We start from the raw sequence: 115,343 nt of genomic DNA on the forward strand, positions 1-115,343 counted from the left end.
AGCTAATATTGCCTTAGGAAAACTAGACGCTACAGACGAAGAAATAATAGAAGCGCTCAAAATTGCTAATGCTTACGAATTTGTAAAAGAATTGCCTTTAGGAATCAATACTAACATAGGAGATAGCGGAAACAAACTTTCTGGTGGACAAAAACAACGTTTATCGATTGCTCGAGCTGTACTAAAAAACCCTCCTATTATGATATTAGACGAAGCCACGTCAGCATTAGATACAGAAAGCGAAAAATTTGTTCAGGTTGCCTTAGAAAACATGATGCAAAACAGAACTTCAATTGTAATTGCGCATCGTTTATCGACTATTCAAAAAGCAGATATTATTGTTGTTATGCAAAAAGGAAAAATTGTAGAACAAGGATCACATGAAGAATTAATAACCCTTAACGGAACCTATAATAAACTGGTTACAATGCAGTCGTTTGAATCTTAATTTTAGTAATTTTACATTCTCAAATTAAGAACTATGTACCTCAGTAATCCGGATATAAAGTTACCTGAAGATCCAGACACCATTGTTTGGAAATACTTGGATTTATCTAAATTTCTAGACCTTTTAATGTCTAAAAAATTATTTATGTCTCGATCAGATAAATTCGAAGATCAGTACGAAGGTACCTTTAGCGAACCTACTTTTGAGGAGATAAAAAAACTATCTATAGACAATCCAGATTTTTTAAAATATTACAAGACACATCGTGAAAAAGTAGCTATTAGCAGTTGGCATATCAACGAATACGAATCATTTGCGATGTGGCAAATATTTACACAAAACAGTGAGGGACTGGCCATCCAATCGACCATAGGTAGATTACAAAAAGCTTTGAATCCAGAAAACAACTACACTCAATATATTGGAGAAGTAAACTATATTGATTACAAAAAAGAATACATTCCGTTTGACGATATGTTTTTTCCTTTTTTGTTTAAACGGAAAAGTTTTCAGTACGAGAGAGAAGTCCGCATCATATCTGACGTAAAAGAAAATAAGATTACATTAAATGATGGGCTAAAAATTAATGTTGATATTGATCAATTAATTGAAAAAATCTACATTCATCCCAAATCAGAGAATTGGTATAAAAACCTAGTCATTCAATTAGTAGCGCAACTAGGATTTGATTTTAAAATCGAAAAGTCTGATTTAGAAAGTGATATCTTGATTTAAAAAATGATTAAATAGGCATGTAAGAAGCTACTTTCCATTCTGAATTAGATAAGTCGATATAGTTATAATGTAGCACATCGTTTTTATCAAATTGTCCGTTTTTATTGGTGTCTTCTACAGTTCTAAAATACAATCTATTTGTAGATTCAATTAAACTCCAGTCAATTAATTCTTGAAGATCAGCCGATACTTTTGTAAAACGATCACCGCTAATATCACTTAAATACAGAGCTTTAATATCACTAGAATCTAACTTACCATCTCTATTTGTATCTACATCATACATCGTATAAACCATAACTTGCTTACCAGCTCGATCAGAAACTGATTTTAAATAAGTCGCCGTTTGTATCAAAGCAGGTTTATCAGTTAATGGTCTAATAGAATCAGAACCTATTTTTTGAAACTTTATATTTTGCAAATAACCTGTAATTTCATTTTCTCCATAGTTAGAGATTGTAAAACTTAAGTCAATTACACTAGACGAACCATACCTTGATTTCGTTCCTCTTTCATAAACTCTAAGATCAGCAATAGGATGTATTAAATAATTTGTGCCTTCCATTTGTATTGGCAAATCTGCTATCGAAACTTGTGCAGAATCTACCTTTGTAACTCCTTTAGCTTTATTGGTAGCATCATAAATCACTTTAGGCTTTTCTACTTCTTTCTTGCAGCTTGCTAAAAATAAAATAGAAATACTAAACAATACTATATGTAATCTTTTCATAAGGATGTAATATTAAAATAAATTCAAATGTAATCAATTTTAAAAACGGATTCATCATTTAACAGCAATTTATGTACTTAAAACACCCATAAAACACTACAGACAATTCCAAAACTGCTATAATTTAGCGCTCAACTTGATATTAAAAACTCTAGTAGTCATGTAATTGGGTATTGCGTATTCGTTTTTAGAATATACATCCCTTACAAACGTATTCGTAATTGCATTTTGATTATTAAAAAGATTAAAAATTTCGAATCCTAAGGCCAACTCTTTAAAATTTTTAAAAAGAGTACTATTTGGTTTCAAATTAGCACCATCAATAAATACTTTAGAGAAACCAACATCCACTCTACGATAATCATTTAGTCGGTTTTGATACAAATAAGGATCAGCATAAGCAGGTGAACCGCCAGGCAAACCAGTATTATAAACCATATTTAAATATAACTTAACACTAGGAATATTAGGCATATAATCTTGAAATAAAGCACCAAATTTCAATCTTTGATCTGTAGGGCGTGCGATAAAACCACGATCAGCACTATTTTCTTCTGTTTTTAAATAACCAAAACTAAACCAAGATTCAGTACCTGGCACAAATTCACCGTTCAACCTAACATCTATACCTTGTGCGTATGCTTTTGCATTGTTAGATGCTGCATATCGTATTCTAACATTATCAATGGTATAAGTATTTACATCTGTCAAGGTTTTATAATACACCTCAGATATTAATTTAAAAGGGCGTGACCACATTTTAAAACTGTAGTCATTACTTAAAACAATATGAATGGATTGCTGTGCTTTTACATTTGGCTGTACTACCCCATCTGCAGCACGTAACTCTCTATAAAATGGCGGCTGATGGTACACACCTCCCGAAATTTTAAATACCATGTCCTTTTCCCAATCTGGTTTTATGGCAAACTGTGCTCTGGGACTAAATACAAACTGATTATCACCATTGATAGCATTACCTGAAACTTGCCAATTATGAAAACGCATTCCAGCATTATACCATATTTCACTATTACCTATACTGCTTTTTTTACTCCATTGTATATATCCAGAAAAACGGTTTATATTATTAAAGTTTTTAGCACGAATGTTTTGATATGGCGCAAGTGGTCCTGAGTAAATCGTGTAAGGTTCGTCTTTTTTTAAAAAATCTAAATTAGGGGCACTAACCGAGAAACCAGCCGAATCAATTACCTCCCATTCAATTATGCGATCTCTAATTGACTCCCTAGTATATTTTACTCCCCACTCAAGCACATTATCATTCCAATCATGAATTCCTTTCAATTCAATATTCGCAATAAAAGCATCCAGATCATTGCGTGCATGACTATATTGTGAACCAATTCCTGCCGTATAATTTACATCACCATACGTATCCGAACCAATATTAGCATCTACATTACCCAAACGGTACTGCGCTAAAATATCAAAATGCTCTTGCTCTTGCGTATGAAATAAGGATGTAATTAGTTTTAAAGTAAAATTTTCGGTTGGTTTGTAAGTAGTTTTCAAAGCACCAAAATACGTATCATATTTGTCTTTTTCCTGCCCTTCATAAAAAACCGAAAGTGTGATAGGATTATCGATTGTACCAAATTTTGTTTGCTTTGTTAACGGACTATAATCGTACTTATTTTGAGAAATATTTCCTAAAAAACTCCACTGCCATTTGGCGGAAGCCTTATAATTTATATTTGTTTGAATATCTACAAATGAGGGCGTGTAATTCGTTTCGGTATCTTGACTATTTACTAATAAACTATTATTTCTATAACGGACACCTGTAATTGCAGACCATTTTTTATTTTTAGAAACAGCATCAATCGCTAGGCTTCCGCCAAGAAAACTCGCCTCCATTGTTGCCGCAAAATTCGTAGGTACTCTATAAGTAATATCTAAAACCGAAGATAGCTTATCGCCAAATTTAGCTTGGAAACCACCCGCAGAAAAATCAACATTTTTCACTAAATCGGTATTAGTAAAACTCAGTCCCTCTTGCTGACCAGACCGAATTAAAAAAGGACGAAACACTTCAATTTCGTTAACATAAACTAGATTTTCATCATAATTCCCACCACGAACAGCATATTGAGTACTTAATTCATTATTAGAGTTTACTCCCGCTAATGTTTTTAAAATATTTTCGATTCCAGCATTAGCACCAGGAATTTTCCGAATCATTTCAGGAGAAATAATTGTTACCCCTGTCGTATTTTTCTTTTCGTTAGTGGTCACAATCACTTCGCCCATTTGCTCCTGTTGATCACTCATTAATAAATTAAACTCATACTGTTCATTTGTCTTTAAACTCAAAGAAACAGTTATTTTCTTTAAAGAGATATGAGTAAAAACTAAAGTAATTTTTTTATTTGCAGGAACAAACAAAGTATAATATCCGTTCTCATTTGTTTGCGTAACCAAGTCTGATGCCGTAACATTCACGTCACTAACAGCAAGGTTATTTTTATCTAAAACAATCCCTTTTACCCTAGCAGTTTGGGCAAAAACAGGCATCATTGCCCAAAATAAAATTAAAACAAAAAAAAGTTTATTGGTATTCAAGTTTTTCTATTATTATTGTTGACTTCTAAAAAAATGTGTCTCAAAGGTACTTGAATTCCCTACATTATCAATTACAATCACTTTTAAATCATTTGCTCCTTCAGCAACTATTCCGTCACTAAAATCATGGGTGATTTTTCGGGTTTTATAATCATATTCAAATAAAATCCAATTTCCATTTAAATAACCGTTGTACGATTTTAAACCGGATCCGCTATCACTTATACTAAGTTGGATTGTTTTTTGTTTGCTAATCCACTTCCCTTCTACACTACTCGTAATTGCAATTGAAGGCGGTGTAGTATCAGTAGCTAATTTAAACTTACCTAAAGTCCTTACTTTTGCCGAAAAAACATTGCCTTTAACCCAAGTATAATTGTAACCAACTCTGCCTCTACTGTCTATATCAGCAATAAATACTTTTTCTTTTTGCTCGTCAGTATAGGAATCATCAGTAATAGAAATCGTAAAATTAGATTGCACTGGAATGGCATCATCACCCATATACAAGGTATTTCCTTTTACATTAAAATTCATATCAAAATCATCGTAAAAAGTTCCTGCAGGTAAAAACACACTCATATTGTCTTTTGTAAAAATATTATCCTTCGCTACTTTTACAAAATAATCTGAATACACAACTTCTTTCTCGACGATAGGATTTGTTAAATCATAAGTTATAGGAACCGTAATTACATTTAAGTTTCCAAAAAAATCAGAAACTTCAATACGATACACCGAAGCTAAATTAGGTTTAACATCAATAACTCCGTTAGTCGCATCTGTTTTAATAATACTTAAAGGATACGGCGTTTTCATAAATAATTTTTGAACGCGTTGGTAGGTTTGCTTGTATTTTGGATAATCAATCAATGCATTAATATAACGCATTTCATCAAAAGAGTAAGTATCTAATTGATATCCAAAACTTTCTTTACCATTTAAATAAGTCTGTACTTTATAAACCCCATTTTTATTATAGGAAACATTATCATAATCTTCAGCTGTAATTCCGAAACCAATTTTTCCATTTGCCTTCACGCTAGTTGCTAAATAAGTACCATCTTTTTGCAAAGAAAGACTCAACAATAATGGTCTTTTAGATTGATTAACTACGGCTTGATCTTCAACAGGATAAACATACAATGCAGAAATTACAGGCTTTTTAGTATCCCTAATTTCTTTATCAAAACCAAACAACAAAGGATTAATAATTTTTTCTGTTTGACTGTCTCTAAACTCAAAATGAAGGTGCGGACCTTGAGAAGAACCTGTATTTCCTGAAAAAGCAATTACCTGACCTTTACGAACTGGCAACTCATGAGGTTTTAAAAATAACTCAATTTCAAAAGCCTTCTCCTTATAATAAGCTTTGTGAATATAATCTAAAATTTCAGCGTCAGCATTTTGCAAATGACAATATACTGATGTGTATCCATTAGGGTGTGTTATGTAAATTGCTTTACCGTTTCCGTAAGGGGACATCTTAATCCTAGACACATAACCATCTGCGACAGCATGAACCTCTAGTCCTTCACGTTGTAAAGTTTTAAAATCAAAACCAGTATGAAAATGATTGGGACGTAGCTCCCCAAAATTACCCGATAACTGAACAGGAACATCTAGAGGCAGTCTAAAATAATCCTTAGGATAGTTATTTTGTGCGAAAATACTAGTGGAAAGCACTAAAAAAAAAGTCAAAAATCTCATCATATACATTTTTGCTAAGGTAAAAAAAGTAATTCGTTTAACTTTATAAAAAAACACTTTTCGTAATCAATTACTAGACAATAGTTTGACTATTTTAGAATAAAAAAACGAATAAAATATTGTAATAATAAAAACTAATACTAAATTTGTAATATTAAGTAATGAAAAGGAAATATAATGAGTGTAATTGTAGAAATAATTGATACTCTTGAAAATAAAATTGAAAAACTCATATTAAAAATAAAAAGTTTAGATAAAAGCAATCAAGAAATAAAGGTCGAATTAACAAAATCTGCAGCTATCATACAATCTCAATCAAATGAAATTGAAGCACTTAAAGCGCAATATGAAACACTAAAAATTGCCAACTCATTACTAGGCAGTGACGATAATAAAAGAGATACAAAGCTTAAAATAAATTCATTAATTCGTGAAATTGATTATTGTATAGCACAACTTTCAGATTAACAAAATATGGACGAAAAGCTTAAAATTAAAATATCAATCGCAGACAGAGTATACCCATTAACAGTGGATTTTGCTCAAGAAGAAGGACTCAGGAGTGCTTCTAAAAAGATTGATGTGATGATGAAACAATTTGAAGAAAATTACGCTGTTCGTGACAAGCAAGATGTTTTAGCCATGTGTGCGCTACAATTTGCTTCTCAAGTAGAACAAAAACAAATAGATAATGCAATCAATGGAGATGAGACTATTGAAAGAATTAAAAAATTGAATGCGCTTTTAGATCAATATCTCGACAATTAAACGTTCTTTACAGAAACTAAGATACTGCCTACATTAGTTCATATTTGGTAAACTCAACACTAACATTTTAGAATGGGCGAATCATCACTACTAAAGCATGCCACGCTCCGGCGAGGAAACTTGAACAGTGAGTTAGCTCAAAACTTGTCTTTTCGAGTTTATACAATAAGACTAATGTAGGCTTTTTTTATATATAAATTTTAAACAAACCATGGACATATTAACGATCATTTCAGGAATTATAGGTATTATTGTCGGTTTTGGTATAGCCAAAATCATTGAAAAAAGCAACATCTCTAATTTAATTAAGAACGCAAAAAAAGAAGCTTCCTCTATCTTAAAAGATGCTAAAGTTGAAGCCGAAAACATAAAAAAGGATAAAATCCTTCAAGCGAAAGAAAAATTTATTGAACTTAAATCGGAACACGAACAAGTAATTCTTTCTAGAGATAAGAAAGTTGCTGAAGTAGAAAAAAGAATTAGAGACAAAGAATCCCAAATTTCTAACGAATTATCGAAAACTAAAAAAGTTAACGATGATTTTATTAACAAGACTAACGATTTTAACGCTAAAATTGACGTTTTAGATAAAAGACAAATTGAAGTAGACAAATTACATCAAAGTCAATTACAGCAATTAGAAGTAATTTCAGGACTATCTGCTGAAGAAGCTAAAAATCAATTAGTAGAGGGACTAAAATCCGAAGCTAAATCTAAAGCAATGTCTCATATTCAAGATACTATTGAAGAGGCTAAGCTTACTGCGCAACAAGAAGCCAAAAAAATCATCATTAACACGATCCAGAGAGTTGGAACAGAAGAAGCAGTGGAAAATTGCGTATCTGTATTTAATATAGAATCTGATGATGTTAAAGGTAGAATTATTGGTCGTGAAGGTAGAAACATTCGCGCATTAGAAGCTGCAACTGGAGTTGAAATCATTGTTGATGATACACCTGAGGCAATTATTCTTTCTTGTTTTGACCCAGTACGTAGAGAAATAGCACGTTTAGCTTTACACAAATTAGTAACTGATGGACGTATTCATCCTGCACGTATTGAAGAAGTAGTTGCTAAGACTACAAAACAAATTGACGATGAAATTATTGAAGTAGGAAAGCGTACGGTTATTGACTTAGGAATTCACGGTTTGCACCCAGAATTAATTAAAGTTGTAGGACGTATGAAATACCGTTCTTCTTACGGACAAAACTTATTGCAACACTCGCGCGAAGTATCTAAACTTTGTGGAATCATGGCAGCTGAACTTGGATTGAACGTAAAATTAGCTAAGAGAGCTGGATTATTACACGATATAGGAAAAGTTCCAGATGCAGAAAGTGATTTACCTCACGCATTATTAGGAATGCAATGGGCTGAGAAATATGGTGAAAAAGAAGAAGTTTGCAACGCTATTGGAGCGCATCATGATGAGATAGAAATGAAATCATTATTATCTCCTATTGTTCAAGTTTGTGATGCAATTTCAGGAGCTAGACCAGGCGCAAGACGTCAGGTATTAGACTCTTACATACAACGTTTAAAAGATCTTGAAGAAGTAGCTTACGGATTCACAGGAGTAAAAAATGCCTATGCTATTCAAGCAGGTAGAGAGCTACGTGTAATCGTTGAAAGCGAAAAAGTATCTGATGATAATGCCGCAAATCTGTCTTTTGAAATTTCACAAAAAATTCAAACAGAGATGACGTATCCAGGTCAAGTTAAAGTAACTGTAATTAGAGAAACTAGAGCGGTGAATATCGCTAAATAAAAGTTTATTCAAATAGAGATTAAAATACAAAAGCACTTCAGTTTAACTGAGGTGCTTTTTTTTGTGAATAGCACAATTTAGCACCTCTTCAGTATACTACATGTTATTTATAAAAAAGAACATTTTAAGATACAGAACGGAATCAGGAATCAGTATTACATCTCAATTAAGCTAGATGTTACAACAACTAAGCCGAACTATATTATACTGATTTTTAGTAAAAAAAACGAACTGAACACTATTTTCTGGGATGAAACTCATTAACTACTTTAGCCAAAAATTTTCGATCTAAGTGTACATAGATTTCTGTTGTTGTTATAGACTCATGCCCTAACATTAATTGAATGGAACGTAAATCAGCACCGTTCTCTAACAAATGAGTAGCAAAAGAATGACGAAAAGTATGTGGGCTAATTTTTTTTCTTAATTCAACTTTTACAGCTAGATTTTTTATTATAGTAAAAATCATTGCTCTTGTTAACTGTCCCCCTCTTCTATTTAAAAACAAGGTATCCTCAAAACCTTTCTTTATGTTGACATGTAATCTAATTCCGTTCTTATAGAATCCGATATATTTTTGAGCCAAATCACCTATGGGAACAAAACGTTGTTTATTTCCTTTGCCAGTGACTTTTAAAAACCCCTCTTCAAAGTACAAATCAGATATCTTTAACTCCACCAATTCTGACACGCGTAATCCACAACCATACAAAGTTTCTAACATAGCACGATTCCGTTCGCCCTCATTTGTAGCTAAATCTATCGCACTAATAAGCGAATTAATTTCAATGACAGATAATGTATCTGGTAATTTTCTAGCCGTACGCGGAGTTTCAATAAGTTCAAGCGGATTATCTTCTCGAAAATCTTCAAAAATAAGATAGCTAAAAAAGCTTTTTAACCCCGAAATAATCCGGGCTTGGGATCGTGCATTCACCTGACTAGAGACTGCATAAATAAATTGCTGTATCGTTTCCTCTTCAATTTTTATTGGTGAAACTTCAATATTATTTTGATCTAAAAACAAACGCAAACGTTCTATATCAAAAGAATAGTTTTCAATAGTATTCTTTGACAGGCCTCGTTCTATTTTTAAATAGGATTGAAAATTTTTAATATAAGTACTCCAATTCATAGTACAAATTAACGCATTTTAAACGCATAAAAAAACCTCCCAGTTGGGAGGTTTTAAATATTAAATAATATAAGTATTAGAAAATATATCCAACACCAAAGCTTCCTGTAGCGAATGGATTAGCTACATTTCCATTTAAATCAAAACCGAATTGTGAAGTACTTTTAGCACCAGCTACATCTGGTTTTGAAGAGCTGTAACTTAAAATATTTCTTAAAGAAAAATTCAATACTACACACTTAGTAACAAAATAATTGATTCCAAGACCCGCTCCTGCTGAAACACCATTACTTTTATTCTCAATAGGTCCTAGTTCGTACTTAGAATTCGCAAAGTTAACTTCTGCATCAGCATACGTTTTAAATCTCTTACCTAATTCTAAGAAATAATAACGACCAAAAACACCCGCATTAAAATTTGAATTTTTACCAGCATCAGTTCCACTAACTTTAGTTTTATCGCTACCAAGACCTAACTGAACACCTAGTACAAAATTATCTGCTAAAAAGTATCCCACTTTAGGAGTAAATGAGAAATTATTGACTTTAGTTTCCGTATTTTTATCATTAGAAGAACTAAAACCTAAGTTACCTTCTACAAAAATATCTTCCTTTGAAAATCCAAAGTTTTCACCTGATTGATCTCCACTTTGCGCATTTGCAAACCCAAAAGCAAAAACCGCAGCAACTGTTAAAATAATTTTTTTCATTTGATTTTTTATTTAATTTTTTGAGAAGCAAATATATAATTATTCTTATAAATTAAACTATGAAAAAAATTAAATAAATATAAGAAATTAACTATAATAAAGTAAAATATAATGTAAGTAATTATTCAACAAACACTTAAGGACTTTAATTATCACTAAATTTAGTGACTTCTTAAAATAATAATTTATGAACAAATTAACAAGTATTTACTTATAAATACAAAAAATTACCATTAAAATCTTAAAACAATAAAAAATAATTTCACAACATTGCACACACTAAAGAGTTCTATATTGCATCGACAAACAAATAACATTTAATATTATGAAAAAAACATTTATAATTGCAGGAACCCTTTTAGCTATGTCATTTAGCGCACAAGCACAGTTGGTTAAAATTGGTATTAAAGGTGGATTAAATTACGCCAATATAAACGGTCCTGAAATTCAAACAGATGCAATAACAAGTTTTCATGCAGGTTTAGTTACAGAAATCAAAGTTACAGATAGATTTGCTGTACAGCCAGAATTATTATACTCTACACAAGGGGCTACATACAAAAATGCGTTAACTGAATTTAAAAATGAGTTAGGGTATTTAGCCATTCCAGTTTTAGCTAAAGTTTACTTAAATAAAACTATAAGTTTAGAAGTAGGACCTCAAGCCTCCTTTTTATTAAGTGAGAAAAATAATGTTGATATTAAGGACTCTAATACATTTGATTTTTCTGTAAATGCAGGATTAGGTGTGAAAATTACAGAGAACTTCTTCCTTCAAGGTCGTTATAATTTAGGTCTTACTGATGTATCAAAAGATGCTGAAACTAAGAACTCTGTTGTACAAGTTTCTGCTGGTTTCTTTTTCTAAAATAATAAAAAACATTTTATAAAAACCGTTCTATTATTAGAACGGTTTTTTTATTTTTACAAAAACAGAATTATGAAAATTTGCATCATTAATGGCCCAAATCTAAACTTATTAGGAAAAAGAGAACCTGAAGTTTATGGTAGTCTGACTTTTGAGGAATACTTCACTTCATTACAAATAAAATTTCCTGCAATTGATTTTGTTTATTTTCAAAGTAACATTGAAGGAGAACTAATTGATAAAATTCAAGAATATGGTTTCACTTATGATGGAATCATCTTGAACGCGGGAGCGTATACGCATACCTCTATAGGAATAGGTGACGCAATTAAAGCGATCACAACAGCCGTTATTGAAGTACATATATCCAATACTTTTTCAAGAGAAAGCTTTAGACATCAATCCTATATTTCTGGTAACGCAAAAGGAGTTATATTAGGCTTTGGTCTAAAGAGTTACGAATTAGCAGTACACTCCTTTGTGCTTTAATTTCTAAACCTAAATTATATTTATTCATAAAAATCTGGCTCTACATGAATCAAAACATTTCCCAATTGAGGTATTTGATCTTGCAATGTGTCTTTTAGATTATGAGCTAGATCGTGCCCCTCTTTTACAGATATAGTACCATCTACAACAGCATGAAGATCAACATGAAATTTCATTCCTACTTTTCGAATATAACATTTCTCGGTATCTATGATTCCTATAACTGTTCCAGAAACTTTTCTAATTTCAGCAATGAGATCATCATATAAGTGCTCATCCATAATTTCGCCTAGAGCGGGTCTAAAAATAAGATAGCTATTATAAAGTATAAAAAAAGAAGCAAATAGTGCAGCCCAATCATCAGCAGACTCATAACCTTTACCCATACAAAGTGCGATTGTGATTCCGATAAAAGCCGCTACAGAAGTAATTGCGTCACTTCTATGGTGCCAGGCATCTGCTTTAAGCGATGAACTATTTGTCTCAATACTTTTTTTCATTACTAGTCGAAAAGAATATTCTTTCCAAATAATAATTACCCCCAAGACAATCAACGTCCAAGGTTTAGGCAAACCATGCGGTTTCTGGATATTTACAATACTTTCATAAGCAATAATTGTAGCCGAAGTAATTAGAAAACCAACCACCAAAAAAGTAATTAAAGGCTCTGCTCTACCATGACCATAAGGATGATTCCTATCAGCAGGTCTGTTTGAATATTTGATGCCAAATAAAACTAAGAAGGAAGCAAAAATATCTGTAGTCGATTCAATTGCATCTGCGATTAAAGCGTAGGAGTTTCCAAAAAAACCAGCAAACCCTTTTATAATAGCTAAACAAGTGTTTCCTAAAATACTAAAATAGGTTGCTTTTATTGCTGTTTTTTCTGAGGACATAAGAATAGGAAATTAAAAATCGTTTAAATAAAACTTTTAGCGTGAACAAAAGAATTATTTAAACGATTAAAAAAAAATGATTTTTATATTATGCTCGAACAATGTTTGCTCCAATAGCTCTTAATCTTTCGTCAATTCTTTCATATCCACGATCAATTTGTTCAATATTTTGAATTGTACTTGTTCCTTTTGCTGAAAGCGCCGCAATCAACAAGGAAATTCCAGCACGAATATCTGGAGATGACATGGTTGTTGCTTTTAATTGAGACTGAAAATCATGCCCCATAACTACCGCTCTATGCGGATCACACAACATAATTTTTGCACCCATATCGATTAATTTATCGACGAAGAACAAACGGCTTTCAAACATTTTTTGGTGTATCAGCACATCTCCTTGCGCTTGAGTTGCCACAACCAAAACAATACTTAGTAAATCAGGCGTAAATCCAGGCCAAGGTGCATCAGCAATAGTTAGGATTGAACCGTCAATATCCGTTTTAATTTTATAACCATTTTCATGAGAAGGAATATATATATCATCTCCTCTTCTTTCTAATGTTATTCCAAGTTTTCTAAACACACTAGGAATCACTCCTAGATTATCCCAACTTACATCTTTAATCGTAATTTCACTTCTAGTCATAGCAGCAAGACCTATCCAACTCCCTATTTCGATCATGTCAGGAAGAATCCTATGCTCGCAACCGCCTAAACTGGTAACTCCTTCAATAGTCAATAAATTTGATCCTACACCAGTGATATTAGCACCCATAGAATTCAACATTTTACAAAGCTGTTGTAAGTACGGCTCACATGCTGCGTTATAAACTGTAGTCTTTCCTTTAGCAAGAACTGCAGCCATAACAATATTTGCCGTTCCTGTAACAGATGCTTCATCAAGCAACATAGCCGCTCCTTGTAAACCATCTGGAGCTTCTACTCCGTAAAAGTGATCTTCTCTATTGTATCTAAATTTAGCACCAAGATTTATAAAACCTTCAAAATGGGTATCTAAACGTCTTCTTCCTATTTTATCTCCTCCTGGTTTTGGAATATATCCTTTTCCATAACGAGCTAATAATGGCCCAACAATCATAATGGATCCACGTAGTGAACCACCTTCTTTTTTGAAAGCTTCTGTTTCTAAATAATCAATATTGATATCATCAGCTTGAAAAGTATATGATCCTGGTCCGTTTTTTTGAATTTTAACTCCCAAGTTTTCTAATAAAACAATCAGTTTATTAATATCAATAATATCTGGAATATTATTAATCACCACTTTTTCCGAAGTTAAAAGAACAGCACACAATATTTGTAATGCTTCATTTTTTGCTCCTTGAGGAGTAATTTCTCCTTTTAATCGAATGCCTCCTTCTATTTTGAAAATTCCCATATATTACTTTAGAGTTATAAATTATTTAGTTATCATAATTACAAAAAAACATTTAAAAAATCATGTAGCCTTTATAATAATGACGATTAAATCAATAGTATTATTGTTTTTTATATTTTGGTTTACCCACTTTTGCATTCTTATTGCTTTGAATTTTTGGTTGTCCAGCGGGAGAAATTTTATTCGAAATTCTCTTATTAGTACGCAATAAATCAGTGGTATTTAAAAGCTCTTCCGAACTTTGTAACAAATTTAGCTTTCCATCAGACAGTTCGTAAAGATGTTCAAAAATAACATCATCTTTAACAGTGTCTTTGTTCCAACTTAAATAAGACTTCTTCATATGGTTTGCAATCACTTTGACTAATGCATTTTTCATATCTCCATCATCCCATTTATTTGCAACATCAATCATGTACTTGATGTTATTTCCATAATACCTGTATTTTGGAAAATTTTGAGGATATTTTAATACATCAGGCTTTAATTGCAATACTTCGCGTGAAGGAATAGGATATGGAGACTCCACATCTAATCTAAAATCAGACATAATAAACAGTTGGTCCCAAAGTTTATGTTGAAAATCCAATACATCTCTTAAATGTGGATTTAAACTCCCCATCACCTGAATAATATATTTGGCTGCCTTGTTACGCTCTTCACTATCTTCAATAGCTGTAGCTTGATCAATCAGTTTTTGCAAATGGCGTCCATATTCCGGAATAATTAAATGTGATCTCTCCGCATTATATTCCAGATGATGAACAACATCATTTGCATTTTCTTTAGTATATTTTGAATTCATATTTGAATTTTATTTTGAAGCAATACAATATATTAATAATTTTTAAAATAGCAAATAAATGCTTGTTTACCAAATCATCATATTATTCTCTATAACGATACAATACCTTCTATTGTAGAAACTTCTTGGTATTTCTCAATTATTTCTTGTGCGCTTTTCATAGTCACATCTACAGAAATACTTGTAAACTTACCTGTTTTTGATTTTGTAGTTTTAATCACTGCTCCCATACAATCAAATGCAAGGCCAACGCGCTCTACATTATCTGCTACTGATGGAACAATAAATTTAAATAAATACAAAGCTGGCCAATCATTACTTCTGTCCAACTCTGCTTCTAACCTGTCGTAGAATTCTTCGGTTTTCTTATCCATTTTTTGTAAAAAATTAAAGCAAAGATACGTTTTCAAACGCAAAATATGAATTCTGAAATATGAATTTTTATATAAACTGACATTTTATAGCCTCATCTTTTCAATTTCCAATAAGTTTAAGTAAGTTTGCTCCTTATTTCCAAAAAGTGCATAAAGAAATCATCATAATTATCGGCGGTCCTGGAACAGGAAAAAGTACTCTTATTGACGGATTAATAACGAAAGGTTATTGTTGCTATCCCGAAATTTCAAGAGAAGTTACTCTAGAGGCAAAAAAACAAGGAATCGAACAATTGTTCCTTGAAAAACCTTTATTGTTTAGCGAACTTTTACTTGAAGGCAGAAAAAAACAATTTATTAGCGCTCAAAATGAGCCGCACGAAGTTGTTTTTATCGATCGCGGAATCCCAGACGTACTTGCTTACATGCACTACATTGGCGACAGCTACCCAGCCTCTTTTGACGCCATTTGTAGAGAATACACCTATTCTAAAATATTTATCTTACCTCCATGGGAAGAAATTTATGTTAGTGATGACGCACGTTATGAAAATTACGAGCAGGCAAAACTAATTCAAAATCACCTTATAGAAACTTACAATGGTTACGGTTACAACCTTATTGAAGTACCAAAAGATACTGTAGATAACAGAATTCTTTTTATATTAGACAAAATTTCGGGTTAATTGTATTTTCCTTTTTATCGAAAACATCATTTTTACCCATCCGAATTTATAATTCAAAATTAAAAATGAATGTCTGAAGCACTAAAAATTCTTCAAAAATACTGGAAACACGACTCTTTTAGAGCACTACAAAGTGAAATAATTGATTCCGTTTTAAGCGGTCAAGATACTTTTGCTTTATTACCTACTGGTGGAGGAAAATCAGTTTGTTTTCAAGTACCCGCCTTAATGCAAGACGGAATTTGCCTTGTGATATCACCACTTGTTGCGCTAATGAAAGACCAAGTGGCAAACTTAAACAAACTCAACATTAAAGCCATTGCCTTAACCGGCGGAATAAAATCAGATGAGATGATTGATCTTTTAGACAATTGTCAATTTGGGAATTATAAATTTTTATATTTATCTCCTGAGAGATTGCAGTCTGACTGGATTTTAGAACGAATTAAAGCACTTCCTATAAATTTAATTACCATTGATGAAGCACATTGCGTTTCACAATGGGGTCATGATTTTAGACCGGCATATTTAAAAATTGCGAATCTAAAAACACATTTTCCTAATACAGCTTTTTTAGCGCTGACTGCCACTGCAACTCCAAAAGCTAAAAACGATATTATAAATGAACTAGGATTAGAAAATCCACAAATTTTTCAAAAATCTTTTGCTCGAAAAAACATTGCCTACATGGTATTTGAAACCGAAGATAAACTCTTTAGAATTGAACAAATATTAAAGAAAAATCCAGAGTCGTCTATTATATATGTACGAAACAGAAAATCGTGTACCACAATTGCCACACAATTAAATGCTTTAGGATTCAAAGCTACTTATTATCACGGTGGTCTTAGTTCAAAAGAAAAAGATAAAAACATGAAGTTGTGGATTCAAGATGAAGCGCAAGTTATTGTTGCCACTAATGCTTTTGGGATGGGAATTGACAAGGCAAATGTAAAAACAGTAATTCACATTCAACTCCCTGAGAATCTAGAAAACTATTACCAAGAAGCAGGTCGCGCAGGTCGAAACGAACAAAAGGCATTTGCCGTTTTACTAACGAACCCATCTGACATCATACAAGCCGAAAATCAATTTCTAAGCATCCTTGCAGATAAAAGTTTCCTTAATAGTATTTACAAAAAACTGTGTAATTATTTCCAAATTGCCTATGGAGAAGGAATTAACGAACAATTTCCTTTTAATCTTAATCATTTTTGTACAAAATATAATTTTCCCGTATTAAAAACCTACAATGCTTTTCAGTTTCTAGACCGACAAGGTATTATAACTTTATCGCAAGAATTCTCAGAGAAAATTAGCCTCCAATTTATCATTTCTTCAAAAGAAGTGATTCGGTATACCAGTTTAAATACTAATGATGAAGAAATCATCCTTACTATATTAAGGACTTATCCTGGAATTTATGAAATACAAACTGCTTTTAACCTCACCTTGATAGCTAAAAAATCGCATCATTCAGAAAGCGAAATTTTGGCTCTTTTGCATAAGCTAAAAGAAAAAGAAATTATTGCATACAATTCTAAAAATAACGATGCGCTACTTACTTTTAACGAAATTAGAGAAGATGAGCGAACCATTAGTAAGGTTGCGAAATATCTAGAAAATCAAAATCAATTAAAAAAAGAGCAATTCAGTTCTGTTTTAAAATATATTAATGACTGTACTAGCTGCAAAAGCAAGTTAATCTTAAGTTATTTTGGAGAAGAAACGGATGAAGACTGTGGAATTTGCTCGTATTGCATTACTAAAAAGAATAAAAAAACAGATGTCAATTCTCTCACCAAAGAAATAATTGCACTATTAAAAACAGCCGATTTAAATTCGAGAGAACTTCAAATTAAAACTAATAATAACAGTAACGATGTTATCTTTGTGATTCAAGATCTTTTAGAAAACGAAAAGATTACAATCCAAGCTAACAATAAATACACCTTAAAAATATAATGGAAAAATTACGAATTGTATTTATGGGAACCCCTGAATTTGCAGTGGGAATCCTTGACAGTATTTTAAAAAAAGAATATAATGTAGTAGGCGTAATCACCGCTGCAGATAAACCAGCAGGACGCGGACAAAAAATAAAATATTCAGCAGTTAAAGAATACGCTGTAGCAAATGATTTAAAATTACTACAACCTACAAACTTAAAAGACGAGTCATTTTTAGAGGAATTGAAAGCTTTGAATGCTAATTTACAAATTGTTGTCGCTTTTAGAATGCTCCCTAAAGTAGTTTGGACAATGCCTACCCTAGGTACATTCAATTTACACGCATCATTATTACCCAACTATCGTGGAGCCGCTCCTATTAACTGGGCAATTATAAATGGAGAAACAAAAACAGGTGTTACTACATTTTTTATTGATGATAAAATTGATACTGGCGCAATTATACTAAGTGATGAAACAGCTATAGATCCAAATGAAAGCGCAGGACAACTACATGATCGCTTAATGTTATTAGGCTGTGAAACAGTCAATAAAACTTTAGCATTAATTGAAAAAAAAGAAGCTAAAGCCCTTGTACAACAAGAAACTGCAGAAACCAAAACCGCTTACAAGTTAAACAAAGAAAACTGCAAGATTGACTGGACAAAACCAGCTGTAGAAATCAATAATTTAATAAGAGGCTTGAGCCCTTACCCTGCTTCGTGGTGTTATTTTTTAGATAAAAATGAAGAACTGAGTGTCAAAATTTACGAATCAAATGTTGTAGAAGAGGCACACACGCTTGCTTTTGGAAGTATTGTATGTACCAAAAAAGAAATGAAAATTGCTGCAGACGGTGGATTCATCCAAATAACAAGCTTACAGCTTCCTGGTAAAAAGAGAATGAAAGTATCCGAATTGTTAAATGGAGTCTCATTTACAGAGGAAGCAAAAGCGCAGTAACGTCAATAAAACAAGGGTATTGTGCAAAAACAAAAAAATATCGCAATGATTTATGAACAAAAAAACTAAGTTATTAACAAAATGCACTATAATCTGCGGAAACGCTTGTGTAGTAAGGATTTCCTGCTAAATTTGCTATCGACAATTTTTTTAACCAACAATTAATAACTATTGGAGAATTCAAGAACCTAACGCAACAAATGATAAATTTTATCTTTGTTGAATTATGGAAAAAAAGTACAAAAGATTATCCTTCGAAGAACGTATTATAATTGAGACTTTACTCAAGGAAAATAAGTCCAAAAGCTACATTGCAAAACAAGTAAACCGAAATAGATCCACCATTACCAAAGAAGTGAAACTTTGGATATTAAAGCCAACCGACATCTACAAGGCTGATTTAGCACATTGGTATGCTTTAGAAAACAATAAAATCAAAAGAACTCAAGATAAAATAAACTCACATCCCAGACTTAAAATGTTCATTTATAGAAGTTTATTAAAGGGGACGAGCCCTGAATTAATGGCTGGACAAATCAAGGTATTATACCCAAATGACCCTATTATGTCCATTTCTTACGAATCTATTTATAAGCATATTTATAGATTTAGACAATCTACGTTGGGTAAAAAACTAATCAAACTTCTACCCTATCATCATCACAAAAGACGGGACAAAAGGAAATATGGTATAAAAAAAACTCGAATCAAAGACCAAGTCAGTATTGATGATAGACCTAAATATATCGAGGAACGCCTTGAAGCTGGACATTTAGAAGGAGATTTAATGATTGGTGTAGCACACAAAAGTGCTATTGGAACCATTGTAGATAGAAAAACTAGATTTTTAATTATTGTAAAAATCAACAACAGAAAATCCAAAACAGTAACTCACGAATTTGCAAAGCTCTTAAATAAACAACCTCAATACCTCAGAAAAACAATGACTTACGATAACGGAATAGAAATGGCTAATCATAAATGGCTCTCAGAAAAAACTGGAATGGATATTTATTTTGCACATCCATACTCCTCATGGGAAAGAGGAACAAATGAAAATACTAATGGACTAATTAGAAGGTTTTTACCCAAAGGAACCGACTTTAACACAATAACTATTGAAGAACTAAAACGAATAGAAAACAACCTAAATAACAGACCTAGAAAGGTTTTAGGTTTCAAGACACCTAATGAAATGAGAAGCGAGGAAATCAACAAAATGAATCAAGCAACGGCTTAAGTTTGGAAATAACTTTTGGCTCCTTAAAAAGCCAAAAAAGTTATTCTAAAATTAAGCACATTATCTAAGAAAAATACTAAATTTGATTAATTAAAAAAAACTAACACTGTTGCGCTAGACCCTTGAATCCGCCATTATTATGAACAAATCAGAATTAATCGATGCTATCGCTGCTGACGCAGGAATAACAAAAGCTGCTGCAAAATTAGCTTTAGAATCTTTTTTAGGAAACGTAGGTGACACTTTGAAAAAAGGCGGAAGAGTATCTTTAGTAGGTTTCGGATCTTGGTCTGTTTCTGCTAGAGCTGCAAGAGATGGTAGAAACCCTCAAACAGGAAAAACAATCCAGATTGCTGCTAAAAATGTAGTAAAATTCAAAGCTGGAGCAGAATTAGAAGGAGCAGTAAACTAATTAAGTTTACAACCTTGTAATATAGTAAAACCCTCCTCATCGAGGGTTTTTTTATGCAATTAAACGAGTAAAGTTGGTTTTTTTTAAAAATTTTTCTTAATTTTAATAAAAAAATTGCAGAAAATATGATTTCAGAAACACTAATAAAAGGACAACTGCTTATTTCTGAGCCTTCTATAATTGGAGATTTATCATTTAATAGATCTGTGATTTTGTTGGCTGACCATAATAAGGAAGGCTCAGTAGGATTTATTATCAATAAACCTTTGAAGTACACCATAAATGACCTTATACCCGAAATAACCTCTAAATTTAAAATCTACAATGGCGGTCCTGTAGAGCAAGATAACCTTTATTTTATTCACAATGTTCCAGATTTGATTCCGAATAGTATCGAAATATCAAACGGAATATATTGGGGAGGAGACTTTGAGTCTACAAAAGAGCTTTTAAACACAGGTCAAATCAATAAAGACAATATTAGATTCTTTCTTGGTTACACAGGTTGGGATGAGAATCAACTAGAAACAGAAATGAATGCAAATTCATGGATTATCACTCCTAATAATTACAAAAATAAAATTATAGGGAAGTCAGCTACCCATTTCTGGAAAGAACAAATTATCGAACTTGGTGGGGATTATTTAATCTGGTCAAATGCACCCGAAAACCCCTATTTAAACTAAGTTTACTTGAATACTTTTATTTAATAATTCTAATAATTGCTGAGCAACAGTAGTTATAAATTCCTTTTTTCTATATTTAGTTATCGGTTGCACACCTTTTATTACATTGGTGATGAATAATTCATTGGCTTTTTGTAAGTCAAAAGGCGAAATAATTTCTTCTACAACCTCTAGTCCTTCTATTTTTTTGGCTAAAGCCAAAATTTGCTTTCTCATAACACCGTTTAAACAGCCTTCAGAAACAGGAGGAGTAATCAATTTATTCCCTAAAACCATAAAAATATTGCCTTGAATTGCTTCTACAACGTTCTTGGCATCATTTAACAATAAGCAGTTGTCTAACCCATTTTCATGGGCATAAATACTTGCTGTAGTATTTAGTAACCTATTAGTTGTTTTTATAGAAGATAATAACTGTTTGGTAATATAAAAATCTTTGAACAAATCAACTTCATAAACTTGTTTTTCGACACTATAAGAAACCTCATCAATCACCGAAGCGTGTATTAAATAAGAAACTTCATTAGTTAACGGCAGGTAGTAACCTCCATCATTTCTATAAACAGTAATTCTAGCTCTAGAAGAATTTGCTATATTATTTCTAGTAACTAAGGAAATAATTTGCTCTTCAAAATATTCCATGGTGAAATTCATAGGAATTTCCATTCTCACAACACGCATAGAAGCCATTAATCTAAAATAATGATCCTCTAAAAAAAGGACTTTAGAATTGACTATTTTAACCGTTTCAAAAACGGCGTCTCCGTATAAAAAAGCACGATTTTGTGTTAATATATTACTGTCTTGAAGTGCGATATTCCCATTAAAATTAATCATAAAAAAACCCTGAATTTTGTTCAGGGCAAATATAAGTTTTAAAATACAATTTTACTATACAGATCCAATTAGATGTTTCAAATCAGAAATTTGATTTTCCCATAATAATTTAGCTTCGTCAATTTCATCTTCTTCAGCAAAATCAACCACCATTATAGAAACATCTTTAGTAAGCTCATCTACAAGAATATGCATTTCAAAATAATACTCTGTATCTTTATTACTATCATCTACCCATTTAAACTTCACTTTCTCTCCAGATTTCTTAGAAGCCAAGCGCGCTTTTTCTTCAGATCCGTCCCAAATAAAAGTAAAAAACTCACCACGTGAATTTACATTATCAGCAAACCATTCTGACAAACCAGAAGGAGTTGAAATATATTGATACAATAACTGCGGAGATGAATTTATAGGAAACTCTATTTCGTAACGTTTTTTCTGATCCATGAGCTCATTTAATTTTTTTCGAATATATAGAATATAAAGTCTAAAAAAAAATCTTTTTAAATTTATTTTTTTTATTTCAAAAAAGCTTGCGAAGTTTAATATTATTTATATCTTTGCACCCGCAATCAGGGATGGTTGTTCAATAGCCTTTTGGCGAGGTAGCTCAGTCGGTTAGAGCGCAGGATTCATAACCCTGAGGTCACGAGTTCAAATCTCGTTCTCGCTACATAATTCAAACCCTTAAACAACAATTGTTTAAGGGTTTTTTATTGCATAAAAGTTTCTTAAAAACTTAGACTCTTACCTAAATTTTCTCAGTAAGCTAATGTCATTGTAAACATGAGAAGAGGCGTTAAAATACAAAAGAAATACAAAATCACCTTTCAGATAAATAACACATTATTAACGCAGGAAATGATGGTGCTGCTTTTGGAACACTTACTTTTATAGGTGATGCTTCCAGATTTCATGGAGTGTATCTTAAAGCCGATTTTTAAACAATAATAAATCACAGTAAAACTATATTATCTTGATTAACGTAGTTTTTAATTTATACCATTATGATAAAAAAACATTTATTAACAGTACTTTTAGCATTATCTATTAGCCTTTCTAATGCACAAATAGTAACTAAAGAAAGTACAATTAATACGCTTGAAACTGCCATTAATGCAGCCGAACAAAAACTCGAAAATTTGAAACCCGATAACGAAGCTAGAATAATCTGGGCAAAGGATTTTAAGGAAAAACAATCTCCTATTGCATTTGTGTATCTTCATGGTTTTGGCGCCAGCAATAGAGAAGGCCAACCCATCATGTCGATGTTATCTAAAACATATAATGCTAACGTTTACTTGTCTCGATTAAAAGAACATGGATTGAATAGAGAGGATAACTTTAAGAATCTTACTCCTGAAAATTATATCGCTTCCGCAAAAGAGGCTCTGGAAATAGGGAAAATAATAGGAAAACAAGTGATTTTAGTAAGTACTTCTACAGGTGGAACCCTGAGTTTAAAATTAGCTTCAGAAGATCCATCTATTGCTGGTTTAATTATGTACTCGCCTTTTATCGATTTAAAAAATCCTGCCTTTGCTTCTATTCTTACTCCTGAAGGTAAAGCAGGCTTTATAAAAATGAATGGTGGCGAAATCATGAAACAAAGCAGACCCGAAAAGGAACAAAAATACTGGTCTACCTCTTACCACATTGATGGGTACGAAGCATTAATAAAAATGCTAAAAAGTACCATGACTGCACAAAATTTTGAAAAAGTCACAGTTCCTGTATTTGTTGGTTACTACTATAAAAGCGAAAAAGAGCAAGACGAAGTTGTCTCTGTTCCTGCAATTTTAAAAATGTACGAAAGCCTAGGAACAGCTCCTGATAAAAAGATTAAAGTAGCTTTTCCAGAAGCAGGAAATCACGTTATTGCTTGTGATCTGAGATCTAATGACTGGAAAAATGTTTTCGATAAAACCACATCGTTCATAGATGCTGTCATTCTAAAAAAAGAACGAAAATTTGGTTTTGAACTTCAAGGCCATCGCGGAGCAAGAGGACTAGCGCCCGAAAATACACTTCCTGCATTTAAAAAAGCGTTAGATTTAGGTGTAAACACTTTAGAATTAGATGTTGTAATTAGTGAAGACAATCAAGTCGTAGTCTCTCATGAACCGTGGTTGAATTACGAAATTACATTAGATGCTAAAGGAAAAAACATAACTAAAGAAGATGCGCTAGCTTTTAATATCTACAAGAACAAATATAAAACCATAAAAAAATACGATGTAGGCGCTATTGGAAATCCTAAGTTTCCAGAACAAGAAAAGTTAAAAACATACAAACCTTTACTAGCTGAAGTCATAAAATATGCAGAGACTAGAAATCCAGCTATTTTTTATAATATTGAAATTAAAAGCACACCTGAAGAAGAAGCTAATGGATTTCAACCAAGCGTAAAGGATTTTTCGGATCTTTTAATTTCACAATTAAAAAAAAGCAACTTACTCCTAAACCGAATTACGATTCAAAGCTTTGATCCCAGAGTATTAGAATACCTTCATAAAACGTATCCTGATTACCAACTTTCCTTTTTAACTTTCGAAAATGATTTTGAAACGAATATGAAAGCGCTAACTTTTATACCCGAAATTTACAGTCCCTACTATGTGCTTCTAAATGACATTGAGGTAGAAAATATTCATCAAAAAAACATGAAAGTGATTCCGTGGACTGTTAATAATAAAGAAGATATGGTTCGTTTACTAACAATGAATGTAGACGGCATTATCACTGATTATCCTAATATCGGTATTCCATTAAGGAAATAATTTCATATTAATACCTAACTGTATTTTATCCTGAAAAAGCAGTTATATTTTAATTGTAGAATAAATAGAACCTTACACCCCTTTGCATATTATATTCGAAAACTAATTGATAACGGTGTTTAAAAAAATTAAAAACTGCATTAATAACACAACTATAGCTAGTTGAAAGTTTATATTTTAAAATTAGTACAGATTAAAACATTTTTCACTAATTTTGCTGTTATAAATTATAACAAATTAGTTATGTCCCTATTTTCAGATAATATTAGAGCGTTACGTATTAATCATAAAATCTCGCAAGAGAAAGTTGCTCAAAGCTTTATGATTACTCGCGGACGTTATGTAAAATATGAAGATGGAACTTCGGAGCCACCTTATAACATCTTAAAAAAGATAGCTCAGTTTTACCAAATTACTATTGACTTATTATTATCAATAGACATTCGAGAAATTGACGTCAATGACTTATTAAAACTTGGGAATAATCGTTTGGTTCTACCTATTCAAGTTGATGAGATGGGTGAAAACCGAATTGAAATTGTTACTCAAACAGTAAAAGCGGGGTATTTAAGCGGCTATGCTGACCCGGAATACATTGAACAATTACAGCAAATTTCGTTACCCTTTTTAGGTGTTGGAAAATACCGTGGCTTTCCTGTTGAGGGAGATTCAATGCCACCGCATCAAGATGGTGACATAATTGTAGGCAGGTATGTAGAGCATTTAGGCGAAGTTTTAGATGGTAAAACGTATATTCTAATCACTCGAAATGAAGGTATGGTATACAAACGTCTTAATAAAAATAAAAAAAATGCTCTGGTGGTTGCATCCGATAATTATTTCTATCCTGCATATGAAGTAAAAGCTTCAGATATTCTCGAAATTTGGGAATACCAGTGCAGCATTGCTAAAAGTGACAAAAAAACTGAAGCTCTAGAGAATGATGCAATAAAAAACATGTTTGTAGAATTAAAAAGAGACATTAAAGAAGTAAAAAACAGTATTGGTTTAACCAATTAAATTACTTTTTAATTTCACACTCACTTTACATCAAAACACCCCAATTAACACACTGAATTTTTACCCTATTACACCATTAATGAAAAAGCAAGAATACGCTATCGTTGATATTGAAACCACTGGAGGCAATGCTAGTCATAGCCGAATTACTGAAATTGCAATAGTCATTCACGATGGTGAAAAAGTAATTGATCGCTGGGAAACATTAATAAACCCTGAAAAAGACATACCGCCAGCTATTTTTGCCTTAACCGGAATCACTAATGAAATGGTTAGCGATGCTCCAGTATTTGAGATGGTATCAGACAAAGTTTTTGAACTGCTATCTGATCGTGTCTTTGTTGCACACAACGTTAATTTTGATTACTCTTTTGTACGCCATGAACTAGAAAGAGCAGGACTTAAATGGACAGCAAAAAAATTATGCACTGTAAGAGCGTCTAGAAAAATTAGACCCGGAATACCTTCCTATAGCTTAGGAAGACTTTGTAAATCTCTAGATATTGATTTAGAAAACCGCCACAGAGCAGGTGGTGATGCCGATGCAACTGCCATTCTTTTTTCTCGATTATTAGAATGGGATACTGACAAGGAGATGGACAAAATGATTAAGAAGACTTCACAAGAGCAACGCTTACCTCCTAACCTACCAAGAGAAGATTTTGATCAATTACCTGAAAAACCTGGTGTCTATTATTTTTATGATGAACATAATAAAGTAATTTATGTAGGGAAAGCGATTAATTTAAAGAAAAGAGTAGCATCCCATTTTAGCGGACATAAAATTACTCCGCAAAGACAAAATTTTCTAAAGGATATATGCGCCATTACTTTTGAAATTTGTGGAACCGAAATGATGGCGTTACTATTGGAATGTATCGAAATAAAAAAACTGTGGCCAATTTACAATAAAGCGTTAAAACGCTTTGAGCCAAAATATGGCTTATTTGAATATGAGGCAAGAAATGGATACAGGTATTTAGCCATTGGTAAAATAGCCAAAAACCAGAGCTGCATAGAGACATTTGACACGATATACAACGGAATAAATTTACTTAGAGAATTAGCACAGCAGTTTAAAATTGATCATCGTTTTTGTAAATATGGAAGCATGCCTGATGGGGTTCTCCCTTTGCAAAGTGATCAAGAAGAACTCCCTAATATTGAGGAACACAACGACCAAGTACAGGCAGCAATAGCTTTCTATTTAGAAAAAAGACCTACTTTTGCTATCGTAGATAAAGGAAGAACTAATGAAGAACACAGTTATATTTGGGTTGAAAAAGGGCATTTTTACGGTATGGGATATATAGAGAATGACATTGCTATTAATGATTTATCTCAAATTAAAGATCACATGACTCCTTATCCTACAAATCAGTACATTATGCAATTGATTTTTTCTTTCATTCAAAAACACCCTCAGAAGGTTCGTTTTGAAAAACAAGAAGAGCACGAATTTTAATTTTAAAATACTACATCTGTGAAGATATTGGCATCAAATCGTTTCGCTTTTTTTTATATATTTGGACGTTAATACAAATTAAAAAACTATGAAAAAAATAACTATCCTAGCTGCCTTTGTTTTATTTGCTATTAGTACAAATGCTCAAGAAAAAAAGACTGCTGCTAAAAAAGAAGTAACTAAAGAAAAGACATGTTGTACGAAAACTGCTGACGCAAAAACAATGACTGCTGCTGAAGTTGCTAAATGCAAGGAAAAATGCAAAGCTGAAGGTAAAAAATGTGTGGCTACAACAGCCACCAAAGAAGATAAGAAATGCTGTATGAAGAAAGCATCATAAATAAGAAAGCCTCCCTAGGGAGGCTTTCTTATTTATATAATAAATTCAGATATCTAGTTATTTAAGACGCACACTCCACTCAAAATCCATTTCTGATACTTGAATTCCGTCCTCATTTATTCCTATAGATTTCATCCAGAAAGTTTGGCCTTCGCCAGTAGCGATAGTTGCATTGATCGCATTTTCTATAATAAGACCGTCTTTGCAAATAAAATTGATACGTCCGGTTGCTTTTTTTGTAAAGTTCCCTTTGTTATTAGCAACTAACATTGATATTTTTCTGCCGCTTTTATGTATTTGATACATTACTAAGGCACCTGTTGTTAACTCGGCTGCCATTGCTTGAACCGCAAAATACATTGATTTAAATGGATTTTGATTGATCCAACGGTGTTTAACTGATACAACGCATTTTTTTTCGTCGATATCTTTTACTCTTACTCCTGCAATATAAGCAGAGGGTAACTTAAAGAGTAAGAATTTATTAAGTTTTGAAGCTGTAAGATTCATTATGACTGGTTTTTTTGCTAATCTACAAAAAAATACTATGCACACATAATATTTTTTTATGTTAAAAAAATGTTAACATATGGTACTATGCGATACAAGATACTAGTTTTTAACCATATATTTGCATAAGAAATTACTAGGTAACCGAAAAGGCAGTAAGAAACTGGAGTTTCAATCATCAATCAAAAAAAATAATTAGCACTCAAAATCACATTAAAATGAAAACAGTAACCGAAAAAAACACAGCAACATTTATTCACTTGAGCATGTTAACGCAATATTTTATTCCGTTTGGGAATTATATCTTTCCCATTTTAATATGGTCTACAAAAAAAGACTCTTCGGAGTTTGTAGATTACAACGGGAAGCAAGCTTTAAATTTTCAACTGAGTTTATTAATGTATTGTTTAATTTTAATATCAATTGCGGTTCCTTGTTTTTTATTTACAATTTTTAATAATATTCCGTTTGAAACTATAATTACCCAAGACCATTTCTCTAGTAATCATTTTGATTTTGGCAGTAACATCGGGTTAATCACCGCTGGATTTATAGCACTGTTCTTAGCAGCAACCATAAAAGTAGCAGAGTTCTTTTTAATTGTTTATGCAGCTATCAAAACATCAAATGGAGAATTATTTAAATACCCTGCAACAATCAACTTTATAAAATAGTCGCTTAGCCCTGATAGAAGCGGCATCCTTTTATATCTTGAACTAGTTTCAAGTCTTTGAAAACTAGTTCAAGATATAAAAGATATAGCGGATAGCAGGATTAGCTTCTAAAAAATTCATTACAATCATCAAAAATCAATCAAAGAATGAACAGTTTAATCCACAAACAAAAATGAAATTATGAACATTGAAAACACAAAAGCCCAGATGCGCAAAGGTGTTCTTGAGTTTTGCATCTTATCTGTATTGAAAGAAAAAGACGCATACACATCAGAAATATTAGACACTTTAAAAAACGCAAAATTACTAGTTGTTGAGGGAACTATTTACCCTTTACTAACGAGATTAAAAAACGACGGTTTACTCAGTTATCGCTGGGAAGAATCAACATCAGGACCACCAAGAAAATACTATGGTTTGACTGAAATAGGACAAACTTTTTTAAACGAATTAAATGGTACTTGGACAGAACTGTCTGATGCTGTAAACCTAATAACCAACCAAAAATAATAGCCATGAACAAAACAGTAAATATAAATTTAGGAGGAATGTTTTTTCATATTGATGAAGATGCATACCAAAAACTAACCCGTTATTTTGACGCTATAAAGCGTTCTTTATCCAACTCATCAGGACATGAAGAGATTATCAAAGATATTGAAATGCGCGTATCCGAATTATTGACTGAAAAACAACGCAGTGAAAAACATGTTGTAGGCTTGAAAGATGTAGATGAAGTGATTGCCGTAATGGGACAACCTGAAGATTACATTATTGAAGATGATAATGCTACACAGCAAAATTTTAATCAAAACAATTACAACACTACCGGAAAATCAAGAAAATTATACCGCGATAAAGACAAAGGAATGATAGGTGGTGTTGCTGCTGGTCTTGGACATTATTTTGGGATTGAAGCCGTATGGATTAGAGTCCTTCTGATATTATTAGTTTGGGGTGCTGGAACTGGAGTTTTGGCTTACATTATTCTTTGGGTAGTGATGCCTGAAGCGGTAACTACATCAGAAAAGCTTGAAATGACTGGAGAACCAGTAAATATTTCGAATATTGAAAAAAAAGTTCGAGAGGAATTTGAAAATGTTTCAGATAAAATAAAAAATGCTGATTACGATAAATATGGTAACCAAATTAAAAGTGGCGCTACAAGATTAGGAAGTACATTTGGTGACTTTATCATGAATGTTTTTAAAGTTTTTGCTAAGTTTCTTGGAATTATTTTAATTCTTTCTGGCCTATCTTTAATTATTACTTTTTTAGTTGGCGCATTAACATTAGGTTCAGTTCATTTTAACAACTTTCCTTTTCATCAATTCATTGAGTCTGGAAACTTTACTGATTATCCTATTTGGGTTTTTGGATTATTAGTTTTCATTGCTGTTGCTATTCCGAGTTTTTTCTTGACGCTTTTAGGATTCAAATTAGTATCTCCAAGTTTAAAATCTATAGGGAATATCGCTAAATCTACATTACTAGCGCTTTGGATTATTGCAATTGCAATTTTGATTTCAATAGGAGTTAAACAAGCATCAGCTTTTTCAAATGATGGTAGAATTGTAAAAAAACAAAATATTGCATTACAAGCCACAGATACTTTACAAATTAAATTTGTGCACAATGATTATTTTGCCAAAAATGTAAATGATAGCAATGACTTTAAAATTACTCAAGACTCACTTAACAACGACATAATTTACTCCAACCAAGTACGTTTTAGAATTGAAAGCACTGATGATAAAACAGCATACATTCAAATTGAAAAAGAAGCTAAAGGATCCTCGTTATCAGAAGCTAAAAGAAGAGCAGAGCAAATTAAATACCATTATAAAATAGTAAACAATCAATTAATTTTAGATAATTATTTAATTACAGATATCAAAAACAAATATAGAGATCAAGAAGTTGAAATCACGTTATTCCTACCACAAGGAACATTATTTCAAGTAGACTCAAGCGTTCGAAACTACGATAGATCTAATGACGAATTCTTTAACTTACACCACAGTTCAGACAAGTACTTGTACAAAGTATTTGAATCTAAAGTAAAATGTCTAGATTGTCCTGCAGATGAAGAGGATGATTATGATACAGATGATAATTACGATAACGAAAATATAAACATACATATAGAGGACAAAGAAAATAACTCGATTACTATCAATAAAGATGGTTTATCTATTACTAATGACAGTATTAAAGGTTCAAGTAAAGACATACATGAGTTAAGAATAAACAAAGATGGAATCATAATCAAAACAAAATAATCATGCTAAAAATTATCACAATCATCACAAAATTTATCTTAGTTACCCTAACCGCACTACTTTTTACCTCATGTAATTATTCGACTAATTTAAAATCAATCACAGGAAGCGGAAACGTAACCACAGAAAGAAGAACAATTGATCAAGACTTTACTAATGTTGATGTTAGCAATGCCATTGATGTTGTTATTGAACAGTCAGACAAAATTGAAGTTACTGTTGAGGCAGATGATAATTTACAAAAAAACATTATTACAAAAGTTGAAAACGGGGTTTTAATTATTAGCAGTGATTACAATTCTTTTATTGATGTTGACTCTAAAAAAGTAATTGTAAAAATGCCTATCATTGACGAAATTCAAGCCTCAAGCTCCTCTACCGTTAGTAGCGTTAATATTCTAAAAAGCAATGCTATTGACATCACTAGTTCAAGTGCTGCAGATATTAACTTAAAAGTTGAAGCTGATAAAATCAAGTGCAAAACCTCAAGCGGAAGTAGTATTTACCTAAACGGTTTGGCTTTATTTCTTGAAACAACATCTTCTAGCGGTGGGTCTATTGAAACTAAAGATTTACATGCAAATGAAGTTACCGCAAAAGCATCCAGTGGTGGATCTATAGAAGTAAATCCTATTGTAAGCTTAAAAGCAAAAGCATCAAGTGGTGGATCAATCACCTATGTTAAGACTCCAAAATCTATAGAGAGAAAAACTAGTTCTGGCGGTAGCATTGACATCGACTAAAATAAATGACTATATTAATGAAGAAATCATCCATCATTCGTGGATGATTTTTTTTATATTTGTCAAAATCATAATTTAAAATGAAAATGAAAAAATTAACTACGATACTATTACTAACTTTATTTACTACGGTGGCTTTAGCACAAAAAAAAGAAAAAATAAAGGGGTCCAGAAAAGTAACTACTGAGTTAAAAGATATTTCAAGCTTTAGCGCTTTATTAGTAGAAGACAATATTGAAGTACATCTTGAAAAAGGAGAAATAGCAGGCATTAAAATTGAAGCCGATGATAACTTGCATGATATTATTGTTATTGATGCTAATCCAAAAGGACTTCATGTTTATACAAACAAAGAAGCAAGTAGGTATCGAAAATTAATGGTAAAAATCACTTACACAAATGAACTTAAATCAATTATTTCTAAAAATGAAGTAGAAATAAATGCCATTCAAGAAATCATGGTTGATACGTTAGAAGTGCAGTCTTATGACAATTCAAAAATATTCATGAATGCTAACGTAAAACACTTTACGCTAGAAGCAGATGATAAATCAAAAATTGAGTTGAATTTAAAAGCGATGAAAACAAAAATCGTTCTTAGTAAAGACAGCTCATTAAAATCTTTACTATCATCAACTGATTTAACTTGTGATTTATATCAAAAATCAGACGCTAAAATTGAAGGAGATGCAGCAAGTGCAACATTACGATTAGACCACAATGCAAAATTAGTTGCAAATAAGTTAGCGGTAAAAAATATGGTTATAAAAACCGAAAGTTATTCTGAAGCATCAGTAAGTGCAGATACATCAGTTATAATTGAAGCATCTAACAAGTCAGAAATTGATCTTTACGGAAATGGAAAAATTGATCTTAGGAAATTTACGGATGAAGCTAAATTATTGAAGAAAATAAAATAAACATTGTACTTAAATATAAACAGCCCCATTTATCAGTTGATAAATGGGGCTGTTTTATTAATATACTTATTGATTACTCTTTTGAAGCTAAATATCTTTCTGCATCTAGTGCAGCCATACAACCTGTACCCGCAGCAGTAATTGCTTGACGGTATACGTGATCAGCAGCATCACCTGCTACAAAAACACCTTCAACATTAGTTTTTGAAGTTCCAGGTACACTAACAATATAACCTGTTTCATCAAGTGTAATGTAGTCCTTGAAAATATCTGTGTTTGGTTTATGCCCGATCGCTACAAAGAAACCAGTTACTGGAATCTCATAGGTCTCCTCGGTAGTTTTATTTAAAACTTCAACTCCTGTTACCACTTGTTCATCTCCTAAAACCTTAAGGGTATCGTGGTTTAATAAAATTGTAATGTTTTCAGTTTTACGAACGCGTTCTTCCATGATTTTAGAAGCTCTAAATTTTTCGCTACGCACTAACATGGTTACTTTTTTACAAAGTTTAGATAAATAGTGTGCTTCTTCACAAGCAGAATCTCCTGCACCTACAATAACTACTTCTTGATTTCTATAAAAGAATCCGTCGCAAACAGCACAAGCAGAAACTCCACCACCCATTTGCAAGTAGTGTTGCTCAGATGCCAATCCTAAATATTTAGCTGAAGCTCCAGTAGAGATAATTACCGTTTCGCAATGCAATTCGATAGTATCATTAATCCATACTTTGTGAATATCACCACTAAAATCTACTTTAGTAGCCCATCCGTCACGTACGTCAGTACCAAAACGTTGTGCTTGCTCTTGCAACTGCACCATCATTTCTGGTCCTGTAATTCCAATTGGGTTTCCAGGCCAGTTTTCAACTTCGTTTGTAGTTGTTAATTGCCCACCTGGTTGCATTCCTTGATATAAAACTGGGTTCATGTTTGCTCTAGCAGCATAAATAGCGGCAGTATATCCTGCAGGACCTGAACCTATGATAAGGCATTTTATTTTTTCGATAGTATGTGACATAATCTTATTTTTAATTTTATTGCAGCACAAAAGTAAGTTTTTAAAATTAAAAATAAGAGCTACCCCAATCAGTTTTTATTATGTCACTATAGAGGTGAAAAAAGTTTTACTTGAGTTCTAAAAGACTTCTTGCTACAAAAATAATTTACAAACAATACAATATTTAAAAATAAACCTCAAGAATTCTAGCTTCATTAGCTCTTAGAACGACCTCAGTACTGTTAGCTGGAAGAAAAACCGTTTCTCCTTTATTTACAAGAACCCTTTTTCCGTCCATTTCAATTTCATAACTTCCAGCTACGCAAACATAGATTACAAATGAATCCAAATCAGAATAATTTTGATAAACTGCTCCTTTAACCTCAATGACATCTGTTTTAAAATAGGGAGAATGAACTAATGTTACCGATTTATTTTCTTGTATTTCGTATGCTGTTTTATAATTGCCATACAGTTTATAATCAATGGCATCTAAAGATAAATCGGTATGCAATTCACGTTGTTGACCTGTTGAGGCGTCTATTCGTTCATAATCATAAATTCTATAAGTCACATCAGATGTTTGTTGGATTTCAGCAATTACAGTTCCAGAACCAATTGCATGAACTCTCCCTGTTGGAATATAAAATGTATCACCAGCTTTAATTTTTTCTGAATTTAGAATGTTTAAAACTTTACCTTCTTCCAATACGTTTAAATATTCCTCTTTAGATACTTCCTTATTAAAACCTACGATAATAGCTGCATCTTTGTCACAATCCATAATGTACCACATTTCATTTTTCCCAAAAGAATTGTGACGTTCTTTTGCCAATTCGTTATTTGGATGCACTTGAATAGAAAGTGGTGTTTTAGCATCAATAAACTTAATTAAAACAGGAAAATCATCTCCAAATTGCTCGTATACTTTATGACCTACAAACTCTCCTTTGAATTTTTTAAGTAGATCTCGTAAGGACTGTCCTTTTAGCTCTCCGTTTTCAACTATAGAGACAGCACCTTCTACATCTGAAATTTCCCAACTCTCACCAATATTATTTTTATCAGATTTCTTTTTAAATATCTGAATTAGTTTTTCACCTCCCCAGATTCTTTCTTTCAAAATTGGTTCAAATTTTATAGGATATGCTTTCATTTTATTATTTTTTATATGAATTATAAAGAGATAGGGTCCCTAACGTTTTTTTAAATTTTTCGAGCTCAATTTTTTCTTTAGAATCAAAATAAATCTCATATTTTTTATTAGGAACCATATCAAAATAATTATTTGAAAATCGTCCGGCAACAGTCGTATTTACACGCACATCTTTGGCTAAAACATCAGAAATAATTTCTACTACCAATCCTTCATTTTCTTTCTTCCTAACTGTAAGATTAAAAGTTGGCTTTGTTAATGCTAATGTTTTTGGATTTTCAAAAAAGAATAAACTTTCATCAAAAACATCCTTATTTTCATTAATTAGTTCTGCTACAATGAACATATTTGCTCTTTTGTTTTCTTTTAGCAACTTATATAACTCCGACTTAAAATAAATGTTACTCGAATTGGACTTTATATTAATAGGTATTTCAAAATTATCCAAGACATCCCCTTGAAAATTCATTAGCGCAACTTTCAGATTTGCTGTTTTATTTTTCAAGTCATCCGAAACGATATGGATTTCGAGTTGATTGTCTTTTTCAAAAAACATTGTCTTCACAGACTTATACAAATCTTTAACTTTAAAATGAGATGCTTTCCAGTTGCCATAATAATCAATACTTGACCACGAAGCCACTGGCCAACAATCGTTTATTTGCCAATACAAAGATCCCATACAATAGGGCATATTTCTTCGGTGGGCTTCAATAGCTATTTTCATTGCTTTTGCTTGCAACAACTGGCTCACATATAAAAACGATTGAAAATCTTTCGGCTTTTTATACATTGGATCCATATAAAATTCAATATTTTTATTACCAATGTTTGAACGTTGATGCGATTCCATCACTTCCGAATAAATGTCCCAATCTTGTTTTTCCGTATATTTTTTCACTGAAGAAAATTCAGGAAACGATTGAAATCCGTATTCCGACATAAAACGTGGGATGGCTTCATTGTAGGTTGAAATTGGTGCTTGATTACCCCAAACTTTCCAATAATGATAATCTCCAGAAGTATATGTAGCATCTACACCTCTTGCTGAAGTTGGCGATGAAGCCCAATAAAAAGTATCATTATCTAATTCTTCAACAACCTGTGGCAAAATTTCATGAAAAACATCTGTATAACCTTTCCACACTTTATCTACTACTTCCTGACCTTGAGTATTTACTATTTCATTTATCCACCCCCAGTTTTTCCAAGCCGTCAAGTTTTCATTATTACCACACCACAAAGCTATACTTGTATGATTTCTTAATCTTTTAACGGTGTAAATAGCTTCCTTCTTTACGTTTTGTAGAAAAGCTACATCACCAGGGTACATGGCGCAAGCGAACATAAAGTCTTGCCAAACCAAAATTCCTTTTTGATCACATAAGTCGTAAAAAATCTCTTTTTCATAAATACCACCACCCCAAATACGAATCATATTATAATTGGCTTCCACCATATTATTTACTACCTCTTCATAGTCTTCTACTGAAATTCGATTTAAAAAAACGTCTTGAGGAATGTAATTGGCACCTTTCATAAAAACAGGATGCCCATTTAATTCAAAATAAAAACTCTCTCCAACGCTATCTTTTTGTTGAATTACTTTCAACGTTTTTATTCCTATGTTTTTTGAATTAGAAGCGACTAATTCTTTATCTTTTTTTAATTCAACTTCTATTTTATATAACTTTTGAGTTCCTAATCCATTTGTCCACCACAACGATGGGTTTTTAATCTCTAACGGAATTTTAAATTTATTAATTCCTTTTTTAAGTTGAATTATTTTTTGAATTGCTAAAACACTGTCAACTTTAATAATTACTTCACTATTAAAATTATGAGTGGCATTAATTTCAATTTCAGCACTTAAAACTGCTAATTCAGTTGAAATTTCTTTTTGTTTAATATAAACATCTTCAATAGTAGCGTTATCCCAAGCATTTAGCTCAATGTCTTGCCAAATACCGCTTGTTACTAACCTTGGTCCCCAATCCCAACCAAAATGATAGCCTGGTTTTCTGCTAAAAACTGCCACTTGTTTTTTTCCTAAACCACCATTTTCCGACTGGTCATTTACTGCATTCGGCAATTGATAACCCAAATCTTCACGCATTTTTAAACCAACATTTACGGGAGAATCAAATACGATTTTAAGTTGATTTTTACCTGATTTTAAAAATTGCTTACAATCCACTTGCCAATCAACAAACATATTATCGGTTTTTAAAAGTAGAGAATCGTTTAAATAAACAGTTGCATAAGTATCTAAACCTTTAAAATTTAGCTCGATTTTTTCTTTCTCAAAAATAGAATTATCAACTTTAAAAGAAGATTCATATTCCCAATCCTTTTTGTCTATCCATTGAATATCTTTCTCATTTAACCTGTCAAAAGGATCTTCAATAATTCCATTTGAAATTAAATCTGTATGTACAGACCCTGGAACCGTTGCTGGCATCCACAGTGAATCTTGCACGCTTTTGAAACTCCAATTGGTATCTAAATTTTGATTTATAGTATTAGGTATTTTATGGCAAGACACAACACACAATAACACTAATAAAACTATTACAAAATTGAACCGTTCGCTTTTCACATTTCTATTTTTCATAAAGATAAAATACTGTTATCGTTTAAATAATAATGGAGCCAAATCCCATAAATTTTTACGCCAAACCATCCAAGTATGGCCTCCAGGAGACTCACTATATTTATAATTGATTCCTGCAGCATCAAAGAGCTTTTGAGTTTCCATTCCGTTTTCATACGCAATACCTTCTTTTCCTCCTTGAGTGAAGTATAACAGTTTTACTGATTTATTAAAATCGTTTGCTATTTGCTTTAAATGTGCCGCTCTTTTTTCTTTATCATCTATAGTTCCCCTTTTCTCTTTCCATGAATTACTTATCCACCATCCAGAGCTTAAAACACCTATATAGTCAAAATCTTTGTAATGATAAGCTGCCGCTTCTAAAGTTTCCAACCCTCCCATTGATAAACCCATAATAGCTCTATGTTTTGAATCTTTAAGCACCCTATAATTTGATTCAATAAAAGGTATAATATTGGTCATTAAATCTTCTTTAAAAAGCGGAACTTTACCTAAACCATTTTCAGTTTCTATAGATCCATTGGGCATTACCACAATCATGGGATCTATCTTTCCTTCAGCTAATAGATTATCTAATATATCATTTGCACAACCAATATTTGACCAGGAAGTATCAGAACCTCCACCGCCATGAATTAAATACAATACTGGTAATTTTTTATTAGACTTTTCAAAACCAGCTGGTGTCCATACTTGTAACCTACGTGTTTTTTTAAGTACTTTAGAGTAGTAATAACGTTTTGTAAGCCCCCCGTGAGGGACGTCATCCTTCATTGAAAAAAAGTTATTTCCATTGGTTACTTTAATAATTGGCACGTTATCTTGTATAGATATAGCTTTTGAATCTTGCACTTCAACCCCATCGACAATAAACTTATAACTATAGACACCTGGCATTACATTATCCCAAATCCCCTCCCATATGCCTTCTTCGTTTTTTGTGAAATTTACTTTATCCCATTTGTCATCAGAATGAAGATTTACAGTTTTAGCATTTGGAGCATAAATTCTAAATGCTACATTATTATTAGGAAGTATTTCTGTTGAAATAAGTGATTTATTAGGATTTGTTTTCTCTCCAATTTTAGGCTCCAAACCTTTTAAAGAAAGCATTTTTAAAGCATATCTTTTTCCTAATTCTCTTACACCTTTTGAATCGAAATGCACATTGTCTGTTCTAACACTGCAGCCTTTTGAAGAAATCACATGAGCAGTTGGAACAGTTTCGGGTAACTTATCAATTATTGCATTCATACTTGCACATTTTCCACCTTGTTCTTCGTGCACAACTTCACCTGCTAATAAAGGAACTTCATTAGCATTTAAAGATAAATCGCTTAATATATTGTTATAAACAGTGCTAACATAGGAAGGCCAATTTTGATCATCCTGATTTGTTTCTCCTTGATGTAATAGAATCCCTTTAATTACGCCATCTTTCTGAGCTTCTTTTGCTAGAGCAATTAATCGTTCATATGGATTTCCTCCATATGATTTAATTTTATCTAGAAACCATTGTTCTGGATACGTTGAAGTGTAATTTTGCCATTGATTTTTATCGAATAACCTAATATCACATCCTCCGATAGCAATGTTAATAACACCAACGGTGATACTATCTGGAAGTTTTTCAACCATAGTTCTACCAAAATAGTCAGCAGGTGAAAGACCAGCCCAACATTGACTTAAAGGTGGAATGGCTATAGTCCATTCTCCCTTTTTTCTACCAAAATCTGAGCAATCCATAGCTGCCAAAACCTTGAAGCGATCGTTACCTACTTTATCTTGATCTTCTATTGTTGCAGAACCTTCCATATTTGATTGCCCAAGACACAAATAAATATGTAAATTGGGATTTTGTGAAAACATATTAAAAGTTAATAAAAGTGACCCTAGTAAAACTAAATTTTTCGTTCTCATTTTTAATATTTTAATGTTGTTAGTAGTATAAAACTATTTGCAGGGACTTTTAATTCACTCAATTTCCCAACTTCAATATTTTTATCTAATGGAATAGGAAAATCATTTTCATCAACTTGACAATTACCTTCTTTATAAATATACTTTTGCAGTGATTTTTTTGTAGGTACTGATAGTGAAATAATAGTATTAACCTCAGAATTATTTACTATTGCTATCGTAAAATCGTCTTTATAAACAGCAGCAGTTAAACGCACACCTTCAATATCCGAAACATCCGTTTTTACAATAGTACTTCCTGCTGGAAAATAACGACACATTAACGACCATGTATAAAACCAAGGCCTCATTTTTTCATCATCAGGATTGTTGCAAATTTCAGTACCTAAACTATTCCACATTCCCCAACGTTTCAACTCATTTTTATTTCCGATATCATCCAAGGTATGCATGGCATCATCTAGTGCCCAAGCTGCGGTACCAGAATATCCAGCATTCATAGTTTGAATAACAGCATCTGCCATACCAATTCCGTAGCTATAATCGTAGACTTCCATTTGACTATCCTTACTTGTAAAAGGATCCTGTTTTATTCGATCTTGGTTCTCTTTTCCACCTTTACTAAAACCAAGTTCCCCAAAAATAATTTGTTTATTTACTTGCTTAGCAAATTGAGCCACACTTTCATGAAACTCTTGAAACTTTCCGTTTTTTACCCAATCGTGTCTTGTATAATCATGTACTTCATAAATACCAATACAATTATCTAATTGTTTTACAGATTCTTCAACCCAACCAGCTCCGCCATATGTAGATTGTGGATTGTCATATCGAGTTACAGCATCTGGACCGGCAACCGTAATATAATTATCTAGACCTTTCTTTTTTAATGCTTGACTCAATAATTTCACCCCATCTCTCCACTCGTTAAAATCTCCTTTAGTACTTGCCCAATCTCCATTTGGCTCATTAATTAAATTGTAATATTTTAAACAAGTGTAACCTTTTGTAATTATTAAATAATCGAGATATTCAACTATGCAATGTATCCATTTTGGATCACTAGCTCCTGAAAATTTATTCTCTAAACCATGGTTTATATCATGCACTTTATAAGGTGTGCCCCATTCACCAAAAAGAACCGATATGTTATTTTTTTGAGCATACTCCATTATTTTCTCAACAGCTTTAACTTCTGGAGTATTAAAATTTAAGATCGGATTATCGTTAGCATCAAAACCAACTAAATATCTCCAATTTGCTTGATCCATAACACGGAATAGTTTAGGTTGCATAAAATCCAACCTTTTAAAATTCATCTGCCATTTTTCGTCAGTCATTAATTTCCCCCATTCAGCGTTTTCAGTATCTGCATGTGGATAAGCTGACCATTGCACTCCATTTCCAATAAAATTGTTTGAAACTACTTGTTCTGGATAGATTCGAATTGTACTCTGCTTTATTGAATTGCAACTCACTAATACTATTAAAATTAGCAATATTATAAAGAGGTGATTTTTCATTTTATCGCTGTATTATTTTCTGGAATAAGTAATTTTAAGTTCAAAATTATCGGTTGAAAAGCCGTCAAACTGATGAGAAGTTATTAATGATACATATACAATACTAAAAAGCAGAATCCGATTAGTACTAATGACCAAACTCTAAAGTTTTTGTAAAAAGGAACACCAATAAGTTCTTGTGTTTCTTCATGATAAATCTTTTTGGTCCAAATCAAATCTTTGATCTTTTCTTCATCATCTGGCTCAGAAAGCAAACTCACTATAATTATAATAACAGCACTGAATAAGAAGTAGAACGGCACTTTAAGTAAAAAATGAATATCTCCAAAAAGTTCGTGATCAAAGCCTACTTTGGCTACGATTGTAACTATAGCAGCAAACGCTCCTCCCATTAAACCCCAAAAGGCTCCATGTCTATTAATGCGTTTCCAGAAAACACCCAAGAAGAATACGGCCACTACAGGGGGAGCAATATAGGTTAGCATTTCTTGATAATATTTCAATAAAGAATCAAATTTAGACACAAAAGGAACCCATGCAACAGCCAAAATCAATACTATTATGGATACAATTTTACCAACATACACTTGTTCTTTTTGTGTAGAATCTTTTTTGAATTTTGTATAAAAATCCATTGTGAATAAAGTAGCTACAGAGTTAAGCAAAGCACTTAAAGTAGAGGTCAAAGCCGCAACCATTGCCGCTAACATTAGCCCCAATAACCCCGTAGGCATAAGTTCTATCACCAGCTTAGGATATACCATATCATTTTTAGGCAAGTTTGGAAAAAGGTGTTTCCCTATAACTGCTGGAAAAATAATAATGAAGATTAATAATACCGTTAAAAATCCAACTAGAAGTATCCCTTTTCGACCATGATCAATAGATTTTGCCGTAAGAACACGCTGCACTAAAACCTGATTGTTTCCCCAAAAATAAAATCCAAGAATAGGGATTCCGACGATCATTCCTAACCATGGCACTGATGGATCATCCATAGGTCGAATTAATTTCATCATGTAATCTCCTTCTAAAAGCAAGTTCTTCAAATAATCTAATCCACCATTTTGCATGGCCAAAAAGGTTAAAATAAAAGTACCTACAAGTAATAATATTCCTTGAATTAAGTCGACTTTAATTGCTGCCGATAACCCTCCTGGAATGGTATATGCAGCTACAACTACTGCAAATATGACAGACAACTCCATGATTGACAACATTGGAAAAACCAATTTCATTAATAATGAGGCAGCGTATAAAGCACCTGCAGCATCCAAAAATGTAGATCCCAATAATGTGATGAAAGAGAAGTAATACCTTGACCTTTTGTCAAATCGTTTTTCTAGAAATTCGGGAATAGTGAAAATTCCAGATTTTATATAAAAAGGCAAAAAGAACATAGCAAAAAAGACCATGACTAGTACCGAAATTAAATCATAATTAAAAACAGCTATCCCAGTTGAATAGGCATCTCCACTTTTACCGATTAAAGTCGTACTCGAGATACTTGCTGCAAATAATGAAAAACCAATGATTGGCCAAGTCATATTTCGTCCTGCAAGAAAGTAATCACTAGTAGATTCACTTCCTTTTTTGGATGATTTTATACCAAACCAAACAATAAAAACAAAATACAGTACTAAAACTGATATATCTATAATGTCTAAATTATACCCCATCTTATTTTGATACCCTAAAAGGGATTTTTATTTAATTAAAATTGTACTTAGAAAAACAATACTATTTTCTTTAACGGCAACTACAATTTTTTCTTTTGAATTTGTTTTCAACGTTCTTGAAACCACAGGAAAGCCTTCTTTATTTACTGGTCGATGTCCTTCTGAATATTCATAGACATACAATTTTTTTACTTTTGAAAGTAATTCTGTTTTCAAACGAACTGTTTTTGACAGCTTAGATCGATTTACAACAGCCGCAGAGAAGCTATCCTTATCAACCGAAATTACTGAACGAATTTGTTTATCTACAGCGGAATATTCTGGTTGGTAAATAGTTGCTTTTGGTGGAAACAAATTACAAAGTAATGTCCAAGAATACGACCACGGTCTAGGAGTTTTGTCAATTGCTAAATCGCCAAACTCTTCGGATAAAATGTTCCACATTCCCCATTTTTTCAATTGATTTTTCTCACCCAAATCACCCACGGTATGCATTGCATCATCTAAATCCCAAGCAACAGCGCCACCTACGCCCGCAAGCATACTTTGAATCGCAGCATCGGCCATGTCAACACCATAGAAATAATCATAAACAAACATTGAAGAATCATCTGCTCCTGCAAAAGGATCATTCTCCCCTTTTTTGAAATTCTCCTCTTTTAAATCTCCACTATATTTCATTCCCAATTCTCCCAAAACCAACGGCTTCTTGGTTTTTTCAATTTCCGTAGTAAAGAGTTTTAGATAAGAAATAAAATTTCCTGTTCGAATGAGATCCTGATCGGCATAAATATGAAAATCGTAAAGACCTGTACTAGCATCTAATTCATTAATTGTTGAAAACACCCAATCATTTGCTTTTTTAGGATGTTTAGGATGATCCCATTGTGTTACTGCATCTGGACCTGATAATTGAACGTATTTATCCAATCCCTTTTTAATTAATGCTTGATGAAGTTTTTTATATCCTGCTTTCCATTCGTCCCAATTACCATCTGTCGATGCCCAATAACCATTAGGCTCATTTACCAAATTATAATATTGAATACAAGTATATCCTTTTTCAATAATTAGATGGTTTAAATATTTAGTTATCATTTCGATCCATCTTTCATCATCAGCACGCTCAATCTCAGGAATACTTTTATCTAAATTCCACAATCCTGGCGCACCCCATTCTCCAAAAAGGACGGTGATATTTCTTTTTTGACAATAGTCTAACAACTTGTAGAGACTTTTCATCTCCTGATTATTGAAGTCTAAGATGGGTTGGTTATTTGCATCCAAGCCTTTGTAATATCTCCAAGTGGCAACATCCATCACCCGAATGATATGTGGGTTTACAAAGTCTAATCGCTTGTAAAGTTCCTGCCATTTTTTCTCTGTCATTAAAAACCCCCACTCTGCATTTTCTGAATCTGCATGCGGATACGCTGACCATTGTACGCCATGCCCAATAAATGGAGCATTGACAGCATTTGAGGTTTTGAAAGCTATGTCAATGTCAGCTTTCTTTTGTTTGCTAACACTAACACAGCTACTTAACAAAACAAGAAAGCTTATAAAAAAGACTAATCTGAAATGTTTTTTCATTTTATTTTTTTAGTTCTTCTAATAAATCATTGATATTACAAGTTGCTAGACCAATGTATTTGTCTGCTGCACCATAGTAAACATATAAAGTATCCTCAATAATTACATTTCCTGTTGGAAAAACGCAACCTTTATAGTATCCTTCTATTTCATAATCGTGCTCTGGTTCCATGATCCAATTTTCCAATCGACCAATCACTTTTGTTGGGTCGTTTAGATCTAATAATGCTGCACCGGCACGGTAGTATCCTAAACCACCATTTTCTACACCATGATAGATAATTAACCAACCGTCTTTAGTTTTCAAAGGTGGCGTACTCCCTCCTACTTTCTCTTCCCAAGTTCCATTTATACCTGAAATCAAAAGGGTGCTTTTATCTTCCCAAACCATTAAATCATCAGCAAAACGAATCCATATTGCTGGTTTTTCTGTTCCGTAAGCAGCACCAATCCATTCTTTTGGTCTGTGAAGCATGGCATACTTGCCATTAATTTTTTCTGGAAAAAGGATAACATCTCTATCATCAAGATTGGATGTAGTGATGCGACCTAATCTTTTAAACGTTTTCAAATCTTTCGAAATAGCAAGACCCGAGTTCGCAATATTATTTTTGTAAACCAATGGCGTATCTTCTCCTGATTCTGGCAACAAAATTACATCATGCGCAAATTTCCAATATTGACCTGGAGGAAATGGCCTGTAAGCATAAGTGATATAAAACTCATCACCAAATTTTGCAATTCTAGGATCTTCAACCCCACCCATGTCTGGACCGTCAACACTTGGCGAAAAAACAGGTTCATCAGAAACTCTATTAAAATTCACTCCGTCTTCACTTTCTGCTAATCCAAATCTAATAAAATGCTCTGTATCATCACCCGCAGCTCTATACAGCATTGAAAATTTTCCATTTTCATACCATACACCAGGATTACATACTACGATATTTTCCCAATAATTATTTGGGTTTGGACTAAAGATAGGATTGTTTTCGTGTTTTTTTAGGCGTACTACTTTTACGCTTTTTTGTTGAGTATCGTTCATTGCTTATTATTTATTATTTATGCTATATGCTTTAGATATATATCAAAATATTGCTGGGTTTTAATAATCAAAATTTGTAAAAACAGTAACCGATTCTTTAGGAATACTCACTGTTTCTCCTGATTTAAGCACCATGTTTTCTATTTCTGGAAGAGGGAAACCATTAGCATCTACTTTTCTACCATCTTCTTTGTAAACAAATTTTTTGACACCAGTTAATTGTGAAATACCGTCAATTGAGAGTGGCATTGTGTACTCTTTGCTATGCATGTTACTGATGGCGATCATGTATTTCCCTCCATTTTCAATTGCTATAATATCTAGTCCAACAACTGAAGGCAATTCAACTTTAAAAACCTTGCTGCCTTTTTGCATGTATCTTGCTAGTAAAGAATAAGAATAAAAATGAGGTCGTAGTTCTTCTTTGGAAGCATCACCTAATAATTCTTCACCAAGAATGTTCCAAAATCCCCATACTTTCAGATCTGTAACAGATGATGAGTTACTATGCATTGCATCATCTAGTCCCCAATTGATCGCTCCAGAGTAACCAGCATTTATAATCTTCATTGTTAAGGCACAAATGTCTACACCATAAAAATATTGACTGACCATTGTATTTGAATCTTGTCCTATAAATGGATCTGCATTAATGTTGCTAATATTTTGCGCGCTAAGTGCTTTATCCATATTAGAATTTCCAACTTCATATTTAAAACCAAACTCACCTACAACAATTTCAGCTCCTGCTGGTATGTTTTTTTTGATTTTGGCTAATGTGTTTTCAAACTCATTATTAAACATAGAACCTTTAGATGGATATAAATGCACATCATAAATTCCGATTTTCGATCCAAAATCTTGAGCCGACTTTGAAAACCATTCTAAGTCGCTTTCTCCAAAATAAGAAATATCTGGTCCAGCTAATTTCACTTTAGAATCAATACCTAATACTACCATTTCATCATAAAAAGCCAAAGAAGCTTTTTTCCACAAGTTGTAGTTTCCGCCATTTGCAGAAGCACTATAATTAGGTTCATTAACAGTATTGTAATATTTGATACAAGTAAACCCTTTTGTATTTACTAGATAAGCCAAATATTTAGCAGCATTTTCCACCCTGCTTTGAATAACAGTATTGGCATTAATGTCATAAGGTCCAAAACCCCAATCACCAAACATAACGGTGATATTGTTATCTTGACAATGCTGTAAAACTTTCTCCAAACCTTCAATGTAAAGTTCAGGATCATAACCATCTGCGTTACCTGATGCGTATTTATCATAAGCACCAATTACTACTCTAACAAAACTAGGTTTCATAAACTGTAAACGCTTATACATTTTGTCCCAATCGGTAGCACTAATTGGCTTATTCCAATATTTATACGCTTGCGGATAAGGATCCCATTGCACACCGTTACCAATATAGCTACTGTTAATCACTTCAGACGTTTTAACAACTATTCCATTGTTTGCAGAATCATTTTTAGTTTTATCATCATCATTTGAGCAACTCATTAGAGCTGTAAACAATAATGTAATACTCATCATGCCTTTAATTACATTCACATTAATGAATCGTTTTTTTATTTTTTTCATCGTTTTATATAATTATAATGATACAAAGTTGTAATAGATTGTGTAAGAATTTTGAATTTGAGATTCGGCTCCCCAATGATCCCATGTAAATTCATTAACCCAATTGTCAAATGCAATAGATATTGTTCCAGTGTCACTTTTAGTCACTTTTCCTTCAATACTTATTCCGCTTTTATTCCCTCTCCAAAGTGTCAAAACTTTGCCAGCTACATTATACTCAAAAACTCCTTTACCAATAGGCATTTTTCTAAATCTCGATGAATAGTCCTTTACTTGGCCTGCATGATCAGGATTTACAATGAATCTAGCAAATTCCATATCTGCTCCAGATCCAAAATCAAAAGTCCCTTCTGGATTTCCTGATTCATTTACTAGTGTCGTTACCAATTCCAATGTGTTGTCTTTTTCAAGACCTGCATCTGACAATGCAGCGGTTAAATCGGCATTATTCTCGCCCCATCCCCATGATTCTCCTTTACCAATAAACCAATCAAATTTGAAAGATGTTACTCCCCAATCACCGTCTATCTCAGATACAAATGGTTTTAGGTTCACCTTCCATTTTCTCGTTTTTCCCGATTCAGAAGTGATTGTGTATACAAAAGATCCGCCATTGGTATTAAAATTGGCACTCTCATTAGGGTTTGGGCTTATTGTCGCTTTTTCGGATATTTCAACTAACGGAAGTACAGCATTCAAATCAATTCCTGCCATTACTGCAAAAATATCAACAACACCTTCATCATCTCCAATAGGAGTTATAATAGCTGGACCAACTTGCCCATTTAATTTAAAAGATACTATTTGTCGATCTTCCCTTACTAGACCATCCATCGCATCATTTTCACATGAAAAAGCAAATAGAATCATGGTCAGAACTACTACTGATTTAAAAATTTTAGTTTTCATATTATTTAATTTTTAATTCGTTTTATTTTTATTTATTCAATTCTCCTTCAATCGCAGGGATTGGATAAAAGTATAATCCACTTCCAAGTGATTTGCCATAAATACCATTTAGAACAGACTCCACTTTATTAGTTCTTCTTAAATCATACAGCCTATTAGCCTCAAAAGCCAATTCAAATGATCTTTCTTTTATTACTCTTTCTCTAAATTCAGGCATTGATAATCCCGGAGTTAAGTCTAATAATCCTGCACGTTGGCGAATTTTATTAATTGCGTTATAACCCGCAGCAGTAGGTCCTTGTGCTTCGGCATAAACTAATAGAATATCTGAGAATCTTAATAAATAAGGATGTGTGCTTGTATTATCACCTATAAATAGCGGGTCAATATATTTTCTTGTAAAAGGTTGGGACTGTCCGCCAGCTGGTGTCCAGACACTTGCTCCACTTTCATCAAAAAGTTCATCAATTACTAAATCGTTTCGTCTCTTATCTTTGATATCAAATGAGTTCAAAAAAGGTATTTCGGCCACATGAACATTATAACCTATATGTAATTTGGTTCCATCCGCAGTAAAAGAGGTTGCAGGCGTATCAGCTGGAATGAAATATTTAGATAATTTAGAATACTCCCCTTCTTGCAAACCATTTCTATCTTGAGCGATGAAAAATATGTGCTCTGGACCATTATAAGTATCTGGAGTATCAACTCTATAGATATTCAATAAATTAGTATCAAAAGTATAAACCGATTGATTATTCACTACTTCTGAAGCCAATTGAGAAGCTAAGGTGTAATATGTATTTGCATCTGAAACCCAATTGAATCCTGGACTAGAATAATTTTTGGCAGAAGCCATCGTTAAATAAACTTTTGAAAGTAATGCTTGTGCTGCTACTTTATCTGCTCTACCACCATCTCTTTTTACTGACAACAGAGAAATCGCTTCATTTAGATCCTTGATCAGCAAAGCATAGACATCTTCCAATGGTGCATTTTTAGCTCCAAATACTTCAGATATTTCGTCAACTGCACTCACTTTTAATGGTATTTCTCCAAATAATTTAGTAAGCATAAAATGATGCCATGCTCTTAAAAACAGAGCTTCACCTAAATATCTATTCTTAAGCTCCTCATTAAATGTTGCCACGCGAGATTTTTCGATTACTGTATTGGCTCTATTCAAACCAATATAACTTAGTCTAAAAAAGAACTCTAAATTCTGATTTCTATTATCAACTTGAAAACGATCAAACTGATCAATATTTAAACCCTCTCCTTCTTTTGGAATTGTTTCTTCAGCTGCCGTAGTAGCAATATTCATATACGTTGTTGTATAATCCAGATACGTCATTACTTCATAAGCATGCAAAACTGCCGATTCCATTTCTGCTGGTGTATTATAAAAGTTATTATCAGATAAAAACGTTGTTGGTTCCTGTTCTAAGGAGCAAGAAACACTAATTGTTAGTGCAAAAACTATTAATAATTTATATATATATTTCATACTATTTTGATTTAAAATGATAACTGTATTCCTAATGAATACCTGCGTAATCTAGGAACGCTATTTTCATCTATTCCTTCAATATTAACTTCAGGAGCTACTCCTTTGTAGTTTGTGAAACTGTAAAGATTATCACCACTGAAATAAATTTTAGCTTTTGTAAAAAACTTGATCTGATCCGTTGGTAAATTATACCCTATTCTTAAGTTTTGTATTCTCACAAAAGAAGCATCTTGAATCCACCAATCAGAAAAAGCAACACTACGATTTTGTCTTAAAGAAGGAAAATCATTAGATCTATTATCTGGAGTCCATCTACTTAATAAATTATTAGCCTGACCACCACCTGCTCCTGTGCTGAATTGATTTATATTAACCACTTCACCTCCAAAGGATCCATTGAATAAAACAGCTAAGTCCCATTTTTTATAAGTCGCATCTAATGTGAAACTTGCTGAGAAATCTGGATTTGGATCTCCAATGATAGTTCTGTCTTTTCCAAAAGGATCAATCACACCATCGCCATTAAGATCTTCATATAAAAATTCGCCTGGCTGGGCAGCTGCACCTGTAAGACCATAAGTCAAACCTTCCGCCTCTGATTGAATGATTCCGCGAACTTTAGCACCGTAAAAAACATTTATTGGCTGGTCAATTGCAAAAACATTTACTCTAGAACGGTACTGATCTCTATAATTAGTCCCTGTAAACCTAAATTGATTCCCAAACTCATCTGATAGAACTGATGTTTTAGAAGGAGGCCCCAAACTTATAACTTTGTTTGCATTTTTGTTGAAAATTATTCCCGCAGACAAATTGAAATCTGCCTTTTTAATTAGCTTGTAGTTAACTGCAATTTCGATTCCTTTATTCTCTATTTCTCCAGCATTAATCCTTACAAAATCAAATCCAGAAGTAGGAGGCAATGAACTATCTACTAATAAATCTTTGGTTGTTTTATTATATAAATCAATAATAACATCCAATCGGCGGTTAAAGCCCGAAAAGTCTAAACCAAAATTCAATATTTTTGTAGTTTCCCATTTCAAGTCTGGATTTCCTAACCCACGAGATTCAATAAAATTTCCGTTTCGAGAAATTATAGCAGGCCCAATAGTTGTAGCAAAACTGCCATTAGTAAAAAAGCGACCTTGACCCAACCTGTTTAAAGTTTCAAAATTCCCAATGGCTTGATTACCAACAATACCATAACTTAACCTAGGTTTTAGCTCATTTACAAAAGGCAAACCTTCTTTAATAAACTTTTCGTTTTGCATTTTCCAACTGATTGCTCCCGACGGAAAAAATGCATATTGGTTATTCACTCCAAATTTTGAAGAACCATCTACCCTCCCTGTGAAAGTAAAGAGCAATTTATCTTTGAAACCATAGTTAAACCTACTTATTGCAGACTGCAAAGTATTCGAAGCAAGATCATTAGAAACTCGCTGTTCTTTTCCTAAACTTAAATTCCCTGCGCCAAGAACATCATTAACAAAATCTTGTCCTCTTAATTGGGAAGTACGTTGTTCAAAATACTCACTTGAATAGCCGGCTAATAAAGTAAAATCATGAATTTCTTTAAAATTTTTATGATATGTAAAATAAGCATCCACAACCACCCTTTGAGATTGAAAATTATCGATAAAACCTACCCCATTACCTTCAAAACCTAACTGTGTATAGGTGTTAGGAAAATACCTATCTTGAATTGACGAACCTAAACTGTAGTTAAATTGAGATTTGAATTTAAGTCCATCTGTAATTTGCCAAAGCAAAATAGAAGAAGAAATAAGGTCTAAAGTTTTCGCTTCATTTTTTCTTAATGCCGTTAAAGCAGCAGGATTATCAAAATCATTTTGTGCAAATTTGTAATAACTACCATCCTTATTATACAGTGGAAATAGCATATTTCTATTAAAAGATAAACCTCCATTATCATTTCTATCCCCTCTAGAAAAGTTTAAATTTGTCGAAAGAGAAACCTTTTCACTTAGTTTTTGATCGATACCAAAACTCACTGTTACTTTTGAAAGCTCATTTGCTCTAACAATACCATCTTGAGTATTAAAGTTCAGTCCAAAATTATATTTTGTCTTTTCAGATCCCCCATAAGCACTAAAATTGTAATTATGATTAACCGGATTTCTGTAAACATAATTTACATAATCCGTTGTTGGGTATCCTTTTCTAATTTCACCAACTGAAGGATAATAGGTTCCATTCACATCAGGACCACCTATATATATAGGTAATAAACCACCATTTACTCTAGCCTCGTCTGTAGTGATGGCTAAATCAACAGGATTAGAAAAAATATTAAACTTAGATGCGAAAGAACTTAGACTAGTTATTGCCGTAAAGTTAAACTCAGATTTACCTTCTTTACCTCTTCTTGTAGTCACTAAGATTACACCATTTGCCCCTCTTGAACCATATATAGAAGCTGCTGAAGCATCTTTAAGCACCTCCACAGAAACAATATCTGCTGGATTTATTTGTTTTAAGTTACCTGCATCTCCTAACGGAAAGCCATCAACTACTATTAAAGGAGTGGTCGCTGTAAAAGAACTAGCCCCTCTAATCCTTACATTTAAAGCTGCTCCTGGATCATCAGACGAATTACTGATAACTAATCCAGAAACTCTACCCTGCAAAAGTCCTTCAATAGAGTTCGACGGAATCTCTGATAACTTTTCTGTATTGATTTTACTAACAGAGCCCGTAACGTCACTTTTCTTAACCGTTTGATAACCTATAACAACCACTTCATTCAAGGTTGAAATATCTTCATTTAAAGTAAAATTAATCTCATTCTTAGTTCCGACTTTAAAAACCGATTTAACAAAACCAATATAAGAAGCTTCTAAAACTGAACTTTGCGCACTTACTTTAATTTGAAATTTTCCATCCAAATCAGTCGCAGTCGCATTTTTTGTACCTTTCTCTATAATAGTTGCACCAGGTAAGGGCATACCTAGCTTGTCGGTTACGATTCCTCCAATGTTTATTTGCCCACTCATGCTGGTTAAGCACACTATGGTCAAAATGACAGAGAACAGCCATGTCTTAGTTAGTTTATTCATCTTGGTTAGTTTTTAAAAGATTAGAATGTCAAAATTATATTAAATCTTAACTTTATAATAACGTGATAATGCTGATTACTATGCACTTTTTGAATTATACAATAAAATATAACCGATTAAATTATCATTTTAATAAATAATCATCAAATTAATTTTAAATTATTAAATTTGAATATCTTTCAAAAGCAAATTACGTCATACCATTATATTTCATGAAATCAATCAAAGAAGTTACCCCAATTAAATCAGATGATCCATTTGTGATTCTAAAACATGAAAATGCTTTATTTGATTATCCTTTACATTTTCATAACGAATATGAATTAAATTTAATTTCAAATTTTAAAGGTTCTAGAACAGTAGGAGATTCTTTTGAAAAATGCGAGGAGACAGATTTAACACTTTTAGGACCTGAATTAAAACATATTTGGAAATCAGAAAGTATAATAAGCAATGCACAAGTAGTAACTATACAATTTCAAGAACATTTTTTACATTCAAAAATAATGAGTTACGCAGTATCAAAAGATATAAAAAAACTGTTAGAACTTTCAAAGTGCGGTATTTCATTTCTAAATCCGACTAAAGATTTAATTACTGAGAAGATTGCAACAATTAAAGGAAACACCGATTTTAAATCTTTTCTGACTTTTCTTGAAATACTGCATATTTTATCAACCTCCAAAGACATTAAAGTTTTAAGCAGTCCGCCAAGTGCTAATTATAATCAAAATAGAGAGAGTAGACGAATTTCACTCATTACCAATTACATTAAAAACAATTATAACAGTGAAATCAAACTCTCAAAAATAGCTGAAATGGTAAATATGTCTGAATCCGCATTTAGTCATTATTTTAAAAAAAGAACAAACCATAGTTTCACAAGTTATCTACAAGATTATAGACTGGGAGTCGTAACCAAATTATTAACTGAAACAGATATGTCTATAAATGAAATATCGTATAAAGCCGGCTTTAACTCACTTTCGAACTTCAACAGAGCTTTCAAGAAGAAACACAATATTTCACCAAAAGAGTTCAAATTAAATTATGATCAAGAAGTTTCAAAATAAAAACATACTATTATTAAGTATTGGAGAGAAATGAAATTCTTAAAATTAACTTACATGAAATCGAAAACAAAAGTTCATTTTTAAGCATAAAAAAAACCTTCTTGTAGAACAAGAAGGTTTTAGTCGGGGTGGCAGGATTCGAACCTGCGGCCTCCTGCTCCCAAAGCAGGCGCGATAACCGAGCTACGCTACACCCCGTAACGCGGGTGCAAAGATACAACTCTTTTTTACTTTTGCAAACTATTTTAAAAAAAATAAAAACCTAAATAAAAATAATAGATAGAGCATACACTTTTATGTTATCAAAGCCCAACAAATCAATGTTTAACAAATGTTAACAAAATAGATTTTTAGAAACCATAATAAATTGTATTTTTACGGTTCAAAATATACAAAATCACATGGGCAAAATCATTGCGATTGCTAATCAAAAAGGAGGAGTTGGAAAGACTACAACATCAGTAAATCTTGCTGCTTCTCTAGGAGTTTTAGAAAAAAAAGTATTAATTATCGATGCTGATCCACAAGCTAATGCTAGTTCAGGATTAGGAATTGATGTAGAGAGTGTAGAGATAGGAACTTATCAAATCTTAGAACACAGCAACACTCCAAAAGAAGCTACCATTAAATGCTCAGCACCTAATGTAGATGTTATTCCTGCACATATTGACCTTGTTGCGATCGAAATTGAATTAGTAGACAAAGAAAATAGAGAGTACATGCTTAAAAAAGCATTAGAAAGTGTTAAAGATGAATATGATTTTATCCTTATAGACTGTGCTCCTTCTTTAGGCTTACTTACTCTAAATGCATTAACAGCAGCCGATTCAGTTATCATCCCTATTCAATGCGAATATTTTGCACTTGAGGGATTGGGTAAATTATTGAATACCATTAAAAGTATCCAAAAAATCCATAATCCTGACCTTGATATTGAAGGATTGTTATTGACTATGTATGATTCAAGACTACGTTTGTCAAATCAAGTAGTTGAAGAAGTTCAAAAACATTTTAATGATATGGTTTTTGAAACTATTATTCAAAGAAATGTAAAACTTAGTGAAGCACCAAGTTTTGGAGAAAGCATCATCAATTATGACGCAACAAGCAAAGGAGCAATCAACTATTTGCACTTAGCGCAAGAAATTATAAAGAAAAACAGTAAATAGTTTTATGGCAAAAGCAATTAAAAAACAAGCCTTAGGAAGAGGATTATCAGCATTATTAAAAGATCCTGAAAATGATATTCAATCAGTAAATGATAAAAACGCTGACAAAGTTGTAGGGAATATAATTGAGCTTGAAATTAGTGCTATTGAAATAAATCCGTTTCAACCTCGTAGCAATTTTAACGAAGATTCATTAAGAGAATTAGCCATATCTATCAAGGAACTTGGAGTAATTCAGCCTATAACAGTTCGTAAATTAGATTATAATAAATTTCAATTAATCTCTGGAGAACGTCGTTTACGTGCCTCAACCCTCATAGGATTAACCACCGTTCCTGCTTACATTCGTATCGCTAATGATAATGAATCATTAGTTATGGCATTGGTTGAAAACATTCAACGTCATGACTTAGACCCAATTGAAATTGCTCTTTCATACCAACGATTAATGGATGAAATTCAATTAACTCAAGAGCAAGTAAGTGATCGCGTAGGAAAAAAACGCTCTACAATTGCTAATTACTTACGTTTATTAAAACTGGACCCAATTATCCAAACCGGAATTCGTGATGGCTTTATTAGTATGGGACATGGTCGCGCTATAATCAATATTGAAGATTTAGACGTTCAGACAGATATTTATCATAAAATTGTAAGCCAAAATCTTTCTGTACGTGATACCGAAGCGTTGGTAAAAAAACATCATGAAGGTTTAAGGCCACAAACCACTACAAAACCCGCGACAGCTTCATTCGAAATTGACCCATCTGAAAAGAAGGTTTTCAATGACTACTTTGGAAATCTTGTTGATGTAAAAGTTGCTGGTAACGGAAAAGGAAAAATCACAATTCCGTTTCAATCAGAAGAAGATTTTAATAGAATACTTGAATTAATTAAAAAATAGGTGAACAAGTTAACGCACATAGGATTATTATTTTTTATTCTAAGTAGCTTTTCTGCTTTAGCGCAGGTAAAAACAGTTTTACCTGTAACAGTAAAAGACACCTTAAAATCAACTAGTAACAATATTGATCCACTTACACCAGCAAAAGCAGCGTTTTATTCTGCCATACTTCCAGGTCTAGGGCAAGCTTATAATAAAAAATATTGGAAAATTCCTTTAGTATATGGTGCTATAGGAACGAGCCTTTATTTCTATTTAGATAGCAATAAAAAATACCATTTATTTAGAGATGCTTATAAACGTAGACTAGAAGGGTATACTGATGATAGTTTATCTAATTTAGATGACAGCCGTTTAATTGCTGCTCAAAAAGTGTATCAACGCAATAGAGATTTATCTGCATTATTTATTGCAGCATTTTACGCTTTAAATATTATAGACGCTAATGTTGATGCTGCCTTACTGCAGTTTAATGTTGACGGAAATTTATCTCTTAAACCTGTTCTTTACCCAAATGATGTAACATATAGAACAAACGTAGGACTAACACTTAACTATAGTTTTTAGAATCGAAAAAGAAACCTTCTTTTTGGCCTTTCTTATAAATTATCAAAAATATATCAAATGAAAATTGCACTTTTAGGATATGGCAAAATGGGCCAAGTAATCGAAAGAATTGCTCTTGAAAGAGGACATGAGATTGTCCTAAAAAAAGACCAAAACAATAGTTACGACGGACTTGAAAATGCGGATGTAGCTATAGACTTTAGTGTTCCTTTGGCTGCTGTTAGTAATATTTCAAATTGTTTCAATGCAAATGTACCTGTAATTTCAGGAACTACAGGATGGTTAGACCATTATGATGCGATGGTACAGTTATGCCAAGAAAAAAAAGGTGCTTTTATCTCCAGTTCTAACTTTAGCCTTGGTGTAAACATCTTTTTTGAACTTAATGAATATCTAGCTAAAATGATGGCTAAACTAAATAGCTATAATGTGACAATGGAAGAAATTCATCACACACAAAAACTAGATGCACCAAGCGGAACGGCTATTTCTTTAGCTAAAGGAATTATAGAAAATAGTACTTATACAGCGTGGACTTTACAAAATCCTGAAGCCAACCAAATTCATATTGAAGCAAAAAGAATCGGTAGTGTTCCTGGAACACATACCGTAAACTATAATTCTGAAGTGGATAGTATTGAAATAAAACATACTGCTCACAACCGTGAGGGATTTGCACTAGGAGCTGTAATAGCTGCTGAATGGATCATTGGAAAGGAAGGAATATTCTCCATGAAAGACGTACTGGATCTAAAATAATTTTGCCTATAAAGGCGTGACTGCCTCAACTTTAAATATATAATTATGACACTATATCAATGGTTTGTGTTTTTTTTACTGATTCAAATTGTTCACTTTTTAGGAACATGGAAATTATATGAAGCCGCAGGAAGAAAGCGTTGGGAAGCAGCAATTCCTGTTTACAATGCAATTGTATTAATGAAAATCATAGGAAGACCAACTTGGTGGACCTTATTACTTTTCATCCCAATTATTAACTTAATTATGTTTCCAGTAATCTGGATTGAAACATTAAGAAGTTTTGGAAAAAGAACTAGCTTAGACACTTTTTTAGGAATAATTACTTGTGGTTTATACATCTACTATGTTAATTACACACAAGACTTAAACTATACCGCTGACAGAACTTTAAGTCCACAAAATAAAGCCGCAGATACAGTAAGTTCTCTATTATTTGCCGTAATTGTAGCTACATTTGTACATACTTATTTTGTACAACCCTTTACAATTCCTTCTTCTTCTCTTGAAAAATCATTGCTTATTGGTGATTTCTTATTTGTGAGTAAAGTAAATTATGGCGCTAGAGTACCTATGACCACTGTAGCATTACCTATGGTTCATGATTCTATACCGCTTACAAAAAGCAAATCATATTTAAAATGGCCTGAATTACCTTATTTTAGATTGCCTGGAGTTGAAGATATTAAACGTACAGATATTGTTGTATTTAACTGGCCTGTTGATACTGTTCATTACTTTTTTGAACCTAAAGGAAGACCTGGAGTTATCAAACCTGTAGATAAAAAATCAAACTACGTTAAGAGATGCGTAGGTATTCCTGGAGACAGACTTTCTGTAAAAGACGGAATTGTTTACATAGACGGCAAAGTGCTGCAGTTACCTGAAAGAGCTAAACCTCAGTTTTCTTATGAAGTTGCTTTAGACGGTAAAACAAACATAGACTTTGAGTACTTATTAAAAAAATTAGACATTACAGATCCTGCTTATTTCAAGAATCCCGAAAAAAGAGATACACTAATGTTTAGTGCTCTTACCGCAGCTAGTGCTGAATATTTAAAAAGTATTCCTGGAATAACTGCAGTTACAAGACGTATCGCTAAGACTCCTGAAAGTGGAATTTTCCCTCACAACACTAATTGGAATCAAGATAACCTGGGACCAATATACATTCCGCAAAAAGGAAAAACTGTAGCACTTAATAGTGAAACACTTCCTTTTTATGAAAGAATAATTAGCACATACGAGTTAAATGATAATGGTGAAAAGAACGATTTAAAGGTAACTGGCAATGAAATCAGATTAAATGGGGTAGTCATTAAAGACTATACTTTTAAACAAAATTATTACTGGATGATGGGAGACAACCGCCACAACTCCGAAGACAGTCGTTACTGGGGCTTTGTTCCTGAAAACCATATTGTAGGTAAACCTGTTTTTATCTGGATGAGCTGGGATACAAACGGAAAAGGATTCAATAAAGTGCGCTGGGACAGAGTTTTCACCACAGTAAGTGGAGAAGGACAACCACAGTCCTACTTTAAGTTTTTCTTAATTGCATTGGCAGCATTTTTTGTTGGTGAATACTTTTGGAAAAAAAGAAAAGAGAATAAAGCATAATCAAAAGTTTAATTATCGAAAGTCATAAAGTTATTCCTAAAAGAGTACTTTATGACTTTCTATTTTAGTAATACTTTTAATTTACATAAAAATGAATACGTTATTACATCCTACCTACTTCCCTTCAATAAGTCATTTTGTTGCTATAGCACAAGCTGATAAAGTGATTTATGAAATAGAAGATAATTTTCAAAAGCAAACAAATCGTAACCGAACTTATATTTATAGTCCAAACGGAATACAATTATTAAACATTCCAGTTAGACATGCTAAATTAGGGCACCAAAAAACGAAAGACATTCAAATTGATTCCGACTTTGACTGGCAAAAACAGCACTACAAATCACTAGAAACAGCGTATAAAAACTCCCCGTTCTTTGAGTTTTTTGAAGACGACTTGCGTTTAATTTTCGAAAAAAAACACAATTTTTTATTGGATTTAAATTATGAAACTCTAGATTTTGTATCTAAAAGTTTGCGTAAAAAATTTGATTTTGATACCACTACAGTATACCATCATGAAGTAAATCTAAATCTCTTCTTGGATCATCGCAATCTAGTAAATGGAAAGAAAGATACTTCTTCATTTGCTGCCTATACACAAGTTTTTGATGACAAACATGGCTTTATAAACAACTTAAGCATACTAGACTTATTATTTAACGAAGGGAAGTTTACTGTAGATTACTTAAAAGAACAAACGCTTTAAGAATAGAATATAGTCTAAAAATTTTAATCCATAGAAAGCTCGGCCATTATAGGGTAATGATCTGAATTTTCAAAATCAGAGAAGGTCTCAAACTTTTTGACTTTCATTTTTGCATCAGCAAATATATAGTCAATTCTTGCTGGGTAATATCTAAATTTATATGTTTTTCCAAAGCCAACACCGGCTTCTTCAAAAGCGTCCTTTAACCCCCCTTTTATTCCGCGATACACATAAGAATATGCACTATTGTTCATATCTCCACATATAATAATAGGATAATTACAATCTTTTTTATGCTCTTTAAAAATCTCTGCTTGCTGTTGCTGCTGCTTAAAAGCTTTACTGATTCTAGAAAGCATCATTTGTGATTTCTCTTGATTGATGACATCAATGTTTTCGGAAATCTCATTTACATCTGGAGATATTTTTATAGACTGTAAATGCATATTATACACTCTAATGATGTCTTTCCCTTTTTTTATATCAGCGTAGATTACATTATTATTCGAGTTAGGAAACGCAATATTTCCTTCTTTAATAATTGGAAATTTCGAAAAAATAGCTTGCGCTGTTTTAATCTTATTCCCCTGCATTAAAATAAACTTATGACGGTATACTTTCAAATCAATATTAGCTGAATTAGAGTACTCTTGAATACATAAAATATCCGGATTCTTATCATTAATAAAAGACAGTATGTTTCCAGGAACATCTTCTTTATCCAACCATTTAAAAAGATTAAATAAACGAACATTATAACTCATTACAACAAAAGCCTTATCATCATCAGGAAGTTCTTTTGCTGAAAACTTATAAAATTTATTTATAAAAGTGATCCCCATTAATAGTACCAAACCTGACAACACCATCGTCTTTTTAAACTGGATACCCCAATATATAAAAAACAAGCCGTTAAGTATAAAAAATAGCGGCATGATCAACGTTAACACTGAAAGAATAGGAAACATTTTTGGTGCCAGAAAAGGAAGCACATACGCAATAAATGTTACCAATATTAACAACATATTTAATAAATACATGCCTTTATTGAACCAAGAAAGGTTTTTCATATTTTTGATTGTTCAGTGATTATTGTGCTACAGTTACAACGTTTAAATACAATTATTATTTACCTGTTTTAAACAAAAATTCTTTCTCTTCTTTAGACAAACTATCATAACCTGATTGGCTAATTTTATCTAATATCTCGTCAATTTGTTGTTGTGCTTTATCCTTAGTAATTATTTTTAACGTAGCCCTCTCCTTAACAGGAGGTTGATAATTTTTATGTACTTTCTTGAAAGGTGTCTTATTTGATTTTTTAAATAAATTAGTGAAAAAATCGACCACAGCGGTAACCATCTTACTTAAATCAGTTCCGTTTTTTAATAATTGAATAAACACAAATCCAAAAAAAGCACCCGCTAAATGCGAAATATGACCTCCCGTATTGCCCAAACGAAACTGCATAAGATCTAAAATTAAAATCACCGCAGTAACATGCCATAATTTCACATTACCAATAAACATTAATCGCAAATTCATTAATGGTTGGTAGGTAGTTGCCGCCACTAAGATTGCCATAATTGCTGCCGAAGCGCCTACAATACCTGAACTTATATTTAAAAAGTAATAACTTGTTATAAAAACAATTCCTGCAAAAACAGCACTCAAAAAATACAATCCCAGAAATTGCTTTTGAGTAAAAAAAGTTAAAAACAACCTGCTTGAAAAATTCAATATAATCATATTGAAAAACAAGTGCAGCAAACCATCATGAAAAAAAGCATAAGTTAAAAGCGTCCAAGGAGAATAGATAAAAGGATTAGGATCTGTTTTTAGTGCAAGCCAAGACGGAAAATTAAAACTACCTCCTTGAAAGTTGTAGAAAAAAACCAATGAAATCAGAAAAAAACCAACATTCCAGTAAATCAACCGATGTGCTATTCCTCCAAGCTTGTATTGTAATTTTAAATCTTCTAAAATATTCATCCTTTTAGTTTAGCGTTTATACTCCATTCTTCACGCAAGCATTATTTAGTTCCAACGTTTATTATTAAACTGGTTTTTTTTCCAAATCCACACCATAATCAAACCTGTAATTGCACCACCTATATGAGCATAATGCGCAACACCTTGACCAATCCCCATGAAAGAATTACCTAAGATACCAAAAAAACCATCATATAAAAGCATCCATATTGGCACGAAGTATTTTGCTTTAATAGGCACAGGGATAAACATAAGTGCTAACTCAGCATTAGGAAACATAAACGCAAAAGCCACTAGTAAACCGTAAATAGCACCAGATGCTCCTACAACCGTACCCATATAAGCACCAGTGAAGTTTTGAAATTCAGAAACTGTTAATAATTCTTGCCATTGTGTATTAATTTTACCTTCATTTAATAGTTGTAAAACTTCTGTTTTAGAAAAACCATTTGCAATAAGCGTATTCAAACTTTCGTTAAAAAAGTAATAATTAACTCCTGTATGCAATAAAGCAGCACCTAAACCACAAGAAATATAAAAGAAAACAAACTTTTTAGTTCCCCAAATATTCTCAAGAACAGAGCCAAAAGAATACAAGGCAAACATATTAAAGAAGATATGCATGAACCCGCCATGCATAAACATGTGGGTAATAATTTGCCAAAAATGAAAATTTTCATTTTCAGGAAAATACATGGCTAGAAATTTATAAGCACCATCTCCTACGATTTGTGTGCCAATAAAAAACAGCACATTAATTATCAATAATTGCTTTACTGCTTCGGTTAAATTTTTCATAATGCAAATTTTTTATCTATATCTTCCACACGCATGGTGATGAAAGTGGGTTTTTGAAATGGGGAAACATTTGGGTCTTTACAAGCAAAAAGTCCATTGACTAAATTCTCTTGCTCTTTAACCGTTAATGAAGTCCCTGTTTTTACAGCTAAACTCTTGGCCATTGATTTAGCTATTGTATCATTTTGACTAAAACTACTCTCTGGTATTCCATCATGCAAATCACTTAATAATTGCTCCAGCACTAATGAAACTTCACTTTCTGTAACATTTACCGGTGTCCCTGAAATCATAATATGATCCGCCTTAGTTTCTTCAAAAACAAAACCAGTATTTATCAAAGACAGCTTCAATTCCTCAATAAGTTCCATCTCTACAGATGAAAAATACAAATCCAAAGGAAATAACAATTGCTGACTTGACGCTTGTTGCACTGTCATATTAGTCAAAAATTGCTCGTACAAAACACGTTGATGTGCACGCTGTTGATCCACAATAACCATTCCTGATTTTATAGGAGATACAATATATTTTTTATGAATTTGGTACGCATTATTAACTGTTTGCTCTACATCTTCATCATTAAATAAAGACCCTGTAACCGCTTCGCTTTCAAACGAAATCTCGTCACTATTATTCCCTGAATCATTATCTAAACCTACATACAAACTTTCCCAACTAGGCCCTTGCTCTGACTTTTTAGGGTAAGAAGACGGAAACGATGCCGAGGAAGCTGAGGAATAATGTTTGTTTATTTTATCATCAGAGAACGGATTAAAACTCCTATCCACCTGTATCGTAGGCGTTTCCCCTTGTAAATCCTTATAACTATAAGGTGTATCTAAATTAGAATCTCTATCAAAATCTAAAACTGGAGCTACATTAAACTGTCCTAAACTGTGTTTTATAGATGCTCTTAAAATGGCATATAAAGCATGTTCATCATCAAATTTAATTTCTGTTTTGGTAGGATGAATATTGATGTCAATTGTATTTGGCGGTACTGTTAAATACAAAAAGTAACTAGGTTGTGCACCATCTTTTAAAACACCATCATAAGCAGCCATAACCGCATGGTGCAAATAACCACTTTTTATGAAACGATCATTTACAAAAAAGAACTGCTCTCCCCTACTTTTCTTAGCAAATTCAGGTTTACCTACAAATCCTTGAATAATAATAATATCTGTTTCTTCTTGAACTGGAACTAATTTTTCATTTGTTTTACCTGAAAAAATATTTACAATTCGCTGTCTCATTGTTGAAACTGGCAAATTAAACATCTCACTTCCGTTATGGTAAAAGGTAAAAGATATTTTTGGGTGTGCCAATGCGACACGTTGAAACTCATCAACAACATGACGATATTCTACCGTATCCGACTTTAAAAAATTGCGTCGTGCAGGAATATTGAAGAACAAATTTTTAACTGCAAATGAAGTCCCTCTTGGCAAAACAGCCACTTCTTGAGAGACAAATTTACTCCCTTCAATAACAATTTGTGTCCCTAGTTCTTCTTGATCTTGTTTGGTTTTCATTTCAACATGAGCAATTGCTGCAATAGAAGCCAAAGCTTCACCACGAAATCCTTTAGTACTCAATGAAAATAAATCTTCGGCTAATCTAATTTTTGAAGTAGCATGACGTTCAAAGCACAAACGAGCATCAGTAACACTCATTCCTTTTCCGTTATCGATCACTTGTACTAATGCTTTTCCAGCATCTTTTATAATCAATTTAATATCCGTTGCATTAGCATCAACAGCATTTTCAAGTAGCTCTTTAACAACTGACGCTGGTCTTTGAACTACTTCTCCAGCAGCAATTTGGTTCGCAACATGATCAGGAAGTAATTGAATTATACTCGACATTAAAAATTTTATTTTGAAGTTTTAAAAAATTAAGCTAGTAAGCTTATAAAGTATACAAATTTAACAAATTTCCATTGGCTTTAAGCCTTTAGACCGTCATAAATAAAACAAAAAAAACCTATACCATTTTTAGAACAGTATAGGTTTCATAATGAAATATTTACTTCTTTATTCTTCTATTTTCAAAGGCAAATCTTCAATTTGCAATTGTCCAGAAGCTAGTAAAGCTTGTTTTTTATATTCGTGAGTTAAAGAGGCTTGTTGACGAATAAAAGCCATTTTGATTGCAGCAATAGCAGCCTCAGTACCTTTATTTCCGTGAATACCACCGCTTCTATCTAAAGATTGTTGCATTGTATTATCAGTAAGCACACAAAAAATAACTGGAATATCCGTTTGAACATTCAGGTCTTTAATTCCTTGAGTAACACCTTCACATACAAAATCAAAATGTTTTGTTTGCCCTTGAATAACACAACCTATAGCAATTACTGCATCAACATTTTGAGTTTGCAACATTTTTTTACAACCATAAATAAGCTCAAAACTCCCAGGAACATTCCAACGGATGATATTAGAATCAACCACTTCATTGTCTAAAAAAGCATCGTAAGCTCCTTTATAAAGTCCTTCAGTAATGGTATCATTCCACTCAGAAACTACTATCCCAAAACGAAAATCTTTCGCCTTAGGAAGTGTGCTTTTATCATAAACAGATAAATTTTTATTTACGGTAGCCATTGTATTATTTTTTAAATTTAGATTTTAAATCTGAATTTTGATTATTGTGCCATTCCAATTAAAGCATCAACTTGTGCTGCTTCTGGAGCGGTATCAAAATTATCTTTAATATCAGTAAAGTATTTTAAAGCATCTTCTTTTTTACCTAAAGCTAAAGCTGTTTTTCCAGCTTTCAACAAGAAACGTGGTGTAGTAAAATCATTTTTATTAGCAGCAACTGCTTTTAAATAATTATCTAAAGCCTCTTGTTGTTCATTCTTTTGAGAATATGCATCTCCAATTGCTCCTTTTGCTAAAGCACTCAAAACAATATCTTCTGATTTGAATTTACCCAAGTAATCAATTGCCTCAGCATATTTACCTGTGTTCAAGTAAGCAATACCAGCATAGTAATTAGCTAAGTTTCCTGCATCAGTACCTGAGTACTCATCTGCGATTTTTATGAATCCAAATTTCCCTTCTGATCCGTTTAATGCTAATTTATAAAGTGAATCACTAGCAACTCCTTCAGTAGCTAATTGAAAATTATGTTGTGAAACAAACATTTCATCTGCCGCCTCAAGTTGTTTTGGCTCTGCAATAAACTTTTGATACGCTAAATACCCTACAGTAAGTAAAGCAACAGCACCTACAAAACCAATAATTACTTTTTGATTCTTAGCTACCCAGTCTTCCGTTTTAGAAGCAGTTTCGTCTAATTTCGAAAAAACTTCTTCAGTAGTACTGTCTGTTCCGTCAATATTAACATCTTCAACTGTATCTTTTACTTCCTTTTCTTTTGGAGCCTTATATCCTCTTTTACTGTAAGTAGCCATTTAAATTTATATTTAGTGAACCGCAAAAATAAAATTTTTATTCAAACCCACGCAAAAAAACAAGATTTTTATATTTAAATATAAAAAAACTATTTATTTAGCGCATCATCTTATCATTACAAAGATAAAACTTTAACAACAGAAAAACGTTAAAAGAGTATTATATCGATATTTTTCAATAATTTTACCCACTCAATAAATACCACTCAAAAACAATAAAATCTTCAATACCAGCAAGCCTTAAATGTATTTAAAAAAAATCTCCTTATTCAATTATAAAAATTTTGCAGAAGCTACTTTTGAGTTTGAAGGTAAGATCAATTGCTTTGTAGGTAAAAACGGAATTGGTAAGACGAATGTGCTTGACGCTATCTATCATTTAGCTTACGGAAAGAGTTATTTTAACCCTTTGGCCGTACAAAATATCAAACACGGAGAAGATTTTTTTGTAATTGATGCTGAATTCGTCAAAAACGAACGCACAGAGCAAATTGTTTGCAGTTTAAAAAAAGGGCAGAAAAAAATATTAAAACGCAACGGCAAAGCCTACGATAAATTCTCGGATCATATAGGATTTATTCCTTTAGTGATTATCTCCCCTGCAGATCGCGACTTAATTGTAGAAGGAAGCGAAACGCGTAGAAAATTTATGGACAGCGTTATCTCTCAATCAAATCCTGAATATCTACAAAAATTAATTCAGTATCAAAAAGTGATGAGCCAGCGCAATGCACTATTAAAATATTTTGCCTTAAATCATGTTTTCGAAAAAGACACCTTAGCGATATATAATGAACAATTAGACGCTTTTGGGAGTTATATTTTCGAAAAAAGAAAAGAGTTTATAGCAGAGTTTATTCCTATTTTTAATAAACATCATTATGCCATTGCTGGAAATGAAGAAGCCGTGCAAATTGTCTACGAAAGTCATTTGTTTCAAAAAGATTTACTGAGTCTTTTTCATGAAAATATAAATAAAGATAGGGCGTTGCAATATACAAGCGTAGGCACGCACAAAGACGACTTAGCCTTTGAAATTGACGGACATTTGATTAAGAAGTTTGGCTCACAAGGCCAACAAAAATCATTTCTAATTGCTTTAAAATTAGCACAATTTGAATTTCTAAAAAAACAAAGTGGTGTAAAACCATTACTTCTTTTTGATGATATTTTTGACAAATTAGACGAAAATCGCGTTGCTAAAATCGTAGAAATGGTAAACAGTGCCACTTTTGGTCAATTATTTATATCAGACACACACCCGGAAAGGACGGAAGCAATTGTAAAATCAACACAACAACCCTATCAAATATTCAATTTATAATCGCTAACTTAGATTCGACTCTAAAAAACTTTTATAAATAGCTACTTTTATATTAATTAAAATAACCAATATCATGAAACAATCATTTTTAATCTTTTTACTTTCTAGTTTTCTTTTTTTAAGTTGTCAAAAACAGTATTCACAAAGCGTAACCACCATAAGTCCTGAGGCTTTTGCTGAAAAAATAGAAAGCACACAAAATGCTCAAATTTTAGATGTGCGAACTCCTGAAGAATTTAGCGCAGAGCATTTGCTTAACGCCAAAAATATAGATTGGCTAGGAACTCAATTTGAAGCAGATGCTAAAAAACTAGACAAAACAAAACCTGTTTTTGTGTATTGCAAAAGTGGTGGAAGAAGTAAAAAAGCGTGTAGTAAATTAAACGAATTAGGTTTTACTACTATTTACGAAATGGATGGAGGCTTTTTAAAATGGAGTGCAACAGGGCATAAAAGTACTCAAAACTAATACATTTGTAATGTTAACAAACGATAGCTTAGAATTTCTAGATGACTTAAAAGCAAATAACAATAGAGATTGGTTTATTGCTAATAAAAAAAAATATGAGATCTTCAAGAAAGATTACCATCAACTGGTAGCTGCTTTTCTTGACATCATGAAACCTTTAGATCCTTCACTTGAAATGCTAGAAGTAAAAAACTGTACTTTTAGAATCAATAGAGACATACGATTTTCTAAAGACAAGTCGCCTTACAAATCACATGTTGGCGTTTGGTTATCCTCCGGAGCTAAAGGCAACAATAGAGCAGGTTATTACGTACATATAGAAAGGGGCGCAAGCTTTATTGCGGGTGGTTTTTACTCCCCTCTACCGGATGATTTAAAAAAAGTGCGCAAGGAAATCGCCTTTTTTCATGAAGATTTAGAGGAAATCATCAACAATAAAATTTTCAAGAAAGAGTTTGGAACGTTTGCTCGAAATGAAAAAAGTACTCTTAAAAACCCACCAAGAGGATACGACAAAGAACATCCTGCTATAGAATTATTAAAATTAAAAAGCTTTGAAGTACTTCAAAAATTTGACATTAATGAAATTACGCAAGAAGATTTTGTAACTAAAAAAAGTAAAAAACTATTACTTTTAAAACCGCTAAATGAATTCATGAATCGTGCCCTAGCTGTTGATGATGACTTCTAAACAATAGTAATGACAAAAAGAAAAATACTTTTTTTAGGTGAAACATATCGAGCTGACGCCATTACTTGGTGCAAAGGTTTAACAGAATTTGGTGACTTTGAAATTATCAGCTGGGAATTAAAAACGCCATCAAACAACCTTATCAACCGCTTATTAAGAGGAGCCGAATTTATAAGTGCTCCTTTTAGAATAAAAAAAATAATCAAGTCGTTCCAGCCTGATCTTGTAATTGCCGAAAGAACTACCAGCTACGGTTTTCTTGCAGCACTCTCAGGTGCAAAGTGCATTGTTATTGCACAACAAGGAATTACGGATTTATGGCCCATACACTCTTTTAGTTATCACATAAAAAAAATAATTCAGCGATATGCATTTAAAAAAGCAAACCTGATTCACGCTTGGGGACAAGTTATGATCCCAGCAATGATTGCCGCTAAGGTAGATATGAAAAAAGTAATGGTTTTACCTAAAGGAATTGATTTTGATTTTTTTAAACCAAATACTTCGCTTGAATCTAAAAAAATTAGCGCCGTGGTAACGCGTTCTTTAACAACAGAATACCGCCATGAAATTATTTTAAAAGCTTTTGGTATGCTGCAGCAAAAGGGAATTGACTTTGAACTCACCTTTATTGGTGATGGTAATTGCAGGAATGATTTAAAAAAACAAGCTACACAATTACAACTCAATCAGAAAGTAAAATTTGTCGGAAGAATTTCGTATCCTGAATTACCACACTATTTACAAAAAGCCAACTTTTATATTAGCATGCCCAATACCGAGGGAGTTTCGGCTTCTTTATTTGAAGCAATGGCTACAAACTGCTACCCAATTGTCACAAACATAGAAGGAAACCAGCAATGGATTACAAACAATCAAAACGGATCTTTGATTCCAATAGACGATTACAAAGCCCTTGCCGAAACTATTTTGACTACTTTTGAAAATGAAAACTATCGCAAAACAGCAATTACTTTCAATGAAAAGCAAGTACGAGAAAAAGCAAATTACAAAGTCAACATGACCTTAATTGCAACTCAATATCACGAACTTATTCTAAGTTCCCAAGACCAATAACTATGTGCGGAATAAACGGTATTTTACATCTTCAGTCACAAAAAAAAGTAGCCCTTAATTGCTTGACAAAAATGCGCGACGCATTAGAACATAGAGGCCCTGATGATAAAGGGGTTTTTATCGAAAATAATATTGGATTAGGACATAGACGCCTCTCCATTTTAGATGTTTCTGCAGCGGGTCACCAGCCATTTATTTCTGAAAATAACCGTTATGTACTGGTTTACAATGGAGAGATATACAATTTTAAAGATTTTTACCCTGAATTAAAAAGCAAAGGACACACTATAAAAACGAGCTCTGACACTGAGGTTTTACTCCTACTCTATCAACTATACGGCCTTAAAATGCTCCATCGCCTCAACGGAATGTTTGCTTTTGCCATTTGGGATAAAGAAGAAAAAAAACTCGTTATAGCCAGAGATAGAATGGGTGTCAAACCTTTATATTATTCTTTTTATAATGAAACGCTTTATTTTGCTTCAGAGCAAAAAGCCCTATTTACAGCAGGCGTACCGTTAAAAATAGCGCAAGATGGCGTCGAAGAATATATTTTCAACCGTTTTGTTGCCGGGGAAAATACTTTATATCAAAACATAAAAAAAGTGCTTCCTGGTCACCATATCACAATTCATGAAAACGGAAAAGTAGTTTCTGAAAAATGGTGGGATTTAAAAAAAGAAATTCAAAACCAACCTATAATTAAAGATCCTGTTGATTGGTTTAGAACCACATTTGATGAATCTATAAAACTCCGCATGGTCAGCGATGTTCCTGTAGGCGTTTTATTGAGTGGTGGTTTAGACTCCTCTTCTGTTTTAGCTTCCTTGAAAACTCAAAATTTTAAAAACATACAAACTTTCAATATTGGTTTTAAAGAAGTAGAACATAATGAATCTCATTTAGCAAAAATGCTTTCAGACCAATTTGGATACGATTTTCATTCCATACAACTTGAAGACGATAAACTATACGATAGCTTATTAAATGCTACTTATTTTCAAGACGAACCTATTATGCACTTAAACGAACCGCATCTTTTAACGATTGCTCAAAAAGCAAAAAGCAGCGTTAAAGTATTACTATCAGGCGAAGGAGCCGATGAATTGATGGGCGGTTATGTGCGCTACAAAGCCTTACAACACCCTTCTTTATTAACTGCAATTGCTACAATAGGAAACTTAGATTTTTTTGCTAAAAAACCTCGTTATGAAAAATTAGCACGTTACGCTAAAATAAAATCACAAGCCGATTTAGTGCTTTATAATGGATCGAATATTTATCCTCAGGATATTGCAACAATGTTTGGTATGCAAACGGCTCCAAAAAACGACTATAGAAATAACATTTATCAAGAAGCCAAAGAACTATACCCAAATAACTTAAGACGTCAAGCATTATATTTTGACCAACACACCTACTTACAATCTTTATTAGATAGAAATGACCGCACCACCATGGGCGCTTCTATAGAGTGTAGAGAACCTTTTCTTGATCAACGATTAATTACTGGATTAGGTAGTCTTGATGACAAATGGCTTTTTACAGGTAAAAAAGGGAAATACATTTTAAAAACAGCCATGCAACAACGCTTACCAAAAGAAATTTTAAATTTTAAAAAAATTGGTCTAAGCGCACCATGGGGAGATTATTTAGTAAAAAGCGCCGTTTTTAAACAAGAATTATCGGCTTTTGCTAAAAGCGACCTTTTTGAAATGTCCTATTTTAAAAATATCGACAGCCGCAAACTTATTCATAACCTAGAAAAAGGAGATAACAGAATGACCGCATACATAATGCCGTTATTTATGATGCATATTTGGTTGAAAACCTATGCAACTAAATTTTAATTCTTACTTTTGAAACTTGTTCACCTTAATACAAAGCATTTACTTTTATGGAAATTCAATATAATTTTTCTTTAAAAAACTATAATACTTTTGGCATCGAAGCCAAAGCAAAACAATTCATTGCAATAAAGTCTGTTACCGAATTAAAAACACTTTTAGCAACAACCCAATCAGTTACTAAATTCATATTAGGTGGCGGCAGCAATATGCTATTAACACAGGATATTGACGCACTTGTAATACATATTGATCTAAAAGGAAAAAAAATAATTGACGAAGATGAGGATTTTGTTTGGGTCGAAAGTCAGGCGGGTGAAAACTGGCATGAATTTGTGCTATGGACTATAAATCAAGATTTTGGCGGACTAGAAAACATGTCGCTTATTCCTGGAAACGTAGGCACAACACCGGTTCAAAACATTGGCGCTTACGGCACCGAAATTAAAGATAGCTTCGTTTCATGTAATACCGTTGCCATTGCAAATCAAGAAAGTGTTGCATTTAATAAAGTAGAATGCCATTTTGGATACCGCGAAAGCATTTTTAAAAACAATGTAAAAGACCAATATATCATTACATCAGTAGTTTTTAAATTGACTAAACGCAACCATAAAATAAATACTTCATACGGAGACATCACAGGCGAATTGGATAAAAACAACATAACAATTCCCAGTTTAAGAGACGTTAGTAATGCCGTTATTGCCATTCGTCAAAGTAAATTACCTGATCCAAAAGAATTAGGAAACAGCGGGAGTTTTTTTAAAAACCCTATCATTTCTAAATCTGAATTTGAACCTATCCACGCTAAATTTCCAGAAATGAAATATTTTGAAATCTCAGCAACCGAAGTAAAAGTCCCTGCAGGATGGTTAATTGAGCAAGCAGGTTTTAAAGGAAAACGTTTTGGTGATGCTGGTGTTCATAAAAACCAAGCTTTAGTTTTAGTGAATTACGGCAACGCTACTGGTCAGGAAATTTTGGATGTATCCAAAGAAATACAGCAAACTATATTCCGCACGTACGGCATACATATTGAAGCCGAAGTCAACATAATTTAGTATCAAAATATACACTCCTGATATTTACAAGAATAAAAATACTGAAGAAATAAATCAATTTATTCAAGAAAATGGTTGTGGCCTTTTGATCAATTAAACAGCTTTAAAATTATGTATTACGCATATTTCGTTAGTATTAAGTACAGATGAAACGAGAAACACTATTTTAGAAGGACAGCTATCAAAAGAAAATCCAGTAAAAAGCTGATAACTTAACTACTAAAATAATACTACAAAGCCGCGGAATTGTAGCCTTTGAAATAAATATCACTGCAATTGAAGCTACTAAAAAGTTATCTCAAAATAGAGATACAAAAAATTATCAAAACATTATTTTGGAGTTAGAAAAGACAGAGTAACTAGAAGCTGTAGCAATGATATAAGAAATAAAAAATGTCCTCGATAATTTATTATAAAATTCATAATTTAAAATATAAACTTACTAATTGTATTCATACCTTTGCAGACGATTTAAACACACATTAAACTCTGATGCTTATACTAATTCTTTACTTTTTTATTTTTATTGTTTTTCTTCAGGTTCTTTACTATTTAGTTGTTTTTGGGAAGTTCGCTTTCGCAAAAAAGCAAAAAGTAACCCCTAAAAAACTACCTATTTCTGTAATTGTTTGTGCTAAAAACGAAGAGGAAAATGTAAAACAATTCATTCCGCTTTTAGCTGAACAAGATTATCCCGACTTTGAAATTATCTTAATCGATGATGCTTCTAGTGATAATACATTAGAACTTTTTGAAGAATTCGAAAAAAAATACAACAACATCCGCCTTGTAAAAGTTGAGAATAATGAAGCTTTTTGGGGTAATAAAAAATATGCTTTAACTTTAGGTATCAAAACAGCAAGTAAAGATTACCTCCTTTTTACAGATGCTGACTGTTACCCAACTTCAAAAGATTGGATCACAGCAATGAGCTCACAATTCACAATGCAAAAAACGATTGTTTTAGGATATGGTGGTTATGAAAAAATAGCGAAATCATTCTTAAATAAAATAATTCGTTTTGAAACGGTAATGACAGCATTACAATATTTTTCTTGGGCTAAAATAGGAAGTCCTTATATGGGTGTAGGAAGAAATCTAGCCTATAAAAAAGACGTTTTCTTTAATGTAAATGGGTTTATCAACCACATTCAAGTTCGCTCAGGTGATGATGATTTATTCATTAATGAAGCCGCAACAGCAAAAAACACAACTATAGCTTACTCTCCGGAGAGTTTTACGTATTCTAAACCTAAAATAAAATATTCAGACTGGCTTACGCAAAAGAGACGCCATATTGCAACAGCAAATTTTTATAAAAAAAGAGATCAAATAAAGCTTGGTGTTTTTTATTGCTCTCAATTGTTATTCCTTATTTTACCTATAATTTTATTAGCATTTCAATTTCAATGGATAATTGTACTCGCCTTGATTTTAATTAGATATAGCTGCGCTTGGACAGTGGTAGGATATACTGCAGGAAAATTAAATGAAAAAGATTTAAAATATTGGTTTCCTATTGTCGAAATAGTACTTATATTCACACAAATTAATATATTTTTCGCTAATATTTTCTCAAAACCAGCAAATTGGAAATAATAACTCAAATAGAAAAAGCTAAAAAAGGGGACCAAACTGCCTTTACCTTTCTATTGAATCATTACTGGAATGAAGTGTATGGTTTTATACTTAAACGAACAGAAAATGAAACCAGTGCTGAGGATATCACCATTGAAACATTCTCTAAGGCATTTGACAAAATAGCCACTTACAATCCTGAATTTCAGTTTAACACCTGGTTAATTAGTATTGCTAAAAATGTACATATTGATTTATTACGCAAAAAGAAATCCAGTCTTTTTGTTGAGATCACTGACAAAGAAGATCAAAAAGCATACAATATTGCAGATACCACTCCATCTGCAGAAGACGAATTGATTACTGAACAAAACCTTTTTCGCTTATTACGTTACATTAAAGAGCTAAAACCACATTATCAAGAAGTAATTCAATTGCGTTATTTTCAAGAAATGAGTTATCAAGAAATAGCTACAACTATAAATGAACCATTAAGTAATATAAAGGTAAAATTGCTTCGCGCTAAGAAGCTACTGGCTGAAATCATTAGAAACAAAAGGTAAACACCACCCATTTCACACTTAAAAAACGATATGGTTAAATTATTTTAAACATATTAACAAATAAAATGCTTTTGTATTTAAAAATTAACTAAATTACAGTAATGAAATTCTTGTGATTTTCGTTTTAACTTGAATACCTTTTTGCTTATGATTTAATAATTACCTAACCTTTAAATCTTTAAACTATGTCAAAACAAAGCATCTACGAAGCGAACTGGATTAATCTAGTTTTCGAGCACAAAAACAAGGAATACGGAGCCTACCAATTGCGTCAAGACAGTGGAAAAACATCTTTGACTGCACTCTTTATAGGTGTGTTATTATGCGCAACTATAGTGTGTATTCCAAAGATAGTAGGATTATTTCAAACTAGTAGTACGATCACATCTTCTTCTCCATTAGACCCAATTGAGAGAATTATTGAAATCGCAAACATAACCCCTCCAGTAGCTGAACCTATTAGAGAAATGCCAGCGGTAAAATCAATTGTGGAGAAAATCCCCGAAGTTACTATTAAAAAGCAATTAGTAAATCCTACGATTGTAAAACCTGAGCTTGCAACGCCAGATATAGCAACTAATGTTGAGGCTGTTGTCATACAACCAACCACTAACAACACAACTGGAGTTATAGGTAAAAACCCTACGCTTCCTTCAAAAGGTAACAATGTAGTTTTTAGCACACCTACTAACTATGGTGACACGTTAGTAACAAGCGCTATTTTAGATAAATTACCTGAATTTCCAGGAGGAATCAATAAATTTTATGCTTTTGTGGCTAATAAATTTGAATCTCCAGAAATTTATAATGAAAAAACCATAAAAATATATGTATCCTTTGTTGTAGAGAAGGACGGCTCAATGAGCAACATACAAGTAAAAAATAACCCTGGTTACGGATTAGACAAAGAAGCTATTCGTGTTTTGAAATCAATGAGAACAAAATGGTTACCAGGAATGATCGATAAACAAGTAGTTCGTACTGCCTACAACTTACCCATAATGGTTCAAGTAAATTAATAATTTAAAAAGCATAATCTAACCGATTATGCTTTTTTTATTTTACAAAACAACTTTTTTACAAATTAAGTATCTGATCGTTTAAAACTTCATGTTTGAAAATAGCTACTAAAACAAAAACCACTTTCTTCTAATAAAAAAGTATCTCAAACCTTGGGATGTTAATCGCTATATTTTAAATACACTTTCCCTATCTTTGTAGTATTGAAAATTAATTTATGGAAACTATTATAGATACTAATTTACCTGTTGCAAAACCAAAATGGCTAAAGGTAAAACTCCCAATAGGACAAAAATATACTGAGTTACGTGGCTTAGTAGATAAATATAGCTTAAATACAATTTGCGCATCTGGTAGTTGTCCAAATATGGGAGAATGCTGGGGTGAAGGAACTGCTACTTTTATGATTTTAGGAAATACCTGCACTCGCTCTTGTGGTTTTTGCGGTGTAAAAACGGGAAGACCTGAAACAGTTGACTGGGATGAACCTGAAAAAGTAGCACGTTCTATTAAAATCATGAACATCAAACACGCAGTAATTACTAGCGTTGATAGAGATGATTTAAAAGATGGTGGATCAATTATTTGGATTGAAACTGTAAAAGCTATCCGTAGAATGAACCCAAATACCACTCTAGAAACGCTGATTCCTGATTTTCAAGGAATCGAAAGAAACATAGACCGTGTAGTTGAGGCAAATCCTGAGGTAGTTTCTCACAATATGGAAACAGTACGTAGATTGACACGTGAAGTTCGTATTCAAGCAAAATACGACCGAAGCTTAGAGGTGTTACGTTACCTGAAAGAAAAAGGAATCAAGCGTACCAAGTCTGGTATTATGTTAGGTCTTGGTGAACAAGAAGATGAAGTTTACCAAACAATGAGAGACCTTCGCGATGCTAATGTTGATATTGTGACTATAGGTCAATACTTGCAACCAAGTAAAAAGCATTTGCCTGTTAAAGAATTTATCACACCTGAGCAATTTGCAAAATACGAGCAATTTGGATTAGAATTAGGTTTCAGACATGTAGAAAGCGGACCTTTAGTTCGTTCTTCTTACAAAGCACAAAAACATATTTTATAAAATATTTAGTCGGTTGTTTTATTAATCGATTAAGAGATCTCGCCATAAAAATTGAAAACAAGAGTTGCCATAAATGGTTTTGGGAGAATAGGTAGAAATTTATTTCGCCTACTTCTAAACCATCCAAAAATAGAGGTTGTAGCTATAAATGACATTGCCGACACGAAGACAATGGCTCATTTATTAAAATACGATAGCATACATGGGGTTTTACCCCACACAATAAATCTAGATAAAAACGGTTTTTATATTGAGGAACAGTTTTTTGCTTTTTTTCACGAAAAGAGCATTGCGAACCTAGATTGGAAGGCGTTAAACATTGATTATGTAATAGAATCAACAGGAAAATACAAAACCTTTGACGAGTTAAATAGTCATATTATTGCTGGAGCAAAAAAAGTAATTTTATCTGCTCCATCAGAAGTTGACACTATAAAAACAGTAGTCTTAGGTGTTAATGAACATATATTAGACGGTACAGAAAAAATTATATCAAATGCGAGCTGCACAACAAATAATGCAGCACCAATGATGAAAGTAATAAAAGAATTATGTGGCATAGAGCAAGCTTACATTACCACAATACATTCTTACACAACAGACCAGAGTTTACATGACCAACCCCATAAGGATCTACGTAGAGCTCGCGGTGCTAGCCAATCAATTGTTCCTACAACAACTGGTGCAGCAAAGGCATTGACAAAAATTTTCCCTACATTAGAGGGAAAAATAGGAGGCTGTGGTATTCGTGTACCTGTACCTGATGGCTCATTGACAGACATTACATTTAATGTGAAACGCGCCGTGACAATTGAAGAAATTAATGCTGCTTTTAAAAATGCAGCTCAAAATAATTTAAAAGGAATCTTAGATTACACAGAAGACCCTATAGTATCAGTTGACATTATTGGAAATAAAAATTCTTGTGTTTTTGATGCACAGCTAACATCTGTTATCGATAAAATGGTAAAAGTTGTAGGCTGGTATGATAATGAAATTGGCTATTCATCACGATTAATCGACTTAATATTGCTAACAATGGCAAAATAATACAGAAAAACTAAATGAAATGTTTTGTGTTTTTTATTGTTTTTTTTAACTCACTTCTATACGCTCAAGACAAAGAGCCTGTAGATAGCATTTCTTTTTATAACAAAGCAGCTCAAACTAACATTCTAAAAAACAACTATAAAAATGCAATTGATTACACTCAAAAAGCAATCAATTACAGTGAGGTAAATTCAGACAAATTAAATCAAGCTATTCAAACATTTCATTTAGGGAAAATATATTATGATCTTAATAAAAATAATGATGCTACACATTTTCTTACAGAGAGTATTACGCTTTTTGAAAATTTCCCAATCTCAGTTGAGCGTTCAGAAGCTTATTATTACCTTGGTTTAACCAAAAGTCGAAAAGGAGATTTTAATACAGCAACTATTTACTTCAACAAAAGTGAACAAATTAAAAGAGCTTTAAAAATCACCGATAATTCCTATCTAATAAATCTTCAAAAAGCAATAATTTTTAGAGAAAAAGGCAACCTTGAAAAAAGCAAAAATTTATTCAACGCTATAATCACTTTACCCACCACTGTTAAAAATTCAGAGTCAAAAACAGAAGCCTACTACCAAATGGGACTTATAGAATCTGATAGCAAAAGAAATAATTTTGCTTTAAACTACTTTAACAAAGCTTACGAATTAAGTACTAAAGACAAAAACCTACAACAGCGTTCGAATATTTTATTAGCGTTAAGCTATGTTCATGAAAAAATGCTTGAAAAAAATAAAGCGTACGCTTATTTAAAACAACACTTAAACCTAAAAGAGAGTATAGACATTTTAAATAATCAAAAACTAGGTATTGACGATTATGAAAACTTTAAAGAAACACAGCGTTTAAAAAACATTGAACGCATTAATAAAGAAAATGCAGAGAAACAAAAAACTAATAAATTCTCTAAACTTATTAATATTCTCGCCGTTGCTTTAATATCTATTTTGTCGTTATTGAGTTTATCATTATACAAAAACAACATTATTAGAAACAAGACTAACTTACTTTTAAAAGAAAAAAATAATGAGTTAATCCTCGAAAAAGAAAAAACAGAAAAAGCATCTAAGGCACGATCTGAATTTCTTTCTACAGTTAGTCACGAACTACGCACACCATTAAATGCAATCAACGGAATAACGCATCTATTAATGGAGGAAAATCCAAAGAAATCACAACTACATTACCTCTCTTCTTTAAAATTCTCAGGAAATTATCTTTCTACCTTCATCAATGAAATTTTAGAGATTAACAAAATCGAGTCTAACAAAATAGAAATTGAGAATATTAGTTTCAATCTAAAAGAATTATTAGAAGACATTAAAAATTCTCTAAACGGTTTAGCTAAAACAAATAATAATAATTTCACTTTACAATTAGATTCATATATCCCTGACAGCTTAGTAGGAGATCCTACTAAGCTGTCTCAAATTTTCATGAATTTAATAAACAACGCACTTAAGTTCACTAAAGACGGAAGTGTAACTGTTACTACTAAAACTAACATCCTTGACAACAAAAAAGCACACATTTATTTTACAATAATTGATACCGGAATAGGAATATCAAAAGACAAACTAGAAACGGTATTTGAAAGTTTCTCACAAGGATCAGTAGAAATTAATCGCAAGTATGGTGGAACAGGTTTAGGATTAACGATAGTAAAAAAATTAATTGAAATACTGGGAGGTACGATACAATTAAGCAGCGAATTAGGAAAAGGATCTACGTTCTATTTTGATTTAGAATTTGACATTAACAATGACTTAAAAGCCGACTTAAAACAAAGTAAATCAGACTACGCAATATTAAAAAATAAAAAATTCCTTGTTGTTGAAGACAACAAAATCAATCAAATGATTACTACAAAAATGCTTGAAAATAAAGGCGTTATATGTACTATTATTGATAATGGCGAAGAAGCCATAAAAAACATTAAAAACAATAGTTACGACATGGTTTTAATGGATGTGCACTTACCTGGTATAAATGGTACGATTGCTACTAGAGAAATCAGGAAGTCAAATGAAATTACCCCTATAATTGCAATAACAGCAATTTCTCTAGATGAAAATAGAGAAATGCTATTATCCTTTGGTATGAACGATGTGGTTACAAAGCCATTCGCTCCCGAAGATTTCTACAATGTTATTATGAATAACATGTTAACTACTAGTAAGTCTTAATCAACTCTCTTATTAATTTTCTAACATTTGGCTCTGCATTTTGCGCCGCTTCTAGTACTTCATCATGTGATATTGAGTCAATATTAGCCTCATCACCTATATCTGTAATTACTGATACACCAAAAGTCTCTAAGTCCATGTGACGTGCTACAATAACTTCAGGAACAGTAGACATCCCTACGCAGTCAGCACCTAGGATTTTTACCATTTTATATTCTGCCAAAGTTTCAAAACTAGGACCTTGAAGTCCTAAATATATTCCATCTTTAACCTCAATATTTAATTCTGTTGCTAACGCTTTTGCTTTAGCAATCATTTTTCTAGAATAAGGCTCGCTCATATTTACAAATCGCGGACCAAAACGCTCATCGTTTGCACCACGTAAAGGATGCTCTGGAGTAAAATTGATATGGTCTTTAATGATAATAATTTCTCCAATTTTGTAATCAGGATTCACTCCACCTGAGGCATTAGAAACAATTAATTTCTTAACACCTAAATATTTTAAAACACGCACTGGAAAAGTCACTTCCTTCATAGAGTAGCCTTCATAATAATGAAAACGACCTTGCATAGCTACTACTTTTTTATCTCCAATAGTCCCAAAAACCAATGCTCCTTTGTGCCCTTGCACTGTAGAAACAGGAAAATTTGGAATCTCATTGTATGGTAATGTAAATGCTATATCAATATCTTCAGTAAAACTACCTAACCCTGATCCTAGAATGACTCCATATTCAGGATTGAAATTATTTATTTTGTTAATGTAATTAACGGTTTCTTGTACTTGTTCCCACATAATTCATGATTTTTTTTCTAAACAAATCCTCACCACTAAGGAAGGCACTTTTTATAGGCAAATAATAAAGTTGATCCTCAAGACCGCATCCCTTTAATCGCACAAAGTCCTTTTCGGTAGTAATAATGATTTTGTTTTTTGATTTATTTTTTATCTCTAAAATATCGTTTGCTGTAAATTGATGGTGATCTGGATAAACCATCGTTACATCATTTGCAGCCTGCAAATATGCAAAAAAAGACTCAGGTTTTGCAATTCCTGCCAAAAGTAATTTATCTCGTCCTACTAAATCAGCCACATTAATTTGCTCCTTTGAAGAGTAAATACATTCATCGTAAGCAATAGTAGTAAAAAACAATTGTTGGTTTGTTTTTAATTTAAGCTTAGCTTCAATCAACTGCCGTTCATTCTCTGAAACCGCTGTAGGACATTTAGTCACTACAACAACATCTGCTCTTTTGGAACCACTTTTATACTCTCTTAAATTTCCAGTAGGGAGCATAAAATCATCTGCATATAAATCACCGTAAGAAGTCAGTAAAACATAAAAACCCGCTTTTACTTTGCGGTGTTGATAGGCATCGTCAAGTAAAACAACTTGAGGGGGAAGCTTTTGCGAAAGCAATTGTTCAATACCATTTACCCTACTTGCATCAACAGCAACTTGGATTTTTTTAAATTTTTGATAATATTGAAAAGGCTCATCGCCAATGATTTTAGCATTTGAATTTGCATCAGCAAGAATAAAACCCGCTGATTCTCTTTTATAACCACGACTTAATGTAGCCACGCGGTATTCGTCTTGAAGTAATCTAATTAAATATTCAATCTGAGGCGTTTTTCCAGTTCCTCCTACACTTAAATTACCAACAGCAATGACTGGCAAATCAAAACTTGCAGACTTCAAGACTCCTTTATCGAATAAAAAATTGCGAATACTTGTAATAAGTCCGTAAAGGATTGCAAAGGGGAAAAGTATTTTTCGAAGTACATTCATAATACGAAAGTATATTTTTTATTTTAAAGTTGATTTGTTTATTCGTTAATTTGTTTACTTCAAAAAAATGAAAAAATGAAAATAAAAGACATCCTTATTGTACTTGATGAAATGGCACCTCTCGCCTATGCAGAAGATTTTGATAATGTAGGATTATTAGTTGGAGATCAAAACACACAAGCAACTGGAATTTTAGTATGTCACGATGCACTCGAAAGCGTCATTGATGAAGCAATTGCAAAACAATGTAATTTAGTAGTTTGCTTTCACCCTATTTTGTTTTCAGGTCTAAAAAAAATTACTGGAAAAAACTATGTAGAACGTGCGATAATTAAGGCTATAAAAAATGACATCGCTATTTACGCCGTCCATACTGCGCTAGACAACCATCAAGAAGGTGTCAATAAAATATTTTGCAGCGCTTTAGGACTAACAAATACTAAAATACTGATTCCGAAGCAAAATTTTATTCGAAAGCTAACCGCTTTTACTACTTTAGATAATGCAGAAAAACTTCGAGAAGCCCTTTTTGAAGCTGGAGCTGGAAAAATAGGTAATTATGAAAACTGTAGTTTCAACACTAATGGAATAGGAACCTATAAAGGAACACAGAATAGTAATCCCGTAATAGGAGAACGTTTTGAATTTGTTCAAGCAGAAGAAATTAAAATCGAAGTTACTTTTGAAAAATATTTAGAATCGAAAATTTTAAAAGCCTTATTTAACAATCATATCTATGAGGAAGTAGCATACGAAATTTATGAATTAGAGAATAATCATCAGAATATTGGTCTTGGAATGATTGGAGAATTTGAAGAACCGATGGATGAAAAAGACTTTTTAATGCTTGTAAAAGGTAAAATGATCGCAGATGGAATACGACATTCGGCTTTTACCAATAAAAAAATAAAAAAAGTTGCTGTTTTAGGTGGATCAGGAAGTTATGCCATAAAAAACGCAATTATGGCTGGTGCCGACGCTTTCTTGACTGCAGATTTAAAATATCATCAGTTTTATGAAGCCGAAAATAGCCTACTTTTAGCAGATATTGGACATTTTGAGAGCGAACGGTATACAAAAAATTATATTGTTGATTATCTTCGGAAAAAAATCCTTAATTTTGCAATAATTTTATCTGAAGAAAATACAAATCCAGTTAAGTACTTATAGAATATGGCGAATACGAAAGAATTAAGTGTTGAGGACAAGTTAAGAGCAATATACGATTTACAATTGATTGACTCTAGAATTGACGAAATTAGAAATGTAAGAGGTGAACTTCCTCTTGAAGTGGAAGATTTAGAAGATGAAGTTGCTGGTTTGAGCACACGTTCTGAGAAATTGAAAGGGGAACTAGAAGTAGTTGAAGACCTAATCAAATCAAAAAAGAATGCAATTGATGAGCACAAAGAGGCGATCAAAAAATACACAAAACAACAAGAAAGTGTTCGTAATAATAGAGAATTTAACTCTTTAACTAAAGAAGTTGAATTCCAAGAACTTGAAATTCAATTAGCTGAAAAGCAAATTAAAGAAATGAAAGCTTCTATTGAACACAAAAAAGAAGTTATCTCTCAGTCTAAAGACAGATTAGAAACAAAATCGAATCACTTAAAGCACAAAAAATCTGAGCTTGAAGCTATTATGGCTGAAACAGCGAAAGAAGAAGCTTATTTGACTGAAAAATCTCTTGAGTTTCAAAACTCAATTGAAGACAGACTTCTTGCAGCATACACAAGAATTAGAACTAGTGTTCGTAATGGATTAGCAGTTGTATCTATCGAAAGAGGCGCTTCTGCAGGATCATTCTTTACGATTCCGCCACAAACTCAAGTTGAAATTGCTTCTAGAAAGAAAATCATCACTGATGAGCATTCAGGAAGAATTTTAGTTGACAGCGGACTAGCCGATGAAGAAAAAGAAAAAATGGAAAAGTTATTTTCTAAATTTTAATTATATTTAAGTCCCGATGCACATCGGGACTTTTTTATTATGAAAAAAACCTTTAAATTTATTTTCACCAAGTCTATCGGATTATACATTAACATCCTCAGTTTAGTATATCCTGACAAAGCAATACAGCTCGCCTACTCTTTATTTAGCGAACCTCGTGATGGAAGACTCGATAAGAACAACCTTCCTGAAATTTTGCGAGAAGCAGTTACTGAAACTCACTTTCACAATAAAGAACATTTTCAAACCTATACTTGGAAAGGTAACGATACTACCATCTTATTAGTTCACGGATGGGAAAGTAACGCCTCACGCTGGGAAAACATACTTCCTTACTTAAAACAATCCGGAAGCACTATTATAGCGCTTGATGGTCCCGCTCACGGACTCTCTAGCGGAAAAGAGTTTAACATTCCGCAGTATGCATCATTTATAGATGTTTTGGCTCAAAAACACCAACCTCAATACTTAGTAGGACATTCATTAGGTGCAAAAACATGCCTTTATTACCAAGCAGAATACCAAAATCAGAATATTGAAAAAATGGTTATTTTAGGTTCACCAAGTGATTTTAAAGTAATCCTAACAAACTATACCAATATGTTGAGCTTAAACACCACAATTTATAGCGGTTTAGAAAAACATTATCTCGATAATTTTAAACTAAAACTAGATAATTTTTCGGGAAAATATTTTGCTTCTAAAATACATACTAAAGGACTTATTGCTCATGATACTAATGACACAATCGTTTTATTTAATGAAGCCGAAAAAATTGCCAAAACCTGGAAGAATGCTGTTTTTGTAACAACAAAAGGCTTGGGACATAGTTTACACGATGATATCCTTTATAAAAAAATTGCTAGCTTTTTATTTGATACAAACTAGTATTTTAAAGCTCTTTTATAGAAAGAGATAAATAAACAAACCAGCAACTCAACCATTAAACAATTTAGTATTACTTTTGCACTATGGAAGAAAATCTAAAACGTCTTAACAAATTCATTGGAGAAACAGGATTTTGTTCTCGCCGTGAAGCAGATAAAATCATTGAAGAAGGTAGAGTTACTATCAATGGTGTAGTACCTGAACTAGGAACAAAGGTTTCTCAAAATGACGAAGTACGTATTGACGGTAAATTGATTAGAGAGAGAAACGAAAAGCCCGTTTATCTAGCCTTTTATAAACCGGTAGGAATCGAGTGCACTACTAATTTAGACGTACGTAATAATATTGTAGACTACATCAATTATCCTAAACGTATTTTTCCTATTGGCCGATTGGACAAAGCCAGTGAAGGATTAATATTCATGACTAATGACGGTGACATTGTAAACAAGATACTTCGTGCCAGAAACAACCATGAAAAAGAATATACGGTAACCGTAAACAAACCCATAACGGATCGTTTTATAGAACGTATGGGGAACGGAATTCCTATTTTAGATACGGTAACCCGAAAATGTAAAGTAGAACAAATAAGCAAATACATTTTTAAAATCATTCTTACACAAGGTCTAAACCGCCAAATTCGTAGAATGACAGAATATTTAGGATATGATGTTACCGCCTTAAAACGAATCAGAATCATCAATATCTCACTAGATATTCCTGTAGGTCGCTACCGTGATCTAACAGATGCCGAAATAAAAGAATTAAACGAACTTATCGAACCTTCGAGTAAAACGGAAGAAGCTAGCCTACCAAAAGCAGAAGTTCCTAAAAGAAGAACCGAATTCATAAAAAGAGACGATCCTAGATTTAAAAATCGGAATGAATATTAAACAAATTTTGTCTTAATTAATAAACAACACCTCAAAGAACAAGCGTTTTTTGAGGTGTTTTTTTTTTGTTTATTTTATTTCGAAAATCAAGTTCCAAAAACAATAGAGCTTTCATTATAAAACGCTTTTAATGAACTTATAAATAACACAAAAAAGGGCAAATGATAAATATCAGCTTTTTAATGCGTTAGAATTGTAATATTTGTGGATTATTATTTAAAAACACATCCATGACAATTTCTAAACCAATGCATACCTTCCATATTCCTGTGATGGGACTAGCGTACACTATTGATAGTCCTATTAGAGTTGCTAAATATGGAATCTCATCAGTGATTTCGATTATTGATGATGATCTTATTGAAAAAATGAGTGCTTTTTATAGTACCAAATTTAATCTTCCGTACCAAGAAATCACTCAGAAGATGCACGACTATCGCGCACAACGAGTAACTTCTTACTTGAATTTAGTCGACAAAATTGTAAAAGACAAATTTGAAAATTTCAAAAAAGAATTAAGCGAAAGCAAACAAACATTAGAAAGCTACATAGCCATGTTGCCTAACAAATCCGATATCAAACAAGGTTTGCAAAACCTGATGGAAGAAGGAAAGGAAACGATTATGAACTACCTTGAAAACAACCTAAGCGCAGGTGAAATTGATGTAAATATCATGACTAAAGTCGATAAAGATAATTTCATTAAAGACGAGCAATTAGCAACTGAGTTTAATGATGCGCATGCTTCATTACGCGGTTTTGCTAATAGTACTTTGAGTTCGTCTGTGGTACTTTCTGCTGGGATGAATCCAAGATTGTATAGCTATTTTGAAAATTTTGACGCCTTTTTTCCTAACGAAAACAACCAACTTAATAAAAAGATTATTTTGAAAGTAAGTGATTTTCGTTCAGCAATGATACAAGGAAATTTCTTGGCTAAAAAAGGACTTTGGGTATCAGAATATCGTGTAGAATCAGGACTTAATTGTGGCGGGCATGCTTTTGCTACTGATGGTTATTTATTAGGACCTATTTTAGAAGAATTTAAAGAAAAGAAAGCACAATTAATTCAATCAGCACATGAGTTAATGGTAAAAGCATTAACAATAAAAGGAAAACACATACCCGAAAAACCATTAGACCTTAAAATCACTGTGCAGGGCGGAGTAGGAACTGCGGAAGAACATGATTTTTTATTAGCTCATTATCAAGTAGATTCAGTAGGTTGGGGATCACCATTTTTATTAGTTCCTGAAGCGACCTCTGTAGATAAATCAACACGAGAATTATTGGCAAAAGCCAAAGAAGAAGATTTGTATTTAAGTCCGATTTCTCCATTAGGGATTCCGTTTAACACCTTAAGAGGAACAACTAATGAAGCTCTAAAACAAAAAAGAATTCAAGATAACAAAGCAGGAAGTTCTTGTCCTAAAAAGTTTTTAGCCTTGAGTAAAGAATTTGGTCCCGAAGGAATTTGCACCGCTTCTAAAAAATACCAAGATGTAAAATTACAAGAGTTAGAAGCCAATAAAGAAACTTTGACTGCCGTTATGTATGACAATGCCAAGAATAAAATAACGGATAAATCTTGTCTTTGTGTTGGCCTAGCCAATGCATCTTATCTTGAAAACGATATGCAAATAAAAGGGCAAGCCCAAGGTGTAGTTGTTTGCCCTGGACCTAACATGGCTTATTTTGATCAAGAAGTTTCCTTGTATAAAATGGTACAGCATATCTATGGAAACGATACTGTACTTACAATTACGGATCGTCCCAATATGTTTGTCAAAGAATTAAAAATGTATGTTGATTATTTAAAAAACGAAATCAACACAATTTCGACTGAAGTGACAGCTGCCCAAATAAAAAAATGGAATTTATTTAGCAACAATTTATTAGAGGGAATTGATTATTACAAGAATTTATTTCTTGCAAATCCTTCTTTTAAAATAGAAAACCATAGCGAACAAACATTGCTTGATCGTTATAAAAACGAATTACTAAGCATTGCTATTCCACAATTAGCATAAAACATTAAAAATGACTTGATAATCTCAAGTCATTTTTTTTATCACTAAAGTCTTTTTTAAAATATAATTCTAGCCTAATGCTGAATTGTGTAAATTTACGCAACCTATTTTCAACTACAGACTATGCAACCCTCTACATTAACTAAAAAAACAAAGATTGCTTTCTTTTCTACACAGTCGTACGACAAAACATTTTTCGAAAACCGTAATGCTGATTTTGGGTTTTCATTACATTTTTTTGAATCACAATTAAATGCGCTAACTGTTGAGTTAATTCAAGACGAAACCGTTGTTTGTGTTTTTGTAAATGACATTGTCAACGCTCAAGTCATTGAATCATTGGCCAATAAAAAAGTAAAAATAATTGCTTTACGCTGTGCCGGATTTAACAACGTAGATTTAGATGCCGCAAAAAAACACGGTATTCACGTTTGTCGCGTTCCTTCCTATTCTCCTGATGCCGTCGCTGAACATGCTATGGCAATGATTTTGACTTTAAATAGAAAAACTCACAAAGCTTACAACAGAGTTCGAGAGCAAAATTTTTCTTTAAACGGATTGTTAGGTTTTGATTTGCACGGCAAAACCATTGGAATTATTGGAACAGGAAATATTGGAAAAGCATTTGCTAAAATCGCGATAGGTTTTGGTTGCAAGGTCTTAGCGTTTGATGTGGTTGTTGATCCAGAAATGGAAAAAGACGGTGTTATCTTCACCAACCTCAACTCTCTCTTTCAAGAAACTGATATTATTTCATTACACTGCCCGTTGAACGAAAAAACAAAACACCTTATTAATGAAAATTCACTCTCCCTAATGAAAGAAAATATCATGATAATTAATACCAGTCGTGGCGGATTAATTCAAACTTCGGATGTGATCGAAGCCTTAAAAAAAGGAAAAGTAGGTTATTTAGGTATTGATGTCTACGAACAAGAGGAAAAACTATTTTTCAAAGACCTCTCAGATGATATTATTCAGGATGATGAAATTCAGCGATTGATGAGTTTTCCAAATGTTCTTGTAACAGCACACCAAGCTTTTTTTACTAAAGAAGCATTGACACAAATTGCTCTGACAACTTTAGGAAATATAGAAACCCTATTGCGCAATAATGAATTAGAAAACAAAATGGCTTTTTTAGCTTAAGCTTTAAAAAGTTCAACAGTAAATCAAACACTATAAGTAATCTAAAAAAAAATCGGTTTAAAAATTTCAAACCGATTTTTTTTTAAATAGTTCTACTATTAAAAATGTAATGCAAAACCAACATTCAATTGGAATTTATCATCGTAATATTGATCATTAATTGCTTTATTATATCGTAATCCTGGCTCAATACTTACATTTTTACCTATAAACCATGCGTAACCTGCTTGTAAACCTAAATACGTTGGATTTGCATCTGCATCTCCAAAACCTACTCCATTATAAGAAAGTTCGATTGGGATCATTTTTTTCAGATAGTACTTTGCACCAATTTTATAAGCAATAGGGTCTCCTTTACCATCTACTTCGCCATAACCTAAACCTAACTTTAAAGCTAAGTTATCTTTGATAAAACAACCTCCTTCGGCACCAATGTTGTAAGAAGTCACACCATCAGATGAATTAAAATACAATGCAGTCGAACCTACATTAGAACCGAAACCAGTATTAACTTCTACAAGCCATTTTCCTTTTGAAACTTGACCGTCATTAGCTTGAGCATTGGCAAATACAAAAGCAAATAGCGCAACCGCCGATAAAATATTTTTTTTCATAATTTCTTGTTTTAATGTCTCAAAAATAGCGGTTTAAATTAAATCAATAAGAATTTTATGACTTTTTTAACGAAAGAAAATAGGTACAAGGAAATGTTGAGTAATTTTTTAATCATAAAAAAAAGGAAAATATAATTGAAGTTCCTTTCCAAAAAATATTGAATTGATTTTTTTAAGCTTTCAACTCTTTATACATTGAAATTGTGTTTGCCCTTCCAAACAGATACAACAATTACTTATTTTGTAATGGATTGTCTTACGAGATTTGGATTTAAAAAGTTTATCCGTTCCAGATTTACTATCGAATACTCTTTTTCATAGTCTTCATCAAATAAAATCTTTATCTCTTGGTCAGATACAAAAGTTACTATTTTATTACATCCTGTCGCACAGCTTTCTATATGAATAGGAAAGTACAATTGTTTGCGCTTATCAAATCCTAAAACATTATTACGAGAAAAATTGACTATTTTATAATACTCATTTTCGATAGTTTCTCGACCATCTAGATCACCTGTAAAGTCAAAAATATTTTCTTTATAATAAGTGCTATATATAGTATCATTAATGCCCGAATAGCCATTAGCCAGATCATTGTTTGTTTTATTGTCAATATACCATTTTGAGTCGTAATTTTTATAATAGGAAATATCCAATTCTTTTTTTGAAGGATGGTATATAAATTTGCTATTATTAGCTACTTCGTATAAAGATTTTTTTATTTCAGGTTTAGCATCTAATTCTTTATTTGAAGATAACTCTCCATCTATACAATCATCACAATGCGTTGCTCTTACAGTCCCGGAACTACTACATACAAGGGTATACACTTTAAAATTTTCTAAAGAAACCATATAAAAAATTACATTCCTTTCAGTAACGGCTGTCCCTTTATATTCTTGTTTTATAACTAGCGATACATAGTCTTTATTTCCAATTTTCTTTTTAGCTAGGGTACTAGGTTCTATTGTAGCATAGGTGTATTCATTGTAGACCAAAGTGTCTTTTTTAGAAAGAATAAATTTTTCATTCCTTTTTAAGTATTTAGAAATAAGGACATAATTGGTATCGGCAACAAGAAGAAACTTATCATATTCACTTGATTGATAGGCTGAAATTCGAATCTCTTCGGTCTTATCGTCATTCTGAACGCTGAATAATGTAGTTAAACTATTGTTGTAGTCATCTACTGCCACGGAGTCGTTTGTACTCTTAGCCATGACTTGCTTTGAAGTTTTGTCGAGAAATACTTTTTTGGGTCCTTTTTTTTCACAGGAATAAAGCACAATCGACAGTAAAATAGTAATGAGTATAGTTTTTTTCATTTCTTAAAATGTATAATTTTTCTAAAATTCGGCAAATCTTGAACTAATATACTTTTTTTACTACAAAAAGATCCTATTTATTTTTAAAATACAATCAACCATTACTATTGTTTTTCGAAATAAACACCTATTTAGTCTTTATAAAAATTTTAAGATAAAAATAAAAAACCCTCAAAAAGTTTAAAACTTTTTGAGGGTTGATCAATACTATAATTTAATTTTTATCCTTTCAATCTACACGCTTTTACGTCGCCTTCAACAACAACTTCCGTCATTCCTAAAGCTGATAAATTCTTCATAGCTTTGTCCCATTTTTTACCGCTTAATTCTGATTTAATTTTCAGTAAACCAAATTCCATTTGGTTCTCATTAGCTTGTAAAATAGCAACAATTGTTTTCTCGTCTGCTTCTAGTTCTACTGTGATTTGTTTTTTCTCCGGTCTCATTTGCGGGAAGAACAATACTTCTTGAATAGAGGCATTGTTTGTCAAGAACATCATTAAACGATCCATTCCTATACCTAATCCTGACGTAGGTGGCATTCCGTATTCTAATGCTCTCAAGAAATCTTCATCAATAATTCCTGTTGCTTCATCATCTCCTTTTTCAGCTAAACGCATTTGGTCTTCAAAACGCGCTCTTTGATCAATTGGGTCATTTAATTCAGAATATGCATTGGCAACCTCTTTACCACAAACCATTAATTCAAAGCGCTCTGTTAACTCCGGATTGTCACGGTGCTCTTTACAAAGTGGAGACATTTCCTTTGGGTAATCAGTAATAAATGTTGGCTGAATATAATTTCCTTCGCATTTTGCTCCAAAAATCTCATCAATTAATTTTCCTTTACCCATTGTTGCATCTACTTCGATACCCATTCCTTTTGCAGCATCAAACAATTCTGCTTCTGTTTTACCAGAGATATCAAAACCTGTAAAATGCTTGATAGAGTCAGTCATTGTTACACGAGCATAAGGTGCTTTAAAGTTAATTTTATTCTCACCAAAAATCGCTTCACTAGTCCCATTAACACTCACAGCGCAATGTTCTAATAAATTTTCAGTAAATTCCATCATCCAATTGTAGTCTTTGTAGGCTACATATATTTCCATGGCAGTAAATTCAGGATTGTGCGTTCTATCCATTCCTTCATTTCTAAAGTTTTTAGAGAACTCATAAACACCATCAAACCCACCTACAATTAATCTTTTTAAGTACAATTCATTCGCGATACGCATATACAACGGCATATCAAGTGAGTTATGGTGAGTAATAAACGGTCTTGCCGCAGCACCACCAGGAATCGATTGTAAAACCGGAGTTTCAACTTCTAGATATCCTGCATCATTAAAGAAACCACGCATGGCGTTGAACAACTTTGTTCTTTTAATAAATGTTTCCTTTACGTTTTGGTTTACCGTTAAATCCACATAACGCATTCTGTAACGCAACTCAGCGTCATTAAAAGCATCGTGCACTTTTCCGTCTTCATCTACCTTGGGTAAAGGCAACGGACGTAATGTTTTACTTAAAAAAGTAAATTGATCTACACGTATACATTGTGCACCTACTTTTGTAGTAAACAATTCCCCTTCGATACCTATAAAATCACCTAAATCGGTTAATTTTTTAAATACTTGGTTGTACAACGTTTTATCATCACCTTCACAAAGTACATCGCGATTCACATACAATTGAATACGGCCTTCGCTATCTTGAAGCTCAGCAAAACAAGCTTTTCCTTGATCACGCACACTCATCAAACGTCCGGCTACAATAACCTTCTTACCTTCTTCAAAGCTTTCTTTTATCTGTTTCGAAGTATGATTTACAGGAAAAAGGTTAGCAGGATAAGGATTGATTCCTAAGTTGCGTAAGTTTTGTAGTTTTTCTCTACGGATGATTTCTTGTTCTGATAATGCCATTTTACTCTAATTTTAAGAGCGCAAAGATAGTCTTTATGTGTTAAAATAACAAAGTGAACAATTGCTAAAATAATGTATCGATAAAGTAGCATTACAGGAGCACAACTATTCCGTTTTCAATAGCAATCTCTCCCGCTTTCCGCTTTATCCACGCCAAAAAAAGGCGCGGGATACCGCATACAATCGGGGCTAGGCCTGAACGAACTGCTATCTGTAAGAATATTTTGTTAAAAAACAACAAGCATTATAAAAGTCTTGTATATTTAAACCTTAAAAAACAAACTTAAAACATGAGAAAAATTTTCCTTTTATTATTTGCACTATCCTTGTTCACAAGTTGTGAGATAACTGAAACGGTACATATCAATCCCGATAATTCAGGAACAATTGAGTACGACAGTCACAGAAACGAAAATAGTTATATGCAAATTGCAAAAGAAGAGTACTCCAAAGAAACTATTTTTAAAGATACCACTTATGTTTTTCAAGGATATATAGATAAATACAACGCTAATTTTATTAAATACACACCACAAGAGCAAGAGCTTTTTAATAGGTTCAAAAATGTAAAAGTACACATCAAGAAAAGTGCTTTTGATAAAGAATTCAGAAATACTATTACACAAGAATTTAGTAATGTCGAGGACATTGCCGATTTGACTAAAACAGAACACTATGTTGATGATATTATCCATAATTATGCTTTAACTGCCGAAGAACATTACTACAACATCCGTTTTACATTAAAAGACAATACGTTCAACCGAATTGTAACTATTACTGACGAAGCAATTTATAAAACCGAAAAAGAAAAATTACAGAACTTCAAAAAACAGTTAGCCAACTTTAATTTAGTTCAGAGTTACATTATAAAGTATCATTTTCCTCGAAAAATAAAAACCGTTTCAAATCCCAATGCCGTTATTAGTGCTGATAAGAAATCATTAGAATTAAATCTAAAAATAATTGATTTCCTGGAAAATCCCACAAGTACAAATCTTGAAGTAACCTTAGAGTAATCCAAAGAACCAACCAATCGTTTCAACTAGAGTTTGTATCTTTGTAAAAAAAGATGAAGAAATTCTATCCTCTATTACTATTAATTTTTGTTTTTACAAGTTGTACAATTAAAGAGAAAATGGTCTTAAATGAAGACGGATCAGGCACGTTTTCTTATGGATTTGATGTTTCTGCTTTGATGAGAATGGGTAAATCTACTGACTCTACTAAAGTCCCTAAAGTAATGGATTCTACTTTTACTTTTAAAGAACTCCTTGCTCCAATGAAAGACAGTATTGCTCAATTATCGGATGTTGAGCAAGCACAATTCAAATTGTTAGAGAATTTTCGAATCAGAATGAAAATCGATGAAATCGATAAGGAATTTAGCTATGATATGGCCTTTGATTTCCCTGTAACAGATAGTTTGTCTAATATGGTTTCACCCACTAAAGCAGCTTCTTTATTAGCATTGACTGATAAAAAAACAGCTTCAAAAAAAGTCTCAGCAGAAAAAGAAAAGAGTAATAGTAGCTTTAGTTACGACGGAAAGTATTTTATTAAAACTGTAACTTTAAATAAAGAACTTAAAAAATCTAAAAACAAAGAAAAAGTAAAACCTAAAAAAAATAAAGACGAAGAACCAGAGGATGATTTGTCTAAAAAATTAGATGATTTATTTAAACAATGCAAATACACTATAGAATACCACTTCCCTAAAAAAATAAAATCACTTTCTTTAGATGGTGCAACGATAGCAGAGGATAAAAAAAGTTTTGTTTTGGATATTCCAATGGAAAACTTACAAGAAAACATGGATTTAAGCTTTAAAGTAGAATTTGAATAAAATGAATAAAAAAATACAGCTTCAGGATCTTGGAAATAAAGATTACCAAGCAACTTGGGAATACCAAGAAGAATTATTTAAAGGTATTGTAGATATCAAAATAAGAAACCGCAGAGAAGAACTAGAACTAGAAACTCCTAATTACTTTCTTTTTGTAGAACATCCACATGTATACACTTTAGGAAAAAGCGGCGATTTAAGTAACTTACTTTTATCTGAAAAGCAACTAGCTGAAAAAGGAGCTACTTTTCATAAAATAAACCGTGGAGGAGATATTACCTATCACGGACCAGGACAAATTGTAGGGTATCCTATTTTAGATTTAGAGAACTTCTTTACTGATATTCATAAATACCTGCGTTTCCTTGAAGAGTCAATTATTTTAACCTTGCAAGAATATGGATTAGAATGCGGTCGTAGCGAAGGTGAAACAGGTGTCTGGTTAGGCGTAGGAACACCATTTGCTAGAAAAATATGTGCTCTAGGTGTTCGTGCTTCACGCTGGGTTACTATGCACGGTTTTGCTTTGAATGTAAATGCTGACTTAGGTTATTTTGACAATATCATACCCTGCGGAATTCGCGGAAAAGCAGTAACCTCATTAAACGTAGAGTTAGGTATCGAAAAAGTAGACGAAGAAGAAATAAAAATGAAAATCAGAAATCATTTCTCTAAACTTTTTGAAAGCGAATTTATATAATAAGATAGATTATAAACTAAAAAAATAGATTGCGACGGAAACGTTTCAATCTATTTTTTTTTGTGAAAATCTTAAATTTCAACTAAATAATTTCTAAAATTATTACAATAAAGACCAACCTAATTTATATCAAATCAAGAACTGTTTAAATACAATACTTGTTCTACAATCCGTTTGAATTGATAATTGGACTACTGTGTAAATTGTATTGGTAAATAAAAACTTTAAATCCTGTATTACATAATATTATTATGCTTAAAATAGGATTAAAAAATCAGTTTAAAACTCTTAATTTAATATTATAATTTAACAGGTAACGACTATTTCATAACTTAATAATATAAGTTAGTTAACAATAACTTAACATTAAAACCTCGTCAGCAAGTGAAAACACAAGCCTTTTGCTAAAAACATAATTTCATTTTAATTCAGTTTTATTATAAAAAAATAATTTTTAAATTCTTTTTTAACCTTTTTAACGTTTAATATTTACACGAATGTTAAACTTCATTTTTTAACACCTACCTGGGGAGTAAAATTCAACGTTTTATTGTGATTTTTGTATTCAAATTAATTCAAAAATCAGAATAATGAGATTAAAATTCAAATGGATTTATGCGCTTTTGATGGCGTTATCTATTCAGTTTGCTTTTGCACAAGAGCAAACAATTAAGGGTGTTGTTTCGGATGCTATAGGGTCTATACCTGGAGTTAATGTACTCGTAAAAGGAACAAAAAAAAGTGCACAAACAGACTTTGACGGTGGTTATGTTATTAAAGCAAAACCAGGTGATGTAATTGTATTTTCATTTGTTGGAATGCAAGATTTCACTGCTACTGTAGGAACTTCTTCAACTATCAATGTAAAAATGAAAGAGGAAGGTAAAGTTCTAGAAGAAGTAGTAATATTAGGATATGTATCCAGAGGTAAAAATGAGGTTACTGGTAGTGTAAAACAATTATCAGGAGAGAGTCTTAAAGGCGTACCGGTAGTATCTGTGGATCAAGCTTTACAAGGTAAAGTTGCTGGTTTGCAAATCTCTCAATCTTCTGGAACTCCAGGATCAGTTCAAGACATTCGTATTAGAGGTGTAGGTTCAGTATCTGCAAGTAACCAACCTTTATACGTAATTGATGGTGTACCCGTTATCAACGATGCTTTTGCAGCTAGTGATAATGTTTCTACTTTATCACCTTTAGCATCAATTAACAGTAATGATATTGAAAGTATGACTGTTTTAAAAGATGCTTCTGCAACTTCTGCCTATGGTGCAAGAGGTTCAAATGGTGTAATTATCATTACTACTAAAAAAGGAAAATCAGGTAAGACAGCTTTCAGTTTGAATACCTCTATTGGTTTTCAAAATAATGCCGTAAAAGGGCAAACTCCTTTGAGTGGAGCTCAAAGAAAAGAATTGTACCTAGACGCTGTTTACAACACTTATGGTACCACTAATGGTTTTGATAGAAGCGGTACAGAAAGCTATTTACTAGGAACTCCAGCTGGACTTGCAATTGACGATAACTTTGCGGGATTACAATATTGGGATGGTAAAGAAGGAAACTGGTCTAATGCTTTAAAAAATAAAGATGCCATTGTAAGGTCTTTTGACATTGCTGCTAGTGGAGGTGATGAAAAATCAACATTCAACGTGTCTTTAGGTTATAATAAAACAGAAGGAACTGTTATTGGATCAGATTTTAAACGCCTTACTGCAAAAATTGGTATGACTAGAAATTTGACTGATAAATTAAAATTTTCAACAAACAATAGCTTTGCAGACTCTAAACAAGCTGGTGTTCTTGAAGGTGGTGGTTTTTTCTCTAATCCGCACTTAGCACGTTATTTCATGAATCCATGGGTTAATCCATACAATGCAGATGGTTCTTTAAATATTAATGACATTAAAGATTACACTGGTGTACCAAATACACTATACGTAGTTAAAAATAATATCATCGAAAATGATTTGGCGAGAATCATCTCAAACAATACTTTAGAATGGAAAATTTCAGATAGATTCAAATATAAATCAGTTTTTGGAATTGACTATAACCTAGCTACTTATCACCAATACGACAATCCTATTCATGGAGATGGCGCAAGTGTTAATGGAGATGCACAACAACAAGTTTCTCGTAATTTAAATTTAGTTGCTCAAAATTCTTTGAACTACAACTATAGATATAAATTACACAGTTTTGATGCTACAGCTTTATTTGAATATCAAAAAAATACGTACAATGAATTAGCAGCTTATGGTGAAAACTTTGCTTCTGAAGGATTAAATTATGTTGACAATGTAGTTAGAAACATCAGTGTTAACGGTAGGTATGACGATTGGTTAAACGTATCATACTTGGCTTTATTAAACTACAACTACAACGGGAAATATGTACTTGACTTTACGTATAGAAAAGAAGGTTCTTCTCGTTTTGCTCCTGGAAAACGTTTTGGTAATTTCTGGTCTGTGGGTACTGCATGGAATTTACATAAAGAAGAATTCTTAGCAAATACTATTTTCAGTGAATTGAAATTAAGAGGATCTGTTGGATCTTCTGGTAATAATGCAATTGACTTGAATCAATACCAAACATTGTTTTCATACAATACTAACTATGCTGGTGACCCTACTATCTACCCGTCTTCATACGGAAATCTAGATTTACAATGGGAAAAAAACAGAACAATTGATTTAGGAGTTGATTTTGCTATTTTAAACAATCGCATATCTGGTAGTTTAGGTGTTTACAACAAAAAAACATCTGATTTACTACAGGATGTACCCTTATCAAGAACAAGTGGTTTTAGTTCAGTTTCATCTAACGTAGGGGAAATTATAAATAAAGGTATTGAAGCTGATTTAAGCTTCTCATTAATTCAAACAAAAAACTTTAATTGGTCAGTTTCTACAAACTATGCCTTAAATGATAATGAAGTAACTAAGCTTGCAAAAGATCCTGCAGGAAACGATATCAATATTGCTACAGGAACTAAAATCACTAAAGTTGGTGAAGCGGTAGGAACTTGGAATATGAGAAAATGGGCTGGGGTAAACCCTGACAATGGATTACCGTTATGGTATGTAAATGGTGTTGATGGAGACGTTACTAGCTCTTATAACGAAGCAAAAGTTGCTATTCAAGGAAAAGCATTACCTACATATTCAGGTGGTATTAGTACCCATTTAGATTACAAAGGAGTGTTTTTTGACGGAAGCATTTATTTTGCTGGTGGAAATAAAGTTTTTGAAGACTGGGCTAGCTATACACAGAGCACTGGAACAAGAGCTACTGTTAATTATAATGGTGTAGATGTATTACTAAATAGATGGCAAAATCCTGGAGATATTACAGATGTTCCTAAAATGGACTTAACATCAACTAGTAATAATGCTGCATCCACTTCAACTCGTTTTTTATACGATGGAGATTACATCCGTATTAAAGATTTAGTACTTGGATATTCTTTCGATAAAGAGTTAACACAAAGGTTTAGTTTAGACGGACTAACATTATCTATTAGAGGAACCAATTTATTCACTTTTGTAAAAGACAGTCGTTTAAAATACGATCCCGAAGTAAGAGCAGACGGTTTCACTCGTTTGTCTACGCCTCCAGTTAAGTCGGTAACTTTTGCCATGAATTTTAAATTTTAAAACAATGAAAATAATAACAAAAAGCGTGATTGCATTGTCATTACTGTTCGCAGTAGTTTCATGTGATGATAAAGATTTAGACCCAACATTAAGTGTAAATAAAGAGGTCGTAACAATTACATCCGTAAATGATTTAAGATTAATTCTTTCTGGAGCTTATAATAGAATGACTGATAAATTTTATTATGGTCGTGATATATTAATTTTTGGTGATGTTCGCTCAGATAACGCTTATTCAAATGGTAACTCAGGACGTTTTGTAACTCCTGGATCAATGGACATGGTAGATTCTGACGCTTACGCTAGAGATACTTTCACTCAAATTTATACTGTAGTAGCAAGTTGTAACATTGTTATAAATGCTACTCTTGTAGGAACTACTGATGAAGAAACTAATCAAATTAACTATTACAAAGGACAAGCATTGACATTAAGAGCATTAGCTCATTATGACTTACTTCGTCTTTATGGTCAACAAAATGTTAATGGCGGAGGTTTATCTGCAAATGGAATTGCCTACATAACAGAATTTAAAAGCGAAAATTTAAGCCCAGTAAGAAATACTGTAGGTGAAGTTAAAGATTTTATCTATGCTGATTTAGACCAAGCATTATCTTTAATGAGTACTGATTTAGACGGTTCTAAAGAAACCATAACTACTCCAGCTGTAAATGCTATTAAGGCGAGAGTAGCACTTTACTTTGAAGATTGGACCATTGCTAAAGATGCATCTAACACTGCAATGACTGAAGCTACTGCAAAAGGAACACGTATTGCTCTAACAAGTGAATTTGTTGCTACATACACTACACCTACTCCGGTAAACTCAATATTTGAATTGGCTTTTAGAGATAATGACAATGAATCAATTGATGGTTTATATAATATCTTTGCTGAAACTACTTATGGAGATATTGTTGTTTTAGATAATTTCAAAAATCAATTTAGCACAACAGATGTAAGAGGCGGGAGCTCAATGCTAGCTGTTGATTCTAAAAACAGATTAAGAAACGTGGGTAAATTTATCGCTTTCGAATCAAATGTGCCTTTAATTCGTTTTGAAGAAATGGTATTAGTAAATGCTGAAGCTTCCTTCATGATTGATAATTCTGATGCAACAGTTTTAACTTCGATTAACTCAATTGCCACAAATAGAGGTGCTGCTGCTTATACTAGCGTTACACTTAACGACATCTTAAATGAGCGTCGTAAAGAATTAGCTTTTGAAGGATTTAGATTTGATGATATCGCAAGAACAAAACAAAACATGCCAGTTGCAGATGTTTTAAAGCAAACTTATGACGACAAAGGTACAATTGTCTTTGGAAGTTATAGATACGCTTTCCCAATCCCATTAGTAGAAACTAATGCTAATGCAAACACAAAACAAAACGCAGGTTACTAATTTAAAAAGTAATTTTGTTTTAAATACAAAGAGAGGATGCACCATTGTATCCTCTCTTTTTTTTGTTATATCTAATTTTTATTATTCGAATAAAAAAGCCAATCAACAAACAATTAAAACCATCTTCTTCGTTTAAATAAAAACACACCTACAGTAGATAGTAAAAATGAAGCTAACACTAATATCCATAACCCCATTGGATTGTCCTGCAAAGAATTAGGCACATTCATACCATAAAAACTCGCAATAACTGTAGGGATCATAAGTATGATAGAAATAGACGTCATTTGTTTCATAATATTATTCATATTATTAGAAATCACAGACGCATAAGCATCCATAGTACCTGTTAATATATCACTATAAATATTAGTTGTTTCTTGAGCCTGACGCAATTCAATCTCAACATCCTCTAATAAATCTGAGTCGTAATTTGCTCGTTGTGACTTAATGTTTTTTATTCGATGCAACAAAATATCATTGCCTTTCAAAGAAGTCATAAAGAAAACCAAGCACTTTTCTATTTGTAATAACGCTTGCAATTCTTCATTTTTTATGGATTTCTCCAAATTATCTTCGGCTAGTCTAATTTTTTGATTAACCTGTTTTAAGTATTTTAAATACCAAACGCTAGACGATAACAACAACCGTAATACTAGGTCGAAATTATCTTTTGAATCAATGTGTTTTCTTTGAGTATACTTTACAAAGTCAGTAAGCATTTCTGTTTGATGAAAGCTGATAGTAACGCATACTTCATCTTTAAAAACAACTCCAACAGGAATGGTATGAAAAGGAAGTTTTACGTCTTTACTTTTAACTGGAATACGCATAATAATAAGCGTCCAGCCATTTTCTACCTCAATACGAGGTCTTTCATCTATATCTTCAATGTCATTATAAAAAGCCTCTGGAATTTGCAGTTCCTCCAGTAAATATCTTTTTTCGTCTTGGGACGGACATTCTATGTTTATCCAACAGTTAGGAAACCATTTTTCAACTGCTATTAATCCGTTATTGTTTTGGTAAAAAGCTCTCATTTCAAAATTCTATAGATTAGTATAGCCTCTTGAAATTGATCAAGGGCTATAATTAGTTTAACATTTCCGAATAATAATCGTCCATTATACAGTTGTATTTTTAAGTGTTGCAAAAGTATTCTTTATTTCGAAACAGACTTTAGTTAACCTAAAAATTAAGTTTTTTTTAATATAAAAAAAACCTACTCGTTATGTGAGTAGGTTTGTCTTTAATCTTATTTTTTAGCCATTTTCATTTCTCTAGCCAAAAGTGTGTTTTTCATTAGCATTGCAATGGTCATGGGCCCTACACCTCCAGGAACAGGTGTTATAAAACTTGCTTTTTTACTAACATTTTCAAAATCAACATCCCCTGTAATAACGTATCCTTTTTCTTTACTTTCATCAGCAACACGAGTAATTCCCACGTCAATAACTACTGCTCCATCTTTTACCATTTCGGCTTTAAGATAATTTGGCACTCCTAAAGCTGTAATAATAATATCAGCTTGTGTCGTGATTTGCGCAATATTCTTAGTATAACTATGCGTCAAAGTAACTGTAGAGTTTCCAGGAAATCCTTTTCTACCCATTAAAATACTCATAGGACGCCCTACAATATGGCTTCGCCCAATAACCACAGTGTGCTTCCCTTGTGTTTCTACACCGTAACGTTCTAATAATTCTAAAATCCCAAAAGGAGTAGCAGGAATAAAAGTACTCATATCTAAAGCCATTTTTCCAAAATTTTCAGGGTGAAACCCATCAACATCTTTACTTGGATCTACAGCCATTAGTACCTTTTGCTCATCAATTTGTACTGGAAGTGGCAACTGAACGATAAAACCATCAATGTTTTCATCCTCATTCAATTCCTTAATCTTCTTCAACAGTTCTGTTTCAGAGGTTGTGCTTGGCAGTTTTACTAAAGTAGACTCAAAGCCTACTCTTTCACATGCTTTCACTTTACTTCCTACATAAGTTAAACTTGCGCCATCATTACCTACGATAACTGCTGCAAGGTGAGGTACTTTCTCCCCATTTTTAATCATTTTTTGAACTTCAATTGCAATTTCGCCCTTGATGTCTTCTGCTGTTTTTTTTCCGTCTAATAGTTGCATTTCAATTTAGTTTAAAGTCTTAAAGTTATTTTAAAAGCCCTTCCTCACAAGCACTAAAAAAATTTAAAACCATATAGTTGTTGTTCAAATTTATAGCAAAAATTTAAGGTTTAAAATTTCATGTAGAAATCTTAAACCTTAAAAAATATTATTTCGGCATTCCGCCTGGCATCCCTTTCATGCCGCCCATCATCTTCATTAAATTCTTACCTCCTGGTCCTTGCATCATTTTCATCATCTTGCTCATTTGCTCAAACTGTTTCATCAACTGATTAACTTGCTCGATTTTTGTCCCAGAACCTTTTGAAATTCTCGCTTTCCTTTTCACATCAATAAGCGAAGGCTTGCTTCTTTCTGCTGGAGTCATCGAGTGGATAATTGCTTCAATGTGTTTGAAAGCATCATCTTCTATTTCTACATCTTTCATGGCTTTAGAAGCACCTGGTATCATTCCAACCAAGTCTTTCATATTACCCATTTTTTTCACTTGTTGAATTTGTGATAAGAAATCATCAAAACCAAATTCGTTTTTAGCAATTTTCTTTTGAATCTTTCTTGCCTCGTCTTCGTCAAATTGCTCTTGTGCTCTTTCAACTAAAGACACCACATCTCCCATTCCCAGGATACGTTCAGCCATACGTACAGGATAGAATACATCAATAGCATCCATTTTTTCACCCGTACCTACGAATTTAATTGGTTTATTAACTACTGTTTTGATCGAAAGCGCTGCTCCACCACGTGTATCACCATCTAATTTAGTCAAGATTACTCCGTCAAAATTCAAAATATCGTTGAACGCTTTTGCTGTATTTACCGCATCTTGACCTGTCATAGCATCCACAACAAATAAAGTTTCTTGTGGTTGTATTGCTTTGTGAACAAGTGCAATCTCGTCCATCATTTGTTTATCTACTGCTAAACGACCTGCTGTATCGACAATAACAACATTAAAACCATTTGCTTTTGCGTGTTTGATTGCATTTTGAGCAATTTCAACTGGATTTTTATTCTCTGGTTCTGAATAAACTTCAACACCTATAGAATCTCCTACAACGTATAACTGCTGGATAGCCGCCGGACGATAAATATCACAAGCAACTAAAAGTGGTTTCTTAGCTTTTTTTGTCTGAAGGTAATTAGCTAATTTCCCAGAAAAAGTTGTCTTACCTGATCCTTGTAAACCCGACATCAAGATAACAGTAGGTGTACCAGAAAGGTTAATTCCCGCAACATCACCACCCATCAACTCTGTTAATTCATCTTTTACAAGCTTCACTAACAATTGCCCCGGTTGCAAAGTAGTCAATACGTCTTGTCCAATTGCTTTTTCTTTCACTCTTGTAGTAAAATCTTTGGCAATTTTAAAATTCACATCGGCGTCAAGTAAGGCGCGACGTACTTCTTTCAAAGTTTCGGCTACGTTTACTTCAGTTATTTTTCCGTGCCCTTTTAATATATGAAAGGCTTTATCTAGTTTATCGCTTAAATTATCGAACATGTAATTGTTGTTTTAGGAATTGCAAATATAATACAAACTTCTGTAGGTACAAAGAGTCAAAGTAGCAAAGAAACAAAGTTTTACCCACTTAAATTCTCTTAAAAACAAGCTTAAATAATAATTGACTGACTATCCAAACCAAAAAAAGGCTAGACGAATCTAACCTTTTCAAAAATAAAAATAAAAAACACTGAAACTAACTCAATCGTAATATGTTCCTATTAATCAAAATAGGTTTCCATAATTTATAACTAAAGCCTATTATTGCTAAGTTTATGATTAACAATCCTAACATCTGGAATAACTCTCCAATTTCATTAGGTTCTAGAAACAAATGAAATAAGAATATATTAATGGTTACAGGTAACGCCACTATTGCCCCCAATAAAGAGAAAAACTGACTTATTAATAATACCCCAGCTAGGATTTCTACAAAACCTAAAAATTCCCAGAAGTAATTAGTTTGTTTCATCCCGAAAACGTAATTTTTAATCTTTAGGATCTCGGTATTAGGAGCTACTTCTTCTCCTTTCTTTACAGTCTCAATAATTTCGGTAGGTGATGGAGCTGGTTTATCAAATTTCTTGATTCCTCCAAAAATCATCATCCCTCCTAATATCAGGCTAAATAGTACTTTAAGTACAGGTAGTATCTTTTTCATAATTTTAATTTAAAATTGCATATTCTAAAATAGGATTTCCTCTTTCTCCAGCATCATTGGTCATGCTTAGAAATTTTATTTTATAATAATTATCAGCAGCATCTTTTACCACATAAAAACGATCTGTTTTAATACTTGGTAAAGTTCCCGGTCCGCCACCGCTCCTCCAACTAGAACCAATTACTCTTTGATCAGTACTTGAAAAAACAAAATTATCTTCAACTACATTTGCTTTGGCGAAAGCCAAATAAGATCCCCCATCAGCTTCTAGCACTTGGTACACTTTTGTACCTCCATTGGTATTTGAAACAATAAAATCAGAATAACCATAAGTCACTTCTGAACCAAAGTTCACATAATTTGTAAAAATGGTAAAGTTCAAATCCCATTTTGTTTTTAATGGCTCAACTGCAACATTTTTTTCAGTAATTAAACTAAAAAATGAAAAATTGAAATTCGCATCTTTAGCAATTATTTTTTCTTCAAAAGTTGTAGCTGTTAAATCTGCATACTGAATTTTATAACCTGTACCGTTTCTTAAAATTCTAACTTTTTTCCAACCTCTTGCAATCCCATCAACACTAACAGAACCTACAACTGGAGTTTCTGTTGAAACTGCGTATCCTAGATTAACTAAATACACTTTATTGTCAGCTTCTGTAGCTGAAATTTCAGCAATAGCAGTTCCAAGTCCTGCTCCATCTCCTTGTAAAACTCCTGTCGGGTTGTCTACATATCCGTTTGAAGAAGCGGTAGTTCCTGCCCCTACTGTTACTGCACTGTTTATTTCTTGTGGCAAACTAATATCTGAAGTAGCTAGTTGTTTTACGGCCATTTTAAGGGCACCATTAATGACTACTCTAAAATCAGAACCGCTTGAAAACCCGAAATCCCATGATGCTCTATCAACAACATCCATTTTTGCTGTGCTTAAATCTAAATAAACTTGATTGGGTTCGTTAGGACCGCCCACATTGGGTTGTAAAGTCTCCCCAACGGTAGCTATCTCGATAGGGTCTGCTTCATTATTTGAGCACGAAGCAAGTGTTAATAAGGCGAATGTCAAAGAAAAAATTGTCTTTTTCATAGTATTAAAATATATATTAAAAATTAAAGTTATACGTAAATTTGATAAAATAAGAGCGCCCATAAGCAAGCATTACATTAGAGGATGTTGCATGACCAGCTGCTAAATTTGCACCTGACTGATTAACATTACCAACATTAAATAAATTTCTAGATCCTATGATGGTGACTATTTTTTCATTGAAAAAACTTTTTTGAATAGAGACGTCCAACCAGTTGCTGTCATCAATTTCAGACACCACGTACGCTGAATTACCTTCTATAAACTGTTGCGTTTTTCCGTTATATTTATAATATGTCGCTACAGTAGTTTTCCATTTTGGAATTGTGTAAGAAAGGCTACTATTGATATTAAATGAATATAAAAAACGATCATCTGAACTATAAACTTGATTGTCTATTTCCTGTGAGATCCCAATAAAAGAAGCGCCTACATTAAAATTGAAACCTCCTTTTTTAAACTGATTCATCGTTGAAACATTCCACATTTTATACGTACTGATATTAATGTATTGGTACATCGGATTGCCAGTGTCTTCATTAAAGCCAATTAATGCCATATCAATTCGATCCTTAACATTTAAAAAACTAGCAGTTACTGTATTTGAAAGTTGTACACCTGAATACAAATTAGTAGTTTTCTTAAGACTCGTTTCATAAGAAGTACTTTGCTCAGGAACTAGACTCTCGTTACCTGTAAAGAAATGACCGTCAAAAATTTGTTTGGAATACAGCTCGTTAAAAGTAGGTGTGCGAAATGATTTCCCGTAAGACATTCGAAAATCAATTCCTTTTTCAAAAGAATAGCGCAATCCTAATGAAGATGCATATTGATTTTCAAATTGTGATTGAGATGAAATTCGAATACCTGGTCGTATAGCCATTTTTTCAAAAATATTGATCTCTGAAGAGACAAAGAAATCATAATTATTTAGTCTTTTTCGAATAGGAACAATGCTATTATTTGCTTCTTGTATCAGTGAAAAGCCATTGTTATTAACTATTTCATAACCTAATTGTAGATCAATAATTTTACTATTGAAAATATTACTTAATGTTCCCGTAGAATACAATACTTCCATGGATTGATCTTTAATACTACTATTATCCGCTTCCGTTTGAGAAAATAAATAATACTTAAAATCAGCAACTTCTCTTTGTTGTTTTTGATGAGAGAGTGACACGTTATAATTCAATTTAGAAAATATTTTCCCTGTAGCATTCACATTATGAAAATACCTATTTGTCATATACCTTTTATCATTCGTATACCGATAGGATCCCAATTGAGCATTGTATCCTGATTGTACGGTGCTATTGTAATACGCTACTGTTTCGTCTAAAAATTCAAATTTGTAAAAAATTCTGAAAGCATCTTTTTTATATGCAACAAGTGCTGTTCCATTCAATTGTTCTTTAGGAAGCCAACTGTATCCACGGTTAAAATCAGTCTCAGAATAATCTTTACCTTTTTTATTGTCTAAAAATCCCTGAAAATCATTCCGATTAAGTGCAGCACTTGCAAACCAATATTTATCAATAGAATGATTTATACTTAATGATTGTATGTGCCTGCCTTTATCAAATAAAGCAAATTCATTCCCTACAGTTTCTTCCTGAACAGCTGCAGATATATTCCATTTGTTAATTGCTGATTTCTTGGTTATAATATTCAATACACCGCTTACTGCATTTGCCCCATAGGCAACTCCCATTGAACCCTCGACAATCTCTATTTGCTCCACATCATTCAAATTTATTTGTGATAAATCAGTATTATTTCCTAAACCGGCCTCGCTTACAAGAGGTACATTATCAATCAAAATTTTAAAATATTGTGCATCTAAACCAAATAATGAAACAGTAGATCGTCCATCAGTTCCGCTTGGTGTTACGGTAATGTTTAAATACTGATTTAAAACATCTGATAAATTAGTTGCCGCTAATTGCTTGATGTCTTCTTTTGAAATAACACGAACATTAAAAACTGCCTTTTTTATTGATTGTGGTTCAAATTGACCAGTAACTACGACCTCAGATAATTTCTCTATTGACGAGATACTATCCCTGACTTGACCGAAAGTTGTTCCATATAAAAAGAGAGTCACAAATAAAGTTATTTTTAATTTCATTATTTTTATTTAATCTTAATAAGACCGCAAATGTATATATTATTTTTATTTATTCTAAATAAATATAATATATTTGTAAAAAAATTTAATTAAATAATTCTAAAAATTATGATTACTAAAAAGCTACTCCTTGCAGCAACCATCTCTTTAAACTGTTTAATAAGTCACAGTCAAAATGATAAAAAACAAAAAGACATACAATCAATAAAAGCTATGTGTGGTTGTTATGAGGTGAAATTTAATTTTGCAGAAACCTTCCAATATTCAAAAGATACTGCCAATTATAAACCCTCAAAAACTAAGCACGATTATGGTTTAGAATGGGTAGAATTAGTCGAGGAAACACCAAACAAGTTAATGCTACAGCACCTATTAATTGTAAGTGATGACATGATTATAAAACACTGGAGGCAAGATTGGTTGTTCCAGAATACAGATTTATACAGCTACAATAAAGAGAACAATTGGAAATACATAAAATTACCAAAAGAGCAAGTAAAAGGACAATGGACTCAAAAAGTATTTCAAGTAGACGATAGTCCAAGATATGAAGGAACCGCAAGTTGGGTTCATATTGACGGTAAAGATTACTGGAAGAATACTACCGATGCGCCGTTACCAAGAAGAGAATATACTAAACGTGATGATTACAACATCTTAAAAAGAAGAAACATTCATGAAATTACAGCTACGGGATGGTTACACGAACAAGATAATGATAAAATAGTACGTAATGAAAATGGAAAAGATGTAGTACTAGCTCAAGAAAAAGGGATTGATACGTATACAAAAGTAACAGATGCTAAATGTATTGCGGCGCAAAACTGGTGGAAAGAGAATAACGATTTATGGAAGAATGTTAGAACTAAATGGCAAACTGTTTTTGCAGAAAACAAAGATCTTACCTTAGAGAAAAAAGTTTCTAACAAACCCCTTTACGCCCATTTATTTGATTTAAAACCTACCGCTACTAAAGCAGAAACTGATGCCATCATTGACAGTTTTATTGCAGATAAATAATCATTACAACTGAGTTAGTTACTAAAACACCCGATAATCTTGTAATTATCGGGTGTTTTTATATATTATTATCAAGTATTAAAACTGGAAATAAATAAATGGTTGTGGCCCACTTGTAGAGGTTGCATACACCACCCAAAATGTCATAGCTAATGCAAAAGCTTTAAATACAATAGGCATTTTATCAAAGATTGATTTATTGAATTCGACTATTCTTGCAGGAAGAAAATGCCAAGCAAAACCAAAAAGCATTACAATAAATACGTTTTCATATCCTTGAGCAATAACCCACCACTGTGATGGATCAAAAGTTACTTGCTGTATAGAATTTAATACATCTAATGCTATTGCAAAAGTCCCTGCACGGAAGAAAATCCAACAGAAAGCAACAAAATGAAAGGTGATTAAAACAGAAATCACATGAAAAAACCCCTTATTAATTGTCCACTTTGCTCCTTTTTTATCAGGAAAATATTCGGCAAAAACTTTATTGACTGCCAAAGCCAAACCATGCAAAGCACCCCAAACAATAAAACGAACGCTGGCACCATGCCAGAAACCGCCTAACAACATTGTGGTCATCATATTGACATTGGTATACATTGTCTTTTCTGAATTTTTAGAAAAAACTATTGTCAGGATAAAGACAATTGCAGCTACAATACCTATAATTAATGGAATAGGTGAAACAGCAAATTGTAAAAACCCATAAATTAATAACCCTCCAAAAAATACTGACGGGAATAAAAATCCAGCAAATGAGCCACTGCGATTCCCTCCTATTGTGATGTATAAATAATCACGCAACCATGTGGATAACGAGATGTGCCATCGTCTCCAGAATTCAGTAATAGAAGCCGACTTATAGGGCGTTACAAAGTTTGTTGACAGTTTAAAGCCCATTAACAAAGCAATACCAATGGCCATATCAGAATATCCTGAAAAGTCACAATAAATTTGTAACGTATATCCATAGGCAGCCATTAAATTTTCAAAGGCGGTATAACTCTTTGGCGCATCAAAAACACGATCAACAAAATTCAACGAGATATAATCAGAAACTACTGTTTTCTTTATCAATCCCCCTATAATCATAAACAAGGCATTATTGACGTCAGAACGAGATAGTGTTGTCTTTTTATAAATTTGCGGAATAAACTCAGATGCTCTTACAATAGGCCCTGCGACTAATTGTGGAAAGAAAGACACAAAAAACATGTAGTCAAAAAAGTTCTTTGTAGGCTCTAATTCTCTTCTATAAATATCAATAATGTAACTCATTGACTGAAAAGTATAAAACGAAATCCCAACAGGAAGAATAATATTCTGCAACGATAAATGTCCTTCAAATAGTCCATTATAACTCACAATCATAAAGTTAGCATACTTAAAATAACCTAGAAAACCCAAATTAAAAAGCACACTGACGATAATGAAAAATTTCCGGAAACGCTCGTTTGTTTCTTGGTATAAAAACTTGGCTAAAGTAAAATCTATTACTCCCGAAAAAAGTAATAATAAAAAATAAACACCACTTGACTTATAATAGAAAAATAGCGAAAAGGCAAACACATAAATATTACGATATATACGTGAACTTACTTTTGTCGTTAAAATATAAATAGGATAAAAAACTAAGAACACTCCTAGAAAGAAAGCCGTATTAAATAAAATAGGCTCTTTAGGATTGTAAACAAACCAATTCCCAATTTCATCTAGTGAAATTTGTCCATAAGTTTGCATGAACCAATTTTGTAATGCTGATAAAATATCCACTTATTATTACTTATTATAATTAAGAAATGATTTAATAATCTCGTCTGACACTAAGGTACCTTGTAATTGATATCCTGCAACGGTATAGTGCACTCTATCGGCAGCAATTATTCCGTTTTTAAAGTTTTTCTCTACTCCGTGCAAACCTCCTAGTTGGGAATACAAATCATATACTGCATATTGATTTTGAATCGCTCCTTTTTTAATTTCATCACAATAACCATCAACAATTGTATTTAATTTATGATGTGCTAAAAAGGACGGTGGCGGCGTCAAAACTAAAATTGCTGAATTAGGATTGGTCTTTTTTACATTTTTTATAAACAGTTCTAATTGGCTCATGAACTCCTCATTGGTAAATTTCCCGTAAGACTCATTAGTACCAAAAGAAACAACTATTAAATCAGGTTGTAATCCTTTTAATTGCTCAAAAAACAAAGGATATTTATTGTAATCAGAAAATTTAGCTCCGTTAACTCCTAGGTTATGGTATAGTATACCAGGTTTGTCATTTTCTAACACAACACCGCTTAATACATAATCTGATTGTTCTTTATTAGGTAACAAATATATTTTACGCAAAGCTTCATCAGAGTGGTAATAATGGTAATTATTAGTAGCTAATAAATCTAACGGTTTAAAATAAGACTCTGAAACTGACACTTCCTTAGTTTCCTTAGTAGGGATTTTTAAGGTTTTACCAAAAGCGATTCGGGTTGATTTTAATCCGTTTGCTTTTTTTAATTGTGCTGTAGTGATACTATATTTCTCAGCAATTTCTGATATAGTTTCGCCTCTTTTAATCTTATGAACAATCACTTTAGGCGCAGTAGATTTTAAAATAATGGCTTCTTTAGAAGTTGCTATTTCAAATAAATCTTTATTCTCTGGTGTAATGATTTTTATAGTATTAAAATCATTTGCAGCTTCTTTAGCATTTAATTGCAATACTAATTTTTTAGAATTAGTACTTAATAAAATCCCGCTCAGTCCAATGGGATCTCCATTATCTGGGAAAATGTTTCTATAGTTTTTCCAGATTACATTTGATGAAAATCGAAAATCAGATGATCCATTGGTTTTAGCCAAATTATGCGGAAAAATAAAACCCCTACCTGCATTACCAAAATAATCTTGCAAATTCTCCCGAATCTCATTGGTCATCAAATCTGCTTGAATATGAGAATCCCCAATATGTACAATATTAATTTGACCTGAATTGTCCTTTTTTAACTGCTTTAGCTTGGCTAAAAAAGAGGCTATTTCAATACTATTCTGAATTCCATTTTCATCGTTATATGAATGAGAAACCGATTTGGTGCTAATGTTTTCGTCCATAGTTACAGTAGTGTCAGTGGTATCCTTTGTTTGCGAACAGCCTTTAAAGCTAATGAACCCAATTAAAAATAATAGATATAATTTATTGCCCATTGGTACTTTCTTGATTGTTTGTAATACTATCTGATTTGATTTTCACAGCAGTAGTATTTTGATTTATTGGATTTGCTCGCTTTCGCAAAAGCTTGTATTTTTCGTATCCTTTATCTAATTCTTGGAATAACATACCGCCAATTTTTTTAGCTCCTCTAAAATTAAAATGGGTATAATCCTTATTTGCTAAAGGCGGATCTTGCTCTACCCATTTTGCCATAGAACCATCACCTCCCATTAATTTATACAAATCGATATATGCTGATTTTGTTTTTGCGGCATACCTCTTTTGAGAATTGGTAAGTGGCACCACAGCGGAATCTGTTTTCATAACTGCATCATATTTAGACGACTTATCTGCAGTAGAAATAATTAAAATAGCCGCTCCAGGAAAACTTTTTTGCAAACGCTCAACCGTTCTAGTCATACTTTTATCATACCAACTAAAATCCAACGTTCCGTATTTTAAAACATTAGTCCCATAATGCAATACAATCAGGTCGTAACCTAACTTCTGCTGAAAAGCGTTCATTAAAGGCACATCAAATTTAGATATTGGAATTCCAGAATTTCCACGTTGCGAAAAATTATCAACGTGAACTCCCTTTCCGTTATCAAAATTCACTCCGTAAATAGGAATCGATTTTGCTTTCTTAAAAGCAATAGTAACAGCTTGTAAGTTATTTGGCGCAAGCTGAATAGTATTTAAAATCTTAGTAGGATTTAATTTTTTAATAATCGTATCGTTCTTAATTTGGTACGAAATAAAACCATTTTGATTGGCAGCACTTCCGTAGAACAACGTAGGGTTATTTAACTGAGAGGTATTTTTACCTCTTCCTGCTTGGTATTTAACCCAGGTTTTATTTATTGTATCATTTGCAAAAAACACATGACCATTTACAGCAAATGGCCTAATGGGATTTTTAACATTCAAGTACGATTGCATTTTCCAGTTTTTAGAATACTGGTGCGTTACAGAACTACGCGATGATGCTGACTCAGAAGTTATCGCAACAAAACCAACTCCTTCACCGCCAAATTTATTTTGATATTCACTACGGAAATCTTGAACGATAAAATCGCCATCAGTCATTGAATCGCCAAAATAGGCAATCCGAACTTTTCCTTTGTGGTTGGTTTCTATTTGGAATAACTTTTCATAGAACGCGCTTAAAAATTGCGTTCCATTGTAGTTTTCGTAAGATTCACCCGAAAATACAACTCCTAGGTTTGAACTACTCGCAACTTGCTGATTAAGGATAGGATTACCCAGAGAATCAGTAGCACCAGGAGTAATAGAATCACCCATTACTCCTTGTTGCTCTATATTCTTATCTGCATTTATTGCATCAATTAACATACTATCGATAAGTACGTTTTTAGTACCAGCTTCCTTTTCAGAAAAAAGTTGTTTGGGTAATACTTCTTTTATTCCTATAAAAAATAGTGTGGCTAAAAGAATAATCAAAAATGATTGAAAAAAATAACTTTTCGTTGTATTCACTTTAAAACATTAAACAGTTAAATAGTATGTAATAATTACATGCGTTCTGGAACATTGATTCCAAGTAATCTAAAAGAAGCAGCAATAATATTAGCTACTTTTTTAGAAAGTTGTACTCTAAAAACTTTTTTACTCATTTCCTCTTCTCCTAAAATAGGCACTGCTTGATAGAAAGAATTGTACTCACGAACTAAATCATAAGTAAAATTAGCTAATAAAGCAGGACTATGATTATGAGCTGCATTTTGAATCACCTCAGGGAATAACTCAATTTGTTTCAATAATTCCTTTTCTTTTTCATGAAGACTTACCATTCCTGAATTGTTAGAAAAGTCAAAATTAGCTTTACGAATGATAGACTGAATTCTTGCGTAGGTATATTGAATAAAAGGCCCTGTGTTTCCAGCAAAATCTACAGATTCTTCTGGGTTAAAAAGGATTCTCTTTTTAGGATCAACTTTTAAAATGTAATATTTTAACGCTCCTAAACCAATTGTATTGTACAAATTTGTTTTCTCTTCATCAGAGTAACTATCAAGTTTTCCTAAATCTTCAGAAATTTTTTGAGCTGTACTCGTCATTTCTTGCATTAAATCATCAGCATCTACCACTGTACCTTCACGACTTTTCATTTTTCCAGAAGGTAAATCAACCATTCCGTAGGATAAGTGATACAAGCTTGAAGCCCAATCAAAACCTAATTTTTTAAGGATTAAGAACAACACTTTAAAGTGATAATCTTGCTCATTCCCTACTGTATAAACCATTCCGCCTACATCTGCCATGTCTTTTACACGTTGAATAGCCGTTCCTATATCTTGTGTCATGTAAACCGCAGTTCCGTCAGAACGCAGTACAATTTTACGGTCTAAACCTTCATCACTCAAATCAATCCAAACTGAACCGTCAGGATCTCTTTCAAAAATACCTTTCTCCAGACCTATGTTTACTACATCTTTCCCTAATAAATACGTATTACTTTCGTAGTAATATTTATCAAAGTCAACTCCTAAATTTTTATAAGTAATAGCAAAACCATCATAAACCCATTGGTTCATTTTTGCCCACAATTCTTTTACAGCAGCATCTCCAGCTTCCCATTTTTGAAGCATTTCTTGCGCCTCAATAATAATTGGTGCTTGTTTTTTTGCTTCTTCTTCTGTTTTACCGTCACTCATTAACTGAGCAATTTGTTCTTTATAAGCTTTATCAAATGCAACATAATAGTTCCCTACTAATTTGTCCCCTTTTAAACCAGTACTTTCAGGAGTTTCTCCGTTACCAAATTTCTGCCAAGCCAACATCGACTTACAAATATGGATTCCACGGTCGTTAATAATTTGGGTTTTGTACACTTTTTTACCTGAAGCCTTAATAATTTCAGCAACAGCATAACCTAATAAGTTATTACGTACGTGACCTAAATGCAAGGGTTTATTGGTATTTGGCGAAGAATACTCCACCATAATCGCTTTGTCATCTGGATTAGGAGTAACAAAACCATACTTTGATTCGTCTTTGATTCCGTTGAAAAAATTCAGATAATAAGCATCTGATATCACTATGTTTAAAAAACCAGAAACAACATTAAATCTACTTACCTCATCAAGGTTTTCGACTAAGTAGTTCCCTATTTTATTTCCTAATTCTACAGGATTACTTTTAATTACTTTCAATAAAGGAAAAATAACCATTGTTATATCCCCTTCAAATTCTTTGCGAGTAGTTTGAAATTCAACTTTGTCAATAGTAACGTCAAATAAAGTCTGAATTGCTTTCTCAATAGAAGGTGTAAGAATTTCTGGTAATGTCATGAATATAATTTTAGAGTGCAAAGATAATTCTAATTAACTAATATGTTCGCAAAAAAGTAGTATTAGGCTTCAAAAAAGTAAAAAAAGCGCCTTTTATTTATCGAAAGTTACCCAGCCACTCTTTAGGATTGGCTTTTCAGCCAAATTAAATTTAAAAACAGCATTGCATTTCGTTTCAATTTAAAAGTCATTTGCTGACTTTTCTTAATTCCAAATCTACAAAAGACAAACAAAACTGTAATCCTTTTCCTTGTTTATTAATTTATTTTCATTTTTACTTTTTTATTTTATAAGTAACAAAGCGTTGTAAAAACAGTCTTTGAAGTAAATAAGCGTACAATTTTTAAAAATAAATTATATAAAACAGTACTATGCAATACATAATATTATGATAAAAACAATACCTTTGAAAAATCAATCAAATATTCAATCAAAAATCATCAATCATGAAAATCAAACTATTATTAGTATGCTTTTTTGGAACCTTAGTTTCCATGCAAGCGCAAAATGCAGTCACAGCCAATCTTTTAGAAAAACAAGGA

General features: G+C 32.5%; 99 protein-coding genes and 2 tRNA genes (2 of these 101 cut by a window edge). 55 read left to right on the top strand and 46 right to left on the bottom strand.

The features are described 5' to 3' along the window. Positions 1-448, top strand: partial view of an ABC transporter ATP-binding protein gene (locus ACVEGE_RS02750; RefSeq protein WP_192501478.1) — the end only. 1,382 nt of this gene lie to the left of the window's left edge; only the last 448 of its 1,830 coding nucleotides appear in the window; its start codon lies beyond the left edge, outside the window; the stop codon is at positions 446-448. Positions 449-481: 33 nt separating this feature from the next. Next, complete coding sequence (locus tag ACVEGE_RS02755) at positions 482-1,183, top strand: DUF2971 domain-containing protein (RefSeq protein ID WP_173852885.1); 702 nt, start codon at positions 482-484, stop codon at positions 1,181-1,183. A gap of 7 nt (positions 1,184-1,190) precedes the next feature. Here the strand turns inward: ACVEGE_RS02755 and ACVEGE_RS02760 are convergent, their stop codons facing one another. From ACVEGE_RS02760 to ACVEGE_RS02770, 3 genes are all read right to left on the bottom strand, one after another. Then, complete coding sequence (locus ACVEGE_RS02760) at positions 1,191-1,913, bottom strand: CREC-EF hand family protein (RefSeq protein WP_173852884.1); 723 nt, start codon at positions 1,911-1,913, stop codon at positions 1,191-1,193. Positions 1,914-2,030: 117 nt separating this feature from the next. Next, positions 2,031-4,454 (bottom strand): TonB-dependent receptor, encoded by a 2,424-nt coding sequence (locus ACVEGE_RS02765; protein WP_192501503.1) that lies wholly within the window; start codon positions 4,452-4,454, stop codon positions 2,031-2,033. A 57-nt stretch (positions 4,455-4,511) separates the two neighbouring features. Continuing rightward, positions 4,512-6,212, bottom strand: a complete 1,701-nt coding sequence (locus tag ACVEGE_RS02770) for a M23 family metallopeptidase (protein WP_370566994.1) — start codon at positions 6,210-6,212, stop codon at positions 4,512-4,514. Positions 6,213-6,386: 174 nt separating this feature from the next. On the opposite strand from ACVEGE_RS02770, the gene ACVEGE_RS02775 reads away from it, so the two are divergent. The 3 genes from ACVEGE_RS02775 (at position 6,387) to rny (ending at position 8,748) form a co-directional block, all read left to right on the top strand. Next, positions 6,387-6,677 (top strand): hypothetical protein, encoded by a 291-nt coding sequence (locus tag ACVEGE_RS02775; RefSeq protein WP_173852882.1) that lies wholly within the window; start codon positions 6,387-6,389, stop codon positions 6,675-6,677. 6 nt (positions 6,678-6,683) lie between these two features. Beyond that, entirely contained in the window at positions 6,684-6,977 is a 294-nt protein-coding gene (locus tag ACVEGE_RS02780; protein WP_173852881.1) for a cell division protein ZapA, read from the top strand. A 211-nt stretch (positions 6,978-7,188) separates the two neighbouring features. Continuing rightward, the gene (gene rny / locus ACVEGE_RS02785; protein ID WP_192501477.1) at positions 7,189-8,748 is read left to right on the top strand and encodes a ribonuclease Y; all 1,560 of its coding nucleotides are present in this window, start codon (positions 7,189-7,191) and stop codon (positions 8,746-8,748) included. 238 nt (positions 8,749-8,986) lie between these two features. Here rny and xerD read toward each other — a convergent pair whose 3' ends face one another. Together xerD and ACVEGE_RS02795 are read right to left on the bottom strand one after the other, a co-directional pair. Next, positions 8,987-9,883, bottom strand: coding sequence for a site-specific tyrosine recombinase XerD (gene xerD, locus ACVEGE_RS02790; protein WP_192501476.1), 897 nt, complete (start codon positions 9,881-9,883; stop codon positions 8,987-8,989). A 76-nt stretch (positions 9,884-9,959) separates the two neighbouring features. After that, the gene (locus ACVEGE_RS02795; protein ID WP_192501475.1) at positions 9,960-10,592 is read right to left on the bottom strand and encodes an outer membrane beta-barrel protein; all 633 of its coding nucleotides are present in this window, start codon (positions 10,590-10,592) and stop codon (positions 9,960-9,962) included. 325 nt (positions 10,593-10,917) lie between these two features. On the opposite strand from ACVEGE_RS02795, the gene ACVEGE_RS02800 reads away from it, so the two are divergent. Both ACVEGE_RS02800 and ACVEGE_RS02805 read left to right on the top strand, forming a co-directional pair. Then, entirely contained in the window at positions 10,918-11,460 is a 543-nt protein-coding gene (locus ACVEGE_RS02800) for a porin family protein (protein ID WP_192501474.1), read from the top strand. A gap of 72 nt (positions 11,461-11,532) precedes the next feature. Then, positions 11,533-11,949: a type II 3-dehydroquinate dehydratase gene (locus ACVEGE_RS02805; RefSeq protein WP_192501473.1), complete on the top strand. Its 417-nt coding sequence runs from the start codon at positions 11,533-11,535 to the stop codon at positions 11,947-11,949. A 20-nt stretch (positions 11,950-11,969) separates the two neighbouring features. On the opposite strand, the gene ACVEGE_RS02810 is transcribed toward ACVEGE_RS02805, so the two are convergent. The 4 genes from ACVEGE_RS02810 to ACVEGE_RS02825 form a co-directional block, all read right to left on the bottom strand. Further along, entirely contained in the window at positions 11,970-12,845 is an 876-nt protein-coding gene (locus tag ACVEGE_RS02810; protein ID WP_192501472.1) for a cation diffusion facilitator family transporter, read from the bottom strand. 88 nt (positions 12,846-12,933) lie between these two features. Beyond that, a complete protein-coding gene (gene murA, locus ACVEGE_RS02815; protein ID WP_192501471.1) occupies positions 12,934-14,244 on the bottom strand; it encodes a UDP-N-acetylglucosamine 1-carboxyvinyltransferase in 1,311 nt (436 codons plus the stop codon). A gap of 100 nt (positions 14,245-14,344) precedes the next feature. Further along, on the bottom strand, positions 14,345-15,049 hold the full coding sequence (locus tag ACVEGE_RS02820) for a DUF4290 domain-containing protein (protein ID WP_173852872.1): 705 nt from the start codon (positions 15,047-15,049) through the stop codon (positions 14,345-14,347). A gap of 89 nt (positions 15,050-15,138) precedes the next feature. Continuing rightward, positions 15,139-15,423 (bottom strand): DUF493 family protein, encoded by a 285-nt coding sequence (locus ACVEGE_RS02825; RefSeq protein ID WP_192501470.1) that lies wholly within the window; start codon positions 15,421-15,423, stop codon positions 15,139-15,141. Positions 15,424-15,569: 146 nt separating this feature from the next. On the opposite strand from ACVEGE_RS02825, the gene ACVEGE_RS02830 reads away from it, so the two are divergent. The 6 genes from ACVEGE_RS02830 to ACVEGE_RS02855 all read left to right on the top strand — a co-directional run bounded on the left by ACVEGE_RS02830 (position 15,570) and on the right by ACVEGE_RS02855 (position 21,359). After that, complete coding sequence (locus ACVEGE_RS02830; RefSeq protein WP_192501469.1) at positions 15,570-16,109, top strand: AAA family ATPase; 540 nt, start codon at positions 15,570-15,572, stop codon at positions 16,107-16,109. 69 nt (positions 16,110-16,178) lie between these two features. After that, positions 16,179-18,074, top strand: coding sequence for a RecQ family ATP-dependent DNA helicase (locus ACVEGE_RS02835; protein ID WP_192501468.1), 1,896 nt, complete (start codon positions 16,179-16,181; stop codon positions 18,072-18,074). Further along, the gene (gene fmt, locus ACVEGE_RS02840) at positions 18,074-19,021 is read left to right on the top strand and encodes a methionyl-tRNA formyltransferase (RefSeq protein ID WP_192501467.1); all 948 of its coding nucleotides are present in this window, start codon (positions 18,074-18,076) and stop codon (positions 19,019-19,021) included. Before ACVEGE_RS02835 ends, fmt begins: the two co-directional genes overlap by 1 nt. A 226-nt stretch (positions 19,022-19,247) precedes the next feature. Continuing rightward, positions 19,248-20,261, top strand: a complete 1,014-nt coding sequence (locus tag ACVEGE_RS02845; protein WP_173854735.1) for an IS30 family transposase — start codon at positions 19,248-19,250, stop codon at positions 20,259-20,261. A 139-nt stretch (positions 20,262-20,400) separates the two neighbouring features. After that, on the top strand, positions 20,401-20,673 hold the full coding sequence (locus tag ACVEGE_RS02850; protein WP_091171627.1) for an HU family DNA-binding protein: 273 nt from the start codon (positions 20,401-20,403) through the stop codon (positions 20,671-20,673). Positions 20,674-20,798: 125 nt separating this feature from the next. Then, on the top strand, positions 20,799-21,359 hold the full coding sequence (locus ACVEGE_RS02855; RefSeq protein ID WP_173852867.1) for a YqgE/AlgH family protein: 561 nt from the start codon (positions 20,799-20,801) through the stop codon (positions 21,357-21,359). Here the strand turns inward: ACVEGE_RS02855 and ACVEGE_RS02860 are convergent. Both ACVEGE_RS02860 and ACVEGE_RS02865 read right to left on the bottom strand, forming a co-directional pair. Next, positions 21,351-22,196, bottom strand: coding sequence for an aminotransferase class IV (locus tag ACVEGE_RS02860; RefSeq protein ID WP_192500139.1), 846 nt, complete (start codon positions 22,194-22,196; stop codon positions 21,351-21,353). The two genes, ACVEGE_RS02855 and ACVEGE_RS02860, sit on opposite strands and share 9 nt — an antisense overlap. Before the next feature lie 54 nt (positions 22,197-22,250). After that, complete coding sequence (locus ACVEGE_RS02865; protein WP_173852865.1) at positions 22,251-22,643, bottom strand: START-like domain-containing protein; 393 nt, start codon at positions 22,641-22,643, stop codon at positions 22,251-22,253. Between the two features lie 152 nt (positions 22,644-22,795). Here ACVEGE_RS02865 and ACVEGE_RS02870 point away from each other — a divergent pair. The 5 genes from ACVEGE_RS02870 to ACVEGE_RS02890 all read left to right on the top strand — a co-directional run bounded on the left by ACVEGE_RS02870 (position 22,796) and on the right by ACVEGE_RS02890 (position 27,801). Further along, a tRNA-Met gene (locus tag ACVEGE_RS02870) sits at positions 22,796-22,869 on the top strand. A 334-nt stretch (positions 22,870-23,203) separates the two neighbouring features. Continuing rightward, positions 23,204-24,976 (top strand): glycerophosphodiester phosphodiesterase family protein, encoded by a 1,773-nt coding sequence (locus tag ACVEGE_RS02875; RefSeq protein WP_225738071.1) that lies wholly within the window; start codon positions 23,204-23,206, stop codon positions 24,974-24,976. 243 nt (positions 24,977-25,219) lie between these two features. Further along, the gene (locus ACVEGE_RS02880) at positions 25,220-25,996 is read left to right on the top strand and encodes an XRE family transcriptional regulator (protein WP_192500140.1); all 777 of its coding nucleotides are present in this window, start codon (positions 25,220-25,222) and stop codon (positions 25,994-25,996) included. A 79-nt stretch (positions 25,997-26,075) separates the two neighbouring features. Continuing rightward, complete coding sequence (locus ACVEGE_RS02885; RefSeq protein WP_192500141.1) at positions 26,076-27,461, top strand: exonuclease domain-containing protein; 1,386 nt, start codon at positions 26,076-26,078, stop codon at positions 27,459-27,461. Positions 27,462-27,549: 88 nt separating this feature from the next. Beyond that, positions 27,550-27,801, top strand: a complete 252-nt coding sequence (locus tag ACVEGE_RS02890) for a hypothetical protein (protein WP_192500142.1) — start codon at positions 27,550-27,552, stop codon at positions 27,799-27,801. A 57-nt stretch (positions 27,802-27,858) separates the two neighbouring features. Here the strand turns inward: ACVEGE_RS02890 and ACVEGE_RS02895 are convergent, their stop codons facing one another. Then, positions 27,859-28,311, bottom strand: coding sequence for a DUF4442 domain-containing protein (locus ACVEGE_RS02895; protein WP_173852840.1), 453 nt, complete (start codon positions 28,309-28,311; stop codon positions 27,859-27,861). Between the two features lie 218 nt (positions 28,312-28,529). Here ACVEGE_RS02895 and ACVEGE_RS02900 point away from each other — a divergent pair, with 218 nt between their 5' ends. From ACVEGE_RS02900 to ACVEGE_RS02920, 5 genes are all read left to right on the top strand, one after another. Then, a complete protein-coding gene (locus ACVEGE_RS02900) occupies positions 28,530-28,985 on the top strand; it encodes a DUF4870 domain-containing protein (protein ID WP_173852839.1) in 456 nt (151 codons plus the stop codon). Positions 28,986-29,165: 180 nt separating this feature from the next. Then, entirely contained in the window at positions 29,166-29,495 is a 330-nt protein-coding gene (locus ACVEGE_RS02905) for a PadR family transcriptional regulator (RefSeq protein ID WP_007136354.1), read from the top strand. Between the two features lie 5 nt (positions 29,496-29,500). Then, positions 29,501-31,267, top strand: a complete 1,767-nt coding sequence (locus ACVEGE_RS02910; RefSeq protein WP_192500143.1) for a PspC domain-containing protein — start codon at positions 29,501-29,503, stop codon at positions 31,265-31,267. Between the two features lie 2 nt (positions 31,268-31,269). Further along, a complete protein-coding gene (locus ACVEGE_RS02915; RefSeq protein WP_192500144.1) occupies positions 31,270-32,010 on the top strand; it encodes a head GIN domain-containing protein in 741 nt (246 codons plus the stop codon). A gap of 86 nt (positions 32,011-32,096) precedes the next feature. Continuing rightward, on the top strand, positions 32,097-32,930 hold the full coding sequence (locus tag ACVEGE_RS02920) for a GIN domain-containing protein (RefSeq protein WP_192500145.1): 834 nt from the start codon (positions 32,097-32,099) through the stop codon (positions 32,928-32,930). Positions 32,931-33,003: 73 nt separating this feature from the next. Here the strand turns inward: ACVEGE_RS02920 and trxB are convergent, their stop codons facing one another. From trxB to ACVEGE_RS02980, 12 genes are all read right to left on the bottom strand, one after another. After that, the gene (trxB, locus tag ACVEGE_RS02925; RefSeq protein ID WP_173856415.1) at positions 33,004-33,951 is read right to left on the bottom strand and encodes a thioredoxin-disulfide reductase; all 948 of its coding nucleotides are present in this window, start codon (positions 33,949-33,951) and stop codon (positions 33,004-33,006) included. Between the two features lie 163 nt (positions 33,952-34,114). Then, complete coding sequence (locus ACVEGE_RS02930) at positions 34,115-35,086, bottom strand: type I phosphomannose isomerase catalytic subunit (RefSeq protein WP_192500243.1); 972 nt, start codon at positions 35,084-35,086, stop codon at positions 34,115-34,117. Positions 35,087-35,090: 4 nt separating this feature from the next. Further along, positions 35,091-37,700, bottom strand: coding sequence for a glycoside hydrolase family 2 protein (locus tag ACVEGE_RS02935; protein WP_458008614.1), 2,610 nt, complete (start codon positions 37,698-37,700; stop codon positions 35,091-35,093). A gap of 15 nt (positions 37,701-37,715) precedes the next feature. Continuing rightward, positions 37,716-39,620 (bottom strand): sialate O-acetylesterase, encoded by a 1,905-nt coding sequence (locus ACVEGE_RS02940; RefSeq protein ID WP_458008615.1) that lies wholly within the window; start codon positions 39,618-39,620, stop codon positions 37,716-37,718. 2 nt (positions 39,621-39,622) lie between these two features. Further along, positions 39,623-41,143 carry a cellulase family glycosylhydrolase gene (locus ACVEGE_RS02945; RefSeq protein WP_192500146.1) on the bottom strand — a complete coding sequence of 507 codons (1,521 nt, stop codon included), beginning with the start codon at positions 41,141-41,143 and terminating at the stop codon, positions 39,623-39,625. 83 nt (positions 41,144-41,226) lie between these two features. Then, positions 41,227-42,822: a sodium:solute symporter gene (locus tag ACVEGE_RS02950; protein ID WP_173856411.1), complete on the bottom strand. Its 1,596-nt coding sequence runs from the start codon at positions 42,820-42,822 to the stop codon at positions 41,227-41,229. 27 nt (positions 42,823-42,849) lie between these two features. After that, positions 42,850-44,415 carry a hypothetical protein gene (locus ACVEGE_RS02955; protein WP_458008616.1) on the bottom strand — a complete coding sequence of 522 codons (1,566 nt, stop codon included), beginning with the start codon at positions 44,413-44,415 and terminating at the stop codon, positions 42,850-42,852. 1 nt (position 44,416) lies between these two features. After that, entirely contained in the window at positions 44,417-45,460 is a 1,044-nt protein-coding gene (locus ACVEGE_RS02960; RefSeq protein ID WP_458008617.1) for a glycoside hydrolase family 130 protein, read from the bottom strand. 60 nt (positions 45,461-45,520) lie between these two features. Further along, positions 45,521-47,062, bottom strand: a complete 1,542-nt coding sequence (locus ACVEGE_RS02965) for a hypothetical protein (protein ID WP_192500148.1) — start codon at positions 47,060-47,062, stop codon at positions 45,521-45,523. A gap of 12 nt (positions 47,063-47,074) precedes the next feature. Beyond that, entirely contained in the window at positions 47,075-47,971 is an 897-nt protein-coding gene (locus ACVEGE_RS02970) for a DUF5018 domain-containing protein (RefSeq protein ID WP_192500149.1), read from the bottom strand. A 28-nt stretch (positions 47,972-47,999) separates the two neighbouring features. Then, entirely contained in the window at positions 48,000-49,478 is a 1,479-nt protein-coding gene (locus ACVEGE_RS02975) for a RagB/SusD family nutrient uptake outer membrane protein (RefSeq protein ID WP_192500150.1), read from the bottom strand. 11 nt (positions 49,479-49,489) lie between these two features. Further along, entirely contained in the window at positions 49,490-52,564 is a 3,075-nt protein-coding gene (locus ACVEGE_RS02980) for a SusC/RagA family TonB-linked outer membrane protein (protein WP_192500151.1), read from the bottom strand. 212 nt (positions 52,565-52,776) lie between these two features. On the opposite strand from ACVEGE_RS02980, the gene ACVEGE_RS02985 reads away from it, so the two are divergent. Beyond that, entirely contained in the window at positions 52,777-53,637 is an 861-nt protein-coding gene (locus ACVEGE_RS02985) for an AraC family transcriptional regulator (RefSeq protein WP_192500152.1), read from the top strand. 123 nt (positions 53,638-53,760) lie between these two features. On the opposite strand, the gene ACVEGE_RS02990 is transcribed toward ACVEGE_RS02985, so the two are convergent. Then, a tRNA-Pro gene (locus tag ACVEGE_RS02990) sits at positions 53,761-53,835 on the bottom strand. A 203-nt stretch (positions 53,836-54,038) separates the two neighbouring features. Between ACVEGE_RS02990 and ACVEGE_RS02995 the strand changes: the two genes are divergently transcribed. The 6 genes from ACVEGE_RS02995 (at position 54,039) to ACVEGE_RS03020 (ending at position 59,365) form a co-directional block, all read left to right on the top strand. Continuing rightward, entirely contained in the window at positions 54,039-54,806 is a 768-nt protein-coding gene (locus ACVEGE_RS02995) for a ParA family protein (RefSeq protein ID WP_173856403.1), read from the top strand. 4 nt (positions 54,807-54,810) lie between these two features. Continuing rightward, positions 54,811-55,710 carry a ParB/RepB/Spo0J family partition protein gene (locus ACVEGE_RS03000; RefSeq protein ID WP_192500153.1) on the top strand — a complete coding sequence of 300 codons (900 nt, stop codon included), beginning with the start codon at positions 54,811-54,813 and terminating at the stop codon, positions 55,708-55,710. Continuing rightward, positions 55,711-56,277 carry a DUF5683 domain-containing protein gene (locus ACVEGE_RS03005; protein WP_173852833.1) on the top strand — a complete coding sequence of 189 codons (567 nt, stop codon included), beginning with the start codon at positions 55,711-55,713 and terminating at the stop codon, positions 56,275-56,277. It abuts the gene before it with no gap. A gap of 57 nt (positions 56,278-56,334) precedes the next feature. Further along, entirely contained in the window at positions 56,335-57,036 is a 702-nt protein-coding gene (gene dapB, locus ACVEGE_RS03010; protein ID WP_192500154.1) for a 4-hydroxy-tetrahydrodipicolinate reductase, read from the top strand. Between the two features lie 45 nt (positions 57,037-57,081). Continuing rightward, positions 57,082-58,656, top strand: coding sequence for a signal peptidase I (lepB, locus tag ACVEGE_RS03015; protein ID WP_192500155.1), 1,575 nt, complete (start codon positions 57,082-57,084; stop codon positions 58,654-58,656). 91 nt (positions 58,657-58,747) lie between these two features. Further along, positions 58,748-59,365, top strand: a complete 618-nt coding sequence (locus tag ACVEGE_RS03020; protein ID WP_192500156.1) for a WbqC family protein — start codon at positions 58,748-58,750, stop codon at positions 59,363-59,365. A gap of 23 nt (positions 59,366-59,388) precedes the next feature. Here ACVEGE_RS03020 and ACVEGE_RS03025 read toward each other — a convergent pair whose 3' ends face one another. From ACVEGE_RS03025 to ACVEGE_RS03050, 6 genes are all read right to left on the bottom strand, one after another. Continuing rightward, positions 59,389-60,435 (bottom strand): endonuclease/exonuclease/phosphatase family protein, encoded by a 1,047-nt coding sequence (locus ACVEGE_RS03025; protein WP_192500157.1) that lies wholly within the window; start codon positions 60,433-60,435, stop codon positions 59,389-59,391. Between the two features lie 55 nt (positions 60,436-60,490). Beyond that, complete coding sequence (locus ACVEGE_RS03030) at positions 60,491-61,357, bottom strand: rhomboid family intramembrane serine protease (protein WP_192500158.1); 867 nt, start codon at positions 61,355-61,357, stop codon at positions 60,491-60,493. Positions 61,358-61,402: 45 nt separating this feature from the next. Then, a complete protein-coding gene (locus tag ACVEGE_RS03035; RefSeq protein WP_173852827.1) occupies positions 61,403-62,155 on the bottom strand; it encodes a rhomboid family intramembrane serine protease in 753 nt (250 codons plus the stop codon). Then, the gene (gene mutL / locus ACVEGE_RS03040; RefSeq protein WP_192500159.1) at positions 62,152-64,026 is read right to left on the bottom strand and encodes a DNA mismatch repair endonuclease MutL; all 1,875 of its coding nucleotides are present in this window, start codon (positions 64,024-64,026) and stop codon (positions 62,152-62,154) included. Before mutL ends, ACVEGE_RS03035 begins: the two co-directional genes overlap by 4 nt. Positions 64,027-64,194: 168 nt before the next feature. Then, positions 64,195-64,767 carry a 6,7-dimethyl-8-ribityllumazine synthase gene (gene ribH / locus ACVEGE_RS03045; protein WP_192500160.1) on the bottom strand — a complete coding sequence of 191 codons (573 nt, stop codon included), beginning with the start codon at positions 64,765-64,767 and terminating at the stop codon, positions 64,195-64,197. A gap of 41 nt (positions 64,768-64,808) precedes the next feature. Then, positions 64,809-65,582 carry a tetratricopeptide repeat protein gene (locus ACVEGE_RS03050; RefSeq protein ID WP_192500161.1) on the bottom strand — a complete coding sequence of 258 codons (774 nt, stop codon included), beginning with the start codon at positions 65,580-65,582 and terminating at the stop codon, positions 64,809-64,811. 244 nt (positions 65,583-65,826) lie between these two features. On the opposite strand from ACVEGE_RS03050, the gene recF reads away from it, so the two are divergent. From recF to ACVEGE_RS03110, 12 genes are all read left to right on the top strand, one after another. Further along, on the top strand, positions 65,827-66,906 hold the full coding sequence (gene recF / locus ACVEGE_RS03055) for a DNA replication/repair protein RecF (protein ID WP_173856394.1): 1,080 nt from the start codon (positions 65,827-65,829) through the stop codon (positions 66,904-66,906). A gap of 73 nt (positions 66,907-66,979) precedes the next feature. Next, positions 66,980-67,375 carry a rhodanese-like domain-containing protein gene (locus tag ACVEGE_RS03060; protein ID WP_192500162.1) on the top strand — a complete coding sequence of 132 codons (396 nt, stop codon included), beginning with the start codon at positions 66,980-66,982 and terminating at the stop codon, positions 67,373-67,375. Between the two features lie 10 nt (positions 67,376-67,385). After that, positions 67,386-68,066 (top strand): DUF2461 domain-containing protein, encoded by a 681-nt coding sequence (locus tag ACVEGE_RS03065; RefSeq protein ID WP_192500163.1) that lies wholly within the window; start codon positions 67,386-67,388, stop codon positions 68,064-68,066. A gap of 9 nt (positions 68,067-68,075) precedes the next feature. Next, the gene (locus ACVEGE_RS03070; RefSeq protein WP_192500164.1) at positions 68,076-69,143 is read left to right on the top strand and encodes a glycosyltransferase; all 1,068 of its coding nucleotides are present in this window, start codon (positions 68,076-68,078) and stop codon (positions 69,141-69,143) included. 2 nt (positions 69,144-69,145) lie between these two features. Then, a complete protein-coding gene (asnB, locus tag ACVEGE_RS03075) occupies positions 69,146-70,993 on the top strand; it encodes an asparagine synthase (glutamine-hydrolyzing) (RefSeq protein WP_192500165.1) in 1,848 nt (615 codons plus the stop codon). A gap of 47 nt (positions 70,994-71,040) precedes the next feature. After that, positions 71,041-72,054: a UDP-N-acetylmuramate dehydrogenase gene (gene murB / locus ACVEGE_RS03080; protein ID WP_192500166.1), complete on the top strand. Its 1,014-nt coding sequence runs from the start codon at positions 71,041-71,043 to the stop codon at positions 72,052-72,054. 492 nt (positions 72,055-72,546) lie between these two features. Next, positions 72,547-73,653: a glycosyltransferase gene (locus tag ACVEGE_RS03085; RefSeq protein ID WP_192500167.1), complete on the top strand. Its 1,107-nt coding sequence runs from the start codon at positions 72,547-72,549 to the stop codon at positions 73,651-73,653. Next, positions 73,644-74,195 (top strand): RNA polymerase sigma factor, encoded by a 552-nt coding sequence (locus ACVEGE_RS03090; protein WP_192500168.1) that lies wholly within the window; start codon positions 73,644-73,646, stop codon positions 74,193-74,195. The genes ACVEGE_RS03085 and ACVEGE_RS03090 overlap by 10 nt, the downstream gene beginning before the upstream one ends. A 185-nt stretch (positions 74,196-74,380) precedes the next feature. Beyond that, positions 74,381-75,214: an energy transducer TonB gene (locus tag ACVEGE_RS03095; protein ID WP_192500169.1), complete on the top strand. Its 834-nt coding sequence runs from the start codon at positions 74,381-74,383 to the stop codon at positions 75,212-75,214. Positions 75,215-75,432: 218 nt separating this feature from the next. Continuing rightward, the gene (gene lipA, locus ACVEGE_RS03100; protein WP_173852814.1) at positions 75,433-76,302 is read left to right on the top strand and encodes a lipoyl synthase; all 870 of its coding nucleotides are present in this window, start codon (positions 75,433-75,435) and stop codon (positions 76,300-76,302) included. Between the two features lie 51 nt (positions 76,303-76,353). Then, on the top strand, positions 76,354-77,352 hold the full coding sequence (gene gap / locus ACVEGE_RS03105) for a type I glyceraldehyde-3-phosphate dehydrogenase (protein WP_192500170.1): 999 nt from the start codon (positions 76,354-76,356) through the stop codon (positions 77,350-77,352). Positions 77,353-77,366: 14 nt separating this feature from the next. Beyond that, positions 77,367-79,547, top strand: coding sequence for a tetratricopeptide repeat-containing hybrid sensor histidine kinase/response regulator (locus ACVEGE_RS03110; protein WP_192500171.1), 2,181 nt, complete (start codon positions 77,367-77,369; stop codon positions 79,545-79,547). On the opposite strand, the gene ACVEGE_RS03115 is transcribed toward ACVEGE_RS03110, so the two are convergent. After that, positions 79,534-80,346: a purine-nucleoside phosphorylase gene (locus tag ACVEGE_RS03115; protein WP_173852811.1), complete on the bottom strand. Its 813-nt coding sequence runs from the start codon at positions 80,344-80,346 to the stop codon at positions 79,534-79,536. The two genes, ACVEGE_RS03110 and ACVEGE_RS03115, sit on opposite strands and share 14 nt — an antisense overlap. Beyond that, on the bottom strand, positions 80,318-81,343 hold the full coding sequence (lpxK, locus tag ACVEGE_RS03120) for a tetraacyldisaccharide 4'-kinase (protein WP_192500172.1): 1,026 nt from the start codon (positions 81,341-81,343) through the stop codon (positions 80,318-80,320). The genes ACVEGE_RS03115 and lpxK overlap by 29 nt, the downstream gene beginning before the upstream one ends. A 75-nt stretch (positions 81,344-81,418) precedes the next feature. Between lpxK and ACVEGE_RS03125 the strand changes: the two genes are divergently transcribed. The 6 genes from ACVEGE_RS03125 (at position 81,419) to ACVEGE_RS03150 (ending at position 88,259) form a co-directional block, all read left to right on the top strand. Further along, positions 81,419-82,513, top strand: a complete 1,095-nt coding sequence (locus tag ACVEGE_RS03125; RefSeq protein ID WP_173852809.1) for a Nif3-like dinuclear metal center hexameric protein — start codon at positions 81,419-81,421, stop codon at positions 82,511-82,513. A 3-nt stretch (positions 82,514-82,516) separates the two neighbouring features. Next, complete coding sequence (locus ACVEGE_RS03130) at positions 82,517-83,296, top strand: zinc ribbon domain-containing protein (RefSeq protein ID WP_173852808.1); 780 nt, start codon at positions 82,517-82,519, stop codon at positions 83,294-83,296. A 39-nt stretch (positions 83,297-83,335) separates the two neighbouring features. Further along, on the top strand, positions 83,336-84,184 hold the full coding sequence (locus ACVEGE_RS03135; RefSeq protein WP_173852807.1) for an alpha/beta fold hydrolase: 849 nt from the start codon (positions 83,336-83,338) through the stop codon (positions 84,182-84,184). A gap of 83 nt (positions 84,185-84,267) precedes the next feature. Further along, positions 84,268-85,080 carry a 23S rRNA pseudouridine(2604) synthase RluF gene (rluF, locus tag ACVEGE_RS03140; RefSeq protein WP_173852806.1) on the top strand — a complete coding sequence of 271 codons (813 nt, stop codon included), beginning with the start codon at positions 84,268-84,270 and terminating at the stop codon, positions 85,078-85,080. A gap of 230 nt (positions 85,081-85,310) precedes the next feature. Continuing rightward, on the top strand, positions 85,311-87,110 hold the full coding sequence (locus ACVEGE_RS03145; protein ID WP_192500173.1) for a hypothetical protein: 1,800 nt from the start codon (positions 85,311-85,313) through the stop codon (positions 87,108-87,110). 123 nt (positions 87,111-87,233) lie between these two features. Further along, entirely contained in the window at positions 87,234-88,259 is a 1,026-nt protein-coding gene (locus ACVEGE_RS03150) for a 2-hydroxyacid dehydrogenase (RefSeq protein ID WP_192500174.1), read from the top strand. Between the two features lie 98 nt (positions 88,260-88,357). On the opposite strand, the gene ACVEGE_RS03155 is transcribed toward ACVEGE_RS03150, so the two are convergent. From ACVEGE_RS03155 to lysS, 3 genes are all read right to left on the bottom strand, one after another. After that, positions 88,358-88,873: a hypothetical protein gene (locus tag ACVEGE_RS03155; protein ID WP_192500175.1), complete on the bottom strand. Its 516-nt coding sequence runs from the start codon at positions 88,871-88,873 to the stop codon at positions 88,358-88,360. 236 nt (positions 88,874-89,109) lie between these two features. Next, positions 89,110-90,198, bottom strand: a complete 1,089-nt coding sequence (locus ACVEGE_RS03160; protein WP_192500176.1) for a hypothetical protein — start codon at positions 90,196-90,198, stop codon at positions 89,110-89,112. A 221-nt stretch (positions 90,199-90,419) separates the two neighbouring features. Next, positions 90,420-92,123: a lysine--tRNA ligase gene (lysS, locus tag ACVEGE_RS03165; RefSeq protein WP_173856568.1), complete on the bottom strand. Its 1,704-nt coding sequence runs from the start codon at positions 92,121-92,123 to the stop codon at positions 90,420-90,422. Positions 92,124-92,413: 290 nt separating this feature from the next. On the opposite strand from lysS, the gene ACVEGE_RS03170 reads away from it, so the two are divergent. From ACVEGE_RS03170 to ACVEGE_RS03190, 5 genes are all read left to right on the top strand, one after another. Beyond that, positions 92,414-93,142, top strand: coding sequence for a hypothetical protein (locus ACVEGE_RS03170; RefSeq protein ID WP_192500177.1), 729 nt, complete (start codon positions 92,414-92,416; stop codon positions 93,140-93,142). Positions 93,143-93,195: 53 nt separating this feature from the next. Next, positions 93,196-93,969 (top strand): hypothetical protein, encoded by a 774-nt coding sequence (locus ACVEGE_RS03175; protein ID WP_192500178.1) that lies wholly within the window; start codon positions 93,196-93,198, stop codon positions 93,967-93,969. A gap of 1 nt (position 93,970) precedes the next feature. Beyond that, positions 93,971-94,669, top strand: coding sequence for a lipoyl(octanoyl) transferase LipB (gene lipB, locus ACVEGE_RS03180; RefSeq protein ID WP_173852798.1), 699 nt, complete (start codon positions 93,971-93,973; stop codon positions 94,667-94,669). A 590-nt stretch (positions 94,670-95,259) separates the two neighbouring features. Continuing rightward, positions 95,260-98,328: a SusC/RagA family TonB-linked outer membrane protein gene (locus ACVEGE_RS03185; RefSeq protein WP_192500179.1), complete on the top strand. Its 3,069-nt coding sequence runs from the start codon at positions 95,260-95,262 to the stop codon at positions 98,326-98,328. 4 nt (positions 98,329-98,332) lie between these two features. Beyond that, the gene (locus ACVEGE_RS03190; protein ID WP_192500180.1) at positions 98,333-99,733 is read left to right on the top strand and encodes a RagB/SusD family nutrient uptake outer membrane protein; all 1,401 of its coding nucleotides are present in this window, start codon (positions 98,333-98,335) and stop codon (positions 99,731-99,733) included. 113 nt (positions 99,734-99,846) lie between these two features. Here the strand turns inward: ACVEGE_RS03190 and ACVEGE_RS03195 are convergent, their stop codons facing one another. The 6 genes from ACVEGE_RS03195 to ACVEGE_RS03220 all read right to left on the bottom strand — a co-directional run bounded on the left by ACVEGE_RS03195 (position 99,847) and on the right by ACVEGE_RS03220 (position 107,253). Next, positions 99,847-100,773: a magnesium transporter CorA family protein gene (locus ACVEGE_RS03195; protein WP_173856564.1), complete on the bottom strand. Its 927-nt coding sequence runs from the start codon at positions 100,771-100,773 to the stop codon at positions 99,847-99,849. Between the two features lie 215 nt (positions 100,774-100,988). Then, the gene (locus tag ACVEGE_RS03200; protein WP_173856563.1) at positions 100,989-101,873 is read right to left on the bottom strand and encodes a bifunctional 5,10-methylenetetrahydrofolate dehydrogenase/5,10-methenyltetrahydrofolate cyclohydrolase; all 885 of its coding nucleotides are present in this window, start codon (positions 101,871-101,873) and stop codon (positions 100,989-100,991) included. Between the two features lie 148 nt (positions 101,874-102,021). Continuing rightward, a complete protein-coding gene (gene ffh / locus ACVEGE_RS03205) occupies positions 102,022-103,374 on the bottom strand; it encodes a signal recognition particle protein (protein WP_192500181.1) in 1,353 nt (450 codons plus the stop codon). A gap of 196 nt (positions 103,375-103,570) precedes the next feature. Next, positions 103,571-104,035, bottom strand: coding sequence for a DoxX family membrane protein (locus ACVEGE_RS03210; RefSeq protein ID WP_173852793.1), 465 nt, complete (start codon positions 104,033-104,035; stop codon positions 103,571-103,573). A gap of 4 nt (positions 104,036-104,039) precedes the next feature. Beyond that, on the bottom strand, positions 104,040-105,122 hold the full coding sequence (locus tag ACVEGE_RS03215) for an HmuY family protein (RefSeq protein WP_173852792.1): 1,083 nt from the start codon (positions 105,120-105,122) through the stop codon (positions 104,040-104,042). A gap of 16 nt (positions 105,123-105,138) precedes the next feature. Beyond that, positions 105,139-107,253: a TonB-dependent receptor plug domain-containing protein gene (locus ACVEGE_RS03220; RefSeq protein ID WP_192500182.1), complete on the bottom strand. Its 2,115-nt coding sequence runs from the start codon at positions 107,251-107,253 to the stop codon at positions 105,139-105,141. Between the two features lie 108 nt (positions 107,254-107,361). Here ACVEGE_RS03220 and ACVEGE_RS03225 point away from each other — a divergent pair, with 108 nt between their 5' ends. Further along, positions 107,362-108,273: a DUF6607 family protein gene (locus ACVEGE_RS03225; RefSeq protein ID WP_192500183.1), complete on the top strand. Its 912-nt coding sequence runs from the start codon at positions 107,362-107,364 to the stop codon at positions 108,271-108,273. 78 nt (positions 108,274-108,351) lie between these two features. Here the strand turns inward: ACVEGE_RS03225 and ACVEGE_RS03230 are convergent, their stop codons facing one another. From ACVEGE_RS03230 to argS, 4 genes are read right to left on the bottom strand one after another with little or no spacing between them, the layout of a single operon-like run. Further along, on the bottom strand, positions 108,352-110,016 hold the full coding sequence (locus ACVEGE_RS03230) for an MBOAT family O-acyltransferase (RefSeq protein WP_173852988.1): 1,665 nt from the start codon (positions 110,014-110,016) through the stop codon (positions 108,352-108,354). Positions 110,017-110,055: 39 nt separating this feature from the next. Further along, positions 110,056-111,480, bottom strand: a complete 1,425-nt coding sequence (locus ACVEGE_RS03235; RefSeq protein ID WP_192500184.1) for a GDSL-type esterase/lipase family protein — start codon at positions 111,478-111,480, stop codon at positions 110,056-110,058. Continuing rightward, positions 111,470-112,987 carry an SGNH/GDSL hydrolase family protein gene (locus ACVEGE_RS03240; protein WP_192500185.1) on the bottom strand — a complete coding sequence of 506 codons (1,518 nt, stop codon included), beginning with the start codon at positions 112,985-112,987 and terminating at the stop codon, positions 111,470-111,472. Before ACVEGE_RS03240 ends, ACVEGE_RS03235 begins: the two co-directional genes overlap by 11 nt. 35 nt (positions 112,988-113,022) lie before the next feature. After that, positions 113,023-114,801: an arginine--tRNA ligase gene (gene argS, locus ACVEGE_RS03245; protein WP_192500186.1), complete on the bottom strand. Its 1,779-nt coding sequence runs from the start codon at positions 114,799-114,801 to the stop codon at positions 113,023-113,025. Positions 114,802-115,247: 446 nt separating this feature from the next. Here argS and ACVEGE_RS03250 point away from each other — a divergent pair, with 446 nt between their 5' ends. Next, positions 115,248-115,343, top strand: the 5' portion of a protein-coding gene (locus tag ACVEGE_RS03250) for an outer membrane beta-barrel family protein (protein WP_192500187.1). The gene runs 2,319 nt beyond the window's last position; only the first 96 of its 2,415 coding nucleotides appear in the window; it begins with the start codon at positions 115,248-115,250; its stop codon lies beyond the right edge, outside the window.

It is taken from the genome of Flavobacterium sp. PL002 (genome assembly GCF_054165825.1).

What these genes read in the sequence shown, in the direction of transcription:
- murB (WP_192500166.1), top strand. Translation starts at nt 71,041, where the DNA reads ATGGAAATTCAATATAATTTTTCTTTAAAAAACTATAATACTTTTGGC.
- ACVEGE_RS02935 (WP_458008614.1), bottom strand. Translation starts at nt 37,700, where the DNA reads ATGAAAAATAGAAATGTGAAAAGCGAACGGTTCAATTTTGTAATAGTT.
- rluF (WP_173852806.1), top strand. Translation starts at nt 84,268, where the DNA reads ATGGAAGAAAATCTAAAACGTCTTAACAAATTCATTGGAGAAACAGGA.
- ACVEGE_RS03220 (WP_192500182.1), bottom strand. Translation starts at nt 107,253, where the DNA reads ATGAAATTAAAAATAACTTTATTTGTGACTCTCTTTTTATATGGAACA.
- rny (WP_192501477.1), top strand. Translation starts at nt 7,189, where the DNA reads ATGGACATATTAACGATCATTTCAGGAATTATAGGTATTATTGTCGGT.
- lysS (WP_173856568.1), bottom strand. Translation starts at nt 92,123, where the DNA reads ATGGCATTATCAGAACAAGAAATCATCCGTAGAGAAAAACTACAAAAC.
- ACVEGE_RS02825 (WP_192501470.1), bottom strand. Translation starts at nt 15,423, where the DNA reads ATGGATAAGAAAACCGAAGAATTCTACGACAGGTTAGAAGCAGAGTTG.
- ACVEGE_RS02910 (WP_192500143.1), top strand. Translation starts at nt 29,501, where the DNA reads ATGAACAAAACAGTAAATATAAATTTAGGAGGAATGTTTTTTCATATT.
- ACVEGE_RS02795 (WP_192501475.1), bottom strand. Translation starts at nt 10,592, where the DNA reads ATGAAAAAAATTATTTTAACAGTTGCTGCGGTTTTTGCTTTTGGGTTT.
- ACVEGE_RS02755 (WP_173852885.1), top strand. Translation starts at nt 482, where the DNA reads ATGTACCTCAGTAATCCGGATATAAAGTTACCTGAAGATCCAGACACC.
- ACVEGE_RS03200 (WP_173856563.1), bottom strand. Translation starts at nt 101,873, where the DNA reads ATGCAACTATTAGACGGAAAAAAAACAGCAGAAGACATCAAGGGCGAA.
- ACVEGE_RS03060 (WP_192500162.1), top strand. Translation starts at nt 66,980, where the DNA reads ATGAAACAATCATTTTTAATCTTTTTACTTTCTAGTTTTCTTTTTTTA.
- ACVEGE_RS02985 (WP_192500152.1), top strand. Translation starts at nt 52,777, where the DNA reads ATGAAATCAATCAAAGAAGTTACCCCAATTAAATCAGATGATCCATTT.
- fmt (WP_192501467.1), top strand. Translation starts at nt 18,074, where the DNA reads ATGGAAAAATTACGAATTGTATTTATGGGAACCCCTGAATTTGCAGTG.
- ACVEGE_RS02835 (WP_192501468.1), top strand. Translation starts at nt 16,179, where the DNA reads ATGTCTGAAGCACTAAAAATTCTTCAAAAATACTGGAAACACGACTCT.
- ACVEGE_RS03190 (WP_192500180.1), top strand. Translation starts at nt 98,333, where the DNA reads ATGAAAATAATAACAAAAAGCGTGATTGCATTGTCATTACTGTTCGCA.
- ACVEGE_RS02760 (WP_173852884.1), bottom strand. Translation starts at nt 1,913, where the DNA reads ATGAAAAGATTACATATAGTATTGTTTAGTATTTCTATTTTATTTTTA.
- ACVEGE_RS03070 (WP_192500164.1), top strand. Translation starts at nt 68,076, where the DNA reads ATGACAAAAAGAAAAATACTTTTTTTAGGTGAAACATATCGAGCTGAC.
- lepB (WP_192500155.1), top strand. Translation starts at nt 57,082, where the DNA reads ATGACACTATATCAATGGTTTGTGTTTTTTTTACTGATTCAAATTGTT.
- ACVEGE_RS03230 (WP_173852988.1), bottom strand. Translation starts at nt 110,016, where the DNA reads ATGCAAACTTATGGACAAATTTCACTAGATGAAATTGGGAATTGGTTT.
- ACVEGE_RS03175 (WP_192500178.1), top strand. Translation starts at nt 93,196, where the DNA reads ATGAAGAAATTCTATCCTCTATTACTATTAATTTTTGTTTTTACAAGT.
- ACVEGE_RS02820 (WP_173852872.1), bottom strand. Translation starts at nt 15,049, where the DNA reads ATGAATTCAAAATATACTAAAGAAAATGCAAATGATGTTGTTCATCAT.
- ACVEGE_RS02885 (WP_192500141.1), top strand. Translation starts at nt 26,076, where the DNA reads ATGAAAAAGCAAGAATACGCTATCGTTGATATTGAAACCACTGGAGGC.
- ACVEGE_RS03145 (WP_192500173.1), top strand. Translation starts at nt 85,311, where the DNA reads ATGACAATTTCTAAACCAATGCATACCTTCCATATTCCTGTGATGGGA.
- ACVEGE_RS02980 (WP_192500151.1), bottom strand. Translation starts at nt 52,564, where the DNA reads ATGAATAAACTAACTAAGACATGGCTGTTCTCTGTCATTTTGACCATA.
- ACVEGE_RS03035 (WP_173852827.1), bottom strand. Translation starts at nt 62,155, where the DNA reads ATGAAAAATTTAACCGAAGCAGTAAAGCAATTATTGATAATTAATGTG.
- ACVEGE_RS03210 (WP_173852793.1), bottom strand. Translation starts at nt 104,035, where the DNA reads ATGAAAAAGATACTACCTGTACTTAAAGTACTATTTAGCCTGATATTA.
- ACVEGE_RS03225 (WP_192500183.1), top strand. Translation starts at nt 107,362, where the DNA reads ATGATTACTAAAAAGCTACTCCTTGCAGCAACCATCTCTTTAAACTGT.
- ACVEGE_RS02965 (WP_192500148.1), bottom strand. Translation starts at nt 47,062, where the DNA reads ATGAAAAAAATAAAAAAACGATTCATTAATGTGAATGTAATTAAAGGC.
- ACVEGE_RS02775 (WP_173852882.1), top strand. Translation starts at nt 6,387, where the DNA reads ATGAGTGTAATTGTAGAAATAATTGATACTCTTGAAAATAAAATTGAA.
- ACVEGE_RS02780 (WP_173852881.1), top strand. Translation starts at nt 6,684, where the DNA reads ATGGACGAAAAGCTTAAAATTAAAATATCAATCGCAGACAGAGTATAC.
- ACVEGE_RS03085 (WP_192500167.1), top strand. Translation starts at nt 72,547, where the DNA reads ATGCTTATACTAATTCTTTACTTTTTTATTTTTATTGTTTTTCTTCAG.
- ACVEGE_RS02805 (WP_192501473.1), top strand. Translation starts at nt 11,533, where the DNA reads ATGAAAATTTGCATCATTAATGGCCCAAATCTAAACTTATTAGGAAAA.
- ACVEGE_RS03150 (WP_192500174.1), top strand. Translation starts at nt 87,234, where the DNA reads ATGCAACCCTCTACATTAACTAAAAAAACAAAGATTGCTTTCTTTTCT.
- recF (WP_173856394.1), top strand. Translation starts at nt 65,827, where the DNA reads ATGTATTTAAAAAAAATCTCCTTATTCAATTATAAAAATTTTGCAGAA.
- ACVEGE_RS03110 (WP_192500171.1), top strand. Translation starts at nt 77,367, where the DNA reads ATGAAATGTTTTGTGTTTTTTATTGTTTTTTTTAACTCACTTCTATAC.
- ACVEGE_RS03170 (WP_192500177.1), top strand. Translation starts at nt 92,414, where the DNA reads ATGAGAAAAATTTTCCTTTTATTATTTGCACTATCCTTGTTCACAAGT.
- ACVEGE_RS03185 (WP_192500179.1), top strand. Translation starts at nt 95,260, where the DNA reads ATGAGATTAAAATTCAAATGGATTTATGCGCTTTTGATGGCGTTATCT.
- ACVEGE_RS02810 (WP_192501472.1), bottom strand. Translation starts at nt 12,845, where the DNA reads ATGTCCTCAGAAAAAACAGCAATAAAAGCAACCTATTTTAGTATTTTA.
- mutL (WP_192500159.1), bottom strand. Translation starts at nt 64,026, where the DNA reads ATGTCGAGTATAATTCAATTACTTCCTGATCATGTTGCGAACCAAATT.
- ACVEGE_RS03215 (WP_173852792.1), bottom strand. Translation starts at nt 105,122, where the DNA reads ATGAAAAAGACAATTTTTTCTTTGACATTCGCCTTATTAACACTTGCT.
- ACVEGE_RS02905 (WP_007136354.1), top strand. Translation starts at nt 29,166, where the DNA reads ATGAACATTGAAAACACAAAAGCCCAGATGCGCAAAGGTGTTCTTGAG.
- ACVEGE_RS02900 (WP_173852839.1), top strand. Translation starts at nt 28,530, where the DNA reads ATGAAAACAGTAACCGAAAAAAACACAGCAACATTTATTCACTTGAGC.
- ACVEGE_RS02860 (WP_192500139.1), bottom strand. Translation starts at nt 22,196, where the DNA reads ATGATTAATTTTAATGGGAATATCGCACTTCAAGACAGTAATATATTA.
- ACVEGE_RS02865 (WP_173852865.1), bottom strand. Translation starts at nt 22,643, where the DNA reads ATGGATCAGAAAAAACGTTACGAAATAGAGTTTCCTATAAATTCATCT.
- ACVEGE_RS02920 (WP_192500145.1), top strand. Translation starts at nt 32,097, where the DNA reads ATGAAAAAATTAACTACGATACTATTACTAACTTTATTTACTACGGTG.
- ACVEGE_RS03025 (WP_192500157.1), bottom strand. Translation starts at nt 60,435, where the DNA reads ATGAAAAACCTTTCTTGGTTCAATAAAGGCATGTATTTATTAAATATG.
- asnB (WP_192500165.1), top strand. Translation starts at nt 69,146, where the DNA reads ATGTGCGGAATAAACGGTATTTTACATCTTCAGTCACAAAAAAAAGTA.
- ACVEGE_RS02880 (WP_192500140.1), top strand. Translation starts at nt 25,220, where the DNA reads ATGTCCCTATTTTCAGATAATATTAGAGCGTTACGTATTAATCATAAA.
- ACVEGE_RS02950 (WP_173856411.1), bottom strand. Translation starts at nt 42,822, where the DNA reads ATGGGGTATAATTTAGACATTATAGATATATCAGTTTTAGTACTGTAT.
- ACVEGE_RS03155 (WP_192500175.1), bottom strand. Translation starts at nt 88,873, where the DNA reads ATGAAAAAAAATATTTTATCGGCGGTTGCGCTATTTGCTTTTGTATTT.
- lipB (WP_173852798.1), top strand. Translation starts at nt 93,971, where the DNA reads ATGAATAAAAAAATACAGCTTCAGGATCTTGGAAATAAAGATTACCAA.
- ACVEGE_RS02975 (WP_192500150.1), bottom strand. Translation starts at nt 49,478, where the DNA reads ATGAAATATATATATAAATTATTAATAGTTTTTGCACTAACAATTAGT.
- ACVEGE_RS03020 (WP_192500156.1), top strand. Translation starts at nt 58,748, where the DNA reads ATGAATACGTTATTACATCCTACCTACTTCCCTTCAATAAGTCATTTT.
- ACVEGE_RS02765 (WP_192501503.1), bottom strand. Translation starts at nt 4,454, where the DNA reads ATGATGCCTGTTTTTGCCCAAACTGCTAGGGTAAAAGGGATTGTTTTA.
- ACVEGE_RS02875 (WP_225738071.1), top strand. Translation starts at nt 23,204, where the DNA reads ATGATAAAAAAACATTTATTAACAGTACTTTTAGCATTATCTATTAGC.
- trxB (WP_173856415.1), bottom strand. Translation starts at nt 33,951, where the DNA reads ATGTCACATACTATCGAAAAAATAAAATGCCTTATCATAGGTTCAGGT.
- ACVEGE_RS03095 (WP_192500169.1), top strand. Translation starts at nt 74,381, where the DNA reads ATGTCAAAACAAAGCATCTACGAAGCGAACTGGATTAATCTAGTTTTC.
- ACVEGE_RS02945 (WP_192500146.1), bottom strand. Translation starts at nt 41,143, where the DNA reads ATGAAAAATCACCTCTTTATAATATTGCTAATTTTAATAGTATTAGTG.
- ACVEGE_RS02970 (WP_192500149.1), bottom strand. Translation starts at nt 47,971, where the DNA reads ATGAAAACTAAAATTTTTAAATCAGTAGTAGTTCTGACCATGATTCTA.
- ACVEGE_RS02930 (WP_192500243.1), bottom strand. Translation starts at nt 35,086, where the DNA reads ATGAAAGCATATCCTATAAAATTTGAACCAATTTTGAAAGAAAGAATC.
- ACVEGE_RS03195 (WP_173856564.1), bottom strand. Translation starts at nt 100,773, where the DNA reads ATGAGAGCTTTTTACCAAAACAATAACGGATTAATAGCAGTTGAAAAA.
- lipA (WP_173852814.1), top strand. Translation starts at nt 75,433, where the DNA reads ATGGAAACTATTATAGATACTAATTTACCTGTTGCAAAACCAAAATGG.
- ribH (WP_192500160.1), bottom strand. Translation starts at nt 64,767, where the DNA reads ATGGCTACCGTAAATAAAAATTTATCTGTTTATGATAAAAGCACACTT.
- lpxK (WP_192500172.1), bottom strand. Translation starts at nt 81,343, where the DNA reads ATGAATGTACTTCGAAAAATACTTTTCCCCTTTGCAATCCTTTACGGA.
- ACVEGE_RS02800 (WP_192501474.1), top strand. Translation starts at nt 10,918, where the DNA reads ATGAAAAAAACATTTATAATTGCAGGAACCCTTTTAGCTATGTCATTT.
- ACVEGE_RS02855 (WP_173852867.1), top strand. Translation starts at nt 20,799, where the DNA reads ATGATTTCAGAAACACTAATAAAAGGACAACTGCTTATTTCTGAGCCT.
- ACVEGE_RS02845 (WP_173854735.1), top strand. Translation starts at nt 19,248, where the DNA reads ATGGAAAAAAAGTACAAAAGATTATCCTTCGAAGAACGTATTATAATT.
- dapB (WP_192500154.1), top strand. Translation starts at nt 56,335, where the DNA reads ATGAAAATTGCACTTTTAGGATATGGCAAAATGGGCCAAGTAATCGAA.
- ACVEGE_RS02960 (WP_458008617.1), bottom strand. Translation starts at nt 45,460, where the DNA reads ATGAACGATACTCAACAAAAAAGCGTAAAAGTAGTACGCCTAAAAAAA.
- ACVEGE_RS03065 (WP_192500163.1), top strand. Translation starts at nt 67,386, where the DNA reads ATGTTAACAAACGATAGCTTAGAATTTCTAGATGACTTAAAAGCAAAT.
- ACVEGE_RS03030 (WP_192500158.1), bottom strand. Translation starts at nt 61,357, where the DNA reads ATGAATATTTTAGAAGATTTAAAATTACAATACAAGCTTGGAGGAATA.
- xerD (WP_192501476.1), bottom strand. Translation starts at nt 9,883, where the DNA reads ATGAATTGGAGTACTTATATTAAAAATTTTCAATCCTATTTAAAAATA.
- ACVEGE_RS02890 (WP_192500142.1), top strand. Translation starts at nt 27,550, where the DNA reads ATGAAAAAAATAACTATCCTAGCTGCCTTTGTTTTATTTGCTATTAGT.
- ACVEGE_RS02995 (WP_173856403.1), top strand. Translation starts at nt 54,039, where the DNA reads ATGGGCAAAATCATTGCGATTGCTAATCAAAAAGGAGGAGTTGGAAAG.
- ACVEGE_RS02940 (WP_458008615.1), bottom strand. Translation starts at nt 39,620, where the DNA reads ATGAGAACGAAAAATTTAGTTTTACTAGGGTCACTTTTATTAACTTTT.
- ACVEGE_RS03235 (WP_192500184.1), bottom strand. Translation starts at nt 111,480, where the DNA reads ATGGGCAATAAATTATATCTATTATTTTTAATTGGGTTCATTAGCTTT.
- ACVEGE_RS03160 (WP_192500176.1), bottom strand. Translation starts at nt 90,198, where the DNA reads ATGAAAAAAACTATACTCATTACTATTTTACTGTCGATTGTGCTTTAT.
- ACVEGE_RS02770 (WP_370566994.1), bottom strand. Translation starts at nt 6,212, where the DNA reads ATGATGAGATTTTTGACTTTTTTTTTAGTGCTTTCCACTAGTATTTTC.
- ACVEGE_RS02955 (WP_458008616.1), bottom strand. Translation starts at nt 44,415, where the DNA reads ATGAAAAAACATTTCAGATTAGTCTTTTTTATAAGCTTTCTTGTTTTG.
- ACVEGE_RS03135 (WP_173852807.1), top strand. Translation starts at nt 83,336, where the DNA reads ATGAAAAAAACCTTTAAATTTATTTTCACCAAGTCTATCGGATTATAC.
- ACVEGE_RS02915 (WP_192500144.1), top strand. Translation starts at nt 31,270, where the DNA reads ATGCTAAAAATTATCACAATCATCACAAAATTTATCTTAGTTACCCTA.
- ACVEGE_RS03130 (WP_173852808.1), top strand. Translation starts at nt 82,517, where the DNA reads ATGGCGAATACGAAAGAATTAAGTGTTGAGGACAAGTTAAGAGCAATA.
- ACVEGE_RS02895 (WP_173852840.1), bottom strand. Translation starts at nt 28,311, where the DNA reads ATGAATCTTACAGCTTCAAAACTTAATAAATTCTTACTCTTTAAGTTA.
- argS (WP_192500186.1), bottom strand. Translation starts at nt 114,801, where the DNA reads ATGACATTACCAGAAATTCTTACACCTTCTATTGAGAAAGCAATTCAG.
- ACVEGE_RS03050 (WP_192500161.1), bottom strand. Translation starts at nt 65,582, where the DNA reads ATGGCTACTTACAGTAAAAGAGGATATAAGGCTCCAAAAGAAAAGGAA.
- murA (WP_192501471.1), bottom strand. Translation starts at nt 14,244, where the DNA reads ATGGGAATTTTCAAAATAGAAGGAGGCATTCGATTAAAAGGAGAAATT.
- ACVEGE_RS02850 (WP_091171627.1), top strand. Translation starts at nt 20,401, where the DNA reads ATGAACAAATCAGAATTAATCGATGCTATCGCTGCTGACGCAGGAATA.
- ACVEGE_RS03000 (WP_192500153.1), top strand. Translation starts at nt 54,811, where the DNA reads ATGGCAAAAGCAATTAAAAAACAAGCCTTAGGAAGAGGATTATCAGCA.
- ACVEGE_RS03125 (WP_173852809.1), top strand. Translation starts at nt 81,419, where the DNA reads ATGAAAATAAAAGACATCCTTATTGTACTTGATGAAATGGCACCTCTC.
- ffh (WP_192500181.1), bottom strand. Translation starts at nt 103,374, where the DNA reads ATGTTCGATAATTTAAGCGATAAACTAGATAAAGCCTTTCATATATTA.
- ACVEGE_RS03115 (WP_173852811.1), bottom strand. Translation starts at nt 80,346, where the DNA reads ATGTGGGAACAAGTACAAGAAACCGTTAATTACATTAACAAAATAAAT.